A 93,809-nucleotide genomic window follows, 5' to 3' on the forward strand; every position below is an offset into this window, starting at 1 on the left:
TCACAACCCTCAACGAAGCGGCTCAACTCCACCTCCCGACTGCTACTCCAGCATCAGGATTCTAGCCGATTTGGCGGTGTTTTCACACAGCCTCGACCCATCTGAGACGTTGGACAAGGCGAAGATCAATGGCCGGAGTAGGCCGGTAACAGACTGTCTGCCTCGCCGGCGCCCTCACGCCCGGAAGCTGGTTGAACGGGAGAGCGCCTCCCACGCCGACATCTCCGTTCGCATCGCGTGCAGCTTCTGCTCGACCAGCCCGAGGGCATCCTCGCCCAGGAACAGGCGCACGGGTGGATTTTCCGCCTCGACGAGCGCGAGCAGCGCCAGGGCGGCCTTGGCGGGGTCGCCTGGCTGCTTGCCGCTCTTCGCCTGGCGAGCGCCGCGGATAGGGTCCATGACCCCATCGTAATCGTCGATGCTGCGGGGCGTTCGGTCCATTGAGCGGCCGGCCCAGTCAGTGCGGAATTGGCCGGGCGCGAGCGCGGTGACGCGAACGCCGAACCCCGCTACCTCCTTGCCGAGCGCCTCTGAGATGCCTTCGAGCGCGAACTTGCTGCCGCAGTAGAAGCTGATCCCGGGCATGGTGATGAAGCCGCCCATCGAGGTCACGTTGACGATGTGGCCGCGGCGACGAGCGCGCATGCCAGGCAACACCGCCTTGATCATCGCCACGGGGCCGAAGACGTTGGCCGCGAACTGGCGCTGAAGGTCGTCTGTCGACGACTCTTCGAGCACGCCCTCGTGACCGTAGCCGGCATTATTGACCAGGACGTCCACAGGGCCAGCTGCCGCCTCGGCTCGGGCGACGGCTTCCGGGATGGCGAGGTAATCGGTCACGTCGAGCAGCAGCGGGTGCGCGCGTCCGGGCGCGACAACGGCGAAACGTTCCACATCCTCGACCCGGCGTACGGTCCCGATCACGCGGTGGCCGGCCGCGAGCGCCCCGGCGGCGAACGCACGACCGAGCCCGGAACTCACGCCTGTGATGAGAAAGGTTTTCAGCGATTCGCGGGTCATGATAGCTCCTAGGAAGGCCTGTAAATTATATCATGATATAATCCCTCGATGCCCTCCGCCAAGATCGATCCGCCATCTCCTGGCCCGACCACCCGTGAGCGCGTGCTCCAGGCCGCCGAACGTCTGCTCGGCAGGGGGCGGCCCGAGTTCTCCATGCGCGAGTTGGCCGTGGAGGCGGGCGTCAGCTTCGCGACCCCGTTCAATCTCTTCGGCGCCAAGGGCGCAATCCTGCATGCCCTATCTGCGCAGCGGATCGAGACGATGCATGCGCGGTTCGCCAGCAACACGCCGCCTGGCGATGCCGCGGCGCGAGTTCTCGCGACGGTCGGCATCGCTGCAGCGGTGATGCTGGACAGCCCGGCGGTCAACCGAGCGGTGATGGCCGCGCTGGGCGCCCCGAGCGGCGAATCTGGCGGCGTGTGGGCCCTTTCGCGAGCGCTGTGGGCCGAGGCGCTGGGTCACGGCGAAGGGCTGGCGCCGAGGATGACGGTCCTCGCGCGGATGACTCTGCCCGATCAGCTCGCGCTCACCTTCCGCGGCGCACTATCCTTCTGGACAGCGGGCGAGATCGTCGATCAGGACCTGGGCGCGCGGGCCAAGGCGGCGGCTGCAGCGCTGTTGCTCGGCTTCGTCGATGAACAAGCCCGCGACCAACTCGAAGCCATGCTCAGCGAGCTCGCTGACGGCTAACATTGGACGTAGAGCGGTCGTCGTTCACCGGCGAAAGCAAGGACCGGAAACCATAGCTGACATTGAACGCGTCCACCGCCAGACCGCAGCGACGTCAAAGTGCGGTCGCTACGAGCCGCCCCTGCTCGCGCGCCCAGCTAGGCCTTGCCTGGCCGATACATTCAGGCCCTAATTCGGTTACAGATCGAGCCCAGTGTGGCGGGGTCGGAGGTTTCGTCCATGTTCGCGTCCCGCATCGCCCTCGCCGCGCTGATCGCCCTGCCTCTGATGGGGCCGCTGGCCTTGCCCGCCGCCGCGTTCGCCCGCTCGGCCGACGACGAGGTGGTGACCACCGCCGCCGCCCGCGCCACCCGGCCGCCGACCGAGGCCGAACTGGAGAAGGCCAAGGCCGACGCCCAGGCCCGCGACGCGGCCGAACGGGCCAAGCCGGCCGCCGTCGACCCGCTGTCGGCCTGGATGGCCGACGCGCCGCCGGTCCAGGGCGATCCGCTTCATTATGCGCCGCGCGCCGAGCTCGACGTGAACGGCTATCCGCTGGACAAGGACGGCAAGCGCCAGGTCCATGGCGAGATGGGCGTCAGCGTCGGCACCGGCGGCTATCGCAGCGGCTATGTCTCCAGCCTGATCCCGATCGGCGAGACCGGCACCCTGGGCGTCGCCGTCAGCCAGACCGACTTCGGCAAGCATGGCGGCTATGGCTACGGCGGCTATGGCGGTTACGAAGGCTATGGCGGCTACGGCGGCTATGGCGACGGGTACGGCTGGGGACGGCGCGGCGGAACGTCCCAGTCCCTGGCCCTGTCGCTGGACATGCGCGGCGGCGGCGGACGCTCCAAGTCCGACACCCCGGAAGGCTGCGCCCCCGGCTTCCGCGACGGCGACCGCTATGTCGAGCCGGTCTGGGTGACCCAGATGCGCGGCGACAAGAGCTGCGCGGCCGCGACCGCCCGCCCCTAGGCCGAGACCGAGACCGATCGTCGCGAAGACATAGTCTTGTTCGCCGATACTTAAGAGCTTGCGGTCAAGGTGCGCGCCTCAGGGCGTCATCGGACCGATCTATGCAGCCGGAAATCACCGCTTTCCATCACCCCGCCACCGGGCGGGTGACCTATCTGATCGCCGATCCGGCCACCTTGCTCTGCGCGTTCGTCGACCCGGTCCTGGACTATGACCCGATGACCCAGGCCGTCGACACCCGCTTCGTCGACGCCATCATCGCCGACGTCCGCGCCAGGGACCTGGGCCCGACCTGGATCCTGGAGACCGGCCTGCACACCGACCACCTGTCGGCGGCGGGCCACCTGAAATATGAGACCGGCGCCTCGATCTGCATCGGCGCCCCGGTGCTGGACAGCCTCAAGCGCCTGGTCCCGGTGCTGGGAAGCGACGGCGTCGACCTGGACGGCTGGGACTTCGACAAGCTGGCCCAGGACGGCGAGGCCCTGCCGATGGGCGGCGTCGAGATCACCGCCATCGCCCTGCCCGGCCGTCTGCCCGGGGCCACGGCCTACCAGGTCGGCGACGTCGTCTTCGCCGGCTCGGCCCTGCTGCCGCCGGACCAGGGGCTGGACGACAGCGCCGCCCCCGGCGCCGACGCCGCCGGCCAGCACGCCGCCGCCCGCCGCCTGCTGGGCCTGCCGCCCGAGACCCGCCTGCTGGTCGGCCAGACCGGCGCGGCCGCCGACGCCTGGGACACCACCGTCGCGGACCAGAAGGCCCGCAACATCGACGCCGGCGACGCCGTCCCCGCCGAGGCGTTCGTCGCCCGCCGCGCCGCCGTCCTGGCCACGCCCGGCCCGCTGGCCGCCCCGGCCCTGCAGGTCGGAATCCGCGCCTTCCGCCTGCCGCCGCAGGACGAGGACGGCAAGCGCTTCCCCCCCGTCGACATCAGTTCCCTTTAAAAACCCACTTGCTTCGCAACGGCTCTGGCGGCTAGATGCTTCGCGCGCGAACAATTTGTCGCGTGAACAGCTTGATCGCTAGAGCGGGAGCCGCGCCGTGGCCGAAGACAAGAGCGCCGAACTGACCGCGGCCCAGGCCGACAACCTCCCGGGCCTGCTGGGCCTGGAATGGACGCAGGCGGTCCCCGGCCGCGTGACCGGCCGCATGACCGTGGCCAAGCATCACATGGCGCCCAACGGCTTCCTGCACGCCGCCAGCGTCATCGCCCTGGCCGACAGCGCCTGCGGCTACGGCTGCGTGGTGTCCCTGCCCGACGGCGCCAGCGGCTTCACCACCATCGAACTGAAGTCCAACTTCCTGGGCACGGTGCGCGAGGGCGGCGGCGTGGCCTGCGAAGCGACCCTGGTCCACGGCGGCCGCAACACCCAGGTCTGGGACGCAACCGTCACCGCCGAGGCGACCGGCAAGACCATCGCGCTTTTCCGCTGCACCCAGATGGTTCTCTACCCCAAGGCCTAGGTCCGCCCGGGCCCCAGGCGGGAAACCGCGCCCCGCGACACAAAAGCTTGTCACAGGCTCTTGCGCTCTTCGGGCGACGCCGCTAGGTATCCCGCCCTCACTCAAGGCCAGCCCCCGGGCAGGCCCCGAAGACCCCCTGGAGAGGTGGCAGAGTGGTCGAATGTACCGCACTCGAAATGCGGCGTGCCTGGAAGGGCACCGTGGGTTCGAATCCCACCCTCTCCGCCACTAACCCCTAAAACCAGACCTCCGCCTCGCCAGGCGCGCGCGGGCGGCCGTCGTGGCCTCAGCGGATCGTGACGCGCTTGACGACGATCGTGTCCCCGCTGTCGACGGCGGGAACCTTGGCCTCCAGCACCTCGACCTCGGCGCCGGCGTCGCGGAATTCGTCCAGGCGGGCGGCCGTCTGCGAGCCGAAGGCGGTGGCCGGCAAGCTGATGCTGAAACTGCCGGCGCCTCGGATCGCCTGCATGACCAGATCGTCGGTCAGGTAGTAGCGCGCCCAGTAGCGGTCGGGATCGGTGGCCATCACGTGGGCCGCCTCGGCTTGCCGGGCCTGCTCCTGGTCACGGCGCGCCTGCACCAGCTTGGCGTCCTCGCGCGCCATCGCCAGCTCGGTCTTGAACGACATCGAGACCTCCCTCCAGGTCGAAGACAACCTGAACTATTTTCTGAGTAGCAGCACCACCTTAGCGCCCATGATCGACGGCGCAAGACGTCGGCGGTCGCCAGCCGCGCGTCGGCCGGCTAGCCTCGGTTCGAGTCGCTTGAGCGGAGTCCTGTCGTGAGCGCCGATCCACCGTCCGTCGAGCCGCCCGCCGAGCCGGCCACCGGCCGCCCCTGGTGGAAGGACGCCGTCGTCTACCAGGTCTATCCGCGCTCCTTCCTGGACACGAACGGCGATGGCGTGGGCGACCTGCCGGGGATCACGGCGCGGCTGGACTATCTGCAGGCCCTGGGCGTCGACGTGGTGTGGCTGAGCCCGCACTTCGACAGCCCCAACGCCGACAACGGCTACGACATCCGCGACTACCGCGAGGTGATGGCCCAGTTCGGGACCATGGCCGATTTCGACGCCATGCTGGACGGGATGAAGGCGCGCGGCATCCGGCTGATCATCGACCTGGTGGTCAACCACACCAGCGACGAGCACGCCTGGTTCGTCGAGAGCCGCAAGGGCCCAGGCAGCCCCTATCGTGACTACTACATCTGGCGCGACGGCAAGGATGGGGGACCGCCCAACAACTATCCCGCCTTCTTCGGCGGCCCGGCCTGGACCCTCGACGAGGCGACCGGGCAATACTACCTGCACTATTTCGCCGCCAAGCAGCCCGACCTGAACTGGGAGAACCCCAAGGTCCGGGAAGAGGTCCACGACCTGATGCGGTTCTGGCTGGACAAGGGCGTGGCGGGCTTCCGGATGGACGTGATCCCGTTCATCTCCAAGCCGCCCGGCCTGCCGGACCTGACCCCGGAAGAGCTGCGCGCGCCGCAGTTCGTCTACGCCGCCGGCCCGAGGCTGCACGACTACCTGCGCGACATGCGCCGCCAGGTGCTGGACCACTACGACACCATGACGGTCGGCGAGGCCTTCGGCCTGCGCCCGGACGACGCCCGCGACCTAGTCGACAGCCGCCGCCGCGAGCTGGACCTGGTTTTCAATTTCGACATCGTGCGGATGGACATCGACGGCTGGCGCAAGACGTCCTGGACCCTGCCCCGGCTGAAGGCGCTCTACACCGAGCTGGACCAGGCGGCCGGGCCGTTCGGCTGGAACACGGTGTTCCTGTCCAACCACGACAACCCGCGCGCGGTCTCGCACTTCGGCGACGACGACCCGGTCTGGGTCGCGCGCTCGGCCAAGGTCCTCAACACCCTGATCCTGACCCAGCGCGGCACGCCGTTCCTCTACCAGGGCGAGGAACTGGGCATGACCAACTATCCGTTCCAGACCCTGGACGACTTCGACGACCTGGAGGTGGCCGGCCGTTGGCGCGACGTGCGCCACCGGGTGTCGGAGGCCGAGTACCTGGCCAACGCCCGGGCCATGGGCCGCGACAACAGCCGCACGCCGATGCAATGGAGGGACGGCCCGAACGGCGGCTTCACGACGGGCCAGCCCTGGCTGGCGGTCAACCCCAACGCCGCGACGATCAACGCGGCGGACCAGGTTGCGCGGCCGGACTCGGTGCTGGCCCACACCCGCGCCCTGATCGCCTTCCGGCGCGGGTCCGCCGACCTGCGCGAGGGCGACTACCGCGACATCGACCCCGACCATCCGCAGGTCTTCGCCTATCGCCGGGGCCAGCGGATCCTGGTGCTGCTGAACTTCGGCCGCGAGACGGTGCGCTATGCGCTGCCGGAGGGTCTGACGGTCGAGGGGGCGGCGTTCGGCGCGGCCGAGGTCGCGGACGGGATCGTCACTCTGAGGGGGTGGGACTTCGCGATCCTGATCGTCAGCGACGCTTAGGCGACCGAAGCGACCGTCCGAGCCAGAAGATTCCCAAGCCCACGATGATCGGCACGCCGCCGAAGCTCAGCACGAACAGCAGCGAGAAGCCCATGTCGCTCCCGCCGCTCCCCACGGCGTAGATGACGCCGACCAGCGAGCACAGGCCGCACAGGGTCATCATCAGCCCGCCCACCGCCATCAGCAGCGCCCCGAACAGCCTGGCGACGGGATCGCGCCCGTCCTGGTCCGAACTCATGTCGTCCTCCCCTGACCGCGCGCGAGCGCCTCGGCGCCCGCGGCGCCGGGGCGGTAGAAGGTGTTGTAGGTGTCGAACGGGATGATCCGACCGTCCGGCTCGACAAAGTGCACGCACGAGCGCTTCACCGTGCCCAGGTCGAAATTGTAGCGGTCCAGGAACTGCGAGATCACCACGCGGAAGGTGTGTTCGTAGGCCAGGCTCTGGGGCACGGCGGCCTCGGGCAGGCAGCACAGCAGGGCGGCCAGCTTGTCGGAGGTGTCCGCCTGGGCCGTGGACAGCGACAGCAGGTCGAAGACCTTCCGTTGCAGCTCCGGATAGGCCTCGAACGTCACCGTGCTGGGGGCGGCGGCGACGAACAGCTCGCGCGGCAGCAGCGCGGTCACCGGCGCCACCTCCTGGCCATTGCGCAGGCCGTAGCCGATGCAGATCTGGTCGGGATTGCATGGCAGGGGGATCAGGTCCTCCAGGGCGAAGACCCCCGCCTCGGCGATCCGGCGGCGGACCTCGGTCAGGACGATGCGATGGTCGCGGGCGTCGAAGCCGTCGTTGCGGCCGGCGTCCTGGATCGGCTGGAAGGTCACGCCGCGTACGCAACGCCAGGTCAGGGCGTGGCGGACGATGTCGGCGATCTCGTCGTCGTTGACGCCCTTCTTCAGGGTCACCACCAGGGTGGTCGGAATGTTGTTGCGCTCCAGCGCCTCCAGCGCCTGGGCGCGGACCTTGACCAGATCGGCGCCGCGCAGCTGCATCAGGGCGTCGCGGCGCAGGCTGTCGAACTGCAGATAGACCTCGAACCGGGGCATGTAGGTCGCCAGGCGCTCGGCGAAGCCGGGCTCGCGGGCGATGCGCAGGCCGTTGGTGTTGATCATCAGGTGGCGGATGGGCCGGGCCCGGGCGGCGGTCAGGATCTCGAAGAACTGCGGATGCAGGGTGGGCTCGCCGCCGGACAGCTGCACCAGATCGGGCTCGCCCTCGGAGGCGACGATGACGTCCAGCATCGCCTCCACCTCGGCCAGGGGGCGATGGGCGTCCAGGCCGGTGGACGAGCCGGCGAAACAGACCGGGCAGGTCAGGTTGCAGGCCTCGTTGATCTCCAGGATCGCCAGGCAGGAATGCTGCTCGTGGTCCGGGCACAGACCGCAGTCGTAAGGGCAGCCATGGTCGGTGCGGGTCTGGACGGCCAGGGGCCGGTCGCCCGGCTTGAGCCAGTCTTTCTGGGCCTTCCAGTAGCCCAGGTCGTCGGCGATCAGGGTCTTCTGGACGCCATGTTCGCGACAGCGCTTCTGGTAGTAGACCCGCTCGCCCTCGGCGATGATCTTGGCCGGGACCAGAGCCAGGCAGGTCTCACACAGGCTGGTGGTCTGGCCCAGGAACAGGTAGGGGGCGGTCTTGCGCGCGACGCTCTCGCCGTCGATCGGCGCGGTAATAGACCCATCCATAGATCACCAGCCCCAGGCAAAGCAGATGGAAGAGGTTAAACGGCCCGATCAACCGGGGATAGGGCTTTAGGAACTCCCAGCAGAACCGCTGCAGGCCATACCAGCCGCACATGACGTAGAAGCCGCGCCGCATCGCCCAGTCGCGCCGGCGCGCCAGGCCCATGAGGTAGACGGCCAGGAACAGGGCCATGCTGGCCGACTCATAGAGCTGCACCGGATGGCGGCCTACCCCGTCGCCCAGGTCCACCGCCCAGGGCAGCCGGGTCGGCGCGCCATAGGTGTCGTCCGGCAGGCCCGCGAAGAAGCAGCCCAGCCGCCCGACCGCCACGCCGAGGCTGAAGGAGCCGACGAAGATCCCGCCGGTCGAACCCTTGACGCCCCGCAGCGCCTTGTAGACCTCGACACCGACGATGGCGCCGACCAGGGCGCCGGCCACGCTGTGCGACAGGGCGGGCGCATGCTCGCGCAGGGAGTTGAACGAGCCGGCCAGCCAGGCGCCGGGGATGGCCCCGAGGGCCAGGAACAGGAAATAGCCGCCGTCGACCCGGGCCGCGACCGGCCGGACCTGGTCCTTCAGCCGCCAACGGTAGACGGCGGCCGTCGAGGCGGTCCCCAGGCCCCAGGCCAGCAGGTCGAAGGGCAGGTGCGCCCAGGGGGCGGTCGCGACGGGGATCATGGCCGCAAGCAGCCCTCATCGCGCGCCGCTTCGCAAGCCGCCAGAAGCGAAAAAGGGCGCCCGCCGGCTGGCGGACGCCCTTCATGCGTTCCGGAAAGCCTACGCCTTGATGAAGGCCAGCAGGTCCGGATTGATGATCTCCGGATGGGTGGTGCACATGCCGTGCGGCAGGCCCGGATAGGTCTTCAGCGTGCCGTGCTTGACCAGCTTGATCCCCAGCAGGGCGCTGTCGGCGATCGGCACGATCTGGTCGTCCTCGCCGTGCATCAGCAGAACCGGCACGTCGACCGACTTGAGGTCGTCGGTGAAGTCGGTTTCCGAGAAGGCCTTGATGCAATCGTAGTGGGCCTTGGCGCCGCCCATCATGCCCTGGCGCCACCAGTTCTCGACCGTGGCCGGCGAGACCTTCGCGCCCGGGCGGTTGTAGCCGTAGAACGGGCCGGCGGCGATGTCGTGGAAGAACTGGGCGCGGTTGGCGTTCTGGGCTGTGCGGAAGCCGTCGAACACCTCGATCGGCAGACCGCCGGGGTTCTTGTCGGACTTGACCATGATCGGCGGCACGGCGCCGATCAGCACCACCTTGGCCACCCGGCCCGGCTTGGCGCGGGCCGCGTAGTGGATGGCCTCGCCGCCGCCGGTGGAGTGGCCGACATGGACGGCGTTCTTCAGGTCCAGGTGGTCGGCCAGGGCGATGACGTCGGCGGCGTAGGTGTCCATCTCGTTGCCGGTGTCGGTCTGGCTGGACCGGCCATGGCCGCGGCGGTCATGGGCGATGACCCGGAAGCCCTCGCCCAGGAAGAACATCATCTGGTTGTCCCAGTCGTCGGCGCTGAGCGGCCAGCCGTGGTGGAACACGATCGGCTGGGCGGTCTTGGGACCCCAGTCCTTGTAGAAGATCTGTGTACCGTCCTTGGTGGTGATGAAGCCGCTGCTCATTTTGGTGTCTCCTGGGGATTTGGGCGAAGCCTTGGGCGTCGCCGCGGACGATGGGGTCGGCGCAAGGGACGGAAGGGCGGCCACGAGGGCCAGGCCCAGGCCGCTGGCGACGACGCCGCGCCGCGAGGCGCCGTCCTGGTCGCTGGAAGATGTGGTCATGCCCCGCCTCTCTGCCGGTCCGGCGGAGGGACCGCCGGATTCGGGCCGGAGGCTAGGCCGTTCGCCGGCCGGGCGCTTGGACATGCCTGCCGTGACTTGAAGGTTCTGCGCACCTGACAGCGTTGGCGCCCAGCGGCTCGCCGGGCCGCCTCAACCTTCCGGGCGGAAGAAGGTGTTGGCCGTCAGCCGCCCGGCGCGCGGATCGGCGCTGGCCGGGCGGTCGGCCAGCACGCCGGCGTGCAGCAGGTTGCTGGCATAGACCACGATCCGGTTGAAGGCCGGCGCGACCGCGGCCGTCTGTTCGTAGAGCGGGTCGGAGGCCGTGATGTAGCCGTCCTGGCCGCCGGCGCCGTCGGCCATCTCGCGACGCGCCGCCGCCAGATAGGCCGGGCCGCGCGCCGGATCGATCGCCTCGAAGCCCGTGGCGCGATGGCGGTAGAAGGCCGTGCCGCCGTGCGGCGGGCCGCAGAGGTAGTGCAGGATCGCCAGTTGGGCCGGCGCCGTGGTGTCGATGTGGGGCAGGCGCTGGGCCGGTGTCGCCTGGTCGGCCGGCAGGGTGGCCATCGACAGGGCGCAGGTGACGTGGGCGCGGCCGTCGGGCGGCGCGCCGAACGTCGTCGCCAGATGCGGCCGCAGGGCGGTGACCAGCGCCTGGACATAGCCCTGTGGCGCCGGGGCCCGGACGCCGGGATAGAAGTTGGCGGCGGCCCTGACCGGCGCCAGCCTGGCCGTCTCGGCCGCGAACGCGACCAGGCCTTCGGCGCCCGTCAGCAGGCCGTCGACGACCAGCACCGGATGGCCCTCGCGGCCGACCCGCAGCACCTCGACGCGGGGATCGGGACCCGGCGCGAAGGCGGGCCCCCTCACCGCCGGGGCGCCTCGCCGGCCTCGGCTGTGGCCAGGCCGGGCGCCGCCGTCGAGAAGCCGTGGGCATGGATCTCGGTCAGCAGGGCGCGATGGTCGGGCAGGCCGGCAGCGGCGCGCAGGCCCGCCTCCCGCACCCGCGCGAAATCGGCCCGGGCCAGGTCGCCATGGACGTGGGCGGCCGGGTCTACCCGGGTCTCGAAGCCCATGCCGTACAGAATGTACTGATAATTGAAGTACTTGAAGCTCTCGTGCAGGTTCGGGAAGTCGAACACGTTGGGCGGTCGATACTTCCACATCGCCAGGTGGTCCCGCAGCGTCTCGGGGATCGAGGCCGGGTCGGCGTTGTCGGTCCAGAAGCGGTTGTCGGTCCGCTGGCTCAGGCAATAGTGCAGCTTGATGAAGTCGATGGCCCGCAGGTAGCGGTCGGTCATGGCCGCGTTGAACTGGCGGGCGGCGGCCTCCATCCCGCCCCGGCGCGGCAGGTTGCGGGCCAGCATGTAGGCGGCGGCCTCGATCAGCACGATGCCGGTGGACTCCAGCGGCTCCAGGAAACCGCCGGACAGGCCGACGGCGACGCAGTTCCTGATCCAGTGCGCCTGGCGATGGCCGACCTTCAGCTTCAGCAGGCGGGGCGTCAGGCCGTCGCCGGCCTGGCCGACATAGCCGCGCAGAATCTGCTCAGCGCGATCGTCGGTGGTGTGGCGGCTGGAATAGACATAGCCCGTGCCGCGCCGGTCGGGCAGGCCGATGTCCCAGGTCCAGCCGGCCTCGTGGGCGGTGGAGATCGTGGTCGTCGCTACCGGCGCATCGGGACGGTCGTAGGGGACCTGCAGGGCCAGGGCCCGGTCGACGAACAGGGTGTCGCTCTTGTCGATCCAGGCCGAGCCCATGGCCTCGCCGATCAGGGCGCCGGCAAAGCCGGTGCAGTCGACATAGAGGTCGGCGACCAGGTCGCCGTGCTCGCGCGTCGTCACCGAGGCGATCGCGCCGTCGTCCGCCTTGTTGACCACCAGCACATTGCCCAGCAGGTGCCGGACCCCGGTGGCCTTGCCGACGTCGCGCAGCAGAGTCGCCAGCTTGCCCGCGTCGAAATGGTAGGCGTAGGCCATCGGCCCGCCATACTGCGGATCGTCCCGCCGCTTGGGGCCGCGCATGGCCTCGCAGACCTTGTCCTGCAGGGTGACGGCGTCGGAGAACGGGATGTCCCCCGCCTCGCCCATCAGCCAGTAGGGCGCCAGGTCCAGGCCGCCGTTCAGCAGCCGGGGCTGGGCGAACGGGTGGTAGTAATGGCTGTGGACCCCGTCCTTGGGCGCGGTCTTCCAGTCGATGAACTTGATGCCCTGCTTGAAGGCGGCTCCCGCCTCGCGCAGGAACCGCGCCTCGTCGACGCCGAGCGTCCGCATCGTGTTCTGGATGGTCGGGAACGTGCCCTCGCCCACCCCGATGATGCCGATCTCGCTGGACTCGATCAGGGTGATGCGCACCCCGTCCGGCCGGGTCGAGCCCAGGCGCCGGGCCAGGTAGGCGGCGGTCATCCAGCCGGCCGTGCCGCCGCCGACGATCAGGATGTCGTTGATCGGCCTTTCCGTCACCCTGGCTCCCTCACCTCTTCCCGTTCCTGGCGCGGCCCTTGTCAGGCCGGCAGCAGGCAGCGCACGGCCTCACCGATGCGCTCGGCGTCCGGACCCAGCACCACGTGCACGGACCGCTCGCCCACCCGGACCACGCCGCGCGAGTTCAGGGCCGCCAGGGCCGCCTCGTCGACGGCGGCGTTGTCGCGCACCACCAGCCGCAGCCGGCTGGAACAGGCCCCGACCGCCTCGACATTGGCCAGGCCGCCCAGGGCGCCGACCAGGGCCTCGGCCTTGGCGTCGTCGGCGGCGGTCGGCAGGGCGGCGGGCGCCACGACCTTGGCGACGGCCGGCTTGGCCGGGACCGGCGCGGCGCCGGCTCCCCCGGCCATGGCCGCGCGGATCTCGCCGGCCACGCCGTCGGCGATCGGACCCAGCACCACCTGCAGGGCCTTGTCCGACGGCTTGACGATCCCCCGCGCACCAAGGGCCTTGAGGGCCGGTTCGTTGACCGCGCCCTGGTCGGCGACGATCAGGCGCAGGCGGGTGGTGCAGGCGTCGACCGACACCAGGTTGGCCGCGCCGCCCAGGGCCAGGACGAAGTCCGCCCCGCGTCCGCCGCCCGTGGTCGCCGCCTCGGCGGTCACCACGTCATCGGCCTCGCGGCCCGGGGTCTTCAGGTCGAACTTGACGATGAAGAAGCGGAACAGGCCGTAATAGATCCCGGCGTACAGCGCCCCCAGCGGCAGCAGCCACAGCGGATGGGTCGCCTTGCCGAAGTTCAGCACATAGTCGAACAGGCCGGCCGAGAAGGTGAAGCCCAGCTTGATGTCCAGGGCGTTCATCGCCGCCATGGCCACGCCGGTCAGCACCGCATGCACCGCGTACAGCAGCGGGGCCAGGAACATGAACGAGAACTCGATCGGCTCGGTTACGCCGGTCAGGAACGAGGTCAGGGCCAGCGAGGTCAGCATGCCGCCGACCGCCTTCTTCTTCTCCGGCCGGGCCGTGTGGTACATGGCCAGGCAGGCGGCGGGCAGGCCGAACATCATCACTGGGAAGAACCCGCTCATGAAGCCACCGGCGCTGGGGTCGTCGGCGAAGAACCGGCGAAGGTCCCCGGTCGCGCCGTGATAGTCGCCGATCACGAACCAGGCGATGTTGTTGAGGATGTGGTGCAGGCCGGTGACGATCAGGATCCGGTTCAGGAAGCCGTAGACCAGCAGGCCCGTCTCGCCCGAGCCGACGATGGCCCGGCTGGCCCCGTCGACCGCGCCATTGATGCCGTCGTAGCCCAGGCCGATCAGCAGCGCGAACAGCAGGCCGGCCAGGCCGCTGATGATCGGCACGAAGCGCCGACCGCTGAAGAAGGCCAGGTACTCGGGCAGCTTGAAGGTCGAGAAGCGGTTGTAGAAGATCCCACCGATCAGGCCCGAGATGATGCCGATCGGTACGCTGAGCTTGGCCAGGGCCTTGGCCTTGTAGGCGGCCGAGGCCAGGTCCGCGTGGGCCGTGATCAGACCCGCCGTGACGTCCGGCGGCACGTGCAGCAGGGCCTTGGCGCCCTCGGTGGCGATCAGGAAGCAGACCACGCCCGCCAGGCCGGCCGCGCCGTTGTTCTCCTTGGCGAAGCCCACGGCCACGCCGATGGCGAACAGCAGGCCCAGGTTGGAGAAGATCGCGTCGCCGGCCGCGGCCACGAAGGCGATGTTCAGCAGGTCCGGCTGACCCAGCCGCAGCAGCAACCCCGCCACCGGCAGGACGGCGATGGGCAGCATCAGGGCGCGGCCCAGGGGCTGCAGGAATTCGAGCGGGGACTTCATCGCTTAGGCTCCAACCTTCGCGTGGAAGGTCTTGCAAAGATCTCGGACCGCCTCGGGGGAGGTCTGGTCCAGCGTCTGCCGGGCCAGGGCCTGGCAGGCTTCGAGGTTCAGGGCGCGGACCAGGGCCTTGACCTCCGGCACGGTCGCGGCCGTGGCCGACAGCTCGGTGACGCCCAGGCCCAGTAGCACCGGCACGGCGACCAGGTCGGAGGCCAGGCCGCCGCAGACGCCGACCCAGCGGTGGTGACGGGCGGCGCCGGCGCAGGTCTGGGCGATCATCCGCAACACCGCCGGGTGCAGGGCGTCGATGCGGGCGGCCAGTTCCGGATTGCCCCGGTCCATGGCCAGCACGTACTGGGTCAGGTCGTTGGTGCCGATCGACAGGAAGTCGGCCTCGGCGGCCAGCAGGTCGGCGGTGACGGCGGCGGCGGGGGTCTCGATCATCACCCCCAGCTCGACCCGGTCGGTGATCTCCAGCTCGCGCTTGGCCTCTTCCAGCACGGCGCGGACGGCGCGCAGCTCGTCCAGGCTGGCGATCATCGGGACCATGATCCTGCACTGGCCCAGCGGCTTGACCCGCAGGATGGCCCGCAGCTGGGTCTTCAGCAGGTGCGGCCGCCACAGCGAGACGCGCACGCCGCGCAAGCCCAGGGCCGGGTTCTCCTCGGCTGGGATCGGCAGGTAGGGCGCGGCCTTGTCGCCGCCGACGTCCAGGGTGCGGATGATCAGCGGTCGGCCGTCCAGGGCCGAGGCGATGGCCTGGTACTGGCGGGCCTGCTCGTCCTCGTCGGGCGGGGTCTCGCGCTCCAGGAACAGGAACTCGGTGCGCAGCAGGCCCGAGCCCTCGGCGCCGTTGGCGGCGGCGGCCAGGGCGTCGTTCAGCGAGCCGACATTGCCGAACACCTCGATCCGCGTCCCGTCGGCCGTGCGGCTTTCCTGGTGGGCGGCGGCCTTGGCGGCGGCCTTGCGCTCGTGGCGGGCCGCGATGGCGGTCTGGGCGTCGGCCAGCTGGCTGGCGTCCGGCCCAACGCGAAGCGTGCCGTTCTCGGCGTCGAGGATCAGGCTGGCGCCTTCGGTGACGTCCAGGACGCCCGGACCCGCGGCGACGATGGCCGGGATGCCCATGGCGGCGGCCAGGATGGCCACGTGCGAGGTCGGCCCGCCCTTGGCGGTGCAGAAGCCCGCCACCTGGCCGGCCTCGACGCCCATCAGCTGCGAGGGCAGCAGTTCGTCGGCCAGCAGGATCGCGCCGGCCGGCAGGGTCCGGGCCTCGTCCTCCTCGCCGCTGAGGGCGCGCAGCACCTGGCGCTCCAGGTCGATCAGGTCGTCGACGCGCTCGGCCAGCCGCCGGTCGCCCAGGCCGCGCAGGGCCTCGACATAGCCGCCGACGGCGCGCCGCCAGCCGAAGCCGGCGCTCTTGCCCTCGGCGATCAGCCGGTGGGCCGAGGCGGTCAGTTCGGGGTCCTCCAGGAAGGCCAGGTGCGCGCCGAGGATAGCCTTGCGGGCGGTGTCGCCTTTCGCCGCCGCCTGTTCGATCCGGGCGCGAACCTGGACCAGGGCCGCCTCCAGGGCGGCGCGCTCGACCTCGGCCCCGGCGCCCGCCTCGACCACGGCGATCTCGCTGGAGACGAAGCGCACGGCCTGGCCGATAGCCAGGCCCGGGGCGGCCATCACGCCGCGCAGCAGGCCCGGCTCGCTCGGCGCCGCGGGGCGGACGGCCTCGACCACGGCGGCCGACGCGGCGGCCGGCGGCGGAGCCGCGCCCTCGCCCATGCCGCTCTCGATCAGCTCGACGATGGCGGCGACGGCGAAGTCGGCGTCCGGCCCGCTGGCCGCCACGCTGATGCGGTCGCCATGGCGGATGGCCAGGGCCATCACGCCGACCGGGCTCTTGGCGCTGGCCCGGCGGTTGACGGCGACCAGGGCGACGTCCGAGGCGAACTTGCGGGCGCTCTCGGCGATGCGGGCGGCGGGACGGGCGTGGATGCCGTGCTGCAGCGGCACCACCACCTCGCGCGACACCTCGCCCTCGGCGACCGCCAGGGTCGCGCCGGCCCCGCCGATCGCGGCCAGCTCCATCAGGAAGTCGCCGACCGCGGCGGCGTGGTCCTGCTCGCGGCGGACGATCCGGAAGGCGTCGGGATTGGTGATCACCACCGGAGTGATCAGGCTCTTGGCGCGCTGGGACAGCAGGTCCAGGTCGAAGCTGATCAGCTTGTCCCCGGCCTTGACCGCGTCGCCGTCCTTGACGTGGACCTCGAAGCCCTCGCCGCCCAGGCCGACGGTCTCCAGGCCGACATGCATCAGGATCTCGGCGCCGTTGTCGGCCCGCAGGGTGACGGCGTGGCGCGTGGCGTGCACGGCGATCACCTGCCCGTCGCAGGGGGCGTGCAGGGTCGAGCCCAGGGGATCGATGGCCAGGCCGTCGCCCAGCATGCGCTCGGCGAACACCGCGTCGGGCGTCTCGTCCAGCGGGGCGATCCAGCCCTTCAGCGGCGAGGACAGTACGAGATTGGGCACCGATACGCTTCCTGGTTCTTTGAGGATCTAGAGAGGGGTCTTGGTCGGGGTCAGCGTGACCTGGTCGAGCACCAGCGTCGGCTCGACCGTGCGCGCTGTAAAGGTCAGGCAGAGATCGTGCACGCCTTCGCGCCGGGGCAGCACGCCGGCTGCTGTCCCCAGGCCGGGTCCGCGAGCGGCGGCGCCCAGCGGGATGGCGGCGATCCGCTCGCCCGCGCAGCCGTCGATCCGCACCTCCAGCTCGCCGGCCGGGGTGGCCGGCGGGCGCAGCGGGATCTTCTGACGGTCGGCGCCGATCTGGAAGTTGAAGGGGACCTGGCCGATGCGGGCGCTGAGCGTCAGGCCCGTCGACAGGTCCGCGCCCTTCCACACCCAGCAGGGGTTCATCAGGTCGACCGCGAACACCGCGCGCGGGCCGTCGCCGGACCCGGTTTTCGCCGCGTCGTCCTCGAGCGACAGATTGATGCCGGCGCCGCACAGCTCCAGCTGGTGGCTGTCGCGGGTCCAGGCGGCCAGCAGGGTGACCGGATAGTCGCGAACCCGGCCCAGGGCGTCGTCGCCCAGGAACGTCCGGGCTCGGACGGTCTTGCCCGGCGCCAAGGCCAGGGGCGCTTCGTAGAGGCCGGACGCCTTGGTCGGGACCTGGCCGTCGAGCGTGTAGCGGATCTCGCCCAGGCCCAGGCCCGAGGCGAGGGCCACCGAAACCTGGCCGGCGTTGGCCGGGCTCAGGGTCGCCTGCGGCTCGTAGGGGACCGTGTCATGGGCCACGCCCAGCACGTCCAGCCGCGCGCTCTCGGCCGGCAGGCGGGCCACAAAGCTGGCCCAGTCGCGCCGGGCGTCCGGGGTCCAGCCGTTCTCGGCCACGGCGATCAGGCGGGGGAAGGTCATCCGCTCCAGCCGCTCGTCGGTACGCATGTGCTCGGTGAAGGCGGTGGCCTGCAGGCCCAGAATATGGGCGCGCTGGGCCGGGGTCAGGGCGGCCGGGGCGGCGTCGAAGTCGTAGACGTCCCTGAGACTGACGATCTTGATCCGGCCCGGCGGCTCGTCGGCCGAGGCGCTCTGACGGCGGTCCATGTAGAGGGTGCTGTCGGGGGCCAGCACGGCGTCATGGCCCTGGGAGGCGGCGGCGACCGCGCCGTCGATCCCGCGCCAGGACATCACCGTGGCGTTGGGGGCGAGGCCGCCTTCGAGGATCTCGTCCCAGCCGATCATCCGCCGGCCGCGGGCGTTGATGTGCTTTTCGGCCCGCTGGATGAACCAGCTTTGCAGGCCGTGCTCGTCCTTGACGCCCAGGGCCTGGATCTGGGCCTGGACCTCGGGGCTGGCCTTCCACTGATCCTTGACCGCCTCGTCGCCGCCCACGTGGATGTACTCGGACGGGAACAGGTCCATCACCTCGTCGAGCACGTCGTTCAGGAAGCCGAACGTCTCTTCGCTGGGCCGGTAGAGGTAGGGGAACACGCCCCAGTCGCCCATGGCCTCGCGCGGCGGGGCCTTGGTCATGCCGAACCGGGGATAGGCGACCAGCGGGGCCAGGGCGTGGCCGGGCATCTCGATCTCGGGCACGACGGTGATCCCGCGCGCCGCGGCGTAGGCGACCAGGTCGCGCACCTGGTCCTGGGTGTAGAAACCCTGGTAGCGGACCGGCTTGCCGGTCCTGGGGTCCTGGCCCGCCGCCCCGGCCGGGACGCGCCAGGCGCCTTCCGAGGTCAGCTTCGGGTATTTCTTGATCTCCAGCCGCCAGCCCTGGTCGTCGACCAGGTGCCAGTGCAGGACGTTCAGCTTGTGAGCGGCCATCGTGTCGAGGATCGCCTTGATCGTCTCGACGCTCTGGAAATGGCGGGCGCTGTCCAGCATGAAGCCCCGCCAGGCGAAGCGCGGGCTGTCGTCGATGCTGACGGCCGGCAGCTGGGCCGGCCCCTTGGCGGCGTCCTGGACGGCCAGCTGCCAGACGCTGACCGCGCCGTAGAACAGGCCGGCGCGCTTGGCGGCGGTGATCGTCACGCCCGCGGGGGCGACCTGGAGGGCGTAGGCTTCCGGCTTGTCGCCGCCGGCCTGGCCGCGGGCCAGCACGATGGCGGCCTCACCGGCGGGCGGCGCGCCCTCGACGACGGCGAGCTTCAGCCCCCGGGCCTTGGACAACATGTCTGAAAGCTGGCCGGCCACGACGCGGGCCTCGACGTCGCCCGGGGCGACGAAGATCCGGGTGCGGGCGGTCAGGGCGAAGGTCCCCTGGCCCAGCGTCGCCTGGGCGGGCGCCGGCGTCAGGGTCAGGGGTGGTTCAGCGGCGCAGGCCGCCGAAGCGAGGGCCAGGGCGGCGGCCGAAACCGACAGGGCGCCGACCAGTCTCTGGGCGGCGCGGGCGAAGGGTGGAGCGAAGATCATCAAGGGACGCTCACCGGCCAACCGGAAGCAAAAAGCGGGCGGAGCGTTTGACCGCTCCGCCCCAGCTCCATGCTTGCAGTCAGGAGGGCTTGGGTCGCGATCGGCGGCGGGCAGGTCATGAAAAGATCCTGGCCGCAGCCGACGCGACGAACTCGGAAAAAAGGACGGGGCCCGCGGCCCGGATGCCGATGACCCCGTCCATACGGGCTAGAACTTGAACCGGACGCCGCCAAAGACCATGCGGCCGTTCTTGTAGATACGGGCCGGACGGTTCTTGTCGTTGTCGTAGTTGTCGGTCTGCTTCTCGTCGGTGAGGTTCACCGCGTCGAGGCTGAGCGAAATCTGGTCGGTCAGGTTGACGCTGGCCGACGCGTCGAGCGAGGCGATCGAGTCCGACCACAGCTGCCGGTAGCCGCGCTCGGCGTCGTAGTCGACGAAGAACTTGGACCGGTAGTTGTAGGACAGGCGGGCGCTGAAGCGCTCGTTCTCGTAGTAGCCGCTGACGTTGAAGATGTTCTTCGAGTTCGACGGCACCGGCACGCCCGACGACGAACTGGCGTCGGAATAGGTGTAGTTGGCCAGGACGCCGAAGCCGTTCCAGACGGGCATCTGGAAGTTGACCTCGAAGCCCTTGGTCTCGCCGCCCGCCACGTTGACCGGCCGGCCGACATTGTAGTCGCAGCTATAGAGGCCGGCCGATTGCAGGACGCAGTTGTTGGCCGGGTTGACGACCCGCGGGTCGTTGGCGGCGGCCTGCAGCGGCAGCTTCTCGACCGTCGCGCCCTGGACGATGTAGGTCGAGATGTCCTTGTAGAAGAAGTCGACCGACAGGATCGACTGCGGCGCGAAATACCATTCCACCGTCGCGTCGTACTGGTTGGCGCGATAGGGATCCAGGTCCGGGTTGCCGCCCGAGGCCGTCAGCAGGGACTCGGTCAGCGAGGTGAAGCCGGCCATCTGGGCGTAGTCCGGGCGGGCCAGGACCCGGCCGGCGGCCAGGCGGATCACCACGTCGTCACGCACGTCGAACGAGAAGTTCGCCGACGGCAGGATGTCGGTATATTCCTTCTCGCCCGACGTCGGGGCCATCAGGCCGAACGGGTTGTTGATGGCGCCCGGCGTGCCGGCCGACACGCCCACCCGCCAGGCGTTGGTCTCGATCTTGGTGTTGACGACGCGGACGCCGACATTGCCGCGCCAGCCCTCGCCCTTCAGGTTGCCCATCACGTAGCCGCCGAAGGTCTTCTCGTTGAAGTCGAAGCTCTCCAGCGGGCCGAAGTGGTCGCAGTTGTTGAGGTTGATGCAGCCGCCGACATTGGGGTTGTTCGGGTCATAGACCGTGGCCGGACCAAGCTTGGCGTAGATGGCCTCGATCTTGTTCTTGTCGGCGGTGAGGTAGCTGCTGAGCACGCCCGGTCCGCGAATGCCCTTGAGGTAGTCGCCGTCGGTCAGGCCGTTGGCGACGTCGTCCAGACCGCAGGCGTTGTTGCTGCAGCCCGTACCGTTGTTCAGCAGCGCGCGGCGTTGGCCGTAGGTCTGCACCACGTCGCGGTCGTGGTCGGTGTATTTCAGGCCGAACTTGACCGAACTGAACACGCCGCCGTCGAGGAACTTCTCGCCGTCGACGAAGGTGTAGAACTCGTCGTCGTCGTTGACGGTGGTGTTGGCCGAGGCCCAGCCCAGCGTCATCTCGTCATCCGCCGTGGTCGGGTTGATGTCGGTGAAGCTGACCTTCGGCAGGCCGTTCGACAGGTCGTAGGTCAGGCCGGTCGGGGCGTTGGTTTCCCAGAACGGCTGCAGGTCGGTGGCGCCCTTGGCCTTGGTGTAGCCGACGCGGCCGCTGAACTCCCAGCCGTCGGCCGGACGCCACTTGCCGGCCAGGTCGATCGAGCCGACGCTGGTGTGGGCGATGCGGTCGATGGCGTCGAACACCACGCCGTTGCCGCCGATGGCGTTGAAGTTGCCGGCGGTGGCGGTGCCGTTCTCGACGCGGGTGATGTTGAACTGCGAGCCGGGCGAGGTGCTCAGGGCCCCGACCTTCTGGCTAATCCAGGCCATGTAGTTCTGGTTGAAGTTGTCGGCGTCCATCTTGGAATAGAGGCCGGTCAGGTTCAGCTCGAACTTGTCGGTCGGCGCGTACTGGATGGCGAAGTTGGCGCCCTTGCGCTCGCGCGTCTGGGTGAACAGCGACGAGCCGATCAGGCTGGGAGCGTACACCGTCTGGCCCGGCGTGATGCCGCTGATGTTGCCCGCGCCCGAGGCGGTGGTCACGGCCTGGTAGCCCAGGACCTCGATGCCGTCGCGACGGATGCGACGCTTGTCGTAGATGCCGCCGACCAGGACGCCCAGGGTCTTGTCGGCGTTATGCCAGCTGAGCATGGCCGAGGCGGTCGGATCGGTGTTGCCCGACTTCTCGTCGTGGAAGGCCTGGATCGATCCGGACACCGACAGCGGCGCCAGGTCCAGCGGGTTGCGGGTGTGCACATTGACCGTGCCGCCCACGCCGCCTTCGTCGATGTCGGCCATCGGGCTCTTGAAGACCTCGACCTTGCCGACGATTTCCGACGGCAGCATCAGGTAGTTGAAGCTGCGGCTGGCCTTGAACTGGTCGAGAATGAACCAGTCGGCCGTGGCCACGGCGTGGCCGTTCAGCAGGGTGCGGTTCAGGGTCGGCGCGGTGCCGCGGATCGAGATCCGCTCGCCTTCGCCGAATTCGCGCTGGATGGTGACCCCCGGAACCCGCTGCAGCGATTCGGCGACGTTCTTGTCGGGGAACTTGCCGATGTCCTCGGCGGTGATCACGTCGATCACGGCGTTGGCGTTACGCTTGGCCTCGACCGACGCCTGCAGCGAGGCCCGGATGCCGGTGACGACCACTTCGTCGACTTGAGTAGAGTCCTGCGCGAAGGCCGGTGCGGCCAGAGCGACCGCCAGCATGCTGGCGGACGCGGTTAGAATGGTTTTGTGAAACTTTCTCATTATCAAATTCTCCCCGTTGCCAGGCCACTTGAGCTTGGAGCGAGCCCCAAGCCCAATCTGATACCAATTATCTGCGGACATCCGTAGATTGCGGTACTTCTTGGGCCTCGGAGGCTGACTGTGACGGAAAATGGTCGGATGACAAGGCCAAAAAAGAACCAATTCCGGACCATGTTCTTATTGGTACGGAAATGGTCATATGCTATTCCGACGGTCACGGGGTGGCGCAGATTTGAGCGGGGGCATGGAATTGGCGATGTTTTCTGAGAAGATCGGCGGCCTCGCCGGCGACGATCACGCCCCGCTCTACAAGCAGCTGCAGCGCGCCCTGCGCGAGGCGATCCAGACGAAGGTGCTGTCGCCCGACGACGCCCTGCCGGCCGAACGCGACCTGGCCGAGGAATTCGGCATCTCGCGCATCACCGTGCGCAAGGCTCTGGACGGCCTGGTCAGCGAGGGCTTGCTGACCCGCCGCCAGGGCGCGGGCACCTTCGTCGCCGCCCGGGTGGAAAAAAGCTTCTCCAAGCTGTCGTCGTTCACCGAGGACATGATCTCGCGCGGGCGCACGCCGCGCAGCGAGTGGATCAGCAAGGCCGAGGGCCTGGTCACCCCCGAGGAGTCCCTGACCCTGGGCCTGTCGCCCGGCACCCAGGTCTATCGCTTCGCCCGGATCCGCTACGCCGACGGCGCGCCGATGGCCGTGGAATACTCCACCATCGCCGGCTTCGCCCTGCCCTCGGCCGAGGCGGTGGGCGTGTCGCTCTATGAAGCCCTCGCCGCCACGGGCCATCGGCCCGCCCGCGCCCTGCAGCGGCTGCGCGCGGTGCTGTTCACCGCCGAACATGCGGAACTGCTGGGCGTTCCGCCCAAGGACGCCGGCCTGCTGATCGAGCGTCGCGGCTTCCTGAAGGACGGCCGGGCGGTCGAGGTGACCCAGTCCTATTACCGCGGCGACGCCTACGACTTCGTCGCCGAACTGAACGCCCTTTCCTGAAGGGTCCGTGCTGAACGGGGCCCGCCCCGCGCTTATCTGAAGGAACGCCCGTCTTGGAGGCCCATGTCTTGACCCGATCCGCCCCCCCTGCCGAACCTTCCTCCACGCCGGGGCGCCTGACGGCGGAATCGACCCGCATGTTCCTCGAGGCCGGCCAGGCCTCGCAGGTGGTCGCCGCCCAGCTGGCGGCCAACGCCGCCCGCGCGGCCAGGATCGCCGAGCGGCTGCGGGCCACGCCGCCCCGCGCCGTGGTCACCTGCGCGCGGGGCAGCTCGGACCACGCCGCCACCTTCGCCAAGTACCTGATCGAGACCCGCACCGGCGTGCTGACCTCATCGGCCGCCCTGTCGGTCAGCTCGGTCTACGCCGCCCAGCAGGACCTGGGCGAGGTGCTGTACCTGGCCATTTCCCAGTCGGGCAAGAGCCCCGACCTGCTGGCCTCGGTCCAGGCCGCCAAGGACGCCGGGGCCTTCGTCATCGCCCTGGTCAACGACACCACCTCGCCCCTGGCCGCCCTGGCCGACGAGGTCCTGCCGCTGCACGCCGGGCCCGAGCTGAGCGTGGCGGCCACCAAGTCCTATATCGCCGCCCTGGCGGCCATCGCCCAGCTGGTCGCCGCCTGGACCGGGGACGACGACCTGACCGCCGCCCTCGCCACCCTGCCCGCCCTGCTGGCCGAGGCCTGGACCCTGGACTGGACGCCGGCCGTCGAGCGCCTGAAGCTGGCCCGCAACCTCTATGTGCTGGGCCGCGGCGTCGGCTTCGGCGTGGCCCAGGAAGCGGCCCTGAAGTTCAAGGAAACCTGCGGCCTGCACGCCGAGGCCTTCAGCGCCGCCGAGGTGCTGCACGGGCCGATGGCGCTGGTCAAGGCAGGCTTCCCGGTCCTGGTGTTCGCCCAGAACGACGAGAGCCGCGACAGCGTCGACGCCATGGCCAAGGGCGTGGCCGAGCGGGGCGGCGACGTGCTGCTGGCCGGCGCGGGTGAAGCGGGCGCCGGCGCGCTTCCCGCCCTCGCCGCCCACCCGGTGATCGAGCCGATCCTGATGATCCAGAGCTTTTACCGCATGGCCAACGCCCTGTCGGTGGCCCGCGGCTACGATCCCGACAGCCCTCCGCACCTCAACAAGGTCACAGAAACCGTCTGATGCAGTCCGTTCTCGTCAATGGCCGCATCCTGACGCCGCAGGGGATCGTCGACGGCAAGGCCGTGGTGATCCGCGACGGCCGGATCGCGGCCCTCCTCGCCCCCGCCGACACCCCGGCCGACGCCGCGCGCCACGACCTGGACGGCGGCCTGCTGGTCCCAGGCTTCATCGACACCCAGGTCAACGGCGGCGGCGGGGTGTTGTTCAACGACTCCACCACCGTCGAGGCCATCGCGGCCATCGGCGCCGCCCACCGGTCCTACGGGACCACCGGCTTCCTGCCCACCCTGATCAGCGACGACCTGGCCGTGGTCGACGCCGCCATGCGGGCGACCGAGCAGGCGATCGAGGCCGGCGTGCCCGGCGTGCTGGGCGTTCACATCGAGGGCCCGTTCCTCAACGCCAAGCGCAAGGGCATCCACGACGCCAGCAAGTTCCGCACCCTCGACGACCAGGCCGTGGCCTTGCTCAGTTCGCTCAAGCGCGGCAAGACCCTGGTGACTCTGGCCCCGGAAACCACCACGCCCGAGCGGGTGCGCCGCCTGACCGAGGCCGGGGTGATCGTCGCCGCCGGCCACACCAACGCCGCCTTTGGCACGGTGCGCAAGGCCCTGGACGCGGGCCTGACCGGCTTCACCCACCTGTTCAACGCCATGTCGCCGCTGACCAGCCGCGAGCCGGGCGTGGTGGGCGCGGCCCTGGAAAGCCAGACCGCCTGGTGCGGGATCATCGTCGACGGCCGCCACGTGGATCCCGCCGTGCTGCGCATCGCCCTGCGCACCCGGCCGCTGGACCGCTTCATGCTGGTGACCGACGCCATGCCCACGGTCGGCATGGCGGACAAGAGCTTCGACCTGCAGGGGCGGCATATCCGCGTGGTCGACGGGGTGTGCGTCGACGACCACGGCACCCTGGCCGGCTCTGACCTGGACATGATCGGCGCGGTGCGCAACGCCGTGGCGATGATGGGCCTGTCGCTGGAGGACGCGGTTCGCATCGCCTCGGCCGCTCCCGCCGCCTTCTTGGGCCTGGCGGGCCAGCGCGGCGCCATCCAGACCGGCCAGGCCGCCGACCTGGTGCTGCTGGACGAGGCCCTGACCGTGCGCCGCACCTGGATCGACGGCGTCGCGAGCTGATAGACCGCTTCCCTGTGGGACGCGGACAAGGACCAAAGAAGAAGGGCGCTGGTCTGCACCAGCGCCCTTCGGTCGTTTCGGTAAGGCGGCGATCTAGAACTTGTACCGCACGCCCAGATAGAACTGACGGCCGAAGTGGACGTACTCTTCCGAGCTCATGCGCGTGGAGTCGTCGACCTTGCTGTCTTCCTGGTCGGTCAGGTTGATCGCTTCGAGGGTGACCGTGAACTTGTTGAACTCGTAGCTGACCTGACCGTCGAGGTTGAAGGTCTTTTCCTTGATCCGCACGTCGTTGTTGTTGGTCGCCGAGGGGGCCACCTGGATCAGGTACTGGTCGCGATACGAACCCGAGATCCGCGCCTTGAAGCCGGCGTTCTCGTAGTAGAGCGTGGCGTTGAAGGCGTCGGGCGACAGGTTGAGCAGCGGCTGGGTGACCAGCACCGCCGGGGCGGTCTGGACCCGGGGCGTACCGCCGAACGTCGGCGACTTGATGATGTAGTCGATATCGCTCTTGACGTGGGTGTAGTTGACGATCGCGCCGAACTTGTCGAACGGGGCCGGCAGGAAGGTGAACGGACGCTGGGCGCTCAGTTCGAAGCCGCGCAGCTTGCCGCCCGGGCTGTTGATGTTGGTCGTCACCGTGAACGGCGAGGCGCTGGTGTTGCCGTTGCTCAGCAGGCTGTTGGGCAGGCCGGTCTCGGACCAGGTCATGACCTCGGCCGTCTGCTGGATATAGGACTTGATGTCCTTCTGGAAGAAGCCGGCCGACAGCAGGGTTTCCTTGTCCGGATACCATTCGAAGCTGAGGTCCAGATTGTTGGCCAGCATCGGATCGAGATCCGGGTTGCCGCGCGTCAGGGTCTGCGCGCTCTGGCTCATGGCGGTGAAGCCCGGAGTCAGGTTCTGCAACTGCGGACGCGTCATCACCTTGGCGGCGGCGAAGCGGATGAAGAAGTTCTCCATCGGCTGGGCCGAGATGTTCAGGGCGGGCAGGGTGTTGGTGTACTCGCGGCTCACCGACTGGGTCGCGTCGGTGGCCATCTGCTCGGAAATGGTGCCGAACGGCGTGCTCACCGGCGTGGCGACGTTGCCGGCGTTGTAGTGGCCGGTCGCCGACTGCTCGGTCTTCACATAGCGGACACCGAGGTTGCCTCGGATCGGGATGTTGAAGATGTCGTAGTCGAAGTCACCCTGGATGTAGAAGGCGGTGTCCTTTTCGGTGATCTCCCGCAGCGCGCCCAGCTGGTTGAGCACGCTGAGGCGGAAGTCGCCGTTGGCGTTGATGCAGTTGCAGTCGTAGCCGATGGCCTTCTTCAGCTTGTCCAGGTCGGGCGCGATCCACGAGGTCGGCACGCCGCTCGGCAGGTCGAGGCCGCGGCCGAAGCCGGTGATCAGGCGCGAGACGTCGGCGACGGTGACGCCGGCCGGCAGCGGATAGCCGGCCTCGGCCGTGAAGGTCGTGCCCGTGGCCGCCAGGTTGCGCGAGAACAGGCGCTTTTCCCATGAGGAGAAGCCGTATTCCTTGTAATCGCCGCCATAACGCAGCTTGAAGCCGTCGAGGATCTCGTAGTCGACGTCGGCCCGGAAGGTCTTGAAGGTGTTGACCGCCTTGCTGGGACGCAGGCGCAGGAGCGACGCGTCGCCGTTGGTGTTGCTGGCGGTGTAGGTGAAGTTGGCCGGGTTGGTCGGATCGAAGCCGTAGCTGAAGCTCGGCAGCTTGTCGTCGGCCGAGTAGTCATAGCTGTAGTTGTCGCTGTTGTAGCGATCGAACGAGAACGTGGTCTGGACAGGGTTGTCCTGGATCGACCGCGACTGGCCATAGACGATGTTCAGGTGGCCGGCGTCGCCGAACTTGGTGTCGTAGGTCAGGGTGAACTGGTTGAACTCGGTCTTCAGGTCGTCGTGGCGATATTCGACCCGGGCGTCGACGTCGTCGAACGTGCCCTTGATCAGGTGGCCCTTGTCGTCGGCCTGGAAGTTGACCACGTCGGTCTGGGGCACGCCCGCGCCGCTGCGGCTGAACGAGATGACTTCCAGATAGGTCTCGTCGCGGTTGTTGGTGAACTTGGCCAGCAGGCCGTCCAAGGTCAGGGTCGAGTTCTCGGTGGGACGCCATTGCAGCGAACCGGTGACGCCCAGGCGCTTCTGGTCGTACTGCAGGCGGCCATAGCGCGGGATGCGCGGGTGCCACAGGTTGTTGGCGGTGCCGGCGGCGGCCGTGGTGGTCGGGGTGGTGCCGCCGACGACGGTGCCGATCTGGGCGCAGGTCAGGGGCGGGCCGCTGACCGGGTTATAGGCCGCGCCGGTGCAGGGGAAGGCCGTCGCCGAGTTGAACGCCACGCTGGGATTTTCCCAGCGGCCGGTCGAGGAGCCTTCTTCCAGCGTCTTGCGCTCGGCGTAGGCCACCGAGATCAGGGCGCCGATCTCGCCGATGCCGGTGTCCCAGCGGTTGCTGGCCAGGAAGGTGAAGCGCGGGTCCTTCTTCCGCGACAGGTCGTTCCAGCCGATCTTGGCGCCCATGCTCATGGCCGGGCCGCTGAAGTCGAACGGACGCGAGGCCTGCAGGTCGATGATCGCGCCCAGCGAGCCTTCCTCGTTCATGGCCGAGGTCGACTTGCGCACGGTGACGCTGTTGAACAGCTCCGAGGCGAAGATCGAGAAGTCGAACTGGCGGCCGCGGTTGGCGCCGCCCGAGCTGTCCTTGCCGCCGGTGGTGGCCAGGGCTTCCAGGCCGTTCAGGCGCACCACGGTGAAGTCGGGACCCAGGCCGCGGACGGTGATCGTACGGCCTTCGCCGCCGTCACGGTCGATCGACACGCCCGGCACGCGCTGCAGCGACTCGGCCAGGTTCAGGTCGGGGAAGTCGGCGATGTCCTGCGCCTTGATGACGTCGACCAGGTCGTTTTCGCGGCGCTTGATGTCCAGGGCGTTGGCCAGGCTGGCCCGGAAGCCGGTGACGACCACTTCCTCGACGGCGGTGTCGTCGGCGGCGGGCGCCGGCGTTTCCTGCGCGGCGGCGGCGCCGGCCAGCGCCATAGCCATCAGCATGGCGCCGCTGGACGCACCGAGCTTCAGCGCGCGAACGCGCTGCTTAGAGACCTGAGACAATGGATCCTCCTCCCGTGACCACGTTTCTTTTGAACGACGCTTTCGCGTCGCCCGGCCGAAGAGTGCGTCCGCGCTTCCTTCCCGCGCGGCCGTTCTTGGGCCGTCTATTCTGACACCGGTGTCAAATCTCCGCGAGACCTTGTCCTGACACCGGTAGCAATGCAAGCGGTATCAAATGAAACCGCCGATCACAAGATGGCTGAAGCGTGGCGGAATGTAGCGGCGTGGCAATCGTGTCGTTTGGGCCACATCAAGGTCAAGCTTGCCGCGTCGGCGCCGGCTCAGGCCTCGTCGATCCGCCGTTGGCTGACCTTGTTGAGCCCGTCGATCACCGCCCGGCGCTGGTCGGGACTCAGGTCGGCGGTGCGCAGCAGCCGCAGGGCGTTGATGTGCACGTCGACCGCGTCCCAGCGCCAGGCGCCGGCCTCGGCGCAGTTGTCGACCAGGGCGCAGAACGAGACCGCCGCCTGGTCGACGCACGATCCCGGCAGGAAGCCTGAGACGTCGATGATGCGCAGGGCCAGGGCGTAGAGATCCTGGAACGCCCCGGCGACGCGGGTCGCCGCCGCCGGCCGGCCGAACCGGGCGTCGATCTCGGCCAGGGCGGCGTCCAGCACCGCCAGCGACTCGGCGCGCAGCGGCTCCAGCGCCGCGTCGGCGGCCGCCAGGGCGTCCTTGGCCGTCACGCCGCCATTGGCCCGGACCAGCATCGACAGGCGGTTGGGGGCGCGGAATTTACGCATGACGCTCATGACTTGGCTTTCTCGGAGTCGGCGGACTCCAGCGACGGGGCGCCGGGCGGGCGGAGCGCTTGCGGGGGATCCTCGCGGCGACGCCCCTTGGCGCCGGCTGGCGGGCCGTCGTTCTTGAACCGGCGGTCGGGACCCAGATAGGTCTCGCACTCGATGAACTGGCGATCTTCCCTGGCCGCCCACAGGATGCGCTCCAGCACGATCTTGGGCGTGATCGGCTTGGCGATCGTGAAGTTGGCGCCGGCGTCACGGCCCTTGAACACCTGCGAGGGCGGCGTGTGGCCCGAGACCAGGATCACCGCCAGGTAACGGTTGGCCTCCAGGGCGCCGCGGCGCAGCCACTTGACCAGCTCGTAGCCATCCACCCCGGCCATGTTGGTGGCGCTGATGACCAGGTCGAACGTGCGCTCGCGCAGCAGGGTCTGGGCCGCCCTGGCGCCGTCGGCGCGCGTCAGGTTCCCTACGCCGAAGCCGAGCAGCACCTGGGACAGCAGGTTCAGCGACGGGATGCTGTCGTCGACCAGCAGCACCTCGACCTTCTCGAGATTGATGCGGGCCGAGGCGTGGAGCGGTTCGCGCATGGCCTAGAAGAAGTCGAGCTCGCCGGCCGTGGCGTCCCAGCCGTCGTGGTTTTTCGCGTCGCGCAGGCGCACCACGAGGTCGGCCAGGCCGAGGCCCTCGAGCAGCGGCTCGACGGCCATGCTCCATTCGCCGGAGGCATGCTGGCCGATGCGGGCCAGCACCTCCGACAGACCGTGCAGGCGCTGGCTCAGCTCGTCCAGGGCCTGCAGCCGCGACAGGTTCTCCAGAGCCGCGCCGCCGCTGGCCAGGTCGCCGGCGACGTGCTCGCAATCGCGGCAGATCGCCGCCGCCGCCATCAGCTCCGCCGCCAGCCGACGCGAGAGCTCGCCGACGGGCAACTGCCCGGGGGAGGTCTCGTCGGTGTCGGTCAGGGCGAGCGGCTGGGCGGTCATGGGCGTCAGAACAGGTCCACGTCGCCGCTGGACGCGGCGGGCATCGGGGCGGGCGCGGGACGACGGACGTCCTGCGGGGCGTTGTCGACGGCGACCAGGCGCTGGCGCACCCGACCGGACGCGGGCCAGAACTCGACGCGGCGGGCCGACAGACCGCCGGTGCTGGACGAGACGATCGGAATGCCCTCGTCGCGCAGGAAGCGCTCGGCGAAGGCGGCGTTGCTGGCGCCGACGTCCGAAAGGCCGTCGAACAGCTTGCCCCCGCCGAAGATCTTGGCCTCGAGGCGCTCGCGACGGGCGCCCTTCTTCAGGAGGCCGTTGATCAGCAGCTCCATGGCGTAGGCGCCGTAGCGGACGGCGTCGCCGCTGTCCTTGCTGCGATCGCCGGAGTCCGGCAGCAGGAAGTGGTTCATGCCGCCGATGCCCGTGGTCGGATCGCGCAGGCAGGCGGCGATGCACGAACCGAGCACCGTGGTCATGACCACGTTCGGGTCGGCCGACACGTGGCTCTCGCCCTGGGTGACGTGAACCTTGATCGCGGGGCCCGCTTCGTCTGGGTAGGGGTCTCGACCGATCATGTCAGTTGGCCAAAGACCTGTTCGATCTTTTCCTTCAGGCCTTGGACGGTGAACGGCTTGACGCAGTAGTTGTTGACGCCGAACTGCACGGCGCGCTGGACCAGCTCGCGATCGGCCCGGCCGGTCAGCATGACGAAGGCCGTCTGGCGGATCGGCGGGTGCGAGCGCACCGCGCGCAGCAGGGCCAGCCCGTCCATCTTCGGCATGTTGAAGTCCGAGATGACCAGGTTGGCCGGCTTGGCCAGGAGGTTCTTGAGCGCCTCCTCGCCGTCGGGGGCCTCGCGGATGTCCTTGAAGCCGATCTGCTGCAAGGCGTTGCGGATCAACGCCCGCATGGTCAGCTGGTCATCGACGACGAGAACGGAAATGGAGCTTGCTTGGGGCATGGGTTCATCGCCTCGCGGAGGCCAGATCGAGGATGGTTTGGCCCATGGAGGACAGGGGAACCTGCTTCTCCACGGCGCCGAGTTCAAAAGCCGTGCGCGGCATGCCGTAGACGACGCAGCTCTGCTCGTCCTGGCCGATCGTCCGGGCGCCGGCCTTGCGCATGGCCAGCAGGCCCTGCGCGCCGTCGCGGCCCATGCCGGTCAGGATGGCGCCCACCGCCTTGTCGCCGACCGCCTGGGCCACCGAGTTGAACAGCACGTCGACCGACGGCCGGTGGCCGCTGACCGGGTCGCCCTGGACCAGGCGGCAGCGCAGCCCGGCCGAGCGAACGACCTCCAGGTGGGTCGCCCCGCCCGGCGCGACATAGACCTTGCCCGGCTCCAGCAGGGCGCCGTCGACGGCTTCCTGCACCCGGGCGCCGCTGGCGCGGTCGAGGCGGGCGGCGAAGCTGGCCGTGAAGGTGGCCGGCATGTGCTGGGTGATCACCGTCGGCGGACCGGTTTCGGGGAACTGGCTGAGGATCGACAGCAGGGCTTCCACCCCGCCGGTCGACGAGCCGATCGCCACGATGTCGCCCGACGGCAGGTAGTTCAGGCGGCGGGCCGTGGCTGGCGCGGCGTCGGCCTTGGTCCGCACCGAGGCTCGAGCCGCGGCCTTGACCTTGTCGGCCACCTCGGCCAGGGCCTCGGCGGTGCCGGTCGCGTTGGTGGGCTTGCCCACGCAGTCGACGGCGCCAAGCTCCAGCGCGCGCAGGGTCATCTCGGCGCCGGCCTGGGTCAGGCTGGAGACCATGACCACCGGCATCGGCCGCAGGCGCATGATCTTCTCGAGGAACTCGATGCCGTTCATGTTCGGCATCTCGATGTCGAGGGTGACGACGTCGGGGTTCAGGGCCTTGATCATGCCCCGGGCCTCGAACGGGTCGCCGGCGGCGCCGACCACCTCGATCTCGGGGTCACGGGTCAGGGCGGCCGTGATCAGGCTCCGCATGGTGGCGGAGTCGTCGACGACGAGGACGCGAATCTTGGCCATCAGCGACCCACCTTGCGGTAGGCGGTCAGGCCGGCGCTTTCGAAAGCGGTAATGGAAGCACCCACACGTTCGGAATGGCCGACATAGAGCTTGCCGCCCGGGGCGACCAGCGGCGCGAAGCGCTGCCAGACCCGCTCCTGGGTGGGCTCGTCGAAATAGATGACGACGTTGCGGCAGAAGATGGCGTCGAACGGCCCCTTCATCGGCCAGCTGGGACCGTTCAGGTTCAGCTCGCGGAACGCCACCAGCTGGCGGGCCGTCTCGCAGACCCGGAAGCTGCGGCGGTCGCTGGCGTCGCGCTCGAAATACTGGCTGCGCATGTTGGCGGGGATGCCTTCGAGGAGCTGCTCCTCGTAGACCGCCGCCCGGCCCGTCGCCAGCACGTTGGTGTCGATGTCGGTGCCCAGGATCCGGATGTCCAGCTCGGCGGCGTTCGGCCACACCGACAGCACGGTGAAGGCCATCGAATAGGGCTCCTGGCCCGACGAGCAGGCCGCCGACCACAGGCGCAGGCGCCCGCCGGCCCGGACCTTGTCGGCCATCGGCTCCAGGATGTTGGCGCGCAGGTCGTCGAAATGGTGCGGCTCGCGGAAGAACCGGGTGACGTTGGTCGTCAGGGCCCGGAGCATATGCTGCTGCTCGTCGACATTGCCGTCCTGGGCGACGAACGCGCAGTACTCCGCGAACGACTTCAGGCCCAGGGTGCGCAGGCGCTTGGCCAGGCGCGAATAGACCAGGGTCGCCTTGCTGTCGGGCAGGCTGATGCCGGCCTGCTCGTACAGCAGGGCGGCGATCCGCTTGAAGTCGGCGCCCGTGAAGGCGAACTCGCCGTCGACGAGGGCCTCACGGCGATCGGAGAAGGAGGTCGAGGGTGTGGTCATATCAGGCGGCCAGGGCCTCGCGCTCGGGGAGCAGGCGGTCCAGCGAGATCTCGCTGATCATCCGCCCTTCGATGGAAATGATGCCGCGCACGAAGTGGCGGACGTTCTCGCAGGCGATGTCCGGGGTGGGCTGGCACATCTCGTCGGTGATCGACAGGATGTCGGACACCGCGTCGACCAGCAGGCCGACCGTGCGGTCGCCGGCCTGGACCACGATGAACACGCTACGCACGTTCGGCTCGGTGGTCGGCATGCCAATGCGGGCGGCCAGGTCCATGATCGGCAGGACGGCCCCGCGCAGGTTGATCACGCCGCGCATGTAGGCGGGCGACTGCGGCAGGGTGGTGGCCGGGCTCCAGCCGCGGATCTCGCGGACGGCCATGATGTCCACGCAGTATTCCTGCTCGCCCACGCGGAACGAGATCAGTTCGCGGGTTTCGCTGCTGTGGATGGCGTTGGGTTCGGTCATCGGGCTATTCCGCGGCGATGAGGCTGGGGTCGACGGCGGGCGGCGGGCTGCGGCGACGCAGGTTGATCACCGCGTCGACGTCGAGGATCAGGGCCACCCGGCCGTCGCCCAGGATCGTCGCGGCGGCGACGCCCTCGACCTGCTGGTAGTTCTGTTCCAGCGACTTGATGACCACCTGGCGCTGGCCGTGGATGGCGTCGGCCACCAGGGCGGCGCGCGAGCCGTCCTCGCCCTCGACCAGCAGCACCACGCCCTCGGTCGCCGACGGCGATTTGCTGCGATAGTTCAGGGTCAGGCCCACGTCGATCAGCGGCACGAAGCTGTCACGCACGGCCAGGACCGAACCGGTCGGACCCAGGGGCCGGATTTCCTCGGCCTTGGGCCGCAGGCTTTCGACGATGCAGGCCAGCGGGATGACCAGGGTCTCGCCGGCCACGTCGACCACCATGCCGTCCAGGACAGCCAGGGTCAGCGGCAGGCTCAGCGTGAAGGTCGAGCCCAGGCCCGGACGCGACGAGATCGAGATGCGACCGCCCAGCGCCTGGACGCTGCGCTTGACCACGTCCATGCCGACGCCGCGGCCCGAGACGTCCGAGATCTTGTCGGCGGTCGAGAAGCCCGGGAGGAAGATCAGGTTGTCGATCTCCTCGTCGGTCAGGGTCAGGTCCGGCGAGATCAGGCCCTTGTTGACGGCGATCGACAACACCCGCTCGCGGTTGATGCCCTTGCCGTCGTCCTGGACCTCGATGACGATCCGGCCGCTGCGATGCAGGGCGGCCAGGCGCACGACGCCTTCGGGATTCTTGCCGGCCGCCTTGCGCTCCTCGGGGCTTTCCAGCCCGTGGTCGATGGCGTTGCGCAGCATGTGGGTGATCGGATCGGCCAGACGCTCGATGACCGTCTTGTCGACCTCGGTGTTCTCGCCGTCCATCACCAGGCGGGCCTGCTTGCCCGTCATGTTGGCGACTTCGCGGACCAGGCGCGGCATGCGCTGGAACACCGACTTCACCGGCTGGGCGCGGATGGCCATCACGCTGTCCTGGATCTGGCGGGTGAGCTGCTCCAGCTCATCCAGGCCCATGGCCAGGTTCGACGACGGGGCGATGCCGTATTCGCCGACGCGTTGGGCCAGCATGGCCTGGTTGATGACCAGCTCGCCGACCAGATCGATCAGGTGGTCGATGCGCTCGGGATCGACGCGGATCACCGACTGGCCCGGACCGGGGACGTCGATCTGGGCCGGCTTGGCGGCGGGGGCGGCGGCCGGGGCGTTGGCGGCGACCGGAGCGGCGGCGGGCGTCGGAGCCGGCGCGGCGACGGGGGCCGGCGGGGCGATCTCGACGACCGGAGCGGCGGCGACGACCGGCGCTTCGACCGGGACGTCGATCGCGGCGGGCGCGGGCGCCGGAGCGGCCACGTCCAGCAGGGTCGCCAGCACCTCGGCCACCGGGGCCTCGCCGCGGGTGATCTCCAGGTCGCAGTCGCCGTCGACGAATTCGAAGACTTCGCGGATGGCCTCCTCGCCCTGGTCCGTCTCGAGCCGGACGCTCCAGGTGACGTAGGCGGCTTCGGGATCGATGAATTCCAGGGCCGGCAGGGCGCTGTCGTCCAGGGTCGCCTGGATCGGGCCCAGGCGACTCAGCTCGCGCAGCAGCAGGGCCGTCTCGTTGGCCTTGCGGTACAGGTCGGACTTCGGACGGATCGACACCGTCCAGACATTGCCGTCTAGCACGGCCGCGTCGGCGGCCTGGGCGTCGAGGGTGATGGTCATCGGCTGGAAGTCGAAGCCCAGGTCGTCGTCGTCCATCCCGTCATCCGCGCCGACCACGATCGGGGCGGCGTCGACGTACCGAGGAGTCTCGACCACCGGCGCGGCGGCGGCCGGAACAGGCGCGGCGGCGGGGTCGGTGACCGCCTTCAGTTCGGCGGCCATGGCGGCCGAGGCGTCCATGTCGACCACGCCCAGGCCGCGAGCGGCGCTGACATGGTCGGCCAGCACGTCCGAGGCGCGCAGCAGCAGGGCCGTCAGGTCCGGCGTGCCCGGGATCTCGTTCGACCGCAAGGCGTCCAGCAGGGTCTCGAACACGTGGGCGAAGCGCACCAGCGGTTCCAGGCCGAAGGCGCCGGCGCCGCCCTTGATCGAGTGCACGGCCCGGAAGACGGCGTTGACGGTGTCGCCATCGTCGTTGCCGTCCTGCATGGCCAAGAGCCCGCCTTCAAGATCGGCGAGCAGTTCCTCGCATTCCTGAAAGAAGGTGACCTTGATGGCCTCTAGCTCGTCCATTCCCCGACTTCCTACAAAGGTATTTCAGTACCTAAAGCACCTGGACGATCAGGCCGCGACGCGGCGGATCGCCTCAACGAGCTTCTCGGGGTTGAACGGCTTGACGATCCAGCCCGTGGCGCCGGCCTCGCGGGCCCGCTGCTTCTTGCTGGGGTCGCTTTCGGTGGTCAGCACCAGGATCGGGATGGCGCGATAGTCGTCGTCGACCCGCACCGCCTCGATGAAACCGAAGCCGTCCAGCTTGGGCATGTTGATGTCGGTGATGATCACGTCGGGGCGATGGGCGGACAGCACTTCCAGCCCGTGTTCGCCGTCGACGGCTTCGACGACGTTGAACCCGGCGCCGGCGAGGGCCATGCGCAGCATGTCCCGCATCGTACGCGAGTCATCGACCGTGAGGACAGTACGCGTCACGATGCAGCTCCTTGGATTTCGGCCTGAAACAGAGCCCCTTCGGCCCCGAAAAGACGGATGGTTTCCACGAACGCCTCGGAAGGCGCGGTGATCGAAAAAGGCTTGCCGTCCTCGGCCCAGGCCTTGCGGGCGGCCAGCAGGACCTGCAGGCACAGCCCGCCGAGGCGGCGCACCTGGTCGGCATGGACCTCGATGTCCTGGCCGCGGCGTTCGACGAACGCCTGCTTGAGCGGTCCCGAAGCCTTCAGATCAAGGGTTTCGGGTAAAGCGATCGCTGTCGACATCAGAACTCCTCCCAGCCGTCGCTGGCCGGGGCGGCCGCCGTCGCCGCGCCGCCGCGTCCAGGACGGGCGAAGGCGTTGAGGCGGGCGCGTTGCTCAGCCACCGGATTGGCGGCGGGGGCGTGGTGGGCGGCGTCGGCGACCTGCGGACGCTCGTAGGACGTGGTCTGCTGGCGGCCGTCGCCGACCCGGAAGCGGCCGATCAGACGCACCAGCTCGCCGGTCTCGCCCTTCAGCGAGTGGGTGGCGGCGGTCGACTGCTCGACCATGGCGGCGTTCTGCTGGGTCACCTGGTCCATCTGGTTGACGGCGGTGTTGACCTCGTTCAGGCCGGTGGCCTGCTCGGCGGCCGAGGCGGCGATCTCGGTGACCAGGGCGTCGATCTCGCCGACCTTGGTGACGATCCGCTGCAGGGCCTCGCCCGTCTGGCCGACCAGGCTCACGCCCTGGCTGACCTGCTGGGTGGAGGACGAGATCAGCGTCTTGATCTCCTTGGCGGCTTCGGCCGAGCGCTGGGCCAGGGCCCGCACTTCCTGCGCCACGACCGCGAAACCTCGACCGGCGTCACCGGCGCGCGCCGCTTCGACGCCGGCGTTCAGGGCCAGCAGGTTGGTCTGGAAGGCGATCTCGTCGATGACGCCGATGATCTGGTTGATCTGCTTGGACGAGTCCTCGATGGCGCCCATGGCCGAGACGGCCTCGTGCACGACCTGGCCCGAATGAGTGGCTTCGCCGCGGGTGCTGGAGACCACTTCCGAGGCCTGCTTGGCGCCGCTGGCGGTGCGGCGCACCGTGGCGGTCAGCTCGTCCAGGGCGGCGGCGGTCTCTTCCAGCGAGGCGGCCTGCTGCTCGGTGCGGCGCGACAGGTCGTCCGAGGCGTGGGCGATCTCGTCGGCGCCGGTGCGCAGGCCGTCCGTCGAGGCCGCGATGACCTTGATGGTTTCCTGCAGCTGGGTGATGGCGGCGTTGAAGTCGTCCTTCAGCTTGCGGTAGTCGCCCGGGAAGTCGGCCTGGACGCGGTAGGTCAGGTCGCCCTTGGCCAGGTGCTCCAGCGCGTCGGCCAGCGACGACACCACCAGGGCGTTCTCGCGGGCGGCGGCGGCGGCGGCCTCTTCCTTGGCGCGGCGCTCGTCGGCGGTCAGGGCGGCCGACTTCTCCTGCTCGGCGCGCATCTGCTCCAGGTGCAGCTGATTGTCGCGGAAGACCTTCAGCGAGCGGACGATGGCGCCCAGCTCGTCGCCGCGGGTCATCTTCTCCAGGTCGATCGTGTTGTCGCCCTTCGACAGCTTCTCGGTGGCGCCGGCGATGTCGCCGATCGACTTGCGGGTGGTCATCACGGTCATGAAGGCCAGGCCGGCGACCGCGCACAGCGTGATCAGCGACAGGACGATCGTGGCGCTCATCGCCGCATTGGCCTCAGCCTGCTTCTTCGCCGTCTCGGTGGCGATGCGGGTGTTGGCGGACGTCACGACGCCGTCCAGCTGGGCGGTCATCTTGGCGTACTGCTCTTCGAACGGGGCGATGAAGCCGGCGGCCATGTTGAAGTCGACCCCGATCATCCCGCTGACCGTGTCGATGGCGCTGCGGCATTCGTCGAGCGACTTGATCAGCTCGACGATCTTGCCCTGCTCTTCCTTGGGCAGCTTGCCCTTCAGAGCGGTCAGGTCCTTCTTGATCGCGTCGGTTTCGGTCAGGATCGCCGCCATGCGGGCGTCGTTCTTGTCGACCTCGATGTTCCCGGCCTTGTGGGTCATCACGGTGAACAGTTCGCCGTTGATGTTGGAGATCCGCTTGGAGATCGTCTGGATCTCCATGTTCTCGCGCATGTCGTTCTCGACGACCTGCTTGAGCGCGGCGGACTGGCTCTTCTGCACGACGATCGCGCCACCGGCCATCAGGGCCAGCATCAAAAGCGCGAAAGCCGGCGCGAAGCCGATTTTGATGATCAACGGAAGATCGACGAGCCGAAAACGCTTCATCGGATAGGTCCCCTCTAGCGGTGTTTCCGTGCGCACGGATCACCAACGTCGAGGGCGATCATCACGGCATATTCCTAATAGTTCCTGACTTTGGTTAAGAGCCTGTGCCGCAGGGCGTGTCGCACCCCTGAAATTCCGCGCTGCGCAAAGCTCTCGTCCGCCCGCCCTGGAATTTCCTGGAATTTAAGGACCGGGCGCGCGCGTGAGTCACGCCCATGCAAGGGTCGAGTCGTCGACGGTGGATTCTGAGTGTAGTTTCAAGTGAAACTGGCGTATTCGCCAAGTAAGCGTGGTTACCGATAAATGAATAAAACTATCTTCCGGTGACTCAGAATATTTTAACTCGGTTCTGCGAAAAAGCTCAGGCGTCCGGACGACGCGACGTCCGAAGGGCGAGACACACTATTAGGAGCAGCGGGATGAAATATCCGATCGCTATTGCCGCGGGAATCGCTGGCAGCTTTTTCGTCGCTCAAGCCGCCTCGGCGGCTGGCGGCTTCGAAGACCAAATGGGCCGTTGCCTGCAACAGTTCGCCAACACGCGCGACGCCGCCCAGGTCATGCTGGAATGCACGGCTGACGCCGGCAAGCTGACCGAGTGCAAGGTCGTCGACAACAGCGCGGCCGGCAAGGGTTTCGACAAGGCCGCCATGTGCATTGCTGAAAAGCTGCCGATGGGCGCCAAGACCGGCACCGTGAAGGTTCCGTTCCGCTTCCCGGGCGGCGCGTAAGTCTAAAAGCTCTCTCCCTTCCCGGAGAGATCTTAATACGCCTCCGCTGGCTCCGCCGGAGCGTCCTTACAGGGGACGTTCCGGCCCGGGGCCGGCGGGGGCGTTTTGCGTTTTGGCGGGCGTGCGCCGAATGGGGACAGGCGCATGTGCCTGTCCCCGGCGGCAAATCCCCTACCCGCCCCGCTTCAGCGTCTCGCGGGCGATGACCAGCTGCTGGATCTGGCTGGTGCCCTCGTAGATCCGGAAGATCCGCACGTCGCGATACAGCCGCTCGATGCCGTAGTCGGCGACATAGCCGGCCCCGCCGAAGATCTGCACCGCCCGGTCGGCCACCCGCCCGACCATTTCCGAGGCGAACAGCTTGGCGGCCGCCGCCTCCAGGGTCACGCCCTCGCCGGCGTCGCGCTTGCGGGCGGTCTCCAGCACCAGGGCCCGGGCCGCCAGGGCCTCGGTCTTGCTGTCGGCGATCATCGCCTGGATCAGCTGGAAGCTGGCGATCGGCTGGCCGAACTGCTTGCGCTCGCTGGCATAGGCCACGCAGTCGGCCAGCAGGCGCTCGGCCACGCCCACGCAGACCCCGGCGATGTGCAGCCGCCCGCGGTCCAGCACCTGCATGGCCACCTTGAAGCCCTCGCCCTCCTCGCCCAGCCGGTTCCAGGCCGGCACGCGGACATTGTCGAAGGTCACGTCGTGGATATGGGCCCCCTGCTGGCCCATCTTCTTCTCGGGCTTGCTGACGCTCAGGCCCGGCAGGTCGCGCGGGACCAGGAAGGCCGAGACGCCCGAGCCGCCCTTCACCTCGGGATTGGTGCGGGCCATTACCGTGAACAGCGAGGCCTTGCCGGCGTTGGTGATGAACCGCTTGTTGCCGTTCAGCACATAGTCGTCGCCGTCCAGCACGGCCCGGGTCTGGACGGCGGCGCTGTCGGACCCGGCCTCGGCCTCGGTCAGGGCGAACGAGGTGACGATCTCGCCGGACGCGATGCCGGGCAGCCACTTGGCTTTCTGTTCGTCGGTCCCGAACATCACCAGCCCCTGGCTGCCGATGCCGACATTGGTGCCGAACACCGAGCGGAAGGCCGGCGAGGCGCGGCCCAACTCGATGCCGACCAGGCACTCTTCCTCCATGTTCAGGCCCAGGCCGCCGAACGCTTCTGGGATCGACAGGCCGAACAGGCCCAGGCCCTTCATCTCCTCGATGATCTCGGCGGGCACGGCGTCGTCCTCGGCGACCTTGGCCTCGATCGGGCGCAGCCGCTCAGCGACGAAACGCCGCACCGTGTCGATCAGCTGCTCGCGGGTCTCGAGGTCCAGGGCCATGGCGTTCCTTCCGCTTCAAACATCTGTTTTGAGCAGACTGTAGCGGCGGAACGCACGAAGGGAAGAGGGTGGTCGGGCCAAAGCCTCGCGCGGAAAAGCCGAGACCGGCTTTCCGCAAAGGCGACGCGAAACAGGAGCCTGGGGCGAGCCGCGCGATTTCCCATGTCGCGCGATCGGCCCTAGGCCCGCGCCAGCACGCTCTTGCGCATCCCGTAGGCCAGATAGACCAGCGCCCCGACGCCATGAGCGTACAGGAAGTAGAGCTGGGTCTTGGCCGGCAGGCTGTAGAACAGGTACAGGCAGCCCAGGATGGCCCCCGGCGCCACCACTTGCCACAGCGGGGTGGAGAACATCCGCGGCCGGCCCGGGTCGCGCACCCGCAGGATGATCACCGACAGCCCCACCGCGATGAAGGCCGCCAGGGTGCCGGCGTTGGCCAGCTCGGCGAGGTCCTTCAGCGACAGCAGGCCCGACAGCACGGCCGCCAGGGCGCCGGTCAGCAGGGTCATCAACACCGGCGTGCCGGTCTTGGGATTTACCCGCGACAGGGCCGGGGGCAGCAGGCCGTCGCGCGCCATCACGAAGAAGATCCGGCTCTGGCCGTACATGAAGGCCAGGATGACGGTCGGCAGGGCGACCACCGCCGCCAGGGCCACCAGTTCGCCCATCTTCGGATGGCCAAGGGTTTCCAGGATGAACACCAGCGGCGCTTCGCTCTTGGAGAACACCTCGGCCCGCGAGGCGCCGATCGCGACGCCGGCCACCAGCATGTAGATCAGGGTGCAGGCCAGCATCGAGCCGACGATGCCGATGGTCAGGTCGCGCTTGGGGTTCTTGGTCTCCTCGGCGGCGGTCGACACCGCGTCGAAGCCGTAAAAGGCGAAGAAGATCAGGCTGGCGGCGGCCATGACCCCCACCTTGATCCCGTTGGGACCGCTCCCCTCGACCGTGTGGGCGGCGAACCCCTTGGGCATGAACGGCGTGAAATGGCTGGCGTCGAACGCCGGCAGGCACAGGGCCACGAACAGGGCCAGGGCCGCGATCTTGATGACCACCAGCACCATGTTGATCGTGGCGCTTTCCCGGCTGCCCACGGCCAGCAGGCCGGCGACGACGAACGAGATGATCACGGCGGGCAGGTTGATCAGGCCATGCGTCCCGTCGGCCAGCTCGACGTGCGGCCCCGCCAGCAGGAATTCCGGAAAGCCGGCCATCCGGAACAGGCCCGCCGCATGGGCCGACCAGGTGACGGCCACGGCCGCGCAGACCAGGGTGTATTCGAGGATCAGGCTCCAGCCCACGAACCAGGCCACCGGCTCGCCCATGGCCACATAGCTGTAGGTATAGGCGCTGCCCGAGGCCGGGATCATGGTCGACAGCTCGGCGTAGCATAGGGCCGCGCAGGCGCAGACCGCCCCGGCGATCAGGAACGACAGCATCACGCCCGGCCCGGCCAGCCCCGCCCCGACGCCGGTCAGGGCATAGATGCCGGTGCCGACAATGGCCCCGACGCCCAGGGCCACCAGGTGATACCAGCTCAGGGTCTTCTTCAGCGCGTGGGCGGGGTCGCCGCTCGCCGTGTCGATCGCCTTGCGGCGGTTCCAGATGCTCAAGTTCTTCTCCCGACTCTTTGCCGGGGACGATGGGCTAGCGACGCGCCGCCGCCAAGGGGGAGAATTTCACCTTCCTTCTCCCCTTGCGGGAGAAGGTGGCCTGCAAAGCAGGTCGGATGAGGGGTCTCGCCGACGTGTCCGACGGCGTATTTGGAATCTTTCGGCGATCGCCTATCGACCCCTCATCCGTCGGCCTTCGGCCGCCACCTTCTCCCGCAAGGGGAGAAGGAACGTTAGCTCAGATCACCGCGTCGAAGGCCGCCCAGTTGGGCAGTTCGGCGTCGGCCTTGCGGCCCCGGTTGGCGATCCGGGTGTAGAGCAGCTTCACGCAGCGGCTGCCGGTGGTCTCGAACAGGAACGGGAAGATCCCGTGGACGAAACAGGCCACGCCGCCCAGCAGCATCGGGACGGCGAAGCTCCAGGCCACGGCCATGTGCTCGCCATAGGTCTCGTCGACCGAGCGGGGGTGGCGGGTGAAGAGATCGAGCATGACGGGCCCCAGGAAACCTCGTTCCATGATGCCTCGCCTGGCGAGAATGACATGGTCTCAATCGCCGCGCCGTGGCAGGTTTGGAGAACTCAATTCCTGAATGGCGGCCGGATAGAGAATGATTTCGCTGGACCAGATCGACCGCCGCCTGCTGGCCATCCTGCAGCAGGACGCCACCGTCCCCATCGCCGAGTTGGCTGAACGGGTGGGCCTGTCACAGACGCCGTGCTGGAAGCGGGTCAAGCGGCTGCAGGACAGCGGGGTGATCACCGCACGCGTCGCCCTGATCGACCGCGACGCCCTGGACCTGCCGCTGACGGTGTTCGTGGCGGTCAAGACCGGCCGCCACGACGAGGACTGGCTGGCGACCTTCGCGGCCGGCGCCAAGGCCCTGCCCGAGGTGGTCGAGTTCTACCGGATGAGCGGCGATGTCGACTACCTGCTCAAGGTCGTGGTGCGCGACATCGCCGCCTATGACCGCTTCTACCGCCGCCTGATCGCCACCGCCCCGCTGACCGACGTGTCGTCCAGCTTCGCCATGGAGCAGATCAAGTTCACAACGGCGTTGCCGATCGCGACGAGCTGAAAGTTATCCACAGGGTCGCGGCCGGGGACACGCCCTCGCGGCGTGTCCCCACCTTCATCCCGGAAGGTCAGGACGTGCGGCGCCGCGCCGGCCGAAGGGGACACGCCGCAAGGGCGTGTCCCCGGCTGCGTCACGGTCGTCTATCCCCCCGAAATCCAACCCCGACGTCAACGAAATCAAGGTGCTGCACGAAAACGCACGTTTCCTGTCCCCACCCTCCGGGGCGGGCGCACACTTCTGGTCATGACCCAGACCCAACACACCCCCGCCCCGTCCCTGGCCTGGCGCCAGGCCCTGCAGACCAAGCTGATGGCCGCCCTCGACGCCGCCTGGGCGATTCTCGAGCACTGCGACGATCCCGCCGAGATCAAGCGGGTCCGTGAGCGGCTCAGGGCCATCGGCGAGCTGGCCGCCCAGGCCCGCAAGGTGGCGCTGATCACCCCGAAGGAGTCGAAAGCCGACGCCAATGTCGCGGCCAAGGCCGAAGTGCTGGCCCGGGTGATGGCGCCCGGCCTGGCCGCCGAAGCCCTGGTCGCCGCCCGCGCCCCCGCCGCCGCCCAGGCCGAGCTCTCGCGCCGGGCGCTGGAGAAGCTGAAGGGCGGCGGGCGGGCGCGATTGTGAGGGCGACTCGCCAGCCGCCCGGGGACAGGCACGCAGGACAGCGCGTCCGCAAGCTTGCCGAAGCCTTGAGGTGCGTGCCTGTACCCAACGCCATCCCGGCGGCTGGATCGCTCGCCCTGAAGAAAGGCCGGACGCAGCAGATCAAGGTGGGGACACGCACTCACGCCAGACGCCCCGGCGACCCGACCAACGCCTTGCCATGAGTGCGCGTCCCCGGCTCGACGCGAGCCGAAACCCGGTTTCGCCGCCTAGTCCGGCCAGAGATCCTGCACGTCGCCCTTGCGGTTCAGCATGTGCGTGGCCCGTTTGATCAGCATCAGCAGCCGCTCGCGCCGGCCGTCGCTGTCATAGGTCAGCGAGGCGCGCGCCAGGCCTTCCAGCATGAACCGCGCCAGGTCGCGCGAGGCCTGGAACCTCGGGCCGGCGCCGGCGTGGAGGATCTTCAGGAAGTGGTCGCCGGCCTGGGCGCGGTCGAACTCGGCCTGGGCCGGGGCCAGCAGGGCCTGGACGGCCGGGTCGGTGCGGCCGGCGGCCTCCAACTCGGCGAAGGCCAGGAACGGCACGGTGTGCAGCAGGTCCCAGTAGCTGTCGATGGCGTGCTCGGTGACGTCGGCGCCCGGCGGCAGGCCGTCGGCGGCGGCGCGGAACAGGGCCGAGCGCTCGGCCTGGACGTGGGCCACGGCCGCCTCGACCAGCGCCTCGCGGCTGGGGAAGTGGTAGAGCATCGCCCCGCGCGTCAGCCCCGCCGCGTCGGCGATCACCGGATTGGTCGCGGCGTAATAGCCGATCTCGGCGATCAGCCGCATCGCGTGGTCGAGAATCCTCGCCCGGGTCTTGAGCGACTTGGGCGTATCCTTGGCGAGGCGGGCGGCGTCCATGAACCCTGGTCTAGTCCAAAGCCATGTTGCGCTGCAACAGCCCAGGGCCGGCAAAGCTTCGCCCGTCCGGCAAGTTTCATCCGATGGTCAAATTTCGGGCGTCGGTGCGGCGCCGCGCCGCGTGACGGGCGGCGCCCCGTTTCACGAAAGCGACATGCAATCAGCTTAATCGCCGCCCTTGAGCGCTCCGACAGGATCGGGGCCGCGACCGGTCCGGGGGGACCGGGCTGGAACGCCGACCAGACCGCCGGAGGGGCAAGCCATGGTCACCGACACCGACATCGAGATCCGCCGCTACCGCTCGATCTTCATCAGCGACGTGCACCTGGGCACCCGCGGCTGCCAGGCCGAGCTGCTGCTGGACTTCATCCGCCATGTCGAATGCGACAAGCTCTACCTGGTGGGCGACATCATCGACGGCTGGAAGCTGCGCAGCGGCTGGCACTGGCCGCAGAGCCACAACGACGTGGTGCAGAAGATCCTGCGCCTGGCCCGCAAGGGCGTGGAGGTGATCTATGTGCCCGGCAACCACGACGACCGGGTGCGCGACTTCTGCGGCGTCCACTTCGGCGGGGTGGTGGTGGTCCGCGACGTGATCCACGAGGCGGCCGACGGCAAGCGCTACCTGGTGGTGCACGGCGACGAGTTCGACGGGGTGGTGCAGCACGCCAAGTGGCTGGCCTTCCTGGGCGACTGGTCCTATAGGACCATCCTGATGCTGAACACCTTGCTCAACCGCGCACGCCGCAAGCTGGGGTTCGGCTACTGGAGTCTTTCGGCCTATCTGAAGGTCAAGGTGAAGAACGCCCTGCAGTTCATCGAGAATTTCGAGGCCGCCGTCGCCGACGAAGCCCGTCGTCGCGGCGTCGACGGCGTGATCTGCGGCCATATCCACAAGGCCGAGATGCGCGAGATCGACGGCGTGCTCTATGTCAACGACGGCGATTGGGTGGAAAGCTGCACCGCGCTGGTGGAACATATGGACGGACGGCTCGAAATCCTGGAATGGTCCAAGCTTAGGTCCTGGTCGGTGATCGACCGGGCGCGGGCGCTCACCCTCGAGCCCCCGATAGCGGAGCCAGCCGCCGCCTGATGCGGATACTACTCGCCACCGATGCCTGGGAACCGCAAGTCAATGGCGTGGTCCGGACCCTCACCAAGGTGATGGCCGAGCTGAAAGCCATGGGCCACGAGGTCGACGTCGTCAGCCCCGACCAGTTCCCCACCTTCCCGCTGCCGACCTATCCGGAGATCAAGCTGGCCATCGGGGCCTACGAGCCGGTGATGGAGCGCTTCAAGTCGTTCGAGCCGGAGGCGATCCACATCGCCACCGAGGGGCCGATCGGCCTGGCCGCCCGCCGCATCTGCCTGGAATGGAAGCTGCCGTTCACCACCAGCTACCACACGCGCTTTCCCGAATACGTGTCGGCCCGCCTGCCGCTGCCGCTGTCGGCCGGCTACACCTACATGCGCTGGTTCCACAAGCCGTCGGGCCGGCTGATGGTCGCCACCCCGACCATGCGCGACGAGCTGATCCGCCACGGCTTCCGCAACATCTCGCCCTGGACCCGCGGCGTCGACACCGACGTGTTCCGCCCCCGCCAGGAAGGCGAGCCCGACGTGTTCGAGGGCCTGGCCCGGCCGATCTTCCTCAATGTCGGCCGCGTGGCCGTCGAGAAGAACATCGAGGCCTTCGCCAGCCTGGACCTGCCCGGCACCAAGGTGATCGTCGGCGACGGCCCCCAGCGCGAGGAACTGGCCGAGAAATATCCCGACGTGGTGTTCACCGGCGCCAAGTTCGGCGAGGAGCTGGGCCGCTATTTCGCCTGCGCCGACGTGTTCTGCTTCCCGTCCCTGACCGACACATTCGGCCTGGTGATCCTGGAGGCCATGGCCGCCGGCGTGCCGGTGGCGGCGTTCTCGGCCCCCGGCCCGATCGACATCATCCCCGGCTCCGGCGCCGGCGTGCTGGCCCCCGGCCAGACCGACGGCCTGCGCGAGGCCTGCCTGGCCTGCCTGGACATCGACCACACGGCGGTGCGCAAGTTCGCCGAGGGCTTCTCGTGGCGAGCCTGCGCCGAGGAGTTCTACAAGAACCTGCAGCCCTATCCCGAGCCGGAAAAGACCCGCTTCTGGCGCCGGCTGCGGCGCCTGGCGCGGCTGAGGCGCAAGCCCGCCGCCTGAGGCGGCGGCGCTTGAGACGCCTCCCCGCTCACACGACGAACACCTCGCTGCGGTCCATGCGCACGTTGCGGACGGCGCGGCAGGCCTCCTCGTCCGCCCGGTCGCGTTCGGGCTTGAAGCTCAGCAGCAGCGAGCGCCGCCGCGCGCCGGAGCGGTTGCGGGTGGCCCCGTGCAGCAGGTCGGCGTCGAACACCAGGATGTCGCCCGCCTCGCCCGCCAGGACGATGGACAGGGCCTCGTCGTCCGGCCCGCCCGGGTCGAGCAGGCGCGGCACCAGGCGGGTGGCGCCGTTGTCGGGCCCGTAGGGATCGAGGAACACCAGGGCCGCCACGGCCTTCTGGCCGGCCCCGTCGCGATGCAGCGGCTGGTGGCCGCCGTCCGCCAGCGGCTCGCGGCCCTCGACCTGGCAGAGGAAGAACGGCCCGCCCAGCATCCGCCCCGCCGCCGCCAGCAGGGACGGCAGCCGGCAGGTCCGCTGCACCGTGGGATCCAGATCGACCAGGGCGTGGCGCCAGTCGGGACTGCGCGGCGCGGCCCATTGTTCGGGCAGGCCGACGCCGGCGTCGAAGGCGTCGCGCAGGGCGGCGCGCCAGGCCTCGGGCACGACGCCGCGCAGCAGCAGGTAACCGTCGCGGTCCAGGGCCGCGGCCTGGTCCGCCTCGAGCGGGGCGACCTTGGCGGGCGTCAGGGTTTGGCTCATGGCGCTCCGGAACCGGCGGGAGATCGCCGCGATCCTGCCCCCGCCGCGCGGCGCCGTCCACCGGCGGGTCAGTCCGCGGCCGTCCGACCGCCTTCGACGACGAACCGCGCCTCGACGCCGGCCGGCGCGGCCAGGCCCGGCCGCGCCAACGGCTGGCCGCCGCCGATCCACAGCCTCACCGGACCGGCGGCGATCGACCGCGTCCCGTCAGGTCCGACGACGCTCATCGCCGCCCCGTCCAGCGCGAACCGCACGCGGCGGGTCTCGCCGGCCTTCAGATGGATCCGCTGGAAGCCTTGCAGCGACCGCACCGGCGCGCCGGGCGCGTCGCGCGACACGTAGAGCTGGACCACTTCGTCGCCGTCGCGCCCGCCGCGATTGGTGACCTCGACCTCGACGCCCTGGGTCTGGTCCGCCTTCACCGTCGCCCGCTCCAGCACCAGCTTGCCATAGGCGAACCGCGTGTAGCTGAGGCCATGGCCGAACGGATATAGCGCCTCGCCGGCGAAATAGCGGTAGGTGCGGCCGGCCATGCCGTAGTCCTTGAACGGCGGCAGTTGGTCGGCGGACCGATAGAAGGTCACCGGCAGGCGGCCGGCCGGACTGAAGTCGCCGGCCAGCAGACCGGCCACCGCGCGACCGCCCTCGCCGCCCGGATACCAGGCCTCGACGATGGCCGGCAGGTGGGCGTCGGCCCAGTTCACGCTTAGGGCGGAGCCATTCATCAGTACAAGGATGATGGGCTTGCCGGTCGCGTGCAGGCGCTCCAGCAGGCCCTCCTGGGCGGCGGGCAGGTCCAGGCTGGTGCGGTCGCCCCCGGCGAAGCCCTTGGCCCGCACCGACATCTCCTCGCCTTCCAGCTTGGCGGTCAGCCCGCCGACGAAGACCACCAGGTCGGCGGCCTTGGCCGCGGCCACGGCGGCGTCGGCCCCTCGGCTGGGCCGGCTCCATTGCAGGCGCAGGTCGCCGCGCGAGCCGGACTGGTTGGCCTCGACGACGATCGCGTAGGCCTTGCCGGCCGTCAGGGCGACCTCGCCGTCGGGCGCGGAGTCCGGGGCCCGGGTCCAGGCGTCGACCACGATCCGGCCATCGACGATCACCCGGTAGCCGCCCTCGCCGCTGACCGAGAAGCGGTGGACGCCGGTCTCGGTCGAGGTCAGCACCCCGGTCCAGCGCATCGAGGTCTGGCGCGCCTGGCGCTGGGGCCGCCCCCAGCCGAAGGCCGCGTTGGTCGCCGGCTGCGGCGCCGTCGCCGGCCCTTCAAGGTCCAGCCCCTGGAAGGTCTCGACCGTCAGGTCCTTCAGCGCCGAGTCCGGCACGGCCTCGCGCGGCGCCTCGGTCCAGCCGCTGCCCTCGACGACTTCGATCTTCGCGCCGGGGAATCGCTCGCGCAGCCCCGCCAGCACGGTGACCGGCCGGGACGGCGTGCCATTATAATTGCCGACCAGAGCGTCCAGGCTATCGGCGTTGGGACCAATCACCGCGATCCGGGCGGGCGCGGCCTTCAGCGGCAGCAGGCCGTTGTTTTTCAGCAGCCACGCCGTGCAGCCCCTCGCTCCACCAGTTGTAGGCCGGGACGGAGAGGCGCGGAATGGCCGGGGCGGCGTGCTTCAACTGGCCGGCCTTCTCCTCCAGGGTCATGGCCGAGACCAGGGCCGCGGCGCGGGCTTCCGGCTTCAGGGTCGGATCGAGGAAGGCGGCGGGGGCCTGGGCGCAGGCGGCGCCGGACGCCAGGGAAAGGGCCAAGGCGAGCGCGCAGCTCGACGGTCTGATCGTTGAAGCCTTCACGCGTTTCCCCTCGTCCCGCGACCTTGCAAGGTCGTCTTGGCCGGCACGACACCGGTGTCAGGGATTATGTAGACATAAGCTGGGGATCCGGAACAGCAAAAAGGTACCGGTACCTTAAAGCTTCGCCCTTGCCCGGGCCGGTTTGCCCGTGCCCACTGCCGGCATGGGGTCATCCTTGTTTTCATCCATCGTGGCGCTGTGCGCGCTCAGCTTGGTCGCCGGTTGCAAACCCGCGCCGAAATCCGTCTTCGAGCCCTATGGAAGGGTCCAGGGCGCCGTCGACACGACCAGCCCCAACTGCGCCGCCCGCTACAACGCCTTCCTCGACTACGCCAAGGCCCGGTCGAGGAATCAGCCCGGCTATGAGGCGCTGCAGGCCGCCGAACCGTCGAACGATCTTCCTGACGCTTCAACGGTGTGGGCCAAGGTGGCGGTCTATCCCGTGGATGGCGAGGACAGGATCTACGTGTTCACCCAACCGGGCCACCCGGCCCATCCCGCCGTGCTGATCAAATCCACGTTCGTGAATTCGGAAGGCATGCACCAGCAGGTGAACGGCTGCGCCTGGGGCGACCACAAGGCCTATGTGCGCTTCCTGACCGCCGCCCAGATTTCGGCCGCCTGGTTCCAGGAAGAGATCCGTGGCAATCCCATGCCCGGCGCCGACATCCCGCCGAGCCAGAGGGATCCCGCCGAGGTTCGGGTCGCTGGACCCGCGGAGCTCGTCATGAAGGTCGCCGAACGGGCCTGGCTGATGAACCGCGCGGGTCAGCCGCCCTCGACGATCTACGTCTGGACGGCCAAGGACGCCCTGATGTCCGCGGCCCATTTCACATGGCTGAAGCCCCCTTCGCCCTCGGCCGATCGATATGCCCTGATGGACGCCGCGATCGTCGATTTCACCACCGACGAGGGAGCCGAAGCCCTGGCGTCCTGGTGCGCCGGTCCGGACGCCTCGCGCACGCCGCGTCTCTGCGAACGCGCCGAGGCGCGGACGGCGCAGTGGGCGCTGATCAAGTCGATGTAGGCTCGGACATCAGCGGCGGAGCGCCTCGATGATCCGGCAGCGGACGCTCCAGCCCTCGCCGCCGCGATCGGTGAAGTCGGTGACCACCAGCTCGTAGACCTCGCCATCCTGGGTGAGCGTGCACAGGTCGCCCACCCGCATCGGCCGGGCGTGGCGCGAGCGGATATGGGCCTCGCGCAGGGTGACCAGGTTGTCGCACAGCAGCTCATAGTCCTGCGAGCCGAACGGCGAGACCGGAACGGGGGCGCGCTTAGACATCAACAGGGGCCATCAGCGGCGCGCCTTGCGGGCCGCGTACTTGGCGTCGCGCTTGTCCTTGGCCTCGGCCTCGGTGGGGGCCTTGGCCCGCTTGCGTTCGGCGCGCTCGACGGCCGCGACCGCCGCCCCGGCGGCGACGGCGTCGGCCGCCTTCTTCTTGACGGTGCGGACCGCCTGGCGTTCGGCGCGGACGGCCTTCAGCTCGGCCGCCGCCGCGACGCCGCGCTCGCCGAACAGCGGGTCGGCGGCCGCCGGCCTGGGCTTGAACTTGGCCAGCAGCGCCTGCTTGGCCTCGGCGGCCGTCTTCAGCCGGTCGGCCAACCGGGCGCCCTTGGTCTCGTTCATGTCGTGCTCTTCATTGGAGGGCTCAGGTCTTGGTGCCGCGCAGGGCGTCAGGGTCGATCGGCCGGGGCCGCGTGGGCTGATTACCGGTCGAGCGGGGATCGTTGAGGCCCTTGGGCCCCGTGGGGCGGGTTCCGGGATAGGTCTTCATGGAAGTCTCCTTCGATCGGGGGCGACGGGAACGCGACGGCTATTTCTTCTTGCCGCCCAGCGGCGACAGCAGGGTCGGCGCGGCGGCGGCGATCACCTTGGGCTTGGCGGTCTTGGGCTTGCGGACTTCACGATTGCCTTTGGACAAGGAGCGTTCCTTTTTCGACAGAGAGGCCGCGCGCGACGGCGCGCGCGGTGAACGGCGATATCAGGTCCGTGAAGGGCGCTGGTCGTGGCGACTGACGGTCATGCGACCCCTTTCCGGGGTGCGTCGAGACGGCCCGCCAAGCGGGCTGGAACTCGTCGAGGGCGCGTCCTAGCGCCTTTGGGAGAGTTTAGCACGGTTGCGGGACCGGCCGTTGGAAATACGTTCCCACGTCCCGCCGATTGGGGTCATCCTCGCCGGAACAGCGCCGAGCGCTTGGCCATGAACGCGGCGATCGCCTCGCGGTGGTCGGCGCTGGCCACCAGGGCCGGCAGCTCCTCCTCGACATAGGACCGGCCGTCGACGACGCGCTTGGTGGCCTCCACCGCCAGGGGCGCGCGCGAGGCGATCCATTCGGCCAGGTGGAAGGCTTCGGGCAGCAGGCGCTCGGGCGGGTGCACCGCGGTGACGATCCCGTCGGCCAGGGCCCGTTCGGGGCCGAACTGGGCGCCCGTCAGCAGGTGGGCCTTGGCCCGCGCCGGGCCGATCAGCCGGGGCAGGCGCGTGACCGAGGCCATCAGCCCGATATTGACCCCGGAGGCGGCGAACACCGCGCGGTCGCTGGCCAGGCGGATGTCGCAGGCCAGGGCCAGCTCCAGCCCGCCGCCGAAGCACCAGCCGTCGATGGCGGCGATCAGCGGCACGCGCAGGGCCTCGATCCAGTCCATCAGCCGGTTGAAGTTTTCGACCGCCGCCAGGGCGTCGGGCGCGGTCCGTCCAAGAGCCTCGCGCAGGTCGTCGCCGGCGCAGAACACCCCGCCCCGGCCGGTCAGCACCACCGCGCGAACCTCGTCGTCGGTGGCGATCTCGTCTAGGATCTTGACCAGCTGGGCCCGCACGGCCAGCCCCAGGGCGTTGGCCGGCGGGGCGTCCAGCTCCAGCAGCAGGATCGAGCCGGTGGGGCGGCTGACGTGGATCATCGCGCTCATCGGTCGAACGTGGCGGATGAGGGCTGGTTTGGAAAGCTGAGCCGTTCCTTCTTGGTCGGCGCGGACGACGGTCGTTTCATGCGCAACCATGCTGCGACGCAACAACTTTCCCTTGCCAGAGTTAAACGCTTGTCACAGCCTGGGCCGACCTTGGCGGCTGAACATCGCGCGCGGAGGCCATAAGGATGGACCGACGCCGGGTTCCGAGCCGGCGGAATGGTCCACGGAGCGCAGGAAGCCGTTCGAGCGTTCGTGTTGCAGCGCCGAAGAGACCGGGGAGTGAGATGACCGACACGCTGGCCCAGACCGGGAACGCGCCCGAGTTGAAGGACCTCTACGAGATCGGCGAGATCCCGCCGGCCTTCCATGTGCCCAAGACTATGTACGCCTGGGCCATCCGCAAGGAGCGCCATGGCAAGCCGTCCCAGGCCATGCGGGTCGAGGTCGTGCCCACCTGGGAGATCGGCGAGGACGAGGTGCTGGTGCTGGTGATGGCCGCGGGCGTCAACTACAACGGCGTCTGGGCCGCGCTGGGCGAGCCGATCAGCCCGCTGGACGGCCACAAGCAGGCCTATCACGTGGCCGGGTCAGACGCCTCGGGGATCGTCTGGAAGGTCGGCGCCAAGGTCAAGCGCTGGAAGCTGGGCGACGAGGTGGTCATCCACTGCAACCAGGATGACGGCGACGACGAGGAGTGCAACGGCGGCGACCCGATGTTCTCGTCCAGCCAGCGGATCTGGGGCTACGAGACCCCGGACGGCAGCTTCGCCCAGTTCTGCCGGGTGCAGTCGCGCCAGCTGATGCCGCGGCCCCGGCACCTGACCTGGGAAGAGGCCGCCTGCTACACCCTGACCCTGGCCACCGCCTACCGCATGCTGTTCGGCCACAAGCCGCACGAACTGAAGCCCGGCCAGAACGTGCTGGTCTGGGGGGCCTCGGGCGGTCTGGGCGTGTTCGCCGTGCAGCTGGCCGCCGTGGTCGGGGCCAACGCCATCGGCGTGGTCAGCGACGACGACAAGATCGACTATGTGAGGAGCATGGGCGCCAAGGCGGTGCTGAACCGCAAGGAATTCAACTGCTGGGGCCAGCTGCCCAAGGTCAACGGCCCCGAATTCGCCGACTACATGAAGGAAAGCCGCAAGTTCGGCAAAGCCATCTGGCAGGTCACCGGCAACCGCGACGTCGACCTGGTGTTCGAGCACCCGGGAGAGCAGACCTTCCCGGTCAGCGTGTTCGTGGTCAAGCGCGGCGGCATGGTGGCCATCTGCGCCGGCACCAGCGGTTTCAACCTGACCATGGACGCCCGCTTCCTGTGGATGCGCCAGAAGCGCGTCCAGGGCAGCCACTTCGCCAACCTGATGCAGGCCAGCGCCGCCAACCAGCTGGTCATCGACCGGCGGGTGGACCCCTGCCTGTCGGAAGTCTTCCCCTGGAACGACATCCCCGCCGCCCACGAGAAGATGCTGGCCAACCAGCACCTGCCCGGCAACATGGCCGTGCTGGTCTGCGCCCAGCGGCCAGGCCTGCGGACGTTCCAGGAGGTGGTGGAGATCAGCGGGGGCGGCTGACGTCCGCCGCGACGGCCAGTCTCGCCACAGGGCGCGCGTCCCAAGGTAGAGAATGGCTGTTCAGCCCGTTCCTGACCCGCTAGACCCGGGCGAGAGGATGGACGGGGGCGTCGCGTGATCATCGGTATCGACCTGGGCACCACCAATAGCGCGGTGGGGGTTTGGCGTGACGGCAAGGTGGAGCTGATCCCCAACAGCCTGGGCGCGGTCCTGACGCCGTCGGCGGTCGGCCTCGACGACGACGGCGCTCTGCTGGTCGGCCTGGCCGCGCGCGAGCGCCGCTCGACCCACCCGACCCTGACCGCCACGACGTTCAAGCGCTACATGGGCTCGACCCGGACCACGCGCCTGGGCAAGCAAGACTATCTGCCCGAGGACCTGTCGGCCCTGGTGCTGGCGCGGCTGAAGGCCGACGCCGAGGCCTATCTGGGCCAGCCGGTCACCGAGGCGGTGATCACCGTGCCAGCCTATTTCAACGACAAGCAGCGCAAGGCCACCCGACGGGCCGGCGAGCTGGCGGGCCTGAAGGTCGAGCGGCTGCTCAACGAGCCCACCGCCGCGGCCCTGGCCTACGGAATCCATGAACTGGGCGACGAGACCCGCTTCCTGGTGTTCGACCTGGGCGGCGGCACCTTCGACGTCTCGGTGCTGGAGATCTTCGAGGGCGTGATCGAGGTCCGCGCCTCGACCGGCGACAACCAGCTGGGCGGCGAGGATTTCAACGCCGTCCTGGTGCAGATGATGCGCGAGGCGCATGGCAAGGCCTGGGGCAAGGCCGAGGCCGACTTCGGCTTCCGCCAACGCCTGCAGGTCGCCGCCGAGAAAGCTCGCCGGACCCTGACCGACCAGCCCGCCGCCGACATGACCGTCACCTGGCAGGACGGGAGCTGGACGCTGGAGGTCACGGCCGAGGCGTTCGAGGCCGCGGCCGCGCCCCTGCTGGCCCGCCTGCGCGAGCCGGTGCTGGGGGCCTTGCGCGACGGCTCGGTGCAGGCCGCCGCCCTCAAGGAGATCGTCCTGGTCGGCGGAGCCACCCGCATGCCGATCGTGCGCCGCGCGGTGACCCGGATGTTCGGCCGCTTTCCCTCCAACGCCGTGCATCCGGACGAGGCGGTGGTGATCGGTGCGGCGATCCAGGCGGGATTGAAGGCGCGCGACGCCGCCCTCAAGGACGTGGTCATGACCGACGTCTGCCCCTATTCGCTGGGCGTCGACATCGCCGAGACCGGACCGGGCGGAGCGCTGCGTGACGGCATCTTCTCGCCGGTCATCGAACGCAACACCGTCGTGCCGGCCAGCCGCATGAGCGTGTTCAGCACCATCCAGCCGGGCCAGCGCAAGGTGGTGTTCAACGTCTTCCAGGGCGAGTCCCGGCTCGTCGCCGACAACATCCGCCTGGGTCGGATCGAGATCCCCGTGCCGCCGGCCCGAGCGGGCGAGATCCAGGTCGAGGTGCGCTTCAGCTACGACGTCAACGGGCTGATCGAGGTGGACGTCCATGTGCCCCACACCGGCGAGCGCCGGCAGCTGGTCATCGTCGACGACCAGGACGGCCCGCCGCCGGACCTGGAACAGCGCCGCGCCGCCCTGGCCGCCCTGAAGGTCAATCCCCGCGACCAGGACGCCAACCGCGCCGCCAGCGCCCGGGCTGCGCGCTGCTACGAGCTGTTCCTGGGCGAACGCCGCGCTCACGTCGCCGAGCTGATCTCGCGCTTCGAGACGGTCCTGGACCGTCAGGACCCGCGGGCGATCGACGCCGCCCGGCAGGAGTTGATCCACGGCCTGGACGCGCTGGACGGCGAGACCTTCCTGTGAACCCGCAGATCTGGGAGGTCCTGGACCTGGCGCCGGTCCGCGACCGCGACGCCATCCGCCGGGCCTATGCCCGCCGGCTGAAGGTCACCAGCCCCGAGGATGACGCCGAGGGTTTCAGGACCCTGCGCGAGGCCTATGAGCAGGCGCTGGCCGCGCTGGACTGGGATTGGGCGTGGGAAGACGACGACGGCCAGGAGCAGCAGGACCTGGAGGACCAGCCCCCGTCCGTCGCCGGCGTCTTCGCCGACGCCGCGGACGTGCTGGCCCTGCTGCAGGGCGGCGTCCGGGCGTTCGACGCCGGGCGGCGTGCGGATCCATCGACGCTGCACGGCCATGAGGCGCACGAACGGCTGCTGACCGAGCTGGAGCGGCTGGTCGCCGATGGGGACGACGCCCCGGCCCAGTTGGAGACCGCCCTGGCCGCGATCCTCGCCTCGCCGGCCATGGAGGAGCTGGCGGTGGCGGTCCACACCGAGCAGCACATCGCCCACCTGATCGCCGACAACGCGCCGCGTTCCGACGTCCTGGTGCGACCGGCCATCAACGCCTTTCGCTGGAGCCGCGACCGCACCGGCCTGCATGGCGGCGGCGCGATCGAGGCGGTGCTCGACCGCGACGCCGACATCATTTTCCGCACGGGCCTGCTTCGCGACCGGGGCCCGCGTCGCCCGGCCTTCCTGGCCTTGACCCGGCCGCTGAACCGGGGACCGAGTTGGCGCGACCGGTGCTGGCCCGGCTTCGAACCGGCCATGGGCGCCGTGCTGGCCCAGATCAACCGCCGGCCCAGCCTGCGCGCCGACGTCGACCCCGAGACCCTGGCCGCCTGGGAGGAGCGCCTGGGCCGGCCCCACCTTTCGCCCCTGGTCCTGTGCATCGCCGTCCTGGCGCCGCTGGTCCCCGCCCCGCTCGGCCTGATGACCAGCCCGCTGATGGCGCTGGGGATCTACATGATGGGCGCCGCGGCCTGCCTGGCGGTATCCGGCCTCTGGATCTTCGGCGTGCTTCCGCTTCGCCGGCGCTGGCGCGAGAGCTGGGAGTGGCGGGCGCCGATCTGGGCCCGCGCCGGCTGGGCGCCCTTCAGTCTCGCCCTGCTGCTTCTGGCCAGCCTGGCCCCCGTCAACGCCTGGGCGACGGCCGGGGTCGGCCTTTGCGCGGCCGCCCTGGCGCTCTGGGCGGTGGTCACCAGCGAGGTCGAGGTCGATCCGTCGCCGAAAGCCTGGCCCCTGCCGCTGAGGCTGGTGGTCGGCCAAAGCATCCTGGTGGTCTGGTGGGGCTTCCTGATGATGGTCGCTCCGGAAGCGACGCCGCCGGCCGCGACCGCGGCCTTCATCGGCGCCGTGGTCGCCAGCGCGGCCGGCGCCTCGAGCTTGCCGATCCTATGGTACCGCTGGACCGTCCGCCCTCTGCGTTTCGCCCTGATCCTGGCCCTGTCCGGCGCGGCGGTCTGGACCGCCCTGCAGCTCCTGGACGCGCGTGAGGCGACCGGCGGCGCGGCCTTGGCCGCGGCGGCGACGGCCGCCGTCATCTTCGCGCACCGTCCCGCCGCTGGCGGCCTGGGTCCGACCGCCCTGCAATGGCGCTATCGGGTCCAGGCCTTCTCCCTGTTCGTGATGGTCGGGGCCGGGACCGAACTGGGCTGGCTGAAGGTCACCGGCCTTTGGCTGCTGGCCGGCGTGGCGGTCGCCCTGGTCGGGGCGATCGCCTTGGAAAAGGACCTCTAGCGCCCCATCTCGTCGGCCGCCGTCCGGGCCAGCGCCTCGTCGAAGTCCGTGACCTCGGCATAGCCCAGCCGGCGGCGGATCTTGGCGTTGTCGACGAACAACGGGTAGCCGAGGTCCAGGCCTGAGACCGCCTTGGCCAGGGCGCCGCGCGCCACGTCGGGATGGGCCAGCTGGATCTCGCCGGGCCAGCCCAGGTGTTCGGCGAAGGTCGCGGCCCAGGCGAGGTTGGTCGGGGTGTTGGCGCGGCCCAGGTTGAAGGTGTCGCCGCCGGCCCGGGGATGGACCGCCGCCAGGGCGATCCCGGCCGCCACGTCGTCGACATAGCCGAAGGTCGCCCGCCAGCCGGCCCACGGATGGGGGATCACGAAACGCGGCCGGCCCTGGACCATCGGCCGGATGGCCCACGAGAACCGCCGCTGGCGGTCGCCGGGCCCGAACACCATGGGCAGGCGCAGGATGGTCGCCTCCAGCCCCGCGGTCGCGCGAGCCGCCTCTTCGAGCGGGATCTTGTCGTAGTCGTCCATCCAGGCCTGGGGATCGCCGGCCGCGCGCGGCCTGGCCAAGCGGTAGGGAAAGCGGCTGTCCCGCAGCGGGGCGTCTTCGGTCAGCCGGTCCCAGATCGGCGTCGGCCGGCCCTTGCGGTGCAGGCCCTCGTAGTTGCGATAGACGTCGACCGAGCTGACCAGCACGTAGCGGGCGATACGGCCCGACAGGGCGTCGAGCAGCGGCAGGGTGTCGGCCGCCGTGTAGGCGATCAGGTCGACCACCGTGTCGGCGCCCAGCTCGCGCACGGCCGCCAGCACCGCCGCCGGGTCGCGGCGGTCCAGCACCACCGACGCCGCCCCGGCCGCGACCTCGCGCGCCCCGTGGTGGGCCGCGCCCGTCTCGACGCCGTCGGCCAGCAGCCGCGCGACCACCGGGCCGCCGATGAAACCCGTCCCTCCAAGGACCAGGACGCCCATGCCGCTTCTCGAAACTCCAGACTCGCGAGCGCCAGCCTATGCGCGAGCCGCCGCTTCGACGCAAACGCGCGATGCCGCGCTCTTCTCCCTATCGGCCGTCATCCCGGGCCTTGTGGCCCGGGAACCCTCGCTCAGCTGAACCGTGAGGCTCCAGCGGTTCGCTGGCGAACCGCCCCTACTGCACCTGCGGCGGACAAAGGGGTCCCGGGCACGGGGCCCGGGATGACGGCCGAAGGGGGGCGCGTCTGTCGACCACATCCCAAACTTTGCTGGTTGGCATGTTCCGCGCCCCGTCGCACAGTCGGCGCAAACAAATGTTTGGGGGAACGGCCATGGGCTGGAAGGGCAAGGCGGCGCTGACGGCCGTGGGGCTGGTGCTGGCGGTCTCGGCCGTGGTGGCGGTGCGCACGGCGACCTTCAAGGCGCCCGTGGCCGACACCGCCGGCGTCCGCCTGGCCGCGGCCCGTCCGTTCGACGTCGACCTGGCGGCCCGGCATCTGGGCGAGGCCGTCCGCTTCCGGACCGTCAGCCATCAGGACCCCGCCGAGGATCAGCCGGCCGAGTGGGACAGGCTGCACGCCTGGCTGCAGGCGACCTATCCCGACGCCCACCGGGTGATGGGCCGCGAGGTCGTGGCCGGCCACGCCCTGGTCTACACCTGGCCCGGAACCGACCGGGGCCTGGCCCCGATCGTGCTGATGGCCCACCAGGACGTGGTGCCGGTCACCCCCGGCAGCGAAGAGTCGTGGACCCACCCGCCGTTCGACGGCGTGGTGGCCGACGGCGCGGTCTGGGGCCGGGGCGCGATCGACGACAAGGGCAGCCTGGTCACCCTGTTCGAGGCGCTGGACGGCTTGGCCAAGGCCGGCTTCGTCCCCAAACGCACGGTGATCCTGGTCAGCGGCCACGACGAGGAGGTGCGCGGCGGCGGCGCGCGGGCCGCGGCCGCCCTGCTGAAGTCGCGCGGGATCAAGGCCCAGTTCGTGCTCGACGAGGGCATGGTGGTGGTCGAGGACCATCCGGTGACCAAGAAACCCGTGGCCCTGATCGCCACGGCCGAGAAGGGCTACGCCACCCTGACCGTCATCGCCCCCGCCGTCGGCGGCCACTCGTCGGCCCCGCCACCCCAGACCGGCGTGACCACCCTGGCCAAGGCCGTGCTGGCGATCGCCGACCATCCGTTTCCGATGAGGTTCAGCGGCCCCGGGGCCGACATGCTGAAAAGCCTGGCCCCGCACAGCTCGGCGACCATCAGGATGGCGGCCGCCAACCCCTGGCTGTTCTCGCCGCTGCTGGTCAGCCAGACCGCCAAGACGCCGGCCGGGGCGGCCATGCTGCACACCACCATCGCCCCGACCATGCTGAAGGGCTCGCCCAAGGAGAACGTCCTGCCGCAGGACGCCACGGCCTGGATCAACTACCGCATCGCCCCCGGCGACACCTCGGCGCAGGTGATGGCCCGGGCCCGCGACGCGGTCGGCGATCTGCCGGTCAGGCTGGCCTGGGTGAAGGCCCCGGACGAGCCCAGCAAGGTGTCGTCCATCACCTCCGACGGCTGGAAGACCCTGGCCGCCCTGGCTGGCGACGAGAGCCGCGCGCCCGTCGCCCCGGCCCTGATGACCGCCGCCAGCGACAGCCGCTACATGGGCCCGATCGCCGACGACATCTACCGCTTCCAGCCCCTGGTGCTGTCGGTCGACGCCACCAAGATGATCCACGGCACGGACGAGCACATCTCGGTGGCCAATGTCGAACGCATGGTGCGGTTCTACCAGCGGCTGGTGGAGACGGCGGCGAGCCGATAGGCGCCTTCCGACACAAACTCTTCACGGGACCCCGGCGCGGTGATCGGGCCTATTGCCCCCGGGGACGGCGCGCGGGGCGTGTCGCGGGTCGGACGACGCACATGGCTGACGACGCGCAGATGCTGGCCTTGCGGCCGGCTTCGAAGGCCATGAGGGTCGGCGAAGGCTTCGTGCTGGACGCCTGGTATGTGGCGGCCCTGTCGTCCGAGCTGAAGCCGGGCCGGATGGAAAGTCGGGAGTATCTGGGCGAACCGGTCGTGATCGGACGGACCCGGGCCGGGCCCGTCTACGCCCTGCGCGACGTCTGTCCGCACCGCGCCGCCAAGCTGTCGGCGGGCAAGGTCCGCGCCGAAGCGGACGGCGGCGAGAGCGTCGAGTGCCCCTATCACGGCTGGCGGTTCCGCACCGACGGCGCCTGCGCCAAGATCCCCGCCCTGACCGCCGACAACCCGCTGGACGTCGCGAAGGTCCGTGTCCGGACCTATCCGCTGGTGGAAGCCCAGGGGCTGGTGTGGATCTGGATGTCTTCCGATCCGCGCTTTGACGGCGCCCCGCCTGGGCCGCCCCCGGTGATCCCCGGCGTGGTGGGCGGCAAGCCCAAGCTGGTCGACCACCTTGACTACGACATCCACATCGACCACGCGGTGCTGGGGCTGATCGATCCCGCCCACGGCCCGTTCGTTCACCGGCAGTGGTGGTGGCGCACCGGCGCCAGCCAGCACGAGAAACACAAGGCCTTCGCCCCGTCCGAGGCCGGATTCACCATGACCCGGCACACGCCGAGCAGGAACTCCAAGGCCTACGCCATCCTCGGTGGGCAGCCCCTGACCGAAATCACCTTCCGCCTGCCGGGCCTGCGCTGGGAGCATGTGAGGGTCGGCGAGCGGCAGGTGCTGGCCCTGTCGGCCATGACGCCGATCAACGCCGGCAAGACCCGGATGAACCAGATCATCTGGTCCGACCACCCGGCGTTCACCGCCCTCCATCCCGTGATCCGTCTGGCCGCCCGGGCCTTTCTGCGGCAGGACGGCAGGATCGTCGCGGCCCAGGCCCGGGGGCTGCGCGACAACCCGGCCCTGATGTGGATGGGCGACGCCGACCAGCAGGGCCTCTGGTACCACCAGCTCAAGCGCGAATGGAACGCCAGCCGCCGCGAGGCGCGGGCGTTTCGCAACCCGGTGGAGGAGACGACGCTGCGGTGGCGGACATGAGGGCGACCGGTTAGGCTTGGACATCGCCCAAGGAAGATCCGTGCACGCCCAAGACGATCAAGACCGAGCCTTCGACGCCCTGTTCGAGCCGCATGGCGACGGCTACCTGGTATTCGGCAAACGGGGCGGCGCACTGTTTTCCGTTCAGGAACGCGACGCCTATGTCGCGGCCCACCGAAAGGCCAAGCCGGGCCGGAAGGCGCTCCCGATCATCACCACCGTCACCCTAGGCGTGGCGCTGATCGAATTCGTCACGCTCAACGCCGCGCTCCAATGGTGGCCGGCCTTCAGGTCTTCGGCGGACGCCGTCGTCGCGGGGGTGGTCGCGATCGCCCTGATCCTGCCGGTGGCGCTGATGGGCTGCCTGGCCTATCCGTCCCTGAGCCTGATCTCACGCGTTCGCCGTGAGGCGGATCGGCGCGCACCCTTGGCGCCGCCGCGCGGGACGCCGGCCTGGACGTCCAGACTGCCGAACCTCTTGGCATTCGTCGGGGTGATCGGCCTTTCCGTCGCCGTGGTCCTTGGATGGGCGACCTTGACCTGGCCCTGGATCCTGGCGGGATGCGGCGTGGCCGGGCTGATCTGCTACGTCGTCACGCGTCCCGGCGGGCGATAGCTCAGCCGGCCGTCTCGTCCGGGATCACGACCGTCTCCATCCGCCCCTCGAAGCGCCAGCCCAGCACCTCGTACAGCGCCCGACCTTCCGGCGTGGCGACCAGGACGCCCCGGGCCGCGCCCAGCGTCCGGGCCCGTTCGCCCAGGACGCCCATCACGAACCGCCCGAGGCCGCGCCGCTGGTGCGCCGGATCGGTGATGATCTTGTCGAACACGGCGAAGCCGCCGGTCAGGGCGGCGCGGCCCGAAGCCGCCAAGACTCCGTCCGCGTCTTGGATCTCGACGACCAGCACCGCCCCCTCGGCGCGGAGCTCCTGAACATAGCCGGCGGCCAGGGGCGTGGGCGGTGGGGCGGCGACGAGATCGACGGCCATCAGGTCGCCGGGCGGCTGCGGACTCCAGCGCGCGTCGACAGCCGCCAGCAGCGCTTCAGGCGGGCAGAAGGCCTTCAGGAAGATCCCGGGCGCGGTGATGCTCGCCGCCAGGTCCGACAGAGCCGCCGCGTCCAGGGCCGGGAAGATCAAGCGCTCGGCATGTCCGGGTTGTCCCACCACGATCCGGTGGCCGCCCGCCGCGTGGATCGGCGCGCCGACGCCTCGCGACAACGCCCAGCCGGCCGCCCACGCCTCGACCAGCGCTGCATCGACCGATCCGCTCATGCGCCCCTCGATCCGCCTATTTGCGATCAGACAGTTTGGTGACCGCCAGGAGACATAGCCCGCCAACAAGGAAGACGGCCGCGAGTCGAAGCCAGGTCGAGAGATCGACCCCGGTTTCCTGCACCCAAGCCTGTGCGGTCCGATGCCGGTTGCCGAAAGGCCATATAAGCATGCCCACACCGGTGGCCATCAAGATGAAGGCCGCCCAGTCGCCGATCTTTCTCGTCAGGTTCTTCATCTACGCAAGGCGCCGTCATTCAGCAGGTTCACCGCCCCTATTCCCCCTTCGTCGGCACACACCGCAGGATCACCTTGTCGATCCGCGAGCCGTCCATGTCGACCACCTCGGCGTCGAAGCCGCCCAACTCGACGATCTCTCCCTCACGAGGGATCCGCCCGAGCCGATCCAGCAACAGCCCGGCCACGGTGTGGTAACCGCCCTCGGCCTGGAAGGCCTCGCCCAGGGCGTCGTTCAGCTCCTGGATGTCCACCCGCGCATCGACCAGCCAGGTCCCGTCCTCGCGACGCAGGATACGGGTCTCGGTCTCGTCGTGGTCCTCGGGGAAGTCGCCGGCGATCATCTCCAGCAGGTCCAGCGGGGTGATCGCCCCCTGGATCGAGCCGAACTCGTCGACCACCAGGGCCATGTGCAGCGGCGTCTGCTTGAACACCGCCATGGCCCGCAGCAGCGACATGGTCTCGGGGATGGCGATCGGCTGCTGGACGTGGCTCTTGATGTCGATGGTCTCGCCGCCCAGGCAGGCGTCCAGCAGGTCCTTCTTGAGGATCACCCCGATGTCGCCGTCCAGGTCGCCCTCGCTGGCCACCACGATGCGCGAATAGGGGCAGTCGCGGATCTCTTGCAGGATCTCGTCCTGGCTGTCGGTCAGCGAGATCCAGAACAGGTCGCGGCGCGGGGTCATGGCCACGCGGACCGGACGGTCGCCCAGGCGCAGCACCTCCTGGATCATCGAGCGCTCCTCGGGCTCGATCAGGCCCGCGTCGGCGCCCTCGGCCAGCACGGTCTCGACCTCCTCGGCGGTGATGTCGTTGGTCCGCTCGTCGCGCACGCCCATCAGCTTGAGGATGCCGGCGGTCGAGACGGTCAGCAGGGTGACGAACGGGCGCAGCACCGTGGCCACCACCGCCAGGAACGGCGACATGCGGCGGGCGATCACGTCGGGGAACAGCAGGGCCAGGCGCTTGGGCACCAGCTCGCCCAGGATCACCGAGACATAGGTCAGGCCGATGACCACGATGATGGTGGCGATCGCCTCGGAATGCGGCCCGACCACCGGCTTGTCCTTCAGCCAGGCGTCCAGGGCGCCGGCGATGGTCGCCTGGCCGTAGGCGCCGGCCAGGATGCCGATCAGGGTGATGCCGACCTGCACGGCCGACAGGAACCGGGTGGGATGCTCGGCCATGGCCAGGGCCAGCTTGGCCCCCTTGTCGCCGCGGTCGGCGAAGGTCTGCAGCCGGGCGCGACGGGCCGAGACCACCGCCAGTTCGGACATGGAGAACACCCCGTTCAGCAGAACGAGGAGCAGGACGACGGCGAGCGCGAGGAGGATCATGGCCCTTCAGGGTTGGCGCGGCCCAGGCGGGCGCGGGGGCCCACTATACAAAAGAAAACGCCGCGGCCCACTGGGGACCGCGGCGTCGCCTTGTTCCGGCTCGTGTCGGCCTATTGGGCCGGACGCGCCATCGCCGTCTTGTTGGCGGCGACCTGCTTCTGGGCGTCGTGCTGGCCGGGGGGCAGCGGGATCAGGCCGCGGCCTTGCAGATAGCCGCCCCGGCCCGTGGCCGCGTCCGAGGTGAACTCGGTGACGAATTCGGCCAGGCCCGGCGTCACGCCGATATTGGCCTTCTTGACGTAGATGAACAGCGAGCGCGACAGCGGGTAGGAGCCGTCGGCGATCGTCTGGGCCGAGGGACGCACGCCGTTGACCGAGGCGCCCTTGATCTTGTCCATGTTCTCTTCGAGGTAGGACCAGCCGAAGACGCCCAGCGAGCCGGGGGTCTTGGTCAGGGTGCCGACGATGGCGTTGTCGTTCTCGCCGGCGTCGATCCAGCCGTCGTTGCGCAGCGGGTCGACCAGGGCCTTGAACTTCTTCTCGTTGTCGCCGCGAATGGCGTCGGCGGTCGGGAACTTGCGGGCGCCGGCCTCGATGGCCAGTTCCACGAAGGCGTCGCGCGTGCCCGAGGTGGGCGGCGGGCCATAGACCTGGATGCGGTTGCCCGGCAGGCCCGAGCCGATCTCGTCCCAGGTCTTGTACGGGTTGGCGACGAACTGGCCGCCCTTCAGCACTTGCTTGGACAGGCCCAGGTACAGGTGCTCGGTCTTGAAGTTGTAGTCGGCGCCGTCCTTGTCGGTGGCCACGACGATGCCGTCGAAGCCGATCTTGATCTGGACGATGTCCTTGACGCCCTTGGCGGCGCAGGCGTCGAATTCCGACTTCTTCATCGGACGCGAGGCGTTGGCGATGTCCGGGAAGCCTTCGCCCGAGCCCGAGCAGAACAGCTTGATGCCGCCGCCGGTGCCGAGGCTTTCGACCTTCGGGGCCTTCTTGCCGGTCTTCTTGGCGAAGTTTTCGGCGGTGCGGGTGGCGAACGGGAACACGGTCGAGGAACCGGCGGCCCAGACATAGTCGCGGGCGGCGTGGGCGGGGGCGGCGGCGAGGCCCGAAAGGGCCACGGCGGCGGCCGCGCAGGAAAGCAGCTTCTTCATGGAGGACTCCTGGAGTCTCTGGAGCGTTGCGAGAAAGGGTCCAGGCCGGCGTTCGCGCCGGCCTGGAGGAAGGGTCTTAGAAATCCAGCTGGGCGCGCAGCTGGAATTGCTTGATGTCCGTGCCGCGGCCGACGACGACCGGATCGACCGAGCCGTCGGTGTAGTTGGCCTGGAAGCGGACATAGGCGGTCGGGTAGTAGTTCACGCCCAGGGTCCAGGCGGTGTACTTGCCGGCGTCCTGCGACAGGGTCTTGCTGGCCGCGGTCGAGGCCGACTTGTAGGCGTCGGTCAGGTCGGCGTAGTCGTAGCGCAGGGCCAGTTCGACGCCGCCGAAGCCGCCGGCGGTGATCGGGTTCAGGATCTTCGGACGCTTGATCTCGCCGGCGACCGGATCGTAGTTGCGGGTCTCGCCCGTCGGCCAGAAGCTGACGAAGGCGTAGCCCACCTTGATGTCCGGGTTCGAACCCGGGGCCGTGGTGGCCAGGCGCTCGACCGAGATGTTCGAATATTCGCCCTGGACCGAGAACGGACCATGGATCCAGGCGCCTTCGGCGGCCAGGGTGGTGTCGCGGTCGGCGATGGCGCCCGTCTTGTAGTACAGGCCGCTGGTGCCGTAGTTGGTGTCCGGGCGGCCCTGATAGTTGAAGGCGCCTTCGTTGCCGTGGTTGCGGTAGCGGGCCGATACGGCCAGGTGGACCTTGTCGGTGTCGCTCAGCAGCGGGGCGTAGTGGACGCGGCCGGTGAAGCCCAGGCGTTCCTGCGAGTTCTGGTTGGTGTTGGTCGCCGACGAGGTGTTGTTGATGTCGGCGTTGTTGATGCTGTCGCCCTGGACGGCGCCGGTGACGCTCCAGTTGGGGCCCTGCACCTTGCCCACGACGCTCAGCAGGTAGCTGTCGACGCCGAAGTCACCGTACGGACCGCGGTCCATGAAGGTGGTGAAGCGGGTCGAGGTCAGGTTTTCCAGGCCGGTGGCCTTGACGTTACCGATCAGGATCGAGGTCATTTCGGTCGGCTTGACCTCGATGACCACGTCGTCCCACGACGGGTTGCCGCCGTTCACCCAGCCGCCCTCGGCCTTGTAGGCGATGTAGTTGTTCAGCTTGCCTTCGATGCCGATGAACACCTGGCGGCCGCGGATGTTGCTGGTCTTGTAGTCGGTCGCCGCGCCTTCGCGGTCGACGTCCTGGAACACGCCGTCCACCAGGATACGGCCGCGGACCTTGAAATAGACGTCGTCGTTCGTCCACTGCGGAGCGCCCTTCCAGGCGATCGTGTTGTCTTGCGCGTGAGCCGCGACGCCGAGGCCGCAGGCCAGCATGGCGCCCAGCGCCGCGCCGCAGACCAGCGAGGTCTTGTTCCGCATGTGAGAATTCCCCTTTAGGCTTTGCCCCCTGCCCGTTGGTCCGGATCAGGTAGGAGCGCTTTACGGGGGTCCCGTGACGGTTCCGCCACCCTTTGATGACAGACCGATGACAAGCCTTTTCAACACGTTAATTGTGGCCCCAGAGCCACAGAACGGTCCTTAAAGCAGACGTGTGCGGATGATCTGCGACAGAAGGTCGATCAGCGAAACGGCCACGACGATGACCAGGACAATGCAGCCGGTCTGGTCGTACTGGAAGCCGTTGATCGAATCGAGCAGCACTTGGCCCACCCCGCCGGCCCCGATCAGACCCAGGACGGTCGCCGACCGGCTGGAGCTTTCGAAGCGGTACAGCGCATAGCTGGTCCACAGCGGCGCCACCTGCGGGATCACCCCCCAGACCACCTCAGCCAGCTTGATCGCGCCGGTCGCCCGCACGCCCTCGACCGGACCCTTGTCGATCGACTCGACCGCCTCGGCGAACAGCTTGGCCAGCACGCCGCCGGTGTTGAACATCAGGGCCATGACCCCGGCGAACGGGCCCAGGCCCACGGCCGTGATGAAGATCAGCGCCACCACCAGGTCGGGGATCGAGCGGATCAGGTCCAGCAGGCGACGCACCGGCTGCTGGATCCACCACGGGCTGATGTTGCGCGCGCCCAGCAGGCCCAGCGGGATGGCCACGACGATGGCCAGGGCCGTGCCCCACAGGGCCATCTGGATCGTCTGCCACATCTTGCCGATGTACAGCTCCCAGTCGGCGGCCATGAACGCCTTGGGATCGCCGAACGGCGAGAAGAAGCCGCTGGCGAAGCCCTGCATCTTGCTGGCGTCGCTGAACAGCTGCGGAAACTTGTCGATCTCGGCCGGCTTGAAGCTGACCACCAGCAGGGCGATCACCCCGCCCCACAACAGCAGGTCGAAGGCCCGCGCCGAGAGCGGCTTGCTGGGCGGGGGCGGGATGGCGTCGCTCATGAGTGGTTCGGGCGTCCTGGTCAGTTGGCCGGCGCGGCCAGGCCGGCCTTGCCGTCGGCGGCCAGGCGCTCGGCCTTGATGCCGGCCAGGTTTTTCTCGGCCGCCGCCAGCTTGGCCTTGTCGCCGGTCTCGCGGGCCAGGCCGACCTGCTCCAGGGCCTCCATCTCGCGCACCACCAGCAGGTGGGTGTCGTCGGCGGGCTTGAAGCCGCCCATCGACAGGCGCGCCAGGTTCTTGCGCTGCTGGGCCGCGACCGGGGTGTCGCCCTGGCCGTAGGTCAGGAAGAACTGGCGCAGCTTTTCCTTCACCACCGGGTCGAGATCCTTGCGCCAGACGATCGGATCCTCCGGCAGGGTCGGCGACTCCCAGATCACCTTGACCTTCCTGGCCTGGGCGCCGCCCTTGGCGTACTCGTTCAGGCGCAGGGCCGTGGTGTTGTTGGTGGCCGCGTCCAGCTTGTGGTTGGCCACCGCGAACAGGTTGGCGTCATGGCTGGCGCTGAGCACGGTCTTGAAGCAGGTCTCGGGCTTCTTGTCGGCCGGGATGAACAGGTAGGTCATCGGGGCCAGAGTGCCCGAGGTCGACTTCTTGTCGCCGATGCCGAAGTTCAGGCTCTTGTCGCACTTGAGCAGCCCCTCGACCGTCAGCTTGCTGTCGGCCGGGACGATGATCACCGACTTGTAGCCATCGGTCCCCGACGGGTCGAAGGTGCGGGCGAAGACCTCGCCGCCCGAGCGGCGCACGGCCTCCAAGCCCGAGGCGTTGGAGAACCAGCCCACGTCGGTCTGCTTGGCGCCCATGGCCACGATCAGCGACGAATAGTTGGACGAGAAGAACGGCTTCACCTTCATGCCGGTCGACTGTTCCATGTCGGCCAGGATGGGCTTCCAGTAGCTCTCCATGTTCTGGGCCGACTCGGTCGACAGGATGGAGAACACGATCGTGTCCTTGGAGGCGGCCGGGCCGGCGGCCTTCTGCTCCCCGCACGCGGCGAGCGTCAGGGCGGCGACGAGGCCGAGGCCGGCGACGCCAAGGCGCGAGAGTGCGGTGCGGCGGATCATTGCGGGGCTCCTTCCCAGAATACGTCCTCGAATTCCGGGCCGTAGATGTCGATGAGTTTGGCGCGATCCAGGCCGCTGGTCGGGCCGTCATAGACCTTCTGGCCGGCCTTCAGCGCCACCACCCGGTCGCAATAGCGCAGGGCGTAGTCGACCTGGTGCAGGGTGACCACCACGGTCAGGCCGTCGGTCTTGTTCAGGTCACGGAGGATCTCCATGACCTTGCGCGCCGAAACCGGGTCGAGCGAGGCGACCGGCTCGTCGGCGAGGATGATCTTGGCCCTCTGGACCAAGGCCCGGGCGATGGCCCCGCGCTGCTGCTGGCCGCCCGACAGGGTGTTGGCGCGCTGGGCGGCGTAGTCGGCCACGCCCACACGGTGAAGGGCGGCCATGGCCGCCGTCCGCGTCTCGGCCGGCCAGGCCCCGAACAGGCCGCGCAGCGTACCGATCCGCCCCAGCGAGCCCAGGGCGACGTTGGTGAACAGGGTCAGGCGGCCGACCAGGTTGAACTGCTGGGCGATGAAGCCGATGCGGATGCGGGCCTTGCGCACCTGGTCGCTGACCCGGCCCCGGGCCTGGACCGGGCCGGCGAAGGCGGTGATCACGCCTTCTCCCTCATCAATGGTCTGCAGGCCGTCGATCGAACGCAGCAGGGTCGATTTGCCCGAGCCCGACGGGCCGATGAGCGCGATCATCTCGCCGCGACCGACGTCGAGCGAAACGGCGTCCAGCGCCCGCCGCGACCCGAAGGTCTTGGAGGCGGCGCGGATCGAGAGAACAGGGTCCGACGTCATGGTCGGGACGAATCCTTAACGAGGTTTTGGACGCTGGGAAATGCGTTCGTCGGTTTGGGGCACGGACGCAATGGATTTGTGACGGTCGGTGGATCAATTCACCGCAAGGGCGAGCGCAAGCCCGCGTCCAAAAGACTCTTTACATCGTGCGGCGATGACCCTATTTCGCTCGCTCCGGCGGACCCGAAGTCCTCATAAGCGCTGCTAACGCCGGCCTGGGTTTCACTTCTGCAGGGGTCTACGTGAATTGCACACGTACCATAATCCCCTGGACCTGGTCCGTGAGCGGTCACCGGAACGTCCCGTCGCACTCGTGCGGCCCGACGCGGTTTCCGTAGCGGCGCGCTGGTTCCAGGCTGAATTCAAAGGCGACGTCTTTTACGCGGTGAAGGCCAATCCTTCGCCGTGGGTGATCCGCGAGCTGGCGGACGCCGGCGTGCGGTCGTTCGACGTGGCCTCGCTGAACGAGGTCGAGCTGGTCGGCGAGCACGCTCCCGGCTCGCGCATGGCCTTCATGCATCCGGTGAAGAGCCGGGTGGCGATCTCGGCCGCCTATTTCGATCACGGCGTGCGGACCTTCTCGTTCGACACCCATGAGGAACTGGCCAAGATCCTCGACGCCACCGGCCAGGCCAAGGACCTGAACCTGATCGTCCGCATGGGCGTGCAGGCCGAGGGCGCGGCCTACAGCCTGTCGGGCAAGTTCGGCGTCGAGTCGCACAACGCCCCGGCCCTGCTGCTGGCGGCCCGTCGCTCCACCCAGGACCTGATGGGCGTGTCGTTCCACGTCGGCAGCCAGTGCATGCGCCCCACCGCCTACCAGGCGGCCATGGCCCAGGCCTCGCGCGCCCTGGTGCGGGCCGGCGTGCTGGCCGACGTCGTCGACGTCGGCGGCGGCTTCCCGTCGATCTATCCCGGCATGGTGCCGCCGGACATGTCCGAATACCTGGCGGCCATCGACCGGGGCTTCGCCGACATGATGGTCCACGAGACCACCGAGCTGTGGTGCGAACCCGGCCGGGCCCTGGTGGCCGAGGCCTCGTCCCTGCTGGTCAAGGTCGAGCTGAAGAAGGGCGACGCGCTCTATCTGAACGACGGCTCGTACGGCTCGCTGTTCGACGCGGCCCACATGAAATGGCCGTTCCCGGTCAAGCTGTTCCGCAAGAACGGCGAAGTGGTGGAAGAGGGCCTCAAGCCGTTCCGCTTCTACGGCCCCACCTGCGACAGCGTCGACCACATGCCCGGCCCGTTCTACCTGCCGGAAAGCGTCGACGAGGGCGACTACATCGAGATCGGCATGCTGGGCGCCTATGGCGTGGCCATGTCGACCCGCTTCAACGGCTTTGGGGAAACCGACATCGCCCAGGTTTCGGACGCCCCGATGGCCTCGATGTACGGCCTGGCCAAGCGCTCGATCGCCACGCCCCGGCCCGAGGCCGAGGAACGCAAGATCGTCCGCTTCTCGCGCCCCAAGGGCGCGGCCGGCAAGAAGCGGCGGCGTAGATAGTTGAAATCCAGAGCGTGACCGCCGTGCGTCCTTCGAGGCTCGCCTGCGGCTCGCACCTCAGGATGAGGACTTTCTTGCACTGAATTCCTCATCCTGAGGCGCCCGCGATAGCGGGCCTCGAAGGACGCACGGCGCGCGACGCGAAATCGTCACTAAGCGTCGCGACAAATGTGCGTTAAACCCGCGCCGCATCGACCGCTCGCGCGTTTGGATGCGAACCCATCGCCCCCACCGGTCGCTCCGTCCCGGTGGACGGCCAGTTTCAACGACGGGCGTCCAAAGTCAGGGAAACCGAAGCGATGAACGCTCCCGTTCCGAACAACCAGAAGGCCGAGCTGCTGCAGAACGTGGTCGAGCATATCGACATCACGTCGTTCGACGCCCGCCCGATCATCGACTCCATGCGCAAGATGTCGTTCAGCTCGCGCGACACCGCCCGCGCCGCCGACATCTTCAACATGGCGCTGGAGGACAAGTCCTGCTCGCCCTGGCTGATCCTGGCCGGCTCCACCTCGGCCGGCGGCTGCATGCACGTCTACCGCGACATGGTGAAGAACGGCATGATCGACGCCGTGGTCGCCACCGGCGCCTCGATCGTCGACATGGACTTCTTCGAGGCCCTGGGCTTCAAGCACTATCAGGCCGCCGGCCCCGTCGACGACAACGTGCTGCGCGACAACTACATCGACCGCATCTACGACACCTATATCGACGAGGAAGAACTCCAGAACTGCGACCACACGATCCTGGAGATCTGCAATCGCCTGGAGCCGCGCGCCTATTCCTCGCGCGAGTTCATCTGGGAGATGGGCAAGTGGCTGTCCGAGGGCAACGCCAAGAAGCAAGGCTCGCTGATCCAGACCGCCTATGAAGAAGGCGTGCCGATCTTCTGCCCGGCCTTCGTCGACAGCTCGGCCGGCTTTGGCCTGGTCAAGCACCAGAAGGAACGCATCGCCGCCAAGCAGCCCTATCTGATGATCGACGCGGTCGCGGACTTCCGCGAACTGACTGACATCAAGATCGCGGCCGGCACCACGGGCCTGTTCATGGTCGGCGGCGGCGTGCCCAAGAACTTCGCCCAGGACACCGTCGTCTGCGCCGAGATCCTCGGCGTCGAGGCCGACATGCACAAGTACGCGGTCCAGATCACCGTGGCCGACGTCCGCGACGGCGCCTGCAGCAGCTCGACGCTGAAGGAAGCCGCCTCGTGGGGCAAGGTCAACACCACCTACGAGCAGATGGTGTTCGCCGAGGCCACCACCGTGGTGCCGCTGATCGCCTCGGACGCCTATCACCGCGAGCACTGGAAGGGCCGCGAAAAGCCGCGCTGGCAGAAGCTGTTCGGCAAGTAGGCTTGATACGGACGACCTGAAACTGCAGGGTCCCCGAAGTTCGCTTCGGGGACCTTTTTCATGCGCGTCGGCTTGATGATCGGGATGACCGCCCTGGCTCTGGCCGGCTGCGCCAGCCTGACGGGCTCGCAGGCCGATCCCTACCTGGCCAAGGGCGCCTACGACGCGCGCCAGGCCGTGCCGCCGCCTCCCCCGGCGGGGTCCGCCGCCGACCAGCGGGACCGGGCCGTCTTCCTGGCCACCCGCCGGCTGAAGGACACCCCGCGCTGGTCGCTGGCCAGGCAGGACACGCACAAGGCCGCGATCGCGGACGCCTACAGCTGCGCCTTGGGCGTGACGCCCAGCCGCCAGGCCACGCCTCGGCTGGCGGCGCTGCTACGGCGGATCGGGCGCGACGTGCGACCGGCTGTGGCGGCGCCCAAGCGGCTCTACGACCGCAAGCGGCCCTACCAGGTGCAGCCGGGCGCGATCTGCGTGCGCAGCGGCCTGGTCACCGCCTTGACGCCCGACTACCCCTCCGGCCACGCCACCTGGGGCTGGACGGTGGGACTGGTCCTGGCCAAGGCCCAGCCGCAACGGTCCGACGCCATCCTGGCCCGCGCCAGGGCCTATGGCGAAAGCCGGGTGGTGTGCGGCGTGCACAACGCCTCCTCGGTCGAGGCGGGTCGGCTGAACGCCGCCGCCCTGGTCAGGACCCTGGAGCGCTCGCCGGCCTTCACCGCGGACCTGGCCGCCGTCGGCCGCGAACTGGACGCCGCCCGGACGGCGGGCCTCGTCCCTGATCCCGCCCGCTGCACGGCTGAGGCGGCGGTGCTGGCCCAGCGACCGTACTGACCGGAACGCCGACGCGGTTGCAACGGGCCCCTGTGGCCTCTACCTCTTGCCCATGGCCCATCACGCCGCGTGCGATCACGACCACCACAACCACGGCGTCGCCGGTTCGGCCCTCGCCGCCGAGCTCGACGCCGCCGAGGCGCGCTGCGGCGCCGTCGACCAGCGCCTGACCGCCCCGCGCCGCCGGGTGCTGGAACTGTTGCTGCAGGCCGGCCAGCCCGTGAAGGCCTACGACCTGATCGCCAGCTTCGCCATTGATGGTCCGCCTGCCAAGCCGCCGACCGTCTACAGGGCCCTGGACTTTCTCGAGAAGCAGGGCTTCGCCCACCGCATCGAGAGCCTCAACGCCTATGTCGCCTGCCGCAAGGAAGCCGACGGCCACGCCGCCGCCTTCCTGATCTGCGACTGCTGCGGCGCCACCCGCGAGATCGAGCCCAAGGCCAGCGCCGAGATCATCGCCGCCGGCGCCGCCGCAGGCTACGCCCTGACCGACGTGACCATCGAGGCTCATGGGCTCTGCGCGGATTGCCGCGAAGCCTAGGCTGGGGCATCGCGCGGAAGAGTGGACGCCGGCTTTCCGCAAAAGCGATGCTCTAGGCGCCCTCGCTAAAGTCTGTACACTTTTTACGATTGAGACACCGCTTCACCGCCTTTTGGGAGAGCGAGATGACTGATCGTGACTCGGCCAAAACCTCGTGGTGGCACAGCACGCCCGTTCTCGTGAGCGCCATCGCCGGCCTGCTCACCGCGATAACGGGCCTGGTCGTCGGACTGCACCAGGCCGGCGTCATCGGCGGCGGCGCTTCGGACCGGTCGCCCGCGACGGTGGTGGCGCCGACCGCCGCGCCCGGGACCACCGCCAGCCCCTTGTCCCTCGCCTCGCCCACTCCGCCCGACACTGCGGCGCCCAGCGGACTACCCCTGACCGGACCGCCCGGCCGCAACCTGCTGTCGCCGCAATACGGCGGGCGCCTGGTCGCGGCGCCGAGCAAGGCCTGGTCGTCGGCCAACGATGATGTCCTGGCGCAGGGCACGACCATCACCTTCCTCGACGCCTTCGCCATCTTCGGCTTCCAGGACGACCGGCCAGCCACCTTCGACCGCTTCGGCATCCTGGTCCCCAAGGCCGACGAAAATCCCGCCACGATCGAGATCGCCGCCGGCGACGCCCTGACCGGGCCGTTCCGCCCGCTGGCCAAGGTGCGGATCCTGAACCTGTACGTCGCGGCGAACGACGGCTGGCAGTATTTCGACCTCCCGAAGACCACCGCCCGCTATGTCCGGATCACGACCAGCGAAAGGCCCGACCACGGCGTCATGGGCTATATCAGCGAGCTCAGCCTCGACGAGAAGCCCGCAAGCGAGAAGCCGCCAGGCGGGAAGTCCTGACGGCGGGGAAGGGGCGATTGCGGACAGCCGGCGAACGCCGCTAGGGTTCGAACACTCGTTCCACGCCAGGATGCCTGCCCATGACGCCCACCGAGACCTTCCCCGGCGTCGAGATCTGGCGTGGCGGCGTCAACACCTGGGACTGCGACGAGATGGGGCACATGAACGTGCGCTTCTACGTCACCCGGGCCATGGAGGGGCTGGCCGGGCTGGCCGCCGAGCTGGGCCTGCCACACGCCTTCTCGCCCTGGGCGAACGCCACCCTGATGGTCCGCGAGCAGCACATCCGCTTCCTGCGCGAGGCCCATGCCGGGGCGGCCCTGCACATGCTGGGCGGGGTGATGGCGATCTCCGAGACCGAGGCCCGGGTGCTGCAGCTCCTGGTCCACACGGCGACCGGCCAGCTGGCGGCGACCTTTCAGACAACGATCGCCCATGTCACACCGCGCGAAGGCGAGGCCTTTCCCTGGCCGCGCATCGTCCACGAGCGCGCGGCGGCGCTGCAGGTCGAGCCGCCCGACCAGGCCCGGGCGCGCAGCCTGGACCTGTCGCCGTTCGCCCCGACCGCCAGCCTAGCCCGCGCCGAGGCCCTGAACCTCAAGCGCATCGGCCTGGGGGCCCTGTCGCCGACCGATTGCGACGTGTTCGGACGAATGCGCATGGAGCAGTTCATCGGCCGGGTCTCCGACGGCATCGGCGCCTTCATCGGCCCGTTCCGCGACATCGTCGTCGCCCACGCAGAGCCCCGCCCCGCACGGGTCGGCGGCGCGGTCCTGGAATACCGTCTGGCCCAGCTGGCCTGGCCCCGGGCCGGCGACCGGGTCGAGCTGCGCTCCGGCCTGGTCGGGACCGAGGGCTCGGCCATGCGGGTGGTGCACTGGATGCTGGACCCGACCACCGGCCGGCCCTGGGGCACGTCCGAAGCCGTGGCGGTCACCTTCGACCTGGACGCCCGCAGGGTGGCGCAGATCAGCGACGCGGCGCGGGCGGAACTGGGCAAGGCGGCGGTGAAGGGGCTGGCGCTGTAGGCCGAACGACGGTCGGGCGCGGCGCGCGGTCCTCCTCCTTCGACACGCTCAGGATGAGGACCCTTTACGGGCTCGGCAGTCGAAAACTTCATCCTGAGCCTGTCGAAGGACGAGGTTTTCGCCTCCCAACGGGGATCGGTAGGCCCTACCCCGCCGCCATCTCGAAGATCGCCTCGCGCGCCAGGTCTGGGCGCTCCATCGGCAGGAAGTGGCTGGCGCCGGCCACCGTCTCGACGCGGATGTGAGGGTGGCGGCGCATCACGCCCGCGCCGTCGCCGACGTGGCAGGTCGAGCCCTTCTCGGCCTTCAGAACCCGCGCCGGGCAGCGGATGCGGCCCATGGCCCGCCAGGGGTCGTGGGCCTGGGCGCTGTAGTTGGAGGCCTCCCAGGCCGGCGCGCAGGCCAGCTCGACCTTGCCGTCGTCGCGATCCTTGAAGCCGCCGCCGACATAGTCGGCCAGCATGGTCTCGGGCCAGGTCCTGAACGCCCCGCGGCCGCGATAGGCGGCGAAGGCGGCCTCGCGGTTTTCGAACACCGCGCGGCGGCGCAGCGCGCCCTGGACCAGCGGCAGATGCCGCCACAGCGCGCCGGACGTCCAGGGCATGTGGGCGTAGAAGGCCATGATCCGCGGCATGATCACCGGGTCCAGCAGCACCAGGCCGCGCACCTTTTCCGGCGCCGCGGCGGCGGCCAGCAGGCTGACGGTGCCGCCCATCGAATGGCCGGCCAGCACCGCCGGCCCCTGGTCGAGGGCGGCCAGCAGGGCCAGCAGGTCGTCGCGCAGGTCCAGCCAGCTTCGCCGACGCTCCGGATTGGCGGCGAGACGGCTGGAGCCGTGGCCGCGCTGGTCGACCGCCAGGATCCGCAGGCCGGCCGACAGCGGGGCCAGCAAGGCGCGGTAGGTCTGGCCGTTGAAGCCGTTGGCATGGACGAAGACCACGTCCACCGGGCGGTCGGCGGGCCCGAATTCCAGCACCGCCATCTCGCCGGCCCCGGCGCGGCTGGCGATCGGGATGAAGCGTCGGCGAGGTTCCCGGAAGACGGCCGCGTCCATGGCGGAAGGGCTCCTGTTGCGGCGGCTGGTTCCTAAGTTAGGCCCACGGCGTTACCTCGTCCATGGAGCAGCCCCAAAGAACCGTTCCGGGAGAGCGCTGATGCCGCCGCTGGCCACCATCGGATACGAGCTGGACACCCTGGACGGCATGATCGGCCGCCTGAAGGCGGCGGGGGTGAAGGCCGTCGTCGACGTCCGCGCCGTGGCCGCCTCGCGCCGGCCGGGCTTTTCCAAGACCATGCTGGGCAACAGCCTCCGGGCCGAGGGGATCGACTACGTTCACCTGCGGCCGCTGGGTACGCCCAAGGCCGGCCGCGAGGCGGCCCGGGCGGGACGAACGGACGAGATGCGCGCGATCTTCCACGCCCACCTGGCCGAGCCCGCCGCCCAGGTGGCGCTGGGCGAGGCCACGGCCCTGGCCGAGGACGGTCCTATCGCCCTGCTCTGTTACGAGCACGAGGCCCGGTGCTGCCACCGGGCCATCGTGGCCGACGAGATCCGGGCCCGGCTGAAGTGCGAGGTGGTGGATCTGTGAGGGCGACAGCGAAATTCGTCGCCATCCCGGAAGCCTCGCCGAGGCGGTCCGGGATGGCGACATTGCCGGTTCGGATCAGGCCGCCGTCAGCTGCCACTCGCCGCGATCGTCCTTGCAGGCGCTGTAGCGCTCGGTGGTCGGGCGGTCGTTGCGGGTGCTGATCGAGGCGTTGATGATTCGGCAGCTGGCTTCCGGGCCATAGCCGCTCTGGTTCAGCAGCGCGGCCGAGACATAGCCGACGCCGTAGCCGTCGCGGCCCACCAGCAGCCAGTTGCTGTTGGGCGCGCCGCCCAGCACCTCGACCCGCTGGCCGGCCGACAGCTTGCCCACCACCTTGCCGGTGGTCGACGGGCTCGAGCGCAGGTTGGCGGTCCCGCGGGCGGTGTAATCGCCGCCGACGGCGTCGTAGCTGCGCAGCGTCTGGACGCCGCGCTCGAAGCGCAGGGTCTCGCCGCTGATCGGCGGGCCATAGGACGAGGAGACCACGTCGATGCGGCCCGAGGCGCCGGTGCGCGAATTGCTCCAGCTCTCCGAACGGCCGCTGTCCAGGGCGCGCTTGGTGGCCTGCTGGGCCATGGCCTGGTCGGTCGACTGCATGCGGCAGCCGATATAGGCCCCCGCCGCCGCGCCGGCCGCGGCCCCCAGCACCGTGCCCAGGGTCTTTTCATTCTTGCTGACCGCGCGGCCGACCAGGGCCCCGGCGGCGGCGCCGATCAGGGCCCCGCCCTCCTGCTTCTTGCCCGAGCCTTCGCAGCCGAACAGGCCGCTGATCCCCTTGGACTGGGCCGCGGCCGGCAGCGGCGCGGCGACCAGCGAGGCGAGGACGGCGCCGACGCTGAGCGCGGTGGCGATCGAGTGTTTGACCATGGGGGACGGTTCCTTTGGAAAGCGGCGGGCCCTCGACGGAAGGCCCGTTGGCGTCCGACGCCCCCGTGATACAAACTGATCAACGATAAGGGAGAAACGAGCGTGCCGGACAAGCCAGACTATAGCTGCTTCGATGTCGAGATCGAGACAGGCGTGGCGCATCTGCGCCTGAAACGTCCCGAGGCCCTCAACACCATGACCCGGGCGTTCTGGAACGAGCTGCCGGCCATCGTCCGCGACATCGACGACAACGCCCGCGCCCGGTGCATTGTCATCTCCTCGACCGGCAAGCATTTCTGCGCCGGCATGGACCTGTCGGTGTTCACCGACGGCGAGGGCGTGACGGGCGGCGAGCCCGCCGACCGCTTCGTGGCCGCCGAGAGCTTCCGTCGCCACGTTCACCACCTGCAGGACACCTTCTCCTGCCTGGACGAGGCGCGGATGCCGGTGATCGCCGCGATCCAGGGCGGCTGCATCGGCGGGGCGGTCGACTTCACCAGCGCCTGCGACATCCGCTACGCCAGCGCCGACGCCTTCTTCACGATCCACGAGATCAACATCGGCATGACCGCCGACGTCGGCACCTTCCCACGCCTGTGCAAGCTGATCCCCGAAGGCTGGGTGCGCGAGCTGGCCTATACCGGCCGCCGCCTGCCGGCCGCCAGAGCGCGCGACCTCGGCCTGGTCAACGAGGTGTTTGCCACCCACGAGGAGGTCGTCGCCCACGCCCTGGCCACCGCCCGCGAGATCGCCTCCAAGTCGCCCCTGGCCGTCGCCGGCAGCAAGGTGATGATCAACTACGCCCGCGATCATTCGATCCGCGACGCCCTGGACTATATCGCCACCTGGCAGACCGGCATGTTCTCGCCGCCGCACATGATGGAGGCCTTCCAGGCCAAGGCCCAGAACCGCGAACCGGTCTATCCGGACCTCGTGCCGCTCAGGAAGCGGATGTAGCTCCTAAGCCTCCACGGCGTCCGGCAGCTCCGCGTTGGTCAGGTCGCAGCCGTCCAGCCGGCATCGCGTCAGGTCGGCGTCGATCAGGCGCACCCGGCGGGCGTCGGCGCCGGTCAGATCGGCCCCGTGCAGCGCGGCTCGGCTGAGGTCCGTCCGCAGGACCCGGCCCTGGGCGATGGTCAGCGGTCCCAGCCGGGCGCCCGAGAGGTCGGCCCGCGACAGCCGGGCGCCGACCAACCGGGCGCCGCGCAGGTCGGCGCCGCGCAGGTTGACGCCGCGCAGGTCGGCGTCGACCAGGTTGGCCCCCTGCAGCTGGACGTTCTCCAGGTCCATGCCGAAGAAGACCGCGCCCGGCGCCCACAGCCCGGCCAGCCGCCGGCCGCGCAGCCGCCGCAGCGGGCGGAAGTCGACCGCCGGAAGCTTGCCCGCCGCGCCGTCGCGACCGTCGCTGCCGACATAGAGTTCGTGCGCCTCAAGGATCTCGTGCAGGGGGGCGTCGTCGACATAGACGATCGGCGGCGGGGCGCGCAGCACCTCGGTCAGGTCGGCGCCCTCGAAGGTGGCCCCGGCCAGGTCGGCGCCGGTCAGAACCGCCCGGCGCAGCGAGGCGCCGCCCAGATCGGCGTTGTAGAGATTGGCCCGGGACAGGTTGGCGCCGTCCAGGGTGGCGCGGTTCAGCCGCGCGCCCTTCAGGCTCACCCCGGCCAGGTCGGCGTCGGTCAGGTCGGCCACCCGAGCGAAGCCGCCGCCCACCTGGGCGCCGTCCAGCCGCGCCCCGCGCGTCACCGCGTGCTCCAGCTCGCCCTGGCGCGTCCGGTGCCGCAGGATTCGGAAGCCGTCGACGCTGTCCTGAGTGGCGATGACGCCCTCGCGGAGGTCGCAGCCCGACAGGTCGGCGCCGCCGAGATTGGCCCCCCGCAGGCAGGCGCCCCGCAGGTCGCAGCGGGAGAGATTGGCTTCGCGCAGGTCGGCGTCGCGCAGGTCGGCGCCATAGAGGGTCGCGCGGGTCAGGACCGCGCGCGCCAGCAGGGCGCCGGCCAGGCGCACGCCGGTCAGGTCGGCCTCGGAAAGGTCGACGCCCTCCAGGTTGACGTTGTCGAGATCCACATAGGAAAGGTTGGCGCGAGTCCCGGCCGGCAGCCCCTTCAGATAGCGCACGTGCGCCTCGATCGCGGCCTTCAGCGCCGGAGGCGAAAGGGTGCGGATCAGCGACGGCTGAGGGGATCGACCGGACAGGGCGGGGGCGGGCATGAGACGGCGCTCTTTTCGGCGAACCGTGTCACGCCACCTTTAAGGAAACGTTCAATTCATCCCGAAAGGTCAAAGCCATCCGCGCCGCTTGAACCACAGGAGCGGACCGGCTGCGGCGATCACCATCATGCACAGGGCGAACGGGTAGCCGTGCAGCCAGTTCAGCTCGGGCATGTGGGCGAAGTTCATGCCGTAGATCCCCGCCACCAGGGTCGGCGGCAGGAACATCACCGAGAACACCGAGAAGATCTTGAAGATCGCGTTCTGCTCGATGTTGATCAGGCCCAGCGCCGCGTCGAGCAGGAAAGTGATGTTGCCGGACAGATAGCCCGAATGGTCGGTGATCGACTGGACGTCGCGCTGCAGCGACTTGAGGTGGTCGCGCAGTTCCTTGTCGCCCTCGAACTGGTCGGCCAGCGAGGCGAAGCTGAGCAGGCGGGCCAGGCTGACCAGGCTGTCGCGGGCCTTGGAATTGACGATCTGGGCGCGGCCCAGGCGGTTGAGGATGGCCTCGAACGCCCCGCCGCGCGGCCGGCTGAAGATGATCCGCGACTGGGTCTCGACCTCGCCGGCGGTGCGCTCCAGGATGTCGGCGGTGCGGTCGATCACCGCGTCCAGCAGGCCCAGGAACGTCTGGGCGCCGCCCGGGCAAAGGCTGGGCTGGCGTTCGGCCTGGGCGGCGAACACCGCGAACGCCTTGGGCTCGACATAGCGGATGGTCACCAGCCGGTCGCCGGTCAGCACGAAGGTCACCGGCGCGGCGGTCGGCAGGTCGCCGTCCGCATTGACCAGCACCGTGGCGGTCATGAACGTGCCGCCGTCTTCCTGGTAGAGGCGCGAGGAAGCCTCGATCTCGGCCATTTCCTCGCGGGTGGGCAGCAGCAGGCCGATCGACTTCTCGACCGCCACTTCCTCGGCGCGGGTGGGGCTGACCAGCTCGATCCACACCGCATCGGCGGGCAGCGCCCAATCGGGCGTCAGGCCGCCGGGTTCGAAACCCGGCGCGCCATGGCGCAGCACCCTCAGCATGGGACATGAGCTTTGTTCACGCCCTGGGCATGGCCCAGAGCGCGCGCGGCGTCAACGCGGCGCTTGCGGCTTGTCGGCGTCCTGCGCCTGGCCCGAGGCCTGGGATTGCGAGATCAGGGCAGCGATGCGGTCGGTGGAGTCGGCGGCCTGGTTGATCATGTCCAGCGGCGAGCTGGCCCGCACCGAGGCGGCGACCTGGTTGGCGGCCGACTTGGCCAGCGAGACGGCGGCGTTCTGGGCCAGGGCCAGCTTGCTGGTGGCGGCGGCGATCGTGACCGCCTGGTTGTTCTGGTAGATGAAGCCGTGGGTCGGATAGACGGTCGAGCCCAGGTCGCGGATCGGGTCGTACCAGACCTTGACCTGGCTCCAGTCGCCGGCCGGCGAGACGTCGACGACGGTGACGTCCTTCTCGATCTGGCCGCGGCCGCCGTCGATGATCGACCAGTTGGCGTGGGTGACCTGGATCACGCGGTCGGTGAGCACCTGGCTGACGAAGGCGACGTGGCCGAGGTTCATGCGGCCGGTCGGCTTGAAGCAGAGCACGGCCCCGGCGCGGGGCACGAAGCCGGTGTCGTATTTGCCGACGGCCTGCGACCACCACGTCCGGGCGTCGCCGAAGATCTGGATGCCCGACATCAGACGCGCGAACGGGACGCATTGCCAGTACCCGTCGGCCATCGCGCCGGACATCGGCACGAGGCTGATCATGGCGGCGGCGGCCAGGGAACCCCAGAGGGTTCTCGTCCGTTTCGTCATGCTGTGGGTACTCCCCCGCGTCACTGGGCTAAGGGATAACCCTGACAGGGAAATATGAAAAGTCTGTTTATCAGGCTTTCGCCGCGGCAGGTCGACGCTGTCCCCAGCTTTTTGCCCAAGCTTTCATCCGCTCGCGGGCCGGCTTCTCGATGATGTGATACGACATCGCCGACAGCGGAACCAGTGCGGCGACAATCAACAGCCAAGCATAGAGCGGCAGTTGGTCGCCCTCGATCTTCAGAAGCTTGAGCGCGGCATTGACCGCGAGGATCTTCCACGGGATGCAGATCATGTAGGTCGAGTAGCTGATCTCGCCCAGATACACGAGCGGAGCCTGAGTCGCGAAGCTTGAGCCGGCCGCGGCCAGGGCCGCCAGCATGACGATCAGCGCCCCCAGGGTCATGACGATGACCTGGTCCGGCGCCCCGAAATGCACGGCCAGCAGCACCGCGGCGCCCGCGAAACAGGCGCCCACGCCCGAGAACCGGCCGGTGACGGCGCCCGAACGCCACAGGGCGTGCAGGGCGCAGCCATAGGCGAAGCACGGGACGATGCGCAGGAAGCCCCAGCGGATCGTCGCCTCGGTCAGGGGAAAGCCCGCCAGCGCCTGGAAGGCTGGATAGAGGGCGGCGATCAGGGCCAGGGCAAGGCCCACGGCCAGCCGCGGCCGCGCGCGCAGCCGCCAGGCGGCGAAGGCGAAGACCGGGAAGCTGAGATAGGCGAACCACTCGGCCGAGATCGACCACGACGGATGGTTCCAGCCCGAGACCGGCGCGAAGCCCCAGGCCTGGACCAGCAGAAGGTTGGCCGGCAGGGCGCTCCAGGCCAGCATGTTCTGGTCGACGGCGATGCCGGCCAGGCCGGCGGCGGCGGCCATCAGCCCGACGCCCGCCAGGGTGACCAGGTGCAGCGGATACACCCGCGCCAGCCGGTTCCAGAGGAAGTCGCCGTAGCGGAACGTCCCGTTGCCGACGCCCTGCAGATAGACATGGCAGAGGATGAAGCCCGACAGGGTGAAGAACGCCTCGACCCCCAGATAGCCCTTGCCGATCATCGCCGGCGGGACCGCCGCCGAGAGGTTTGGCCAATAGTGGTACATCACCACCCAGAAGGCGGCGAAGAACCGGAGGGCCGTCAGGGGCTTGATATTGGCGGCGTCTGGCATCATCTCGACTCTCGGTTCGGCGAAGCCTGGGGGCTTCCGTCGCGTTCCTTGCATGAACGGCGCCTACGGAGGGGTAGGCGGTGGCGCGTTTTCCGGACCAGAGCTTAGATCGGTACGATGAACGAACTCCTTCACCTCGTCGCGGACCCCGCCGCCTGGGCCGCCCTGGTCACGCTGATCGTCATGGAAGTCGTGCTTGGCATCGACAACCTGGTGTTCATCTCCATCCTCTCCAACAAGCTGCCGCCCGAACATCGACAGAGGGTGCGCCGGATCGGCATCTCCCTGGCCCTGATCATGCGGCTGGCGCTGCTGTCGACCATCGCCTTCATCGTCGGCCTGACCGCTCCGGTGTTCGACCTGGGCCTGGCCGGCCCGCTGTCGCACGGCGAACCCACGTTCGAGACGGCCTTCTCGTGGCGTGACCTGATCCTGATCGCCGGCGGCCTGTTCCTGATCTGGAAGGCCACCAAGGAAATCCACCACAACGTCGATCCCGACGCCGACGAGGCCGCCCCGGACGTCAAGACCGCGGCGATCTCCAACGTCGGCGGGGCGATCTTCCAGATCATCCTGCTGGACATCGTGTTCTCGATCGACTCGATCCTGACCGCCGTGGGCATGACCGACCACCTGCCGATCATGATCGTCGCGGTGATCGTCGCGGTGACGGTGATGCTGCTGGCCGCCGACCCGCTCGGAAACTTCATCAACAACAACCCCACCGTGGTCATGCTGGCCCTGGGCTTCCTGCTGATGATCGGCGCGGTGCTGATCGCCGAGGGCTTCGGGGTGCACGTGCCCAAGGGCTACATCTACGCCGCCATGGCCTTCTCGGCCGGCGTCGAGGGCCTGAACATGCTGTCACGGCGCAAGGGCGCGAAGAAGGGCTGATACGGTCGGGGACAGGCGCATGCGCCCGTCCCGATCCCGGAGCGCTTCGCCCCCGTCCACGTTCGGCTTGCAGACCGTTCGGCACGCCCGCATGTAGCGCGCGACGATACGTAGGAACGCGATGACCGCCCAGACCTTCACCGACACCGAGCGGCGGACCACCCTGGCCGGGCTGATGATCGTCTTCCTGCTCAGCGCCCTGGACCAGACGGTGGTCTCCACGGCCATGCCGCGGATCATCGCCGAGCTGAACGGCCTGACGCTCTATTCGTGGGTGACCACCGCCTATCTGCTGACCTCGACGGTGATGGTGCCGATCTGGGGCAAGCTGGGCGACATCTATGGCCGCAAGCCCATCCTGCTGGCCGGTATCGCCATCTTCCTGGCCGGCTCGTGGCTGTCGGGCCTGTCGGGTGAGTTCGGCCCGGTGCTGGGCCTGAGCGGCATGGTCCAGCTGATCGTCTTCCGCGCCCTGCAGGGGATCGGCGGCGGCGCCCTGTTCACCACCGCCTTCGCGATCATCGCCGACCTCTACCCGCCGCGCGAGCGGGGCAAGTTCGCCGGCATCTTCGGCTCGGTGTTCGGCCTGGCCAGCGTGCTGGGCCCGCTGATCGGCGGCTATTTCACCGACCATGGCACGGTCCACCTGGGCGGCCAGGTGATCGCCGGCTGGCGCTGGGTGTTCTATGTCAACCTGCCGCTCAGCCTGCTGTCGCTGTTCATGATCCTGGTGAAGATGCCGCCGCTGGAGCACCGGCGGTCGGGGGCGGTCGACTATGTCGGCGCCATCCTGCTGGTCGCGGCCTTCGTCCCGCTTCTGCTGGCGCTGAGCCAGGGCGGCCACGACTTCGCCTGGAGCTCGCCCCAGTCCATCGGCCTGTTCGCCTTCGCGGCCGTCGCCCTGGCGCTGTTCCTGTACGCCGAGACCAAGGCCGGCAATCCGCTGCTGCCGCTGCGGCTGTTCGGCAACAAGGTGTTCGCCACCGCCAACCTGGCCGGCTTCCTGATCTCCATGGCCTTCCTGGGGGTGGTGACCTTCCTGCCGCTCTACATGCAGCTGGGCCTGGGGGTGGACGCCACGACCTCGGGCCTGGCCATCCTGCCGCTGATGGGCGGGTTGATCGTCTCGTCCACCGGCGCGGGCCAACTGGTCAGCAAGACCGGCCGCTACAAGCCGCTGATGATCGCCGGCGCGGTGCTGCTGCTGGTCGGCGTCGGGCTGTTGACCCGGGTGACCGCCCACACCACCCTGCTCGATCTGTGCTGGCGGATGGCCATCGTCGGCCTGGGCCTGGGCCCCGGCCAGAGCCTGTTCAACCTGGCCACCCAGAACGCCGTCGAGGTGCGCGACATCGGGGTGGCCACCAGCTCCAACCAGTTCTTCCGCCAGATCGGCTCGACGATCGGGGTCGCGCTGTTCGGCGCCCTTCTGACCCACCGCCTAGCCAACGAGGGGCAAGGCTTCGACCTGGGATCCCTGCAGGGCCTGGCTCTGAAAGCCACGGCTCAGGGCGCGGCCCGCCATGCCCACCCGGCCCTGGCCCAGGCCCTGACCCACGCCATCACCGGCGTGTTCGCCGCCGGGCTGCTGGTGATCGCGGCGGGCTTGGTGGCGATCCTCCTGATCCCCGAACTGCCATTGCGGAGCCGCCAGCCGGGACCTCAGGGGGAAGCGGTCTGAGATCGGATCGGGGACAGGCGCCTGCGCCTGTCCCCGGCCTCATCCGCAACTTAGAGGAAGCTGTACGGATCCACGTCGAACACCACCCGCACCGAGTTCGGGACCTTGGCCCGGGCCCGCCAGGCGGCCAGGAAGCCCTGCAGGTCCACCGAGCGCTCGGCGCGGACCAGGAAGCGCTTGCGCCGCCGCCCGCGCACCAGGGCCAGGGGCGCGTCGGCCGGGCCGAACACCTCCACCCCCTCGGCGTTGGGCGTGGCGGCCGCCAGGGCGTTGCAATAGGCCTCCAGGGCCACGGGGTCGGGTCCCGAGGCGATCACCGCCGCCAGGCGTCCGAACGGCGGCAGGCCGGCCTCCTGGCGCATGGCCATCTCGGCCTCGACGAAGGCGTCGCGGTCCTGGGCCTTGAGGGCCTGCAACACGCCGTGCTCGGGGGCGTAGGTCTGCAGCAGCGCCCGCCCCGGCTTCTCGTGCCGTCCGGCTCGGCCGGCCGCCTGGGCCAGCAGTTGGAAGGTCCGCTCGCCGGCCCGCAGGTCGCCGCCGCGCAGGGACAGGTCGGCGTCGACCACGCCCACCAGGGTGAGGTTGGGGAAGTTGTGGCCCTTGGCCGCCGCCTGGGTGGCCACCAGGATGTCGATCTCGCCGGCCGCCATGCTGTCGACCAGGGCCCGCGCCCCGGCCGCGTCGAACACGGTGTCGGACGAGAACACCGCGATCCGGGCGTCGGGGAACAGGTGGCGCGCCTCCTCCTCGACCCGCTCCACGCCGGGGCCGATCGAGGTCAGGCTGTCCTTGGCTCCGCAGTGCGGGCAGGCCTCCGGCTTCTTCATCGAAAAGCCCGTCAGGTGGCAGACCAGGCGGCCGGTATAGCGGTGCTCGACCAGCCAGCTGTCGGTGTCGGGCGACTTCATCTTCTCGCCGCAGGCCCGGCACAACACCAGGGGCGCATAGCCCCGGCGGTTCAGGAACAGCAAGGATTGCTCGCCGCGTGAGAGCGCCACCGACACGGCCTTGACCAGCGGCGGCGACAGCCAGCGCCCGGGCTCCGGCGGGGTCTCGCGCATGTCGATCAGGCCGATGTCGGGCAACTGAGCCGCGCCGTGCCGGGCGCTGAGGCGCAGCCAGCGATAGCGGCCCGCCTGGGCGTTCCACAGGCTCTCCAGCGAGGGTGTCGCCGAGGCCAGCACCACCAGCGCCCCCTCGATCTTGGCGCGGGCCACGGCCAGGTCGCGGGCCTGGTAGATGAAGCCCTCCTCCTGCTTGAACGAGCCGTCGTGCTCCTCGTCGACCACCACCAGCCGCAGCTTGCGGAACGGCAGGAACAGAGCCGAGCGGGCCCCGACCACGATCCGCGCCTGGCCGGCGGCCACGCCCTCCCAGGCCCGGCGGCGGCGGGGCGGCGACACGGCCGAATGCCACTCGACGGGGGCGACGCCGAAGCGGGCCTCGAAGCGGGCCAGCACCGCCTGGGTCAGGGCGATCTCGGGCAGCAGGATCAGCACCTGGCTGTCGGGATCGGCGGCCAGGGCGGCGGCCGCCGCTTCCAGATAGACCTCGGTCTTGCCCGAGCCGGTCACCCCGTCCAGCAGCGCGGCCTGGAAGCCGCCCGCCGCCAGCATCTGCGCCAGCACGTCGGCCGAGGCCTGCTGGCTGGGATTGAGCGTCTGGGGCGAACGCGACAGGTCGGGTTGCGGGAAGCGGGTGTCGGGCTCCACCCAGGTGACGGCCAGCACGCCCTCGTCGACCAGGCCCTTGACCACCCCGGCCGAGACCCCGGCCGCGGCGGCCAGGGCGCCGGACGCCATCGGCCCCTGCCCTGCGGCGGCCAGCACCTTCAGCCGGGCGGGCGTCATGCGGGCCGGCTGCGCGCCGGTCAGGACTAGGGCCTTGTCCGGCTTGGCGGCCGGATGGCGCAGGCCGCGCAGGGCCATCGCCAGGGGCCAGCCGGGAACGTCGACCGAATAGCGCGCCGCCCACTCCACGAAGCTGAGGACGCCCGGCGGCAGCGGCGGGTCGTCGACCCGCTCCAGCACCGGCTTCAGCGGCCGGTTGCCGCCTGTCCCGTCGCGCAGGCCGGTCACCACGCCGCGAATCACCCGCGGCCCCAGCGGCACGGTCACGTGGTCGCCGATCGCCAGGTCCAGGCCCTCCGGCTCGGCGTAGTCGAACGCCTCGGGCAGCGGCATGGGCAGCAGGACGGAGGCGATGCGGGGCATGGGACCTGACATGGGGACGATCGGGTTCTGCCTTGGAAACGTCGGAAGGTCGAGAGGCGGCGGGGCGGCCATCAAGCGGCTGTTAACCGAACTGGGGCTTCATCGGGACCGCCCCGCCGGTGATCGCATATGGGGACGAACAGTGGATGGAGTAGTCAGACCATGACCGACGCGACCCAGGCGATACTGCCCTATCCGGTCGACGCCGAGGCCGTCCGCGACTTCCTGAGGGCCGAGCCCGACTTCCTGCACCAGGATCCCGACCTGCTTAGCGACCTGGGCCTGCGCCCCGACGCCAGCAACATCGTCGATTTCGGTCCCGCCGCCCTGGCCCGGGTCTCGGCCGCGCACGAGCGCGAGGCCCTGGTCCGCCGCCAGATCGAGGCGACGGCGCGCGCCAACCATTCGGCCCAGGCCCAGACCCACGCCGCGGTCATCGACCTGCTGGACGCCCGCAACCATTCCGACCTGGCCCGCCGCGTCGACGAGATGGCCATCCTGCGCTTCGGCCTGGCCGCCGGGGTGGTCGTGCTGGAAGGCCCTGGCCGCGTGCCGGCCGGCTGGCACGCCCTGATCGCCGGCCAGATCGACATGATCATGGGCGACCACGGCGTCGCCCGCATGGGCTTCCACGCCCCCGCCCTGGGCCTGTTCGGCGAGCGCATCGACGAGATCAAGAGCATGGCCCTGGTCCGCATGGCCGTGTGGGAGCCCTCGCGCCAGGGCCTGCTGGCCTTCGGCTCGGCCGACCCCGAGGGCTTCACGGCCGACATGGGCTCGGACCTGGTCGCCTTCCTGGCCCGCGTCGTCGAACGCACGGCCGAGCGCTGGCCGATCCTGTGACGACCGGAGGGCGGACAGGCCTTCCCAAGGAAGGCCGGGGATGAGCACGGCCCGCGCCGCCCTTTCGGACTGGCTGGACCACCTGGCCCTCGAGCGGCGCGCCTCGCCACGCACTGTGCGGGCCTATGGCGACAACGTCCTGGCCTATCTGAACTTCCTGGAGCGCCATCGTGGCGAGGCCCTGTCGGCGTCCGACCTGGGCGGGATCACGGCGGCCGAGCTGCGCGCCTACCTGGCCTTCCGCCGCGAGCCCCCGCGTTCCCAGAATGGCGACGATCGCGAGGGCCTGTCGCCACGCTCGCTGTCGCAGAGCCTGTCGTCGATCCGCGCCTTCCACCGTTATCTCGACCACCGGCTGGACACGCCCAACGCCGCCATCGGACTGGTGCGCGGCCCCCGCATCAAGGTCGGCGCCCCGCGCCCGGTGTCCGAGGACCAGGCTCACGGCCTGATCGCCGAACTGTCCCTCGACCCCGACCGGGAGGATTGGGAAGCAGCCCGCGACGCGGCCGTGCTGACCCTGCTGTGGGGCTGCGGCCTGCGGATCTCCGAGGGCCTGTCCCTCACCCGCCGCGACGCGCCCCTGGCCGACAGCCTGCGGATCACGGGCAAGGGCGGCAAGACCCGCATCGTGCCGGTGCTCGACGTCGTTCGTGAGCGGATCGACACCTATGTGACCGCCCTGCCCTTCGCCCTGCAGCCGGACGATCCGCTGTTTCGCGCCAAGCGCGGCGGGCCGCTGTCGCCGCGCCATGTCCAGGCGACCATGCAGGCGCTCCGAAGCCGCCTTGGCCTGTCCGACCGCGCCACGCCGCATGCCCTGCGCCATTCGTTCGCCACCCACCTGCTGGGCGCCGGCGCCGACCTGCGCGCGATCCAGGACCTGCTGGGTCACGCCTCGCTGTCGACCACCCAGCGCTACACCCAGGTGGACGCCGCGGGCCTGCTGGCCGCCTACGGCAAGGCGCATCCGCGGGCCTAGTGCTTTCCTTCTCCCACAAGGGGAGAAGGAATTTAGAGGTCCCGCGCTTCCAGTTCCGCCAACAGCTTCGCCAGCCGATCCGCCTCGGTCTGCACCGCCGCCGCGACGAACGGCGACGGCAGGTCCGCGCGGGCGGCGGGCGGTGAGCGCATCACCTGCACGAGGTTGACCTCCTCGTTGGGGTCCAGTTGCAGGTCGTACATCTCCCATTCCTGGGGCGCCTGGCCGGACGGGTCGAAATAGCGGCTGAGCTTGTGGCGGGCGGTGCGCACGCAGCGGACATGGTTGGGCTGGCGCACCGGGCCTGGCGCCAGGTTCACGGCCGGATGCTCCTGGTTCACCGTGTCGACCACGCGTCGGTAGACCTCGAACTCCTTGTCGCACTTGAGATTGGCCGGATCGTCGTTCGAGGGCGAGGGGGCGGTGATCTCGTCGTCGGTGATGAACAGCACGCCCCGCCGCTCGCCGCCGTCGGGCTCGATCACCTGGTCGGCCTCGCCCTTCAGCAGGCCCGACAGGTCCGCGCCCGGCAAGGGCGGCACGGGACGATGGCGGCCCAGGGTTTCGGCGATCGTCGCCCGCTGCTGCGGCGTCACCCCGGCCAGGCCCAGCACGGTGGGCAGGATGTCGATATGGCTGGTCAGGGCGTCGATCTGGCGCGGCGTGCAGCTCAGCGGCCCCTCGCCTGCCCCCCGCGCGTTCTCGACCACCTGGGTCGACGGCGGGAAGCGCACGATCACCGGCACGTGCAGGGCCTCCTGGTAGGCGGTGTGCCACTTCTCGATCATCATGCCGTGGGCCGCGCCGTACTCGCCGTGGTCGGCCAGGAAGATGACGATGGTGTTGTTCGCCTGGCCGGTCTCCTCCAGCGTCTTCAGCACCGCCGCCACGTGGACGTCGACGATCGAATGCAGCCAGGCATAGAGCTGCAGGAACTCCAGGGCGTAGCGCTCGGGCGCGTCGCTCAGCTGGAACGGCAGCACGCCGTTCAGGGCCTGCTGGACCGCGATCTGCATGGATTGCTCATCGTCCAGCAGATCGCCCTTCGCCAGATTGGGGAACTTGTCGTCGATCTTGGTCTTGGCGGTGTTGACGATGTTGAAGCCGGTCTTGGCGTTCAGGGCCAGGCCCACCTTGTAGGCGTAGTCGTGCTGGCAGCTGGGCTTGTCGGCCAGGGACTCGTTCTGGGTGGGCGAGGGCCTGGCGCAGTCCTGCGGGAAGCCGCGTTCGTTCAGCGCGATCTGGATCGTGCCGGCGGTCGGCGGCGGCGTCTTCTGCCCCGTCAGCGGCGTCGTCAGCGGACCGAAGATCGACTGCGTGCCCGAATTGTCAGGAGTCGGCAGGGCCTGGGCGATCACCGCCGGATAGGTGGCGATGTCGTGTGGATTGGTGAACGAGGCCACCGCGAACCAGGGCGGAATGGCGTCGACCTCGGGACCGGCGGCGTAGGGGTCCTGGGCCTGCTGGACGGCCTGGGCGCGGTTGTAGTTCAGGGCCAGGGCCTTGCGGCGGATGAAGGCGCAGGCCTGGTCGGTGAAGCCGGCGTCGCGATAGACGCCCAGATTGTTGATCGCCGCCCCGTGCGGCTCGGGATAGGACTCTTCCCAGTCGTCGAAGCCGTAGCGGTCCAGCGAGTGCTCGGGCGGGTTGCTGACGTGCCACTTGCCGAAATAGTGGGTGGTGTAGCCGGCCTCGCGCATCCAGGTCCCCAGGGTGGGGACGCCGTCCGCCGCCAGCCAGGGGAAGTTGTAGGAATCGCCGCTCTTGAACAGGCCGTCGGTCTGGGTGACCCCCGTTCTGGTCCCGTACTGCCCGGTATAGATCGTCGCCCGGCTAGGCGTGCAGGCGCTGGCGGCGATGGTGTGGTTGCGCAGCAGCGCCGCGTTCTCGCGCAGCGCCAGCAGGCCGGGGAAGTACTGGGCGTAGGGGTTGTGGGCGTCGTCCTCGCGCTGGAACCCCAGGATCCGCTTCAACGGCTCGTCGAACCCGGCCTCGGCCCCGTAGGAAAACCTCGGAAAGCGGTACTGGTCACAGGTGATCAGCAGGATGTTGGGCCGGTTCGGCTGGCTCATGGTCCCCTCCCCCTCGCACGCGCAAAGCGACGCGTTCGCGCCGCCGAAAGGCGAAGCTTGAATATACACGATAAAGTTGCTATGTCGATTTATGATTACCTTAGAGGGTATACCGTCAAGGAGCGCGCCGCCCGCGCTGTGACATTCCGCCGCCCAAGGCGCCCAAAACCTCGCGATTAACTGTGCTTTTACGGCGCTTACCGCCTTCTGGGGGCCAAGACCGGAGTCCGCCCTTTCTTCGAGGCCGACCCGACATGGGGCCAGAGATGAAGTTCGACGACCTGAAGATCTCCACCAAGGTGGCCCTGCCGGCCGTCCTCCTGACCGTCGTCGCCCTGGCGATCACCGGCGTCGGCGCCTGGCAGGCCAGGATCTCGGAAGCCGCCACCAAGGTGCTGGTCGAGCAGCGCGCGCCATCGGAACTGGAAGGCGCGCGGTTTAACCGTCGCGTCGCCATCATCGGCTACGCGGCCTATCGCACGATCGCCAACCAGGCCGCTTCGCCCGAGGCGAAACAGGCCAGCGCCGAGATCGACACCGCCTACAAGGAAGCCAAGGTCGCCCTCGACAAGATCAAGCACACCGATCCGGCCGACGCCAAGAAGCTGGCCGACTACGGCGTCCGCCTGGATCGCATCTATTCCAGCGCCCGCCAGGGCGCGGACCTGGGCCTGCAAGACGCCAACGACGCGGCCAAGATGGTCATGGGCGTGATCGACCCCGACATCGCCAGCCTCAGCAAGGACGTCGCCGCCTACACCAATGGCCACGCCGACGAGACCAAGGCCATGGTGGCCGAGGCCGCCCAGCAGGCCCAGACCGGCACGCTGATGACCATCGCCTTCGGCCTGATCGCCTCGGCCGCCGCCCTGGTCTTCGCCCTGTGGATCGGCCGCTCGAAGATCGCCGCGCCGCTGGCCGGCCTGTCGCGCACCATGGAGGTCCTGGCCCAGGGCTCGGTGGACGTCGAGGTGGTCGGCGCCCAGCGCAAGGACGAGGTCGGCGCCATGGCCCGGTCGGTCCAGGTGTTCAAGGACAACGCCCTGGCCCTGCGCACCGCCGAGGCCGCCCAGCNCGGCGCCCAGCGCAAGGACGAGGTCGGCGCCATGGCCCGGTCGGTCCAGGTGTTCAAGGACAACGCCCTGGCCCTGCGCACCGCCGAGGCCGCCCAGCAGCGCGCSAGCGCCGARACCGAGGCCGAACGCCGYCGCAACCAGGAGGYCGCCGAGGCCGCCGCCCGCGAGCAGGCCTTCGTCATGGAGCACATCGCCACGGGCCTGAACCGSCTGGCCGACGGCGACCTGACCTATCGTGTCGACGCCGCCTTCCCCCAGGCCTACCAGCGCCTGCAGAGCGACTTCAACGGCGCCATCACCCAGATGGAAGAGGCGATGCGCACCATCGTCCACGCCGCCAACAGCATCGGTTCGGGCTCGGACGAGATCGCCTCGGCCGCCGACGACCTGTCGCGCCGCAGCGAGCAGCAGGCCGCCAGCCTGGAAGAGACCGCCGCCGCCCTGGACGAGATCACCGCCACGGTGAARCGCTCGTCGGCCGGCGCCGTCGAGGCCTCGCGCGTCGTCACCTCCACCCGTTCGGACGCCGAGCGCTCGGCCGTGGTGGTGCGCGGCGCCGTCGACGCCATGAACCAGATCGAGAAGTCGTCGCAGTCGATCAGCCAGATCATCGGCGT

85 protein-coding genes, 1 tRNA gene and 3 pseudogenes are annotated in these 93,809 nt (G+C 69.5%); 36 read left to right on the plus strand and 53 right to left on the minus strand.

Annotated elements, in window-relative coordinates:
* Positions 1-174: 174 nt before the first annotated feature.
* Positions 175-1,020, minus strand: coding sequence for an oxidoreductase (locus tag ASD47_RS08130; protein WP_056754209.1), 846 nt, complete (start codon positions 1,018-1,020; stop codon positions 175-177).
* 48 nt (positions 1,021-1,068) lie between these two features.
* On the opposite strand from ASD47_RS08130, the gene ASD47_RS08135 reads away from it, so the two are divergent.
* The 5 genes from ASD47_RS08135 to ASD47_RS08155 all read left to right on the plus strand — a co-directional run bounded on the left by ASD47_RS08135 (position 1,069) and on the right by ASD47_RS08155 (position 4,359).
* Positions 1,069-1,710, plus strand: a complete 642-nt coding sequence (locus ASD47_RS08135; protein WP_056754212.1) for a TetR/AcrR family transcriptional regulator — start codon at positions 1,069-1,071, stop codon at positions 1,708-1,710.
* 219 nt (positions 1,711-1,929) lie between these two features.
* Positions 1,930-2,667: a hypothetical protein gene (locus tag ASD47_RS08140; protein ID WP_056754216.1), complete on the plus strand. Its 738-nt coding sequence runs from the start codon at positions 1,930-1,932 to the stop codon at positions 2,665-2,667.
* 101 nt (positions 2,668-2,768) lie between these two features.
* Entirely contained in the window at positions 2,769-3,611 is an 843-nt protein-coding gene (locus ASD47_RS08145) for an MBL fold metallo-hydrolase (protein ID WP_056754219.1), read from the plus strand.
* A gap of 97 nt (positions 3,612-3,708) precedes the next feature.
* Entirely contained in the window at positions 3,709-4,131 is a 423-nt protein-coding gene (locus ASD47_RS08150; RefSeq protein WP_056754224.1) for a PaaI family thioesterase, read from the plus strand.
* A 138-nt stretch (positions 4,132-4,269) separates the two neighbouring features.
* Positions 4,270-4,359, plus strand: a tRNA-Ser gene (locus tag ASD47_RS08155).
* Between the two features lie 58 nt (positions 4,360-4,417).
* Here the strand turns inward: ASD47_RS08155 and ASD47_RS08160 are convergent.
* Entirely contained in the window at positions 4,418-4,762 is a 345-nt protein-coding gene (locus ASD47_RS08160; protein ID WP_056754227.1) for a hypothetical protein, read from the minus strand.
* 153 nt (positions 4,763-4,915) lie between these two features.
* Here ASD47_RS08160 and ASD47_RS08165 point away from each other — a divergent pair, with 153 nt between their 5' ends.
* Positions 4,916-6,601, plus strand: coding sequence for an alpha-glucosidase (locus tag ASD47_RS08165; RefSeq protein WP_056754230.1), 1,686 nt, complete (start codon positions 4,916-4,918; stop codon positions 6,599-6,601).
* On the opposite strand, the gene ASD47_RS08170 is transcribed toward ASD47_RS08165, so the two are convergent.
* The 10 genes from ASD47_RS08170 to ASD47_RS08215 form a co-directional block, all read right to left on the minus strand.
* Complete coding sequence (locus ASD47_RS08170) at positions 6,588-6,839, minus strand: hypothetical protein (protein ID WP_056754233.1); 252 nt, start codon at positions 6,837-6,839, stop codon at positions 6,588-6,590. The two genes, ASD47_RS08165 and ASD47_RS08170, sit on opposite strands and share 14 nt — an antisense overlap.
* Entirely contained in the window at positions 6,836-8,281 is a 1,446-nt protein-coding gene (locus tag ASD47_RS08175) for a radical SAM protein (protein WP_056754237.1), read from the minus strand. The genes ASD47_RS08170 and ASD47_RS08175 overlap by 4 nt, the downstream gene beginning before the upstream one ends.
* Entirely contained in the window at positions 8,187-8,957 is a 771-nt protein-coding gene (locus ASD47_RS08180; RefSeq protein WP_056754241.1) for a prolipoprotein diacylglyceryl transferase, read from the minus strand. Before ASD47_RS08180 ends, ASD47_RS08175 begins: the two co-directional genes overlap by 95 nt.
* A gap of 99 nt (positions 8,958-9,056) precedes the next feature.
* Entirely contained in the window at positions 9,057-9,893 is an 837-nt protein-coding gene (locus tag ASD47_RS08185; protein ID WP_200945243.1) for an alpha/beta fold hydrolase, read from the minus strand.
* 309 nt (positions 9,894-10,202) lie between these two features.
* Complete coding sequence (locus ASD47_RS08190; protein WP_056754246.1) at positions 10,203-10,919, minus strand: DUF6445 family protein; 717 nt, start codon at positions 10,917-10,919, stop codon at positions 10,203-10,205.
* Complete coding sequence (locus ASD47_RS08195; protein ID WP_082564529.1) at positions 10,916-12,511, minus strand: tryptophan halogenase family protein; 1,596 nt, start codon at positions 12,509-12,511, stop codon at positions 10,916-10,918. Before ASD47_RS08195 ends, ASD47_RS08190 begins: the two co-directional genes overlap by 4 nt.
* A gap of 41 nt (positions 12,512-12,552) precedes the next feature.
* Positions 12,553-14,313, minus strand: coding sequence for an N-acetylglucosamine-specific PTS transporter subunit IIBC (nagE, locus tag ASD47_RS08200; RefSeq protein ID WP_056754250.1), 1,761 nt, complete (start codon positions 14,311-14,313; stop codon positions 12,553-12,555).
* 3 nt (positions 14,314-14,316) lie between these two features.
* Positions 14,317-16,833, minus strand: a complete 2,517-nt coding sequence (ptsP, locus tag ASD47_RS08205; protein WP_156402170.1) for a phosphoenolpyruvate--protein phosphotransferase — start codon at positions 16,831-16,833, stop codon at positions 14,317-14,319.
* Positions 16,834-16,860: 27 nt separating this feature from the next.
* The gene (locus ASD47_RS08210; protein ID WP_056754255.1) at positions 16,861-19,218 is read right to left on the minus strand and encodes a family 20 glycosylhydrolase; all 2,358 of its coding nucleotides are present in this window, start codon (positions 19,216-19,218) and stop codon (positions 16,861-16,863) included.
* A 207-nt stretch (positions 19,219-19,425) separates the two neighbouring features.
* A complete protein-coding gene (locus tag ASD47_RS08215; protein WP_056754258.1) occupies positions 19,426-22,197 on the minus strand; it encodes a TonB-dependent receptor in 2,772 nt (923 codons plus the stop codon).
* A gap of 244 nt (positions 22,198-22,441) precedes the next feature.
* On the opposite strand from ASD47_RS08215, the gene ASD47_RS08220 reads away from it, so the two are divergent.
* The 3 genes from ASD47_RS08220 to nagA are packed head-to-tail and all read left to right on the plus strand — an operon-like array spanning position 22,442 to position 25,472.
* The gene (locus tag ASD47_RS08220) at positions 22,442-23,191 is read left to right on the plus strand and encodes a GntR family transcriptional regulator (RefSeq protein WP_235525826.1); all 750 of its coding nucleotides are present in this window, start codon (positions 22,442-22,444) and stop codon (positions 23,189-23,191) included.
* 53 nt (positions 23,192-23,244) lie between these two features.
* Positions 23,245-24,336 (plus strand): SIS domain-containing protein, encoded by a 1,092-nt coding sequence (locus tag ASD47_RS08225; protein ID WP_056754262.1) that lies wholly within the window; start codon positions 23,245-23,247, stop codon positions 24,334-24,336.
* Positions 24,336-25,472, plus strand: coding sequence for an N-acetylglucosamine-6-phosphate deacetylase (gene nagA, locus ASD47_RS08230; RefSeq protein ID WP_056754265.1), 1,137 nt, complete (start codon positions 24,336-24,338; stop codon positions 25,470-25,472). The genes ASD47_RS08225 and nagA overlap by 1 nt, the downstream gene beginning before the upstream one ends.
* A 93-nt stretch (positions 25,473-25,565) precedes the next feature.
* Here nagA and ASD47_RS08235 read toward each other — a convergent pair whose 3' ends face one another.
* The 13 genes and pseudogenes from ASD47_RS08235 to ASD47_RS08295 all read right to left on the minus strand — a co-directional run bounded on the left by ASD47_RS08235 (position 25,566) and on the right by ASD47_RS08295 (position 38,657).
* On the minus strand, positions 25,566-28,520 hold the full coding sequence (locus ASD47_RS08235; protein ID WP_369800270.1) for a TonB-dependent receptor: 2,955 nt from the start codon (positions 28,518-28,520) through the stop codon (positions 25,566-25,568).
* 341 nt (positions 28,521-28,861) lie between these two features.
* Positions 28,862-29,332: a hypothetical protein gene (locus ASD47_RS08240; RefSeq protein WP_056754270.1), complete on the minus strand. Its 471-nt coding sequence runs from the start codon at positions 29,330-29,332 to the stop codon at positions 28,862-28,864.
* Positions 29,329-29,913, minus strand: coding sequence for a response regulator (locus ASD47_RS08245; protein ID WP_056754273.1), 585 nt, complete (start codon positions 29,911-29,913; stop codon positions 29,329-29,331). Before ASD47_RS08245 ends, ASD47_RS08240 begins: the two co-directional genes overlap by 4 nt.
* Positions 29,914-29,916: 3 nt before the next feature.
* Positions 29,917-30,306 carry a hypothetical protein gene (locus ASD47_RS08250; protein WP_056754276.1) on the minus strand — a complete coding sequence of 130 codons (390 nt, stop codon included), beginning with the start codon at positions 30,304-30,306 and terminating at the stop codon, positions 29,917-29,919.
* 5 nt (positions 30,307-30,311) lie between these two features.
* Complete coding sequence (locus ASD47_RS08255) at positions 30,312-30,884, minus strand: chemotaxis protein CheD (RefSeq protein ID WP_056754279.1); 573 nt, start codon at positions 30,882-30,884, stop codon at positions 30,312-30,314.
* A complete protein-coding gene (locus ASD47_RS08260; protein WP_019847929.1) occupies positions 30,881-31,270 on the minus strand; it encodes a response regulator in 390 nt (129 codons plus the stop codon). Before ASD47_RS08260 ends, ASD47_RS08255 begins: the two co-directional genes overlap by 4 nt.
* A gap of 4 nt (positions 31,271-31,274) precedes the next feature.
* Positions 31,275-32,303, minus strand: a complete 1,029-nt coding sequence (locus ASD47_RS08265; RefSeq protein ID WP_056754281.1) for a chemotaxis response regulator protein-glutamate methylesterase — start codon at positions 32,301-32,303, stop codon at positions 31,275-31,277.
* The gene (locus tag ASD47_RS08270; protein WP_056754284.1) at positions 32,303-33,184 is read right to left on the minus strand and encodes a protein-glutamate O-methyltransferase CheR; all 882 of its coding nucleotides are present in this window, start codon (positions 33,182-33,184) and stop codon (positions 32,303-32,305) included. The genes ASD47_RS08265 and ASD47_RS08270 overlap by 1 nt, the downstream gene beginning before the upstream one ends.
* A 1-nt stretch (position 33,185) precedes the next feature.
* A complete protein-coding gene (locus tag ASD47_RS08275) occupies positions 33,186-33,653 on the minus strand; it encodes a chemotaxis protein CheW (protein ID WP_056754288.1) in 468 nt (155 codons plus the stop codon).
* 4 nt (positions 33,654-33,657) lie between these two features.
* A complete protein-coding gene (locus tag ASD47_RS08280) occupies positions 33,658-35,937 on the minus strand; it encodes a chemotaxis protein CheA (RefSeq protein WP_056754290.1) in 2,280 nt (759 codons plus the stop codon).
* A 48-nt stretch (positions 35,938-35,985) separates the two neighbouring features.
* Positions 35,986-36,351, minus strand: coding sequence for a response regulator (locus tag ASD47_RS08285; protein WP_028038734.1), 366 nt, complete (start codon positions 36,349-36,351; stop codon positions 35,986-35,988).
* Complete coding sequence (locus ASD47_RS08290; protein ID WP_056754293.1) at positions 36,348-36,635, minus strand: STAS domain-containing protein; 288 nt, start codon at positions 36,633-36,635, stop codon at positions 36,348-36,350. Before ASD47_RS08290 ends, ASD47_RS08285 begins: the two co-directional genes overlap by 4 nt.
* Positions 36,635-38,657, minus strand: a pseudogene (locus tag ASD47_RS08295) (methyl-accepting chemotaxis protein). Before ASD47_RS08295 ends, ASD47_RS08290 begins: the two are co-directional and overlap by 1 nt.
* Before the next feature lie 373 nt (positions 38,658-39,030).
* Between ASD47_RS08295 and ASD47_RS08300 the strand changes: the two are divergent.
* A complete protein-coding gene (locus ASD47_RS08300; protein ID WP_012284370.1) occupies positions 39,031-39,342 on the plus strand; it encodes a hypothetical protein in 312 nt (103 codons plus the stop codon).
* Positions 39,343-39,513: 171 nt separating this feature from the next.
* Here the strand turns inward: ASD47_RS08300 and ASD47_RS08305 are convergent, their stop codons facing one another.
* The 3 genes from ASD47_RS08305 to ASD47_RS08315 all read right to left on the minus strand — a co-directional run bounded on the left by ASD47_RS08305 (position 39,514) and on the right by ASD47_RS08315 (position 42,765).
* Positions 39,514-40,662 carry an acyl-CoA dehydrogenase family protein gene (locus ASD47_RS08305; protein WP_056754301.1) on the minus strand — a complete coding sequence of 383 codons (1,149 nt, stop codon included), beginning with the start codon at positions 40,660-40,662 and terminating at the stop codon, positions 39,514-39,516.
* 179 nt (positions 40,663-40,841) lie between these two features.
* Complete coding sequence (locus tag ASD47_RS08310; RefSeq protein WP_056754305.1) at positions 40,842-42,275, minus strand: amino acid permease; 1,434 nt, start codon at positions 42,273-42,275, stop codon at positions 40,842-40,844.
* Between the two features lie 238 nt (positions 42,276-42,513).
* Positions 42,514-42,765: a DUF6356 family protein gene (locus tag ASD47_RS08315; protein WP_056754458.1), complete on the minus strand. Its 252-nt coding sequence runs from the start codon at positions 42,763-42,765 to the stop codon at positions 42,514-42,516.
* Positions 42,766-42,883: 118 nt separating this feature from the next.
* Between ASD47_RS08315 and ASD47_RS08320 the strand changes: the two genes are divergently transcribed.
* Both ASD47_RS08320 and ASD47_RS08325 read left to right on the plus strand, forming a co-directional pair.
* Positions 42,884-43,351, plus strand: a complete 468-nt coding sequence (locus ASD47_RS08320) for an Lrp/AsnC family transcriptional regulator (RefSeq protein ID WP_056754307.1) — start codon at positions 42,884-42,886, stop codon at positions 43,349-43,351.
* Positions 43,352-43,594: 243 nt separating this feature from the next.
* Entirely contained in the window at positions 43,595-43,972 is a 378-nt protein-coding gene (locus ASD47_RS08325; protein ID WP_056754309.1) for a hypothetical protein, read from the plus strand.
* Positions 43,973-44,220: 248 nt separating this feature from the next.
* Here ASD47_RS08325 and ASD47_RS08330 read toward each other — a convergent pair whose 3' ends face one another.
* Positions 44,221-44,850, minus strand: coding sequence for a TetR/AcrR family transcriptional regulator (locus ASD47_RS08330; RefSeq protein ID WP_056754312.1), 630 nt, complete (start codon positions 44,848-44,850; stop codon positions 44,221-44,223).
* Positions 44,851-45,112: 262 nt separating this feature from the next.
* Here ASD47_RS08330 and ASD47_RS08335 point away from each other — a divergent pair, with 262 nt between their 5' ends.
* Complete coding sequence (locus tag ASD47_RS08335) at positions 45,113-45,943, plus strand: UDP-2,3-diacylglucosamine diphosphatase (RefSeq protein WP_056754316.1); 831 nt, start codon at positions 45,113-45,115, stop codon at positions 45,941-45,943.
* On the plus strand, positions 45,943-47,034 hold the full coding sequence (locus ASD47_RS08340; protein WP_056754319.1) for a glycosyltransferase family 1 protein: 1,092 nt from the start codon (positions 45,943-45,945) through the stop codon (positions 47,032-47,034). The genes ASD47_RS08335 and ASD47_RS08340 overlap by 1 nt, the downstream gene beginning before the upstream one ends.
* Before the next feature lie 28 nt (positions 47,035-47,062).
* Here ASD47_RS08340 and ASD47_RS08345 read toward each other — a convergent pair whose 3' ends face one another.
* From ASD47_RS08345 to ASD47_RS08355, 3 genes are all read right to left on the minus strand, one after another.
* Positions 47,063-47,734 carry a phytanoyl-CoA dioxygenase family protein gene (locus tag ASD47_RS08345; RefSeq protein ID WP_056754323.1) on the minus strand — a complete coding sequence of 224 codons (672 nt, stop codon included), beginning with the start codon at positions 47,732-47,734 and terminating at the stop codon, positions 47,063-47,065.
* Between the two features lie 68 nt (positions 47,735-47,802).
* A complete protein-coding gene (locus ASD47_RS08350) occupies positions 47,803-49,215 on the minus strand; it encodes a glycoside hydrolase family 3 C-terminal domain-containing protein (protein ID WP_056754327.1) in 1,413 nt (470 codons plus the stop codon).
* Positions 49,193-49,480: a hypothetical protein gene (locus ASD47_RS08355; RefSeq protein ID WP_056754330.1), complete on the minus strand. Its 288-nt coding sequence runs from the start codon at positions 49,478-49,480 to the stop codon at positions 49,193-49,195. Before ASD47_RS08355 ends, ASD47_RS08350 begins: the two co-directional genes overlap by 23 nt.
* A gap of 217 nt (positions 49,481-49,697) precedes the next feature.
* On the opposite strand from ASD47_RS08355, the gene ASD47_RS08360 reads away from it, so the two are divergent.
* A complete protein-coding gene (locus ASD47_RS08360; RefSeq protein ID WP_156402171.1) occupies positions 49,698-50,549 on the plus strand; it encodes a hypothetical protein in 852 nt (283 codons plus the stop codon).
* A 9-nt stretch (positions 50,550-50,558) separates the two neighbouring features.
* Here the strand turns inward: ASD47_RS08360 and ASD47_RS08365 are convergent, their stop codons facing one another.
* From ASD47_RS08365 to ASD47_RS08375, 4 genes are all read right to left on the minus strand, one after another.
* Complete coding sequence (locus ASD47_RS08365) at positions 50,559-50,807, minus strand: hypothetical protein (protein ID WP_056754336.1); 249 nt, start codon at positions 50,805-50,807, stop codon at positions 50,559-50,561.
* A 12-nt stretch (positions 50,808-50,819) separates the two neighbouring features.
* A complete protein-coding gene (locus tag ASD47_RS08370; protein ID WP_056754339.1) occupies positions 50,820-51,152 on the minus strand; it encodes a DUF6481 family protein in 333 nt (110 codons plus the stop codon).
* 22 nt (positions 51,153-51,174) lie between these two features.
* Entirely contained in the window at positions 51,175-51,300 is a 126-nt protein-coding gene (locus tag ASD47_RS26590) for a hypothetical protein (protein ID WP_156402172.1), read from the minus strand.
* A 392-nt stretch (positions 51,301-51,692) separates the two neighbouring features.
* On the minus strand, positions 51,693-52,433 hold the full coding sequence (locus tag ASD47_RS08375) for an enoyl-CoA hydratase/isomerase family protein (RefSeq protein WP_156402173.1): 741 nt from the start codon (positions 52,431-52,433) through the stop codon (positions 51,693-51,695).
* A gap of 284 nt (positions 52,434-52,717) precedes the next feature.
* Between ASD47_RS08375 and ccrA the strand changes: the two genes are divergently transcribed.
* From ccrA to ASD47_RS08390, 3 genes are all read left to right on the plus strand, one after another.
* Positions 52,718-54,001 (plus strand): crotonyl-CoA carboxylase/reductase, encoded by a 1,284-nt coding sequence (gene ccrA / locus ASD47_RS08380; RefSeq protein ID WP_056754345.1) that lies wholly within the window; start codon positions 52,718-52,720, stop codon positions 53,999-54,001.
* 114 nt (positions 54,002-54,115) lie between these two features.
* The gene (locus ASD47_RS08385) at positions 54,116-55,816 is read left to right on the plus strand and encodes an Hsp70 family protein (protein WP_056754348.1); all 1,701 of its coding nucleotides are present in this window, start codon (positions 54,116-54,118) and stop codon (positions 55,814-55,816) included.
* Positions 55,813-57,537, plus strand: a complete 1,725-nt coding sequence (locus ASD47_RS08390; RefSeq protein ID WP_056754351.1) for a hypothetical protein — start codon at positions 55,813-55,815, stop codon at positions 57,535-57,537. Before ASD47_RS08385 ends, ASD47_RS08390 begins: the two co-directional genes overlap by 4 nt.
* On the opposite strand, the gene ASD47_RS08395 is transcribed toward ASD47_RS08390, so the two are convergent.
* Positions 57,534-58,499: an NAD-dependent epimerase/dehydratase family protein gene (locus ASD47_RS08395; protein ID WP_056754353.1), complete on the minus strand. Its 966-nt coding sequence runs from the start codon at positions 58,497-58,499 to the stop codon at positions 57,534-57,536. The two genes, ASD47_RS08390 and ASD47_RS08395, sit on opposite strands and share 4 nt — an antisense overlap.
* Before the next feature lie 332 nt (positions 58,500-58,831).
* Between ASD47_RS08395 and ASD47_RS08400 the strand changes: the two genes are divergently transcribed.
* The 3 genes from ASD47_RS08400 to ASD47_RS08410 all read left to right on the plus strand — a co-directional run bounded on the left by ASD47_RS08400 (position 58,832) and on the right by ASD47_RS08410 (position 62,131).
* Positions 58,832-60,304: a M20 family peptidase gene (locus ASD47_RS08400; RefSeq protein WP_056754357.1), complete on the plus strand. Its 1,473-nt coding sequence runs from the start codon at positions 58,832-58,834 to the stop codon at positions 60,302-60,304.
* A 101-nt stretch (positions 60,305-60,405) separates the two neighbouring features.
* A complete protein-coding gene (locus ASD47_RS08405) occupies positions 60,406-61,515 on the plus strand; it encodes an aromatic ring-hydroxylating dioxygenase subunit alpha (RefSeq protein WP_056754359.1) in 1,110 nt (369 codons plus the stop codon).
* Between the two features lie 40 nt (positions 61,516-61,555).
* A complete protein-coding gene (locus ASD47_RS08410) occupies positions 61,556-62,131 on the plus strand; it encodes a hypothetical protein (protein WP_056754360.1) in 576 nt (191 codons plus the stop codon).
* 1 nt (position 62,132) lies between these two features.
* Here ASD47_RS08410 and ASD47_RS08415 read toward each other — a convergent pair whose 3' ends face one another.
* The 8 genes from ASD47_RS08415 to phnC all read right to left on the minus strand — a co-directional run bounded on the left by ASD47_RS08415 (position 62,133) and on the right by phnC (position 69,707).
* Positions 62,133-62,789, minus strand: a complete 657-nt coding sequence (locus tag ASD47_RS08415) for a GNAT family N-acetyltransferase (RefSeq protein ID WP_056754363.1) — start codon at positions 62,787-62,789, stop codon at positions 62,133-62,135.
* Between the two features lie 16 nt (positions 62,790-62,805).
* A complete protein-coding gene (locus ASD47_RS08420) occupies positions 62,806-63,027 on the minus strand; it encodes a hypothetical protein (protein WP_056754364.1) in 222 nt (73 codons plus the stop codon).
* A gap of 37 nt (positions 63,028-63,064) precedes the next feature.
* Entirely contained in the window at positions 63,065-64,363 is a 1,299-nt protein-coding gene (locus tag ASD47_RS08425; RefSeq protein WP_056754367.1) for a hemolysin family protein, read from the minus strand.
* Between the two features lie 110 nt (positions 64,364-64,473).
* Positions 64,474-65,517, minus strand: coding sequence for a substrate-binding domain-containing protein (locus tag ASD47_RS08430; protein WP_056754370.1), 1,044 nt, complete (start codon positions 65,515-65,517; stop codon positions 64,474-64,476).
* A gap of 76 nt (positions 65,518-65,593) precedes the next feature.
* Positions 65,594-66,880, minus strand: coding sequence for an OprO/OprP family phosphate-selective porin (locus tag ASD47_RS08435; protein ID WP_056754374.1), 1,287 nt, complete (start codon positions 66,878-66,880; stop codon positions 65,594-65,596).
* A 159-nt stretch (positions 66,881-67,039) separates the two neighbouring features.
* Positions 67,040-67,855, minus strand: a complete 816-nt coding sequence (gene phnE / locus ASD47_RS08440; RefSeq protein ID WP_056754376.1) for a phosphonate ABC transporter, permease protein PhnE — start codon at positions 67,853-67,855, stop codon at positions 67,040-67,042.
* Between the two features lie 20 nt (positions 67,856-67,875).
* Positions 67,876-68,916, minus strand: coding sequence for a phosphate/phosphite/phosphonate ABC transporter substrate-binding protein (phnD, locus tag ASD47_RS08445; RefSeq protein WP_056754378.1), 1,041 nt, complete (start codon positions 68,914-68,916; stop codon positions 67,876-67,878).
* Entirely contained in the window at positions 68,913-69,707 is a 795-nt protein-coding gene (gene phnC, locus ASD47_RS08450) for a phosphonate ABC transporter ATP-binding protein (RefSeq protein ID WP_056754380.1), read from the minus strand. Before phnC ends, phnD begins: the two co-directional genes overlap by 4 nt.
* A gap of 247 nt (positions 69,708-69,954) precedes the next feature.
* Here phnC and ASD47_RS08455 point away from each other — a divergent pair, with 247 nt between their 5' ends.
* The 7 genes and pseudogenes from ASD47_RS08455 to ASD47_RS08480 all read left to right on the plus strand — a co-directional run bounded on the left by ASD47_RS08455 (position 69,955) and on the right by ASD47_RS08480 (position 75,817).
* A complete protein-coding gene (locus tag ASD47_RS08455) occupies positions 69,955-71,214 on the plus strand; it encodes a type III PLP-dependent enzyme (RefSeq protein WP_056754387.1) in 1,260 nt (419 codons plus the stop codon).
* A gap of 43 nt (positions 71,215-71,257) precedes the next feature.
* Positions 71,258-71,370 (plus strand): annotated as a pseudogene (locus ASD47_RS28170) (hypothetical protein).
* A 143-nt stretch (positions 71,371-71,513) separates the two neighbouring features.
* The gene (locus ASD47_RS08460) at positions 71,514-72,566 is read left to right on the plus strand and encodes a deoxyhypusine synthase (protein WP_056754391.1); all 1,053 of its coding nucleotides are present in this window, start codon (positions 71,514-71,516) and stop codon (positions 72,564-72,566) included.
* A gap of 60 nt (positions 72,567-72,626) precedes the next feature.
* Positions 72,627-73,400 carry a phosphatase PAP2 family protein gene (locus tag ASD47_RS08465; RefSeq protein ID WP_056754397.1) on the plus strand — a complete coding sequence of 258 codons (774 nt, stop codon included), beginning with the start codon at positions 72,627-72,629 and terminating at the stop codon, positions 73,398-73,400.
* A gap of 52 nt (positions 73,401-73,452) precedes the next feature.
* Positions 73,453-73,941, plus strand: a complete 489-nt coding sequence (locus ASD47_RS08470) for a Fur family transcriptional regulator (protein ID WP_156402175.1) — start codon at positions 73,453-73,455, stop codon at positions 73,939-73,941.
* A gap of 125 nt (positions 73,942-74,066) precedes the next feature.
* Positions 74,067-74,789 (plus strand): hypothetical protein, encoded by a 723-nt coding sequence (locus tag ASD47_RS08475; protein ID WP_156402176.1) that lies wholly within the window; start codon positions 74,067-74,069, stop codon positions 74,787-74,789.
* A gap of 80 nt (positions 74,790-74,869) precedes the next feature.
* On the plus strand, positions 74,870-75,817 hold the full coding sequence (locus tag ASD47_RS08480) for a thioesterase family protein (RefSeq protein ID WP_056754405.1): 948 nt from the start codon (positions 74,870-74,872) through the stop codon (positions 75,815-75,817).
* Positions 75,818-75,962: 145 nt separating this feature from the next.
* Here the strand turns inward: ASD47_RS08480 and ASD47_RS08485 are convergent, their stop codons facing one another.
* The gene (locus ASD47_RS08485) at positions 75,963-76,871 is read right to left on the minus strand and encodes an alpha/beta fold hydrolase (RefSeq protein ID WP_056754408.1); all 909 of its coding nucleotides are present in this window, start codon (positions 76,869-76,871) and stop codon (positions 75,963-75,965) included.
* A gap of 100 nt (positions 76,872-76,971) precedes the next feature.
* Here ASD47_RS08485 and ASD47_RS08490 point away from each other — a divergent pair, with 100 nt between their 5' ends.
* Positions 76,972-77,406 carry a DUF488 family protein gene (locus tag ASD47_RS08490; protein ID WP_056754411.1) on the plus strand — a complete coding sequence of 145 codons (435 nt, stop codon included), beginning with the start codon at positions 76,972-76,974 and terminating at the stop codon, positions 77,404-77,406.
* A gap of 75 nt (positions 77,407-77,481) precedes the next feature.
* On the opposite strand, the gene ASD47_RS08495 is transcribed toward ASD47_RS08490, so the two are convergent.
* Positions 77,482-78,273, minus strand: a complete 792-nt coding sequence (locus tag ASD47_RS08495) for an SH3 domain-containing protein (RefSeq protein WP_056754414.1) — start codon at positions 78,271-78,273, stop codon at positions 77,482-77,484.
* A 102-nt stretch (positions 78,274-78,375) separates the two neighbouring features.
* Between ASD47_RS08495 and ASD47_RS08500 the strand changes: the two genes are divergently transcribed.
* Positions 78,376-79,230 (plus strand): crotonase/enoyl-CoA hydratase family protein, encoded by an 855-nt coding sequence (locus tag ASD47_RS08500; RefSeq protein WP_056754417.1) that lies wholly within the window; start codon positions 78,376-78,378, stop codon positions 79,228-79,230.
* A 3-nt stretch (positions 79,231-79,233) separates the two neighbouring features.
* On the opposite strand, the gene ASD47_RS08505 is transcribed toward ASD47_RS08500, so the two are convergent.
* From ASD47_RS08505 to ASD47_RS08520, 4 genes are all read right to left on the minus strand, one after another.
* Positions 79,234-80,481, minus strand: coding sequence for a pentapeptide repeat-containing protein (locus tag ASD47_RS08505; RefSeq protein WP_056754421.1), 1,248 nt, complete (start codon positions 80,479-80,481; stop codon positions 79,234-79,236).
* 69 nt (positions 80,482-80,550) lie between these two features.
* A complete protein-coding gene (locus tag ASD47_RS08510) occupies positions 80,551-81,510 on the minus strand; it encodes a magnesium transporter CorA family protein (protein WP_056754423.1) in 960 nt (319 codons plus the stop codon).
* A gap of 51 nt (positions 81,511-81,561) precedes the next feature.
* Positions 81,562-82,266: a CHAP domain-containing protein gene (locus ASD47_RS08515; protein WP_056754426.1), complete on the minus strand. Its 705-nt coding sequence runs from the start codon at positions 82,264-82,266 to the stop codon at positions 81,562-81,564.
* A 70-nt stretch (positions 82,267-82,336) separates the two neighbouring features.
* Positions 82,337-83,431: an acyltransferase gene (locus tag ASD47_RS08520; protein ID WP_056754460.1), complete on the minus strand. Its 1,095-nt coding sequence runs from the start codon at positions 83,429-83,431 to the stop codon at positions 82,337-82,339.
* Positions 83,432-83,548: 117 nt separating this feature from the next.
* Between ASD47_RS08520 and ASD47_RS08525 the strand changes: the two genes are divergently transcribed.
* Positions 83,549-84,325, plus strand: a complete 777-nt coding sequence (locus tag ASD47_RS08525; protein WP_056754430.1) for a TerC family protein — start codon at positions 83,549-83,551, stop codon at positions 84,323-84,325.
* Between the two features lie 121 nt (positions 84,326-84,446).
* The gene (locus ASD47_RS08530) at positions 84,447-86,006 is read left to right on the plus strand and encodes an MDR family MFS transporter (protein ID WP_056754434.1); all 1,560 of its coding nucleotides are present in this window, start codon (positions 84,447-84,449) and stop codon (positions 86,004-86,006) included.
* Between the two features lie 50 nt (positions 86,007-86,056).
* Here the strand turns inward: ASD47_RS08530 and ASD47_RS08535 are convergent, their stop codons facing one another.
* Positions 86,057-88,219, minus strand: a complete 2,163-nt coding sequence (locus ASD47_RS08535; protein WP_056754438.1) for a primosomal protein N' — start codon at positions 88,217-88,219, stop codon at positions 86,057-86,059.
* Positions 88,220-88,381: 162 nt separating this feature from the next.
* Between ASD47_RS08535 and ASD47_RS08540 the strand changes: the two genes are divergently transcribed.
* Together ASD47_RS08540 and ASD47_RS08545 are read left to right on the plus strand one after the other, a co-directional pair.
* Positions 88,382-89,062 carry a DUF484 family protein gene (locus ASD47_RS08540; protein WP_056754440.1) on the plus strand — a complete coding sequence of 227 codons (681 nt, stop codon included), beginning with the start codon at positions 88,382-88,384 and terminating at the stop codon, positions 89,060-89,062.
* Positions 89,063-89,102: 40 nt separating this feature from the next.
* A complete protein-coding gene (locus ASD47_RS08545; protein ID WP_056754443.1) occupies positions 89,103-90,044 on the plus strand; it encodes a tyrosine recombinase XerC in 942 nt (313 codons plus the stop codon).
* Positions 90,045-90,076: 32 nt separating this feature from the next.
* Here the strand turns inward: ASD47_RS08545 and ASD47_RS08550 are convergent, their stop codons facing one another.
* Entirely contained in the window at positions 90,077-92,116 is a 2,040-nt protein-coding gene (locus ASD47_RS08550; protein WP_056754446.1) for a sulfatase-like hydrolase/transferase, read from the minus strand.
* Between the two features lie 830 nt (positions 92,117-92,946).
* Here ASD47_RS08550 and ASD47_RS27915 point away from each other — a divergent pair.
* Positions 92,947-93,190: HAMP domain-containing protein (locus ASD47_RS27915; protein WP_255355505.1), on the plus strand; the 244-nt coding region annotated here is incomplete at its 3' end.
* Position 93,191: 1 nt separating this feature from the next.
* A pseudogene (locus ASD47_RS27500) lies at positions 93,192-93,809 on the plus strand (methyl-accepting chemotaxis protein); the annotation flags it as partial.

Source organism: Caulobacter sp. Root1472, from assembly GCF_001426985.1.
GTDB lineage: Bacteria > Pseudomonadota > Alphaproteobacteria > Caulobacterales > Caulobacteraceae > Caulobacter > Caulobacter rhizosphaerae.

What these genes read in the sequence shown, in the direction of transcription:
- ASD47_RS08130 (WP_056754209.1), bottom strand. Translation starts at nt 1,020, where the DNA reads ATGACCCGCGAATCGCTGAAAACCTTTCTCATCACAGGCGTGAGTTCC.
- ASD47_RS08135 (WP_056754212.1), top strand. Translation starts at nt 1,069, where the DNA reads ATGCCCTCCGCCAAGATCGATCCGCCATCTCCTGGCCCGACCACCCGT.
- ASD47_RS08140 (WP_056754216.1), top strand. Translation starts at nt 1,930, where the DNA reads ATGTTCGCGTCCCGCATCGCCCTCGCCGCGCTGATCGCCCTGCCTCTG.
- ASD47_RS08145 (WP_056754219.1), top strand. Translation starts at nt 2,769, where the DNA reads ATGCAGCCGGAAATCACCGCTTTCCATCACCCCGCCACCGGGCGGGTG.
- ASD47_RS08160 (WP_056754227.1), bottom strand. Translation starts at nt 4,762, where the DNA reads ATGTCGTTCAAGACCGAGCTGGCGATGGCGCGCGAGGACGCCAAGCTG.
- ASD47_RS08170 (WP_056754233.1), bottom strand. Translation starts at nt 6,839, where the DNA reads ATGAGTTCGGACCAGGACGGGCGCGATCCCGTCGCCAGGCTGTTCGGG.
- ASD47_RS08175 (WP_056754237.1), bottom strand. Translation starts at nt 8,281, where the DNA reads ATGGATGGGTCTATTACCGCGCCGATCGACGGCGAGAGCGTCGCGCGC.
- ASD47_RS08180 (WP_056754241.1), bottom strand. Translation starts at nt 8,957, where the DNA reads ATGATCCCCGTCGCGACCGCCCCCTGGGCGCACCTGCCCTTCGACCTG.
- ASD47_RS08185 (WP_200945243.1), bottom strand. Translation starts at nt 9,893, where the DNA reads ATGAGCAGCGGCTTCATCACCACCAAGGACGGTACACAGATCTTCTAC.
- nagE (WP_056754250.1), bottom strand. Translation starts at nt 14,313, where the DNA reads ATGAAGTCCCCGCTCGAATTCCTGCAGCCCCTGGGCCGCGCCCTGATG.
- ASD47_RS08210 (WP_056754255.1), bottom strand. Translation starts at nt 19,218, where the DNA reads ATGATCTTCGCTCCACCCTTCGCCCGCGCCGCCCAGAGACTGGTCGGC.
- ASD47_RS08215 (WP_056754258.1), bottom strand. Translation starts at nt 22,197, where the DNA reads ATGAGAAAGTTTCACAAAACCATTCTAACCGCGTCCGCCAGCATGCTG.
- ASD47_RS08220 (WP_235525826.1), top strand. Translation starts at nt 22,442, where the DNA reads ATGGAATTGGCGATGTTTTCTGAGAAGATCGGCGGCCTCGCCGGCGAC.
- nagA (WP_056754265.1), top strand. Translation starts at nt 24,336, where the DNA reads ATGCAGTCCGTTCTCGTCAATGGCCGCATCCTGACGCCGCAGGGGATC.
- ASD47_RS08235 (WP_369800270.1), bottom strand. Translation starts at nt 28,520, where the DNA reads ATGCTGATGGCTATGGCGCTGGCCGGCGCCGCCGCCGCGCAGGAAACG.
- ASD47_RS08240 (WP_056754270.1), bottom strand. Translation starts at nt 29,332, where the DNA reads ATGAGCGTCATGCGTAAATTCCGCGCCCCCAACCGCCTGTCGATGCTG.
- ASD47_RS08245 (WP_056754273.1), bottom strand. Translation starts at nt 29,913, where the DNA reads ATGCGCGAACCGCTCCACGCCTCGGCCCGCATCAATCTCGAGAAGGTC.
- ASD47_RS08250 (WP_056754276.1), bottom strand. Translation starts at nt 30,306, where the DNA reads ATGACCGCCCAGCCGCTCGCCCTGACCGACACCGACGAGACCTCCCCC.
- ASD47_RS08255 (WP_056754279.1), bottom strand. Translation starts at nt 30,884, where the DNA reads ATGATCGGTCGAGACCCCTACCCAGACGAAGCGGGCCCCGCGATCAAG.
- ASD47_RS08260 (WP_019847929.1), bottom strand. Translation starts at nt 31,270, where the DNA reads ATGCCCCAAGCAAGCTCCATTTCCGTTCTCGTCGTCGATGACCAGCTG.
- ASD47_RS08265 (WP_056754281.1), bottom strand. Translation starts at nt 32,303, where the DNA reads ATGGCCAAGATTCGCGTCCTCGTCGTCGACGACTCCGCCACCATGCGG.
- ASD47_RS08270 (WP_056754284.1), bottom strand. Translation starts at nt 33,184, where the DNA reads ATGACCACACCCTCGACCTCCTTCTCCGATCGCCGTGAGGCCCTCGTC.
- ASD47_RS08275 (WP_056754288.1), bottom strand. Translation starts at nt 33,653, where the DNA reads ATGACCGAACCCAACGCCATCCACAGCAGCGAAACCCGCGAACTGATC.
- ASD47_RS08280 (WP_056754290.1), bottom strand. Translation starts at nt 35,937, where the DNA reads ATGGACGAGCTAGAGGCCATCAAGGTCACCTTCTTTCAGGAATGCGAG.
- ASD47_RS08290 (WP_056754293.1), bottom strand. Translation starts at nt 36,635, where the DNA reads ATGTCGACAGCGATCGCTTTACCCGAAACCCTTGATCTGAAGGCTTCG.
- ASD47_RS08300 (WP_012284370.1), top strand. Translation starts at nt 39,031, where the DNA reads ATGAAATATCCGATCGCTATTGCCGCGGGAATCGCTGGCAGCTTTTTC.
- ASD47_RS08305 (WP_056754301.1), bottom strand. Translation starts at nt 40,662, where the DNA reads ATGGCCCTGGACCTCGAGACCCGCGAGCAGCTGATCGACACGGTGCGG.
- ASD47_RS08315 (WP_056754458.1), bottom strand. Translation starts at nt 42,765, where the DNA reads ATGCTCGATCTCTTCACCCGCCACCCCCGCTCGGTCGACGAGACCTAT.
- ASD47_RS08320 (WP_056754307.1), top strand. Translation starts at nt 42,884, where the DNA reads ATGATTTCGCTGGACCAGATCGACCGCCGCCTGCTGGCCATCCTGCAG.
- ASD47_RS08325 (WP_056754309.1), top strand. Translation starts at nt 43,595, where the DNA reads ATGACCCAGACCCAACACACCCCCGCCCCGTCCCTGGCCTGGCGCCAG.
- ASD47_RS08330 (WP_056754312.1), bottom strand. Translation starts at nt 44,850, where the DNA reads ATGGACGCCGCCCGCCTCGCCAAGGATACGCCCAAGTCGCTCAAGACC.
- ASD47_RS08335 (WP_056754316.1), top strand. Translation starts at nt 45,113, where the DNA reads ATGGTCACCGACACCGACATCGAGATCCGCCGCTACCGCTCGATCTTC.
- ASD47_RS08340 (WP_056754319.1), top strand. Translation starts at nt 45,943, where the DNA reads ATGCGGATACTACTCGCCACCGATGCCTGGGAACCGCAAGTCAATGGC.
- ASD47_RS08345 (WP_056754323.1), bottom strand. Translation starts at nt 47,734, where the DNA reads ATGAGCCAAACCCTGACGCCCGCCAAGGTCGCCCCGCTCGAGGCGGAC.
- ASD47_RS08365 (WP_056754336.1), bottom strand. Translation starts at nt 50,807, where the DNA reads ATGTCTAAGCGCGCCCCCGTTCCGGTCTCGCCGTTCGGCTCGCAGGAC.
- ASD47_RS08370 (WP_056754339.1), bottom strand. Translation starts at nt 51,152, where the DNA reads ATGAACGAGACCAAGGGCGCCCGGTTGGCCGACCGGCTGAAGACGGCC.
- ASD47_RS26590 (WP_156402172.1), bottom strand. Translation starts at nt 51,300, where the DNA reads ATGAAGACCTATCCCGGAACCCGCCCCACGGGGCCCAAGGGCCTCAAC.
- ASD47_RS08375 (WP_156402173.1), bottom strand. Translation starts at nt 52,433, where the DNA reads ATGAGCGCGATGATCCACGTCAGCCGCCCCACCGGCTCGATCCTGCTG.
- ccrA (WP_056754345.1), top strand. Translation starts at nt 52,718, where the DNA reads ATGACCGACACGCTGGCCCAGACCGGGAACGCGCCCGAGTTGAAGGAC.
- ASD47_RS08395 (WP_056754353.1), bottom strand. Translation starts at nt 58,499, where the DNA reads ATGGGCGTCCTGGTCCTTGGAGGGACGGGTTTCATCGGCGGCCCGGTG.
- ASD47_RS08400 (WP_056754357.1), top strand. Translation starts at nt 58,832, where the DNA reads ATGGGCTGGAAGGGCAAGGCGGCGCTGACGGCCGTGGGGCTGGTGCTG.
- ASD47_RS08405 (WP_056754359.1), top strand. Translation starts at nt 60,406, where the DNA reads ATGGCTGACGACGCGCAGATGCTGGCCTTGCGGCCGGCTTCGAAGGCC.
- ASD47_RS08415 (WP_056754363.1), bottom strand. Translation starts at nt 62,789, where the DNA reads ATGAGCGGATCGGTCGATGCAGCGCTGGTCGAGGCGTGGGCGGCCGGC.
- ASD47_RS08420 (WP_056754364.1), bottom strand. Translation starts at nt 63,027, where the DNA reads ATGAAGAACCTGACGAGAAAGATCGGCGACTGGGCGGCCTTCATCTTG.
- ASD47_RS08425 (WP_056754367.1), bottom strand. Translation starts at nt 64,363, where the DNA reads ATGATCCTCCTCGCGCTCGCCGTCGTCCTGCTCCTCGTTCTGCTGAAC.
- ASD47_RS08430 (WP_056754370.1), bottom strand. Translation starts at nt 65,517, where the DNA reads ATGAAGAAGCTGCTTTCCTGCGCGGCCGCCGCCGTGGCCCTTTCGGGC.
- ASD47_RS08435 (WP_056754374.1), bottom strand. Translation starts at nt 66,880, where the DNA reads ATGCGGAACAAGACCTCGCTGGTCTGCGGCGCGGCGCTGGGCGCCATG.
- phnE (WP_056754376.1), bottom strand. Translation starts at nt 67,855, where the DNA reads ATGAGCGACGCCATCCCGCCCCCGCCCAGCAAGCCGCTCTCGGCGCGG.
- phnD (WP_056754378.1), bottom strand. Translation starts at nt 68,916, where the DNA reads ATGATCCGCCGCACCGCACTCTCGCGCCTTGGCGTCGCCGGCCTCGGC.
- phnC (WP_056754380.1), bottom strand. Translation starts at nt 69,707, where the DNA reads ATGACGTCGGACCCTGTTCTCTCGATCCGCGCCGCCTCCAAGACCTTC.
- ASD47_RS08460 (WP_056754391.1), top strand. Translation starts at nt 71,514, where the DNA reads ATGAACGCTCCCGTTCCGAACAACCAGAAGGCCGAGCTGCTGCAGAAC.
- ASD47_RS08465 (WP_056754397.1), top strand. Translation starts at nt 72,627, where the DNA reads ATGCGCGTCGGCTTGATGATCGGGATGACCGCCCTGGCTCTGGCCGGC.
- ASD47_RS08470 (WP_156402175.1), top strand. Translation starts at nt 73,453, where the DNA reads ATGGCCCATCACGCCGCGTGCGATCACGACCACCACAACCACGGCGTC.
- ASD47_RS08475 (WP_156402176.1), top strand. Translation starts at nt 74,067, where the DNA reads ATGACTGATCGTGACTCGGCCAAAACCTCGTGGTGGCACAGCACGCCC.
- ASD47_RS08480 (WP_056754405.1), top strand. Translation starts at nt 74,870, where the DNA reads ATGACGCCCACCGAGACCTTCCCCGGCGTCGAGATCTGGCGTGGCGGC.
- ASD47_RS08485 (WP_056754408.1), bottom strand. Translation starts at nt 76,871, where the DNA reads ATGGACGCGGCCGTCTTCCGGGAACCTCGCCGACGCTTCATCCCGATC.
- ASD47_RS08490 (WP_056754411.1), top strand. Translation starts at nt 76,972, where the DNA reads ATGCCGCCGCTGGCCACCATCGGATACGAGCTGGACACCCTGGACGGC.
- ASD47_RS08495 (WP_056754414.1), bottom strand. Translation starts at nt 78,273, where the DNA reads ATGGTCAAACACTCGATCGCCACCGCGCTCAGCGTCGGCGCCGTCCTC.
- ASD47_RS08505 (WP_056754421.1), bottom strand. Translation starts at nt 80,481, where the DNA reads ATGCCCGCCCCCGCCCTGTCCGGTCGATCCCCTCAGCCGTCGCTGATC.
- ASD47_RS08510 (WP_056754423.1), bottom strand. Translation starts at nt 81,510, where the DNA reads ATGCTGAGGGTGCTGCGCCATGGCGCGCCGGGTTTCGAACCCGGCGGC.
- ASD47_RS08515 (WP_056754426.1), bottom strand. Translation starts at nt 82,266, where the DNA reads ATGACGAAACGGACGAGAACCCTCTGGGGTTCCCTGGCCGCCGCCGCC.
- ASD47_RS08520 (WP_056754460.1), bottom strand. Translation starts at nt 83,431, where the DNA reads ATGCCAGACGCCGCCAATATCAAGCCCCTGACGGCCCTCCGGTTCTTC.
- ASD47_RS08525 (WP_056754430.1), top strand. Translation starts at nt 83,549, where the DNA reads ATGAACGAACTCCTTCACCTCGTCGCGGACCCCGCCGCCTGGGCCGCC.
- ASD47_RS08530 (WP_056754434.1), top strand. Translation starts at nt 84,447, where the DNA reads ATGACCGCCCAGACCTTCACCGACACCGAGCGGCGGACCACCCTGGCC.
- ASD47_RS08535 (WP_056754438.1), bottom strand. Translation starts at nt 88,219, where the DNA reads ATGCCCCGCATCGCCTCCGTCCTGCTGCCCATGCCGCTGCCCGAGGCG.
- ASD47_RS08540 (WP_056754440.1), top strand. Translation starts at nt 88,382, where the DNA reads ATGACCGACGCGACCCAGGCGATACTGCCCTATCCGGTCGACGCCGAG.
- ASD47_RS08545 (WP_056754443.1), top strand. Translation starts at nt 89,103, where the DNA reads ATGAGCACGGCCCGCGCCGCCCTTTCGGACTGGCTGGACCACCTGGCC.
- ASD47_RS08550 (WP_056754446.1), bottom strand. Translation starts at nt 92,116, where the DNA reads ATGAGCCAGCCGAACCGGCCCAACATCCTGCTGATCACCTGTGACCAG.